Raw genomic sequence first — 115343 nt, 5'->3', positions numbered from 1 at the left:
CTGCGGGCTGACCAGGCGCACCTCGACGCCGGGCACCGCGAGCCCGCAGGAGCCCTCGACCCGGGGCTGGTCCGGCCGGGTGACGGCGATCGAGCCGCAGGTCTCCGTGCTGCCGTACGCGTCGAGCAGCGGCGCGTCGAAGACCTCCTCGAACGCCCGGCGCAGCGCGCCGGTGGTGATCGCCCCGCCGACCAGGCAGACCCGCAGTGCGGGGGCGCGGAAGCCGGTCTCCCGGGCGGCGGTGACCAGGTGGTGGTACATGGCCGGCACACCGGCCAGCACGGTGGCCTCGTCCTCGTCGACCGCCCGCAGCACGTCGTCGGCGGAGAAGCCGTCGATGAGCCGGGCCGTGGCGCCGACCGCGGTCACGCTGAGCACGCACCCGATGTGGGAGAGGCTGTGGAACAACGGCAGCGGCCAGACCACCCGGTCGGCGGCGGTGAGCCCGGGAATCGGTACGTAGCAGGCGGCGACGGACCAGAGGCAGGTGCGCTGGGTGGAGAGCACGCCCTTGGGCCGGCCGGTGGTGCCGGAGGTGTAGAGCATCCAGGCGACCTCGTCGAGGCCCAGGTCGTCACGGGCGGCCACTGCCGGATCGGTGTCGACCAGGTCACGCCACGCGGTGACGCCGTCGGGCAACGGGCCGTCCCCGGTGGCCACGACCCGCAGGGCCGGCCGGTCGGCGCGCAGCCGCAGCAACTGGTCGAGGTGCCGCTGGTCGGTGACCACCAGCACCGCGCCGGAGTCGTCCAGCAGGTGGGCCAGTTCCGCGTCCGTGGTGTGCGGGTTCACCGGCACGCCGACCGCGGCGGCCCGCGTGACGGCCAGCCAGGTCTCCACCGTCTCCACCCGGTTGCCGAGGCAGAAGGCCACCCGGTCGCCCCGCCCGACTCCCGACGCCGCCAGGTGACCGGCCAGTCGGCGGGTCCGCGTCGCCAGGTCGGCGTATCCGACCGCCCGGCGGTCGTCGCGGAACGCGACCTTGTTCCCCAACCTGGCGGCGTGCGCCTCGATCAGATCGGACAACGGCTGGATCAGGTCGCTCCGAAGCATGTCACCACATCCGTCCGTCGGCGAGACTCCTCATCCGCGGCGTAGACCTCGCTCGCCGTAACGGCCCAAGTCTTCCGAGCGCCCTGCCGGCAACCTACCCCTGTCACCCCCTATGTCGTCCCCAGTTCAGAGCCCTGTTCCGGTGGTGAAAGGCACCGCAGGCCGATGATGGGGCGACCCCCGCAGACCGTCGAGTCCGTCCGTCCACCCGCCCGTCAGCCGAGGTGCCGTCGTTGGAACGCTGCTGGTTGTTCGCCCGCTTGGCCGTGCCGGCCGACGGATGCCCGGACACGCGGGTGGTCGAGCTGGTCGGAACGGTCCTCACCGATCTGGTCACCGCCGCCCGCCGGGCCGATCCGGGCACGGACTGGTTCTTCGACCGGTACGGCTCCCCCGCCGGCCCGCGACTGAGCCTCGGCTTCCACGCCGCCCCGGCCGCGCTCGACGCGGTACGGACGTGGTTGCTCGCGTACGACCCGCGGGTGTCCTTCGCCGCCGACCCGTACGCGGTGCGCGACGCCGCCCGGGGCGGCCCGCTCGCCTGGGCGGGCAGCGACATGGCCCTGCCCCTGCTCGACGGCGAATCCCCCTGGCTGGCCGGCGTCGAACTGCCGCTGGCCGTGGCGCACCTGCGGCACCTGACCGGGCTGGTGCCGGCTGACGACCGGCTGGCGTTCCTCTTCATGCACTGGCAGGACCGCAGCCAGCTGCTCACCGGAGCCCAGCGGCGGGACCTGGCCGCGCAGGCGGACGCCGATGCGGAGAAGATCGTCCTGGCGGCCGGCGACCTGCCGCTGGGCGCGGAGGTCGCCGCCGCGTGGCAGCGCTACCTGGACCGGGTGGCCGACGTGATCGGCCGGGAGCAACCGGCCACGCCGCGGGGCTTCCTGCTGGCGCACCACGCCCAGCTCACCCACGAACGGTGGGGTATCGGGCCGGACGTCGACTCGCTGGCCGCGCTGGCGCTTCGCCTGTCGATGGTCCGGGACCGCCCGGTCGTGCCCTCGCCCCGCCCCGTCCCGCAGAGGAGACAGCAGCCACATGCACGCGTCGGCAGCTGACCGTCCCGCCCTCGCCGAACCGGCCCGGATCGAGGTGGCGCTCGGCGAGCGCGCGTACCCGGTGCTGATCGGCCCCGGGGTGCGCCACCGGCTGCCGGCGGAGGTGGCGCGGATCGGCGCGCGGCGGGTCGTGGTGGTCTCGGCCCGGCCGCCGCAGTGGACACCCGACCCGGGCGTGCCGCACCGGGTGGTGCCGGCGCGCGACGGCGAGCACGACAAGAACCTGGCCACGGTGGAGCAGCTCTGCCGGGCCTTCGCCGAGTTCGGGCTGACCCGCGCCGACGCGGTGGTCTCCTGTGGCGGCGGCACCACCACGGACGTGGTCGGGCTGGCCGCCGGTCTCTACCACCGGGGCATCGCGGTGATCCACCTGCCGACGTCGCTACTCGCCCAGGTGGACGCCAGCGTCGGCGGGAAGACCGCGGTCAACCTGCCGGAGGGCAAGAACCTCGTCGGGGTGTACTGGCAGCCCCGGGCGGTGCTCTGCGACACCGAGCACCTCGGCACGCTGCCGGAGCGGGAGTGGCGCAACGGGTACGGCGAGATCGCCCGGGCGCACTTCATCGGAGCGGGCGAGCTGCGCGACCAGCCGGTGGCGGAGCAGATCGCCGCCTGCGTGGCGCTCAAGGCCCGGGTGGTGGCCGCCGACGAGCGCGACTCCGGCCTGCGGCACATCCTCAACTACGGCCACACCCTGGGGCACGCGCTGGAGCGGGCCACCGACTTCCGGCTGCGGCACGGCGAGGCGGTCGGTGTCGGCACGGTCTTCGCGGGCCGGCTGGCCGGCGTCCTCGGCCGTGTCCCGGCCGACCGGGTGGCCGAGCACCACGACGTGGTGGCGGGGTACGGCCTCGACACCACGTTGCCCACCGGCGTCGACGCCGACGAGCTGATCGCGCTGATGCGGCGGGACAAGAAGGCCACCTCGGGCCTGTCCTTCGTCCTGGACGGTCCGACCGGGCCCGACCTGGTCGCCGACGTACCCGAGCCCGCCGTCCGCGCCGCCCTCGCCGGCATGTGAGGACAGTGGGGCGAGCCCCCGGGGCGGGCGACGCACGGCGGTGGGCGTCCCCCGGGCCGCCAGCGCGGCCCGGGGTGACGCGTCAGCTGCCCAGCGCCCGCTGGATCTGCGCGATCAGCACGCCGCAGGCGTAACGGTCCGCGGCGCCGACCATGCCGACGATGGTCGCCGGCTGCGGGCCGTTGTCCGTCTCCGCCGGGTCGTGGTGCATGAACACGACCAGTTGCCCACGGTCGATGAACGGGGCGAGCATCGGCTCGGCGTCCACGCCGGGGGCGAGCGAGAAGAACGTGGTCATGGCGCACGGGTGCTGACCCAGCAGCGAGCTGCGGTGCAGCACCGAACTGGTGGCCCCACTGACCCGGAAGTTCGGGTCGATGACCCGCAGTCTGCCGTCCCGGCTGATCCCGGCGTCGAACGAGCAGTACCCCCGGTACCCGAGAGCACTGGCCTTTCGGACCCCTACGGTCAGCGCTTCGATCAGTTCAGCCGGCGGCTGGTCGTCGTCCAGCACACAACCGACCCACGTCGAAGTGGGCTGCGGCAGGTGTACGGACGCACCGAAGTAGTGCACCGATCCGCTCTCCGCCACGCCGAACTGGAGTCCCCAGACCGTCCGGAAGGGGACCTCCTCCTCGACGATCCACCGATCGCTCACCTGCTCCAACTGGTTGAACAGTGCCCGGTTCCGCCGGTCCTGCAACCGCCTGGTGAAGATCGCGATTCCGCTGAACACCTCGACACCGGCCGGTTTGATCACCGCCGGCCGACGGTCCTGCTGCACGATCCGGCGTACCTCCGCGGGGGTGGCGACCTGCCGACGGGGCAGGTGTTCCGGTGCGATCAGCGTTTCCAGGACAGTCTTGTTGTTGAGGCGGGCCAGCAGGTCCGGTGACACCCGAGCTCGTGCGGCCCGCAGTTGCGGATCGTGCGGGGGAAACTGGAACTCCAGCGTCTCGCCCCGCTCGGCGGCTTCCCGGGCGAACTGCACGGCCTGCGCGCCGGAGCGAAACTCGCGCAGATCGCTCGGCGTCTTGAGACCGCAGCGGCTGAGCAGACGCAGCGACTTGTCCGCGCTGGATCCGGTGCTGCAAATGGCCGCGGTCTGGTGGGGCAGGGTCAGGTGGAGACCCGTGATCATGTCCAGCCCGTTGTGCAGGGCACTGCCCGGACCGGCGAGATAGCGACTGTCGGCGGTTTCCACCGGATCCGGTGGTCGAGCCAGGACGACGCCATCGTGAGCGAACACCTGTAACTGGATAGCCTCATGCATTGGTTCTCCTGACATGCCGGCCCGCGAGGGCCTCGGGGGTGGCACAGAGTCCGGGTGCGCCACGACCACGAACAGCGGAGAACGTGGACGGATGCGGGGGCTCCCGGTCCTGGTGGGGCAGCTCGGCCAGGAAGGCCGGGCGTACCGCGTGCACCGACCGGGCGGTCTCAGGTCGGACCGGCCCGGTAGGCGGGCCGGCTTGTGATCAGCCCGCCTTGGCGAGGTGCACACCAACAGCCGGCATCCGATTGCCAGTCACCGGCTGGTTCATGATCGGGAAAGCATAGTCAGTTCTCATTTCCCCGGGATGGGCCGGTCAGCCGAACACCGTCCGCCCTTTCGCCGCCGCACTCGCCATTGCGCCGACCTGGATCCCCGACCCTCGCTGGCCGGAAAGCTGTTTTTTGTGGAACCCGCGGGGACACGGAACGTCGAACCTGGACAATCGCGCACCGATCCTCTCGGAGGGCACGAATCGCCTTCTATAGAGAAAGTATAGTCCGGTGTGCTTTCTCGCCGAATGGCCACGGTATCCGATCGGCATTTCGATTGACGACCCCGACCGGATGCCCCACCGACCAGCTCGAATGGTCGGTTCGGCGACGGTGGCACCAGACGCGGCCCCTGGGCGGGTCGCCGCACCGGACATTTCCCCGGTGCCCCTCGGCCGGGATCTCCGGCTGACGCACTAGGGGTCGACGTGCGCATCTCTAGGGGTGTACGCCACTGGACGGGGCTTCATAGGGTCGGGCCCCATCGGTTCGTCGTTCCCCTTTTCCTTGCACCCGATGGGGACGAATGCGGGTGCTCGGCGCCCTGATGGACAGGAGGTGCCGGTGATCGGATCGGACGCCCACCTCCTCCTCCCGACCAGCGCCGTAGCGGATCCGCCACGACTCTCGGGCCGCCGTCCACAGCCACCCGCGCGCCGCACGAACCAGACGCGGTACGACGGGATCCGCGTCGACGAGACGCCGAGCGGTCATCCCCGTGAACGGCGTCGACGTTCCGCGCCGTCCCGCGTCCTCGCGTCACACCCCGCCGTCCGGCGTACGGCGCCTCGGCTGACCGGCCGCCCCGGCCACGTGCCTTCCGGTCGCCCCCTTTCGATCGGAGGTTGAGCTCTTGTCTGTCGGGTTCGATGGTGCTCAGGCCGTGGACGGTGCGGTCGACGCCGTGGCGCTGGAGCTGGTGGGCGATCTGCGTCGGCCGACGGTGTGGCCGGCCAGGGCGGCCTCGGTGCACCAGGTACTGCCCTCCTGGCCGACGGGCGTCGGGTCAGCCGGTGCTGTCGTGGTGGCGGGGTTCGTGGCCGTTCTCGCCCGGTGGACCGGCCAGGACGAGGTGGTGGTGCGGCTCTCACCGGATGGCGGGTCGGTGCTGCGGGTGGACGTCGCGGGTGATCCGGGTTTCGGGGAGTTGGTGGCGCGGGTGGGATCGGCGTTGGCCGCGCCGGTGTCTGGTCGGGGCCGGATGGATCCGGTGGCGGTGGGACTGGTCGACGGCCCGGTGGCGGAGACGGGGCCGGCGGTGGTGGACGTCGACGTGGTGGTGAGCGTGGCGTCGGACGGGTCGGCGGTGCGGGTGGACTACGCGGTGGAGGGGTTCTCCGCGCAGTGGGTGCGGGGCCTGGTGGATCAGGTCGTGGTGCTGGTCTCTGCCGGGTCGGCGGACTCTGGCGTCGGTTTGTCGGAGTTGGCGTTGTTGGGGGATGCGGAGCGGGAGCGGGTGTTGGGGTGGGGCCGGGGTGTGGTGCGTGAGGTGGCGGCGGTGCCGATTCACGAGTCGGTGTTGGGGTGGGCGCGGCGGTCGCCGGAGGCGGTGGCGGGGGTCGCGGACGGCGAGGTGTTGACGTACGGGGAGCTGGATCGTCGGTCGGGTGTGTTGGCGGCCTATCTGCGGTCGTTGGGGGTGGGTGCGGGCGACGTGGTGTCGCTGGCGTTGGAGCGTGGGCTGTGGTCGCTGGTGGCGACGATGGGCGTGTTGCGGGCGGGTGCCGCCTACACCCCGATGGATGTGTCGTGGCCGGTGGAGCGGATGCGGGTGCTGTTGGCCGATCACGGTGCGCGGGTGGTGTTGACGGTTGGTGTGGTGGCGCCTCGGATTCCTGCTGGGGACGGGGTGTCGGTGGTGGCGTTGGATGATGACTGGTCGGTGGTGCAGGCGTGTGAGCCGGTGGGGTTGCCGGTGGTGCGGGCGTCGGAGCCGGCGTTCGTGATCTACACGTCGGGTTCGACGGGCACGCCGAAGGGCGTGGTGCTGACGCACGACAAGTTGACGAACTTCCTGGCGTGGATGACCGACGAGTGCGACATCGGCCCCGACAGCCGCATGCTGCATTCGGCGGCACCGGTCTTCGACGCCGCGTTCGGGGAGATCTTCGCCACGCTCACCGGTGGCGGTCGCGTCGTCGTCTGCTCCCGCGACGACCTGCTCGACGTACGCCGGCTCACCGAACTCGTCAACCGGCACGACGTCACGCACACGTTCGGACCGGCCACCAACATCGCCCCGCTCGACCCGGCCGCCTGTCCCGGCCTGCGTTGCATCATCTTCGGCGGCGAGGCCGTACCGCCGCAGCTGGCCCAGCGGTGGTTGACGGCGGGCACCCGGGTGGTGAACGCGTACGGGCCGGCGGAGATCGCCGTGGCGTGCACATGGTTCGACGCCAAGGCCGGCTGGGGCGGCGCGTACGTGCCGATCGGCTGGCCTATGCCGAACCGGCAGGTCCGCGTCGTCGACGCGAAGCTGAACCTCATGCCGGTCGCGGTGCCCGGGGAAATCCTCGTCACCGGCTTCGGCGTCGCCGACGGCTACCTCAACCGCCCCGAGTTGACCGCGCAACGGTTCGTCACCGACCCGCACGGCGGTGGCCTCGCCTACCGCACCGGTGACCTGGGCCGGTGGAACGCCGCCGGGGCGCTGGAGATCCTCGGCCGGATGGACCACCAGGTCAAGGTCAACGGCATCCGCATCGAACTCGGCGAGATCGAAGCCGTCCTCGAACAGCACCCGGACGTCGGCACGGCCGTCGTCGTCCGCCGCGAGGACCGCGGCGTCGCCCGACTCGTCGGCTACGTCACCGGCCGCGACGGCCGCACCCCCGCCGTGACCGAACTGCGGGAACACGCCGCGACCCTGCTGCCCTCGTACATGGTCCCGGCCGTGATCATGGTGCTCGACCGGTTCCCCCTCGGCGGCACCGGCAAGATCGACCGCCGGGCCCTGCCCGAACCCGACTCACAACGCCCCGACCTCGACATCGAATACAGCGCACCGACGACCGACGAGGAACGCCTCGTCACCGGAGTCTTCGCGACGGTCCTCGGGCTGGACCGCGTCGGCACCCACGACAGTTTCTTCGACCTGGGCGGCACGTCGTTGCAGTCGGCTGCCGTAGCCGTGCGCATCGACGAGGAGGCGAACGTCGTCGTACCCGTCTCGCAGATCCACCGCACCCCCACACCACACGCGCTCGCCCACTGGCTGACCACCGCGCCCCGCCGTACGGACGCCGCAGCGGCCGGTGGTCAGGCCCGGCAGCGGCCCGGCCCGGTCCCGCTCGCGCAGCAGGTGGCGAAGTGCCTGATGTCGCCCCTGGAGGTCGTCGTCCCGGTCACCTGGTGGATCGAGGGCGAGTTGGACCTGCGCGCGCTGATGGCGGCGCTCGGCGACGTGCACCGGCGGCACGAGGCACTGCACGCCCGCTACCGGCGGGTCGACCCGCCGGTGGCGCTCGTCCCACCCAACCCCGGAATGCCGCAGCTACGACTGCTGACCGACGCCGCCACCGGGCAGGAGGCCCTGGACCAGCTGGCGGAGGCGGTGCAGCAGCCGCTGGACTACACCCAGGGCCGCAACTGGCGGGCGGCACTGATCCGGGACAGGTCGACCGGGCGGGTCCTGTTCGGCGTCGGCATCCACCACATCGCCTTCGACGGATGGTCGTACGCGCTGCTGGTGCGGGACCTGAGCCACGCCTACGCGGCGAGACTGTCGGGGGCGGCTCCCGTCTGGGCGCGGCCGGCGCCGACGCTGCGCCAGTCGTACGACGAGTACACCCAGTTGCGGGACGTCGCCGACCTGGAGACGCAGCGGGCCTACTGGCGCGAGCAGCTGCGCGGCCTGCCCCGGCAGGGCAGGGCCCAACCGCAGGCGTCGCTGGAGCAGGCGCTGGCGTGGGGCCCGAAGGCCGGGCACACCGTCACCGTCACCCCCGACGTGATGCAACGCTGGGACCGGGCCGCCCGGGACCAGAGGTTCAGCCGCTCCAGCTACTTCGTCGCGGCCTTCGCCTCCGCGCTGCGCGCCATCCACCAGCAGGACGACATCGGCCTGCTGATGGTCGTCGCCAAGCGCGGCAGCCGGGTCCTCGACTCCGCCTTCACCACCCGGCTCAACCTCAACTGCGTCCGGGTCCGGTTCGAGGGGCCGCAGGACGACAAGCTCGTCCTGCGGATCAACGAGACGATCAGCGACCTCATGCGGGCCCAGGACGTCCCCTTCGCGGAGACCGCCGACGATCCCGCCGCCGGGCTCTCCGGCGAGGTGGTCGCCAGCCTGCCGACCTTCGTGTTCCAGGACAACGTGGTGCTGCCGCTGGAACTGCCCGGCTGCCGGGCCGAGGAGGTCGTCGACCCGTACGCCCGGGAGGTGCCCAACGGGCTGACGGTCGAGGTGCTGCCCCGCGCCGACCACGCCCTGCTGCGCGTCACCATCCGCACCGACTACCTGCCGTACAGCTTCGCCGAGGAGTTGAACGGGCACATGCTGCGCTTCCTCGAAGCCGGGCCCGTCCCCACCGCTGACTGACCGTCAGCACCGTCCGCACCGAACTGCTCCACCTGCCGCGGGCGCGCGAGGCCGCGTCCGCACGTTCCTGGTTCTGCTGACCGCCGTACCGGTGGCGGCCCTGATCGGAGGTTGACTCATGTCTGTCGGGTTCGTTGGTGGTCAGGCCCAGGCCACGGGTGTCACCGGGCCCGGTGCCGACTTCGAGGCCCTCGACCTGATGGGTGACCTGCGTCGACCGCTGGCCTGGCCGGCCCGGGCGGCGTCCCGGACACGGACGTTGGAGCTGCCCGGCCCGGCGGGCCCGGAGCCGGCCGGGTTGGTGGTGCTGGCGGGACTCGTCGGGGTGCTGGCCCGGTACACCGGTCAGGAGGAGGTGGTGCTGGGCCTGTCCTCGGGTGGGTCGGCGCTCCGGGTGGGTGTGGCCGACGATCCGGCGTTCGGGGCGCTGGTGAGCCGGGTGGGCGCGGCGTGGGCCGCGCCGGTGGTGACCGCGGGCCTGGTGGGGCCGGTGGCGGTGTGCCTCGTGGACGGCCCGGTGGCCGAGGTGGGTCCGGAGGTGGTGGACGTCGACCTGGTGGCCACGGTGGCCTCGGACGGGTCCGGGCTGCGGGTGGACCACGCGGCGGAGGGTTTCTCCGCGGACTGGGTGCGGGGCCTGCTGGAGCAGACCGGGACGCTGCTGTCGGCCGGCCTGCGGGAACCCGAGGTCCCGCTGTCGCGGTTGCCGTTGTTGGGCACGGCCGAGCGGGAGCGGCTGCTCGCGTGGGGCAGGGGTCCGGTGTGCCCGGTGCCGGGCGAGCCGCTGCACGAACTGGTGCTGGAGTGGGCACGCCGTACGCCCGACGCGGTCGCGGGTGTCGCCGACGGCGAAGTCGTCACGTACGGAGAACTGGCACGCCGGTCGGAGTTGCTGGCCCGCTACCTGTGCTCGGCCGGTGTCGGCGTCGGCGACGTGGTGTCGCTGGCGCTGGACCGCAGCATGTGGACTCTCGTCGCGACCCTGGCGGTGCTGCGGGCGGGGGCGGCGTACACGCCGATGGACGTGTCGTGGCCGGCGGAGCGGATGCGGATGCTCCTGGCCGACCACGGCGCCCAGGTCGTGCTCACCGTCGGTGAGGTCGCCCCACGCATCCCCCGGCCCGAGGGTGTACGAGTGGTCGCCCTGGACGACGACTGGCCCGCCGTGGAGGCGGCCGAGGCGGTCGACCTGCCGGTGGTGGACGCCTCCCGGCCCGCGTTCGTGATCTACACGTCGGGATCGACCGGGACGCCGAAGGGCGTCGTGCTGACCCACGACAAGCTGACGAACTTCGTCACCTGGATGCGCGACGAGTGCGCGGTCGGCCCGGACAGCCGGATGCTGCACTGCTGCGCCCCGGTCTTCGACGTGGCCCTGGGCGAGATCTACACCGCGCTGACCTCCGGCGCACGCGTCGTGGTCTGCTCGCGTGACGACCTGCTCGACGCCCGCCGGTTGACGGAGCTGATCGCCAAGGAGCAGACCACCCACGCGTTCTGCCCACCCACCAACCTCGCCGCCGTCGACCCGGCCGACTGTCCGAGCATGTCCTGCGTGACCCTCGCCGGGGAACCCATCCCGCCGCGCATGGCGCAACGGTGGATGGCCGCCGGCGCCCGCCTGATCAACGCCTACGGCCCTGCCGAGGCATCCGTCGCCTGCACGTGGTTCGACGCCAAGGCCGGCTGGGGTGGCGCGTACGTGCCCATCGGCTGGCCCATGCCCAACCGCCAGATCCGCGTCGTCGACGCCGCACTCGATCTCGTCCCCATGGGTGTCCCCGGCGAAATCCTCATCACCGGCGCCGGGGTCGCCGACAGCTACCTCAACCGCCCCGAGTTGACCGCGCAACGGTTCGTCACCGACCCGTACGGCGGCGGGATCGCCTACCGCACCGGCGACCTCGGACGGTGGAACGCCGCCGGGGCGCTGGAGATCCTCGCCCGGATGGACCACCAGGTCAAGGTCAACGGCATCCGCATCGAACTCGGCGAGATCGAAGCCGTCCTCGAACAACACCCGGACGTCGGCACGGCCGTCGTCGTCCGCCGCGAGGACCGGGGCGTCGCCCGACTCGTCGGCTACGTCACCGGCCGCGACGGCCGCACCCCCGCCGTGACCGAACTGCGGGAACACGCCGCGACCGTGCTGCCCTCGTACATGGTGCCCGCCGTGATCATGGTGCTCGACCGGTTCCCCGTCGGTGGCACCGGGAAGATCAACCGGCGGGCCCTGCCGGAACCGGGCTCGCAGCGCCCGGACCTCGGCGTTGCCTACGTCGAAGCCACGACCGACGAGGAGAGACTGGTCACCGGCGTGTTCGCCGCCGTACTCGGTATCGATCCCGTCGGCACCGGGGACAGCTTCTTCGCCCTCGGCGGCACCTCCCTGCAGTCCGCCGCCGTCGCCGCCGCCATCGACGAGGCCGCCGACGTCGTCGTACCCGTCTCGCAGATCCACCGCACCCCCACACCGCACGAGCTGGCCCGCTGGCTCGCCACCGCACCCCGCCGCCTGAAGGTCGAACCGGAACCGCCTGCCACCGGACGCCCCGCCCCGACCAGGCCCGTCCCGCTGACCCCGTCGGTCGCCAAGTGCCTCGTGCTCCCGTTCGAGCTGGTCTGCCCGGCCACCTGGTGGATCGAGGGCGAGCTGGACCTGCGCGCGCTGATGGCGGCCCTCGGCGACGTGCACCGGCGGCACGAGGCGTTGTACGCCCGCTACCGGCGGGTGGACCCGCCCGTGGCCATCATCCCGCCGAACCCGGGCATGCCCCAGCTCCGGCTGCTCACCGACGCCACGAGCGAACAGGAAGCGCTCGACCAGCTCGCCGAGGCGGTGCAGCAGCCGCTGGACTACACCCAGGGCCGCAACTGGCGGGCCGCCCTGATCCGGGAGAAGTCCACGAACCGGGTCCTGTTCGGCATCGGCATCCACCACATCGCCTTCGACGGCTGGTCACACGCCCTTCTCGTCCGCGACCTCAGCCACGCCTACACCGCACGGCGTTCCGGCGAGGCCCCGGTGTGGGCGCGCCCCGCGACCACCCTCCGCCAGTCGTACGACGAATACACCCGGCTCCGCGACGCCGCCGACCTCGACGCGCAGCGGGCCTACTGGCGCGAGCAGTTGCGCGGGCTCACCCGCCAGGGCGAGGGCCGGCCCCAGGAGCTCATGGAGCAGACCCCGACGTGGGGCCCCAAGACCGGGCACATCGTCTCCGTCCCTGCCGACGTGCTGGACCGCTGGGACCGGGCCGGCCGCGAACAGCGGTTCAGCCGCTCCACCTACTTCGCCGCCGCCTATGCCTCCGCGCTGCGCACCATCCACCAGCAGGACGACATCGCCCTGCTGATGATCGTCGCGCAGCGCGGCAGCCGGATCCTCGACTCCGCCTTCACCAGCCGGATCAGCTCCAACTGCCTCCGGGTCCGGTTCGACAGCCCGGAGAGGAACCTGATCGGAGCCGTCCAGCGGACCGTGGACGAGCTGATGGCCGCCCAGGACGTCACCTTCCTGGAGATGACCACCGACCCCGCCCTCGGGCTGCCCCGCGAGGTGGTCAACAGCCTGCCCTCCTTCGCCTACCAGGACAACCTCGTCCTCCCGCTGGAGCTGCCCGGCTGCCGGACCGAGGAGGTCGTCGACCCGTACGCCCGGGAGTGGTCGGGCGGCTGCGTCGCCGAGGTGCTGCCCGGTAGCGGGGACACGCTGCTGCGCGTCACCATCCGCACCGACCTGGTCCCGACCCCGGTCGCCGAGATGCTGGCCACCGGCATGCTGCGCTTCCTGGAGGCCGGGCCGGAGGGCGCCGACCAGGCGCACTGAGAGACCGGGCCAGACGCCTGTCCGGCCCGCCGACGTCACCCCGATGTCGGCGGGCCGGCCGGCTCACCGTCCGTCCGTGACCGCCGCGATCGCGGCGTACGGCCGGTGGGTGCCGTCGCTGGGCGGGTGCAGGCGTTCGACCTCCGAGAAGCCAGCCCGCGTCAAGCGCGCCGAGAGCTCGTCGACGGGCCAGCGATAGGCAGTCGCGACCTTGTGGTCGAAGGCGGCCACCTCGTCGCCGTCGAAGAAGCCGACCACCAGCGTGCCGGCCGGCGCCGTCACTCGCCGGAACTCGGCCAGCGCCTCGTCGAGGTCCCGCGGCGGCAGGTGGATCAGCGAGAACCAGGCCAGGATGCCGGCGATGGAACGGTCTTCGACGTCGAGGCTCCTCATCGACCCGAGTCGGTACCTGCCGTGTGGATGAGCTGCCCTCGCATGGGCGACGAACTCGGGAACCATGTCGATCCCCGTCGCGTCGACGCCGAGCGACCGAAGGTAGTCGGTGAGATGGCCGGGCCCGCAGCCCAGATCGAGCACCGCGCCGGGACGAATCGACAGATGCCGCCCGATGAAGGCGAGGTCATCGGGGTGTACCTGCTGGCGCGTACCGAACAGTTCGATGTAGAGGGCGGCCACGGAGGAGTACGCGTCCCGAATCTGCTCGACGTCCACCGCCTGACTATATGGGATCTTGGACCGTCCGACGCTCAGGGGTCGTCCGGCCATGCTGCCCCATTCGTCCCGACCGGGACCGGGCCCGCGGGTCAGTGGACGAGGGCTGCCGGGCAGTACGCGAGAAGCTCGGTCGGGGTGTGCACGACGAGGTCGGGGCCGGCGGCGAGCAGCGCGGCCACGTCCCCGCCGTGCCAGGTGGTGGCGACCGAGGTCGCCCCGGCGTCCCGGCCGCTGAGCAGGTCGATCACCGCGTCGCCCACCATCATGGCCTGGTGCGGCGGCACGTCGAGGTGGCCCAGCGCCTGGAGCACGATGTCCGGGGCGGGCTTGGGGCGGGCCACCTCGTCGGAGCCGATCACCTGGCCGAAGAGGCCCAGCACGCCGAGCTGGTCGAGCAGCGAACGGGCCCGGGGGCCGGCCTTGCCGGTGGCGACCGCCATCCGGATCCCCCGGGAGTGCAGGGTCTCCAGGGTCTCGCGTACGCCGGGAAACAGCGGCACCAGGTGCGCCATCCGGTAGCTCTCCCGGACGAACGGCTCCTCCATCTCCAGCGGCAGCCCCATCAGCCGCATGATGTCCGGGAAGTACCGGCCCATGTGCCGGTTGTACTCCTCGAACGGCGCCGGCCCGTCCCCGACCACCTCGGCGTACGCGATGCTGAACGCCTCACGCATGACGGCCGAGCTGTCGACGATGACGCCGTCGAGGTCGAACACGACCGCGCGGATCGGGCCGCGGACCGGCGACTGCGGGGTCACCTCGACGGTGGACGGTGGGTGGCTCATGGCTGCTCCCGGAAGCGAGGAGGGTCGACGGTGGGTCTCACCGGTCGCGATGGCCCGCCAGGGCGTGCTCCCGCGCCGGCTCGGTGGGCCGGGCGGAGTGGTAGATCCGTTCGATGACGTCGATGGTCCGGCGCGCCTCGGCCACGGCCGCGCCCCGGGACACCGGGTCGACGAGCAGCCCGGGCAGCTCGTCGAGCTGGCGGTCGTACTCGGCGCCGATCGGCTCCTCGGGCAGCGGCAGCCGGAGGGTCTCCCCGTCGCGGGTGCGGGTCAGCACCGGCGTGGGCTCCCGGTTGGGGCTGAAGCCGAAGGTGCAGCGCAGCGTCGCCGAGCCGGCCGCGCCGTGCACGGTGACCGTGGTGCGGTCCAGCGACTCGTGCGAGGCCCAGCAGGCGTGCAGCGCGACCGAGGTGCCGTCGGCGGTGAGCAGGAAGCCCCGGGCGGTGTCCTCGACGTCGCCGGGGGCGCGGTCACCGGCGCCGGTGTCGCCGCGCCAGGCGGCGTTGGCGGCACCGTCGTTGACGAAGTCGTCGGAGACGCTGCCGATCGCGTGGGCGATCCGGGTCGGACCGACCAGCGGCAGCACGGTGTCGAGCAGGTGCCAGCCGAGGTCCACCAGCGCGCCCCCGCCGGAGAGGTCGCGGCGGGTGAACCAGCCGCCCGCGTCGGGCACGCCGCGCGCGCGGACCCAGGCCACGTCGACGTGCCGGATCGGGCCCAGTTCGTGGGTCGCCGCCGCGAGGGCCCGCACGTCGGCCCGGTAGCGGGCGGCGCTGCCGGCGAGCAGCACCGCACCGCCGTCACGCTCCGCGTCGGCCAGCAGGGTCGCCTCGGCGGAGGTCAGGCAGACCGGCTTCTCCAGGAACACCGCCACGCCCCGGCGCAGCAGCCGGGCGGCGACGGCGGCGTGCAGGTGGTTCGGTACGGCCACCACCACCAGGTCGACCGACCCGGCCGGCAGTTCGTCGACGTCGGCGTACCCGGCCGGGATGTCGTGGGTGTCGCGGACCCGGTCGCGTACGCCGGCCGCCGGATCGACCACGGCGGTGACCGCGTAGCCGGGGTGCGCGGCGAGCCGGGGCAGCCAGATCTCCCGCCCGGCCCACCCGAGGCCGGCCACCGCCACCCGCACCGGCCGGCCGGGCACGGCGTCCTGGGGCGGGGCCGTCATCCGGCGAGGACGTCGGCGAGCACGGCGGCGATCTCGTGCATCTGCTGCTCCGTGCCGAGCAGGGTGCGGTGGTGCAGCCAGATGCAGTCGGAGTGGATCAGCTCGGTGTTGGGGCACCGGGCGGCGACCGCCTCGACCGACTCCTCGGGTGCGCCGGCCTTCCAGAAGCCGTCGCAGCGGTAGATCGCGCGGAACGCCACGAACGCGGGCACGCCCCGGGCGATGAGGGCGTCCACGACCTCGCGGCGGCGCGCGGCGTCCATGCCGGGAACGCGGAACATCGCCATGTAGTGCGGGTTGCGGTCGGTACGGGGGTCGGTGGTCTGCGGTACGACGCCGGGGATCTCGGCGAGCAGGCTCGACAGCAGCGGCCAGCGCTGCTCACGTACCGCGATCTGCTCGTCGAGGCGGGCGAGCTGGGCGCGCAGCACGGCGGCGGTGAACTCGCCCATCCGGTAGTTCGAGCCGGTGGTGCTGTGCAGGTAGTCCCGGTCGGTGCGCGGGCGGCCGCAGCTGTGCACGAGGAACGCCCGCTCGCGCAGCTCCTCGTCGGGGAAGAGCACCGCCCCGCCCTCGCCTGCGGTCATCAGCTTGCCGTTCTGGAAGCTGAACGCGGCCACCGAGCCGAGCGCCCCGGCCCGCCGGCCCTGCCACTGCGCGCCGTGGGCGTGCGCGGCGTCCTGGAGCAGCGCCACCCCGGCGTCGGCGGCGAGCTTGTCCAGCGCGTCCATGTCGGCGAACTGGCCGGCCATGTGCACCGGCATGATGACCTTGGTGCGGGAGGTGATCGCGGCCTCGACGGCGGCCGGATCGACGCAGTACGTGTCCAGGTCGACGTCGACCGGCACCGCGACCGCACCGAGGCGCTGCGCTGCCAGCGAGGACGAGATGAACGTGAAGGCCGGCACGATGACCTCGGTGCCGGGCCCGACGCCGAGCACCTCCAGGGCCACCTCCAGCGCGTGCGTGCCGTTGGTGACGGCGAGCGCGTGCGGCGTGCCGTGGTACGCCCCGAACTCCGCTTCGAAGGAGTCGACCTCGCTGCCGCCCATCCGCCACCACTGGCCCTGTTCGAGGGCGCGGATCAGTCCGGCGCGCTCCTCGTCGCCGAACTGCGGCCACGTGGGGAACTCCGACACCGTCGGGGGCTGACCACTCATGACTTCCCACTTCCCAACTCGGGCAGACCAGGGGCTTCGCCGGACCATCGGGCGGGACGACCCGGGACCGCCGGTACGCGGTCCGGGCGCACCGGGACGCCGGATGGCCGGTTCGAGGTAGGTGACGCCCCCGTTGGAGCCGGAGGCATCGCTTCAGCAGGGAGGACGGTAACCGAAGCGGACGCACGGTCACCGCCCCTAACAGCCCCTAGCCACCCCTTAGTCCGCCGATGCCACGGCCGCCGCCGTTCGCCCGGCGCGGCAGGCGTAGTAAGACTGCGGTGGACCAGTCATCGGGCCTTGTCGGGACAGGGCCGTGCCCCGCGAGGTGAAGCGTGTCGGACGTGCTGCTGCTGAACGGCCCGAACCTGGGCATCCTCGGCCGGCGGGAGCCGGAGATCTACGGCACCGACACGCTCGACGACATCGAACGCGCGGTCGGCGAGGAGGTCGCCGCGCGGGGCTGGCGGGTGGTGGCCGAGCAGCACGACTGCGAGGGCGCCCTGATCCGCGCCATCCAGGACAACTACGACACCGTCGGCGCCATCGTCAACCCGGGGGCCCTGATGATCGCGGGCTGGAGCCTGCGCGACGCGCTGGCCAACTATCCCCGGCCCTTCATCGAGGTGCACCTGTCCAACGTCTGGGCCCGGGAGAGCTTCCGCCACGACTCGGTGATCGCCCCGCTGGCCAGCGGTCTGATCGCCGGGCTCGGCCCGCTGGGCTACCGGCTGGCCGCCCGCGCCCTCGTCGCGACCGTCCGGTGACGACCCGCAACGCCGCCGTCCGGCTCCGTCGGCGTCGATCCGGCACCGGTATGGTCGTCCGCACCTTCCGACTCATCCCGAAGGACCTCACGTGCGCATTCCGATCCTCGTCCTGACCCTCATCCTCGCCGCGGTGTTCCTGGGCACCGCCGTGCCGAAGCTCACCGGGCAGGCGCAGATGCGCGAGCGGATGGACCACCTCGGCGTCTCCACCGGCCTGACCCGCGTGCTCGGGGTGCTGGAGCTCGCCGCGGTCGCCGGGCTGCTGCTGGGCCTGCTCTGGCCGCCGCTGGGCATCGCGGCGGCGATCGGCCTCACCCTGCAGATGGTCGGTGCGGCGGTCTACCACGCCCGCGCGAAGGACCCCGTCGGGATGACCCTGACGCCGATGATCTTCGCCGCGGCCGCCGTGGCGCTCGTGGTCCTGCACGTGCAGCAGGGCTGAGGCCCGCGTGCCTGGCCCGCAGCGGCGCGACGGCGTGCTGGGCGTCGACGTCGGCGGCACCAAGGTGGCGCTGCGCGCCGAGGCGGCCGGGCGGCCCGCGTACGACCGGACGTTCCGCTGGCCGCGCGACGCCGACGCGGCCGCCGACCTCGCGGCACTGTCCACCGAGGTGGATCGGCTGCGCGACGTGTGGGGCCCGGTGGGCGCGGTCGGGGTGGCGATGCCGGCGACCACCGACCCGGCGGGCACCGTCACCACCTGGCCCGGCCGGCCCGGTTGGGCAGGGCTTGACCTCGCCGGCGCGCTGCGCCGACTCTTTCCCGGCGCGGCGACGGCCGTCGCCGACGACGGTGACCTCGCCGCGCTGGCCGAGGCCCGGCACGCCGGCCGGGACGACGTGGTCTACCTGGGCGTCGGCACCGGCATCGGCGGCGGCGTGGTGCTGGCGGGGCGGTCGGTGCCCGGCCGGTCCTCCGCCGAGATCGGTCACATGGTCGTCGCCCTCGACGGCGAGCGCTGCGACTGCGGCCGGCGCGGCTGCCTCCAGTCGATCGCGTCCGGCCCGGCCACCCTGCGCCGGGCAGCCGCCGGCCGGGGCGGCAAGGTGGACTTCGACGACCTTCGGGCGGGGCTGGCCGAGGGCCGCTCCTGGGCGGTGGAGGCGGTCGAGGCGAGCTGCCGGGCCCTGGCGGCGGCGGTGGTCAGCCTGGGCGAGCTGCTGGATCCGGCGTTGGCCGTCGTCGGCGGCGGGTTCGCCGCCGGGCTGCCCGGCTTCGTCCCGCTCGTCGCCGAGCGGGTCCGCTGCGCCGGTCGGCCCGGGCGGCCGGCGCCACCGGTACGGGCCGCCGCCCTCGGCGCGTTGTCGTCCCTGCACGGCGCGGTGGAGCTGGCCCGTGACCTGACCGGCACGCCGGTCCCCGCGCGTCCCGTCCCCACCCTGTAGAGGAGATCAGCCATGGTCAGGATCGGTGTCATCGTCGGCAGTACGCGGCCGGGCCGCAAGGCCGACGCCGTGGCCCGCTGGGTGACCGGCGTCGCCGCCAAGCGGAGCGACGTCACCGTCGAACTGGTCGACATCGCCGACTACGACCTGCCGCACTTCGACGAGGTGCTGCCGCCGTCGATGGCGCCGTCGAGGCGTCCCGCCGTACGCCGGTGGGCCTCCACCGTCGCCGGGTTCGACGGGTTCGTCTTCGTCACCCCGGAGTACAACCACTCGATCCCGGGGGCGTTGAAGGACGCCGTCGACTTCCTCTTCCAGGAGTGGCAGCACGCGTCCGCCGGCTTCGTCAGCTACGGCGTGCACGGCGGCACCCGGGCGGCGGAGCACCTGCGGCTGGTGCTCGGGCAGCTCGGGGTGGCCGACGTCCGGTCCCAGGTCGCGCTCTCCCTGATGACCGACTTCGTCAACTTCCGCGACTTCCGGCCGGCGCCGCACCACGAGGAGGCCCTCGGCACCATGCTGGACCAGGTCGTCGCCTGGGCCGGCGCGCTCCGCCCGCTCCGTCGGGCCTGACGCACCGCCCGACGGCGTCGCGGGCGGCGGCGGGTTGCGTACACCTGCCGCCGCGCCTCGGGGTCAGCCGGCCCGCTCGGCCCGGAGCAGCAGTGCGGCGGCGACGCACCCGCCCGCGAAGACGGCCAGGGCGCCGACCGTCTGGCCGGTCTCCAGGGCGGAGCGGAACGCGTCGGCGACGACCGCGCGCTCCGACTCGTCGCGGGCGGCGGCCAGCGCGGCGGGGAACGATCCGGCGCCGGCAACGGCGGCGGGCAGCAGGGCGGCGAACCGGGCGTTGAGGATCGCGCCCAGCACGGCGATGCCGAGGCTGCTGCCGACCTCCGTCATGGTGCCGTCCACCCCCGCGCCGGCCCCGGCCTTCTCCGGCGGGATCGCGCTCAGCACCGCCTCGACGATGGCCGGGTTGGCGACGGCGCAGCCGGCGCCCATCACCAGCAGGCCGGGCAGCAGCACCCCGTAGCCGTCCGACGGGGCGTGGGTGATCAGGGCGAGACCGCCGGCGAGCAGCGTCATGCCGAGGGCGATCGACCAGGCCAGCCCGAGTCGGCGGATCACCCGCGTGGCGATCCCGCCCAGGTTCAGCAGGACGATGGAGAGCGCGAACGGCATCATCCGCAGCCCCGCCTCCCAGGCCGGATAGCCGCGTACGAACTGGAGGTGCTGGGTGAGCAGGAACAGCGCGCCGGTGGCGCCGAAGGTGATCAGGACGACCCCGGAGACCGCGCCCACGAAGCGGGGGTTGCGGAAGAAGTGCATGTCCAGCATGGGATCGGCGACCCGCCGTTCCCAGGCCACGAAGGCGGCGAGCAGGAGCGTCCCGGCGACCGCGGCGCCGAGCACCGGGGTGGCCGTCCAGCCCTGATCCGGCCCGGCGATGATCGCGTAGACGACCCCGGTCAGGCCGGCCGTGGAAAGCAGCACGCCGCCCAGGTCGAGGCGGCCACCGGCCGGCTGGCGCGACTCCGGCACCAGCGCCCACGCCGCCACCAGGCAGACCAGCACGATCGGGACGTTGACCAGGAAGATCGCCCCCCACGGGAGGTGGGCGAGGACGAGCCCGCCGAAGGGCGGCCCGGCCGCGAACCCCAGTGCGCTCGCCGCCGCCCAGAGGCCGATCGCCCGGGACCGCTCGGCGTCGTCGAAGACCTGCATCGCCACCGCGAGGGTGGCGGTGACCAGGAGCGCCCCGCCGATCCCCATCCCGGCGCGGGCCGCGATCAGCTGGCCGCTGGACTGGGCGAGGCCGGCGGCCAGCGAGCCGAGCCCGAACAGCACGAGGCCGGCCAGCAGCATCCGGCGGCGGCCGTACCGGTCGGCGGCGCTGCCGGCGGTGAGCAGCAGTCCGCACTGGACCAGCGCGTACGCGTTGATCATCCACTGCACGTCGGCGGTGCTGGCGGCCAGCTCGGTCGTGAGCACGGGGATCGCCACGGTCAGCACCGTGTTGTCGAGCACCACGGTGACCTGGGCGAGGCAGAGCACGGCGAGGATCAGCCACCGGCCGCGTACCCGACCGGCCGCCCCGCCGGCCGGTGCCCCGGCGAGCGGTTCGGCCGTCGCGGTCGTCATCGGGCGGGGGCGAAACGGGCGACGGGGTTGGTCAGGGTGCCGACCAGTTGCAGCGCGGCCGACGGGTCGGCGAGGTCGACCATCTGCTGGTTGTTGCGCAGCTGGAGCCGGTTCAGGCAGGACAGCGCGAACTCCGGGGCGAACAGGTCGTAGCGCCGGAGCCGCTCGGCGAGGTGCGGGACGCTGTCGGCGTAGTCGGCCGCGCACTCGGCGACCGTCCGCCAGAACGTGTCCTCGTCCAGAACCTCCTCGGTGACGAGGATGGCGTTGAGGTAACGCAGGAAGCCGTCGAAGACGTCGGTGAAGATCGACAGCAGCTTCATGTGCTCCGGCACCTCGGCCCTGACCCGCCGGACCTGCGGGGGCAGGTCGGCGTCCGGGTCCATCACCACGATCTCCTCGGCGATGTCCTTGAAGATCGCCCGCTCGACCGTCCCGCCGTCGAGCACGAGGATGACGTTCTCGCCGTGCGGCATGAAGGCCAGGTCGTGGGCGTAGAAGCTGTGCAGCAGCGGGGTGAGGTAGGCGTCGAGGTAGCGGCGCAGCCACACCTGCGGCGCCAGCCCCGACTCCGCGACGAGTGCGGCGGCGAACGACCGGCCGTCGCGGTCGGTGTGCAGCAGCGACGCCATGGTGGCCAGGCGTCGGCCCGGCTCCAGGGCGGGCACGGGGCTCTCCCGCCACAGCGCGGCCAGCATCTTCCGGTACGGGGAGTACCGGTCGGTGGCCGCCTCGTACTCCAGGTGCCGGTACCCGACGGCGGCCCGCTCGCGGATGATCGTCAGCCCGGTGCGCTTGAGGACCTCGTCGCCGTCGATCAGGTCGGCGAGCCAGTCGTTGATGGCCGGGGTGGCCTCCATGTACGCGGCCGACAGCCCTCGCATGAAGCCCATGTTCAGCACGGACAGCGCCGTCTTGACGTAGTGCCGGGACGGGTCGGTGACGTTGAAGAAGGTGCGGATCGACTGCTGGGCGAGGTACTCGTCGGGGCCGGGGCCGAGGCACACCAGCCGGCGCTGCGCCACCTCGGCGGCGAACGTGACGGAGATCTTGTTCCACCACTGCCACGGGTGCACCGGGATGAGCAGGTAGTCGGCCGGGTCGAGGCCGAGCCCGGTCAGGGTGTCCGCGAACCCGGCGAGGGTGTCGTCGCCGAGTTCGGCGCGGATCAGCGTGTCGTAGTCGAGGTCGGCGGCGCAGGTGAAGGTCGTCCGGTCGCGGTGCCCGGCCACCCAGAGCAGCCGCACCGGGTTGCCGGCCTCCGGGGCGTACTCCCGGTATTCGTGGATGCCGAAGCCGATGCGTCCGTTGTTCGCGACGAAGCCCGGGTGGCCCTCGGTCATCGCCGTCTCGATGGCCTGGAAGTCCGCGCCGGCGAGGTCGGCGGCGCTGACCGCCGGCTTGTCGAGCTTGTACGCGGTGCTGGCCAGGGTGGAGCTGATCTCCTCCAGGTAGACGGGGAGGATCTGGTCGGTGAGGCCGAGCGCGCCTCGCAGGTCCAGGCAGAACTCCAGGGCGTCCAGCGGCAGCTCGGTCTCGCCGCGGTGGCGGGTGATGCTGTCGGCGTCGATCCGCCAGTGGTCCAGGGCCAGCAGGCTCGCGGTGAACCGGTAGACGACCTCGCCGTCGTCGCCGCGGACCTGGTACTTCCGCTCCCCCGCCCCGGGGCCGGCGGGGACGGGCTCCCCGACCGGGCCGGCGGGGAGGGGCTCGGGCGCGAGGAGGCGCTCGTGGGCGAACTCGGCCAGCGCCTTGCGGACCAGCAGCCGGTTGGCGTGGGCCCAGTTCCCGGGCGTCAGGTGGGCCACGGATGCGAGTGGGTTCACGCGGGCACGTCTCCTCGGGTTGCGGCGTGGAACTGGTCACGGGTGCAGACGCTGAGCAGCGCGTCCTTCTCGGGCTTGCGGATCGGGCCGACGACGGTGAAGCCGACGGCCGCGTTGAGCGCGTGCACCGCCGTGTTGCGCACGTCCGGCTCCACCACCACCCGCCGGGTGCCCGGATCGGCGAAGAGCCATGCCATCACAGTGGTGATCACCGCCCGGGTGAAGCCGTGCACCGGCTCGTCGGTGGGCGCGCAGAGGAAGTGCATGCCGACGTCGCCGTCGGCCGCGTCGTGCAGGCCGACGAGTTCGACGTGGGCGGGGTCGTACCGCTCGGCGAGGAAGGCCGGTCGGCCCTCGTGCAGGCCGAGGAACGCGTCGTGGTGCGGGTGCGCGGCGATCCGCCGGTACTCCTCGGCGACCCGGGCCACGTCGGCGTCCTGCATCAGCCAGAACGCCGCCTTCGGGTGGGTCACCCAGCGGTGCAGCAGCGCCGCGTCGACCTCCGGGTCGAGGGTACGCAGGGCGAACTCGCCGAGCCGGTCGTCGACCCGCCGGTGGACGACCTCGGTCACGACGCGGCCCCGGCCGGCACGCCGAACTCCTGGAAGGCGATGCCCTTCTCGATCGGGTAGTGCTCGCGGCCCAGCAGCTCCCGGATGATCCACGAGTTGCGGTACGGGCCCATGCCCAGGTCGGGCGAGGTGATGCTGTGCGTGTGGGTGCCGGCGTTCTGGAGGAAGATGCCCCGCCCGGTGTGGTCGATGCTGTAGTTGCGGGCCACGTCGAAGCGCCCGTGCGCGTCCCAGCGGATCCGGTCCCGCACCGGTGCCAGGAACTCCGGGACCCGGTAGTGGTAGCCGGTGGCCAGCACCAGCCCCTCGGTGTCCAGCGAGAAGTCGCGCTCCTGCTCGACGTTGCGCAGGCCCAGCGTGTACGTGCCGCTCGCCTCGTCGTAGGCGGCGGTGCTCAGCGCGGTGTTGGTCAGCAGCCGGGTGCGGACCGGGCCGGAGATGCTCCTGGCGTAGAGCAGGTCGTAGATCTCGTTGATCAGGTCGGCGTTGATGCCCTTGAACAGGCCCTTCTGCTCGGATTCCAGGCGGTAGCGGGTGGGCTCCGGCAGGGTGTGGAAGTAGTCCACGTAGTCCGGCGAGGTCATCTCGAGGGTGAGCTTGGTGTATTCGAGGGGGAAGAACCGGGGCGAGCGGGTCACCCAGTTGAGCTGGTAGCCGCACGAGTCGATGTCGCCGAGCAGGTCGTGGTAGATCTCGGCCGCGCTCTGCCCGCTGCCGACCACCGTGATGCTCCGCTTCGCGCGCAGCGCCGCCCGGTGCTCCAGGTACCGCGAGTTGTGGATCACGTCGCCGCCGAGCCCGGCGCAGGCGTCGGGCACGTGCGGCGGGGTGCCGGTGCCGAGCACCAGGTGCCGGGCCCGGTAGGTGACCGATTCCCCGGTGGCCGTCACGGTGACCCGCACCGTGTAGTGCTCGTCGGCCGGGTCGAACCCGACGGCGGTGACCTCCTGCCCGAACCGGATGTTGGCGAGCCTGCCGGCGGCCCAGCGGCAGTAGTCGTCGTACTCGCTGCGCAGGGGGAAGAAGCTCTCCCGGATGTAGAACGGGTACAGCCGCCCGGACTCCTTCAGGTAGCTCAGGAAGGAGTACGGCGAGGTCGGGTCGGCGAGCGTGACCAGGTCGGCGATGAACGGCGTCTGGAGCCGGGTCGACTCCAGCAGCATCCCGGGATGCCAGCTGAAGTGGTCCCGCGCCTCCAGGAAGATCCCGTCGAGCTCGTCGATCGGCTCGGTCAGGCAGGCCAGGCCCAGGTTGTACGGGCCCAGCCCGACGGCGATGAAGTCGTGCGTCGACATGTGTCTCTCCAGAGCGGGGGCGGCTCGTCAGCCGACGGGGCAGGACAGCTCGGCGGTGGCCCTGGTCTGCGCGTACCAGCCGGCGTGTTCGGCGACGAGGTCGAGGACGTGGGCGATGTCGTCCAGCGTGGTCTCGGGGTTGAGCAGGGTGAACTTGAGGTAGTGCGCGCCGTCGACCTTGGTTCCGGCGACGAGGCCGGCGCCGGAGGCCGCCAGCGCCTCGCGGGCGTACAGGTTGGCGTCGTCGACGACCTCCCGGCCGGCGGCGGGCGGCAGGTAGCGGAAGACCACGGTGCTCAGCTGTGACCGGGTCACCACCTCGAAGCGGGGGTCCTCCGTGAGCAACTGCCAGGCGGCGGCGGCCCGGTCGACCACCTCGTCGAAGAGCACGCCGATCGCGTCCGGCCCCATGATCCGCAGGGTCAGCCAGAGCTTGAGGGCGTCGAAGCGGCGGGTGGTCTGGATGCTCTTGTCGACCTGGTTGGGGATGCGCTGCTCGACCATCCGCGCCGGGTTGAGGTAGTCGGCGTGCCAGGTGACGTGCCGCAGCGCCCGCCGGTCGCGTACGAGCAGCGCGCTGGAGCTGACCGGCTGGAAGAACGACTTGTGGTAGTCGACGGTGACCGAGTCGGCCCGCTCGATGCCGTCGAGCAGGTGCCGCCGGGTCGGCGACACGAGCAGCCCGCAGCCGTACGCGGCGTCGACGTGCAGCCAGATGCCGGCCGCCGCGCAGATGTCGGCGATCTGCGGCAGCGGGTCGATGGTGCCGAAGTCGGTGGTGCCGGCGGTGGCGACCACGGCCATCACCACCAGCCGCTCCTCGCGGCACCGGGCGATCTCCCGGGCCAGGTCGGCGGTGCGCATCCGCCGGTCGGCGTCGGTCGGCACGGTGACCACCGCCTCGGCACCTAGGCCGAGCAGCTTGGCGGCCTTCTGCACGCTGAAGTGGCCGGCCGCCGAGGTGATGATGCGCAGTCGGGACAGGAGTTCCGGGCGGGACTGCCGCTCCGTGGCCCGCCCGACGAGGTTCGCGCAGGTCTCCTCGCGGGCCAGCAGCATCGCCTGGAGGTTCGACTGGGTCCCGCCGCTGGTGAAGACGCCGTCGGCGGCCGGTCCGAGGCCGATCCGGTCGGCGGTCCAGTCGACGATCCGGCGCTCGATCAGCGTGCCGCCGGCGCTCTGGTCCCAGGTGTCCAGCGAGGAGTTGACGGCGCTGAGCACGGCCTCCGCGAGCAGCGCGGGCATCACCACCGGGCAGTTGAGGTGCGCGAGGTAGCGGGGGTGGTGGAAGTAGACGGCGTCGCGCAGGTAGACGTCGTGGAGCTCGTCGAGCGCGGCGCCGCTGTCGCCCAGCGGCCGGTCCAGGTCGATGCCGGCGATCCGCGGCGCCAGCTCGTCCGGTGTCACGCCCGTGAACGGCCGGTCCACCTCGGCCACCCGGGCCGCCACCCGGCCGACCCCGTCGGCCAGCACGCGCCGGTAGTCCTCGACCGTGCGGGCGGTGAACAGGTGGGCGCGGGCGCCGTTCGACCCGGGGGTCACCCCGGTCGACGGCACCTGGACGGTGGATCCGGGCAGGCTCATGCGGGTCCTCAACGGTCGGGAGTGGACGGTGGGCGGGGACGTCGGGACGTGACCATCCGCCCGCAGCCCGTGATCGAGCGAGATTAGGTTACCCTAACCTAAGGATCTGTCAACATCGCTGGTCCGATGTGGGCGACACCGCTCAGCCGGGCATCTTCGCCAGCTCGCGCGCGCCCGCCGGCACATCGGACGGACGCCGGAACCGCCGCTGGTGCCCGAGACCCAGCGCGACGCCGAGCGCCACGAGGACGACGGCGGCCACCGCGACCGCGGGGTAGCCGAACGCGTCGGCCGCCGCCAGCGCGCCGGAGGCCGCCACGAACGAGCAGACCAACCCGAACGACGACAGCACCGTGAAGTCCGTGCCGCCCGTGCCGGGCCGGGAGTAGTCCATGTTGACCGTGTAGAGCACGACGTTGGCGACGGTGTAGGCGGCCATGAAGCAGCACAGCGCCACGACCGTGCCGGCGAGCGGGGCCCGGCCGTTCATCAACGGCAGCAGCATCGCCGTGGACAGCGCGAGCGCCACTCCCCCGGCGACGAGCACCCGGCCGCGCCCGAAGCGGCCGATCGCGGCCCCGGCGACCAGACCGGCCACGATGGCCGGCAGGCTGGTGACCAGGCCGGTCACCACGCCGATCCGCGCCAGCGACCAGTCCGCGTCGACCAGCGCCGGCGTCACGAGGGCGTACGTCGCGCCGGCCCCGATGTAGACCAGCGGCACCACGCCGAAGGTCCACCGGCGGCAACCGGGCTGACCGAGCACGGACAGCAGCGCCCGGTATGCCTGGCCGGCGCTGGCGACCCGGTCGGTGCGCTCCGGCTCCCGGAACCGCCACACCACCAGCAGGCCGCCGGCCGTCAGGGCGGCGAGCAGCAGGATCGCGGGCACCCAGCCGAACCGGTCGTAGACGACCACACAGGCGCCGCCGCCGAGCAGGTTGCCGACGTAGCTCGCGGCGACCTGGATGCCGTTGCCGGTCCCCCGCGACCGTTCGGAGAGCAGCCGGACGGCGACGGCGTCGACGGCGATGTCCTGCGTGGCGGAGAGGAACACGTACGCGACGCAGATCGCGGCGACCGGGCCGAGCTGCCCGGCCGGACGGTCGAACGGCAACAGGGCCAGCAGGGACAGCACCAGGCCGCCCTGTAGCGCCAGCAGCCAGGACCGGTAATGACCGCGGCGCAGGGAGCCGTACCGGTCGAGGATCGGCGCCCAGAGGAACTTGATCGGCCAGACCAGGCCGACGAACTGGAGCAGCGCCAGCGTGTCGAGGGAGGTGCCGCCGTCACGCAGGATGGCGGTCAGCCCGACGGTGATGAAGCCGATGCCGAGGTACTGCGTGACGTAGAGCGCGGTGAGGGTGCCGAGCCGACCTCTCACCTGGCGCTCCAGTAGGCGAGCGAGGTCAGCTGGTGCTTGCCGACGCCCAGGGTCCGCCGTACGTGCCTGGTGATGCCGCGCGTGCTGGCCGCCTCGCAGGCCACCCAGTAGTGGGCGTCCTCGGCGGCAGGCAGGGCCGCGCAGACGGTTTCGACCAGGTGCCGGCCCTCGTCGCGGCGCGGCACCCAGGTGACGTCGTGCCCGGCCCCGGCGCGCGGCGCAAGTTCCTTCTCGCCCTCGTGGGCGTACTCCAGCCAGACCGTCGCCGGGACGTCGGGTGCGGCGGCGAGCAGGCTGTTCACCGCCGGGAGCGAGGCGGCGTCGCCGATCAGGTACAGGTGCCGCGGAGCGGGGTCCGGCAGGCTGAACGCGGTGCCCTGCACGGTGGCGTCGATGGTGTCGCCGGCCTTCGCGGCGGCGGCCCAGCGGGCGGCGCACCCGTCGTGGATGGCGAACTCCAGATCGAACCGGCCGGTCGCCGGGTCCGGGTCGACGAGGGTGTACGCGCGCTGGTGCGGCCTGCCGTCGTCGTCGAACCACAGCCGGATCCACATGGTGGGGTGTACGCCGCACGCCTCCAGCAGCCCGCCGCCGTCCATCCGAAGTCGGCGGTAGTGCTCGCCGACGGCCTCGACGCCGAGCACGGTCAGTCGGAAGTCACGGCCGCCCATCGCCTTGAGCACCAGGGCTTCCCAGTTTCGCTTCACGCACCCCTCCAGGTAAGGTCTGCCTAACTTAAGGGAGGGTAACCTAAGTTGACATTCCCTGTGGCAGGCGGCACGGCCGCCCAATCGCCCGCCGCGGCGACGACCGGCGTCCATCGCGACCGGTGGGGAATCCCGCACCTGCGCGCCGACAGCGTCGACGGCCTCGCCCGGTTGCAGGGCCGCGTCGCCGCCGTCGACCGGGCCTGGCAGATCGAGGTCGAGCGGTGGCGCTCGGAGGGCCGGCTCGCCGAACACGTCGGCCCCGCGGAGCTGGGCTGGGACAGGTTCGCCCGGCGGGCCCGCCTCGACGACACCGCCCGGCGCTGCTTCGAGCGGCTCGCCCCCGCCACCCGACGGTGGGTGACGGCCTATGTGGACGGGGTCAACGACGGGCTCGCCGAGGGCGCCGCCGCGGCACCCGAGTTCGCCGCGGTCGGCTGCGCTCCGGGCCGGTGGCGGCCGTGGTCGCCCCTGGGCGTCTTCCTCGTCCAGCACGTGCTCTTCTCCACCTTCCCCAACAAGCTGTGGCACGCCCACGTCGCCGCCACCCTCGGCCCGTCGGCGACCGACCTGTTCGCCGTCGAGGGTCCGGGCGGATCGGGCAGCAACGCCTGGGCCGTGCCCGGCGATCCCGGCATCGGGCGGGCGCCCGTCATCGCCGGCGACCCGCACCGCATCCTCGAACTGCCCGGCATCTACCAGCAGGTGCGCCTCGCCTGTCCCGAGTTCGACGTGTTCGGCTTCGCGTTCCCCGGGGTCCCCGGCCTCCCCCACTTCGGGCACGCCGGCGAGGTGGCCTGGGCCGTCACCAACGCCATGGCCGACTACCAGGACCTCTACCGCGAACAGTTGCGCCACGACGGCGACCGGGTCCTGGTCCGCGAGGCGGACGGCTGGGTGCCCGCGCACCGTCACGTCGAGCGGATCGAGGTCCGCGGCGGCGAGCCGGAGTCCGTCGAGGTGATCGAGACGCCGCGCGGCCCGGTCGTCGACCACGACCGGGACACCGACGAGGCGATCAGCCTGCGCACCCCCAGCCGGGTCGAGCAGCGGCTGGGCTTCGACGCGCTGCTGCCGCTGCTGCGGGCCAGGAACGCCGACGACGTCGCCGAGGCCCTGCGCGACTGGGTCGAGCCGGTCAACAGCGTCCTCGTCGCCGACCGGCGCGGAACGGTCCACCAGCTGGTGGCCGGGCTCGTCCCGCTGCGCGACGACCGGTGCCGCCGGGAGCCGGTGCCGGGCGGGGATCCGCGCTACCGGTGGCACGGCGGCTACGCCGAGCCGCGCCGTACCGCCGTCGACGGCTTCGCGGTCTGCGCCAACGACCGCCGCCCCGACGTGACGGACCTCGGCACCGGCTTCGCCCCGCCACACCGGGCCCGCCGCATCCGCGCCCTGCTCGCCGACGGCGCCCGCGCCGACGTCGTACACATGGACACCCGGCTGGAGGCCGGGGCGCTGCGCGGCGTGCTCGACCGGGTCGACCCCGGCGGGCTCAGCGAGCCGGCGCGGAGCCTGCGGGACCGGCTGACCACGTGGGACGGACACATGGGGGCCGACAGCGCCGACGCCGGCGCCTGGGCCGCCTGGCGCGCGGCCCTGGCCCGCCGGCTGTACGAACACCCGTGCCTGCGCCCGCTGCGCGACACGCCGAGCGCGTTCGACGGCCTGTTCACGCCGTGGACCGATCCGCTGTCCCGCATCGGCCACGCCCTGGACGGGGTGGCCACCGGCCTGCACCGCCTCGGCGGCGACATCGGGCCGGTGGCGGCCGGGGCGCTCGAGGACGTCGCGGCGGGCGATCCGCCCGGGCCGTGGGGCCGGCGGCACGTGCTGCACCCCGTCCACCTCGGGGTGGAGGCGGCGGTCGACGAGGCGGTGCGGGCCATGCGGGAACGGGTGGCGCTGGCCGGCGACTCCGACTGCGTACTGGCCACGTCGAGCGTGCCCGGGGTGTCCGACGCGTGCTGGCGGGGCCCGGTGGCCCGCTACGTGTGGGACCTGACCGACCGCGCGGGCAGCCGCTGGGTCGTCCCCTTCGGCGCCTCCGGGCGCCCCGGCGACCCGCACTTCGACGACCAACTACCACTGTGGGCCGGCGGCGAGCTGGTCCCGGTGGTCACCGACTGGCGAGAACTCGCCCGAGAACCAGGAGACCCGACGCCGTGACATACCAGGAGAAGATCCCCGACTTCGGCGAGTTGTCGCTCGTCGTGCTGGATCCGAGGGCTCACGCGGAGCTCGTGCACGGATGGGTGACCGAGCCCCGGGCGGCGTTCTGGGGCATGGGTTCGCACTCGGTCGACGAGGTGCGGGAGATCTACGAGTTCGTCGACAGCCTCGCCACGCACCACGCGTACCTGATCATGCTCGACGGCACGCCGATCGGCCTGTTCCAGACCTACCAGCCGGAGGCGGACCCGGTCGGCGAGCGCTACGCCGTACGGCCCGGTGACGTCGGGATGCACCTGCTGCTCGCCCCCGGCAGGCGCCCGCCCCGGGGCCTCACCACCGCCATCGGCCCCGCCCTCGCCCGCTACCTGTTCAGCGACCCCACCCGGCAGCGGATCGTCGTCGAGCCCGATGTACGCAACCATCGCGCCCTGCAACGGCTGGAGCGGGAGGGCTTCACCTTCGCCGACGAGGTCGACATGCCCGACAAGCGGGCCCAGTTGGCGTTCCTGACCCGGGACCGGTTCGAGTCCGACCACGCCGTACCTGCCTGACAGCAGGGCCACTTTCCCGACGTCCGCGCGCAAGGCCGGGACCACGCGGCGAGGCCCCGCCGGGTGCGGCGGGGCCTCGCGGGACGGGGTCGATCAGGCGGTGGGGAAGTTGTCCGGGGTACGGATGCGGTCCCGCATCAGGGCGCCAGACGTGGTGAGCACACCCGGACCGGTGTACGTGCCGCCGGCACAGGTGCCCGGCCGCAGCGCGGCGCTGCCCTCGGCCTTGTCCGAGTAGGTCCAGTTCGCGTAGCTGATCTTCAGGCGGTCCAGCAGGTCGAGCCAGGCGGTGCTGCTGGCGACGTCGACCGCGCCGTCACCGGTGTAGGCCACCGTGCCGAACTCGGTGACGAACAGCGGCAGCCGGGCGGCGGCCCGCTCCACCTCGGCCCGGTAGTTGTCCCTGTGGGACGCGGCGTAGAAGTGGAACGTGTACATGACGTTGGTGGCGTTCACCGGGTTGTCGATGATCTCGTTGGCGTTGGAGCCGTCGGAGACGCCCAGCGAGGACCAGCCGCGGGTGCCGACCACGACCACCGCGTCCGGATCGTTGGCGCGGATGACCGGGATGACCTGCTCGGCGTAGCTCTTGATGGTCGCCCAGCTGACGCCGTTGGGCTCGTTGGCGATCTCGTAGACGACGTTCTTCTTGGCGGCGTTGCGGGCGGAGACGGCGGCGAAGAAGGTCTTGGCCCGCTCCAGGTTGTGCGTCGGGTCGCCCGGGGTCAGGGTGTGGAAGTCGATCAGGGCGTACATGCCCCGCTGCTCGGCCTCGTCGACCAGGGCGTTGACCCGGTTGGTGAAGCCGGCCGGGTCGGTCTCGTAGCCGTCCTCCTGGACGTACATGGCGATCCGCAGCAGGTCGGCCCGCCAGTCGTCGGCGAGCGCGTCGAGGGAGGCGTCGTTCAGGCAGTGGGCGAACCACTGGATGCCGTGGGTGCTCATGCCCCGCAGCTGGATCGGCCGGTCGTACTGGTTGCACAGGTTGACCCCGCACACCCGTAGCTGGCCGTTGATCGCGACCGGGGTCTGGCCGGCCGGCGGTGGCGTGGTCGGTGGCGGTGGGGTCGTGGGCGGTGGGGTCGTGGGCGGCGGCGTGGTGGGGGCCGGCGGGGTGGTCGGCGTGGTCGCGCCGGTGCAGGCGGTGCCGTTGAGGGTGAAGGTCGTCGGGGCGGGGTTGGTGGCGGTCCAGGTGCCGTTGAACCCGATGCTGGTCGACGCGCCGGTCGCCAGGGCGCCGTTCCAGCTCACGCTGCGCGCGGTGACGGCGGCTCCGGTCTGGCCCCAGGTCGCCGACCAGCCCTGGCCGACCCGCTGGCCGGTGTCCGGAAAGGCGAAGCCGAGGGTCCACCCGTCGACCGCGTCGCCCAGGTTCCTGATCGTGATGGTGGCGGTGAAGCCGCCGGACCAACTGCTGGTCGTGTAGGTGACGGCGCAACCGGTGGCGGCCTGGGCGTCGGCGGCCGGTACGGCGGCGGACGCCGCGACGGTCAGCGCGCCGACCGCGCCGGCCATGACCAGGGTGCGCCGGGACGGGCGCGGTGGGAGCTTCATTCGGGGTGCCTTCCGGTCGGTGGTGGGGTGGGGTCGCCCGGTCGGGAGGCTCGCGGAGCCCCTGCCCACCGGGCCGGGAGCGCTCCCATGACCGGAGCTTAGGGCGTGCCGCCGACTCTCCGCAACATGGACGACCGTCGAACCCCGCCCGCGACGCGCACCGGCCCCGGGGCGCGGACGCCCAGGGGCCGGTGTGCCGACGGAGTCGGTCAGAAGGTGGGGGCCAGGTAGAGCAGGCGGTTCGGCGAGCCGGTGCCGGGGCTGGTGATCACGTTCGGCGTGGACTGGCTGACCAGGTACGAGTGCACCTGGGCGGGCGTCCAGCTCGGGTTGACGCTGAGCACCCGGGCAGCCGCACCCGCGACGTGCGGCGCGGCCATCGAGGTGCCGCTGATGCTGTTGGTGGCGGTGTCGCTGGTGTGCCAGGCCGACTGGACGCCCACGCCCGGGGCGAACATGTCGGTGCAGTTGCCCCAGTTGGAGAACGAGGCCCGTGCGTCGTTGCTCTGCGACGCGTTGACGGTCAGCGCCGTCGGCACGGAGGCCGGCGAGAAGCTGCAGGCGTTGGCGTTCGAGTTGCCGGAGGCCACGGCGTAGCTGACGCCATCGGCGATCGAGTTCGCCACGGCGGTGTTCAGGGAGGTGTTGACCGAGCCGCCGAGGCTCATGTTCGCCACCGCCGGCTGGCCCGGCTGGTGGTTCGACGTCACCCAGTTGATGCCGGCGATGACCTGCGCCCAGGTGCCGCTGCCCTGGCAGTTCAGCACGCGGACGGCGACCAGCTTGACGTTCTTCGCGACGCCGTAGGTGTTGCCCCCGACGGTGCCCGCGACGTGCGTGCCGTGACCGTTGCAGTCGGCGGCCGGCAACGCGTTGTCGATCGCGTCGTAGCCGTCGACGGCCTGGCCGGCGAAGTCGGCGTGCGACGTCCGGATGCCGGTGTCGATGATGTACGCCGTGACGTTGGCGCCGCTGCTGTTGTAGGTGTAGCTGCGGCTGAGCGGAAGGGCCCGCTGGTCGATGCGGTCCAGGCCCCACGGCGGGTTGTTCTGGGTGGCCATCGTCGACACGCTGTGGTTCTGCTCGACGTAGTCGACGTCGGGGTGCGCGGCGAGGCGCTTGGCGGCCCGCTCCGACAGCTTCACCTCGAAGCCGTTGAGCGCGTCACCGTAGACGTGGCCCACGCTGCCGCCGAAGCGGGCGGCGAGGGAGCCCGCGGTGCTCTTCACCGCACCCTGCCGGGTGCCGGCGCGGCCGCCGACGCTGGTGTCCTTGAGTACCACGATGTAGCTGTCGGCCACGGCGGTCGCGCCGCCGGCGCTGAGGATCTCGCCGGTGGCCGAGGCCGCCGCCGGGGCGCCGATCATGGTCGTGACCATGGCGGCGCTCGCGAACACGCTGGCCGCGGCGGCGAGAGTACGCCGATGAGTGCGGGGAAGTGTCATACCCCGGTCCTCCTACTGTGGTGGCCCCCGGGCGGCTCGTGGCGCACCCGACGGGCGGTCTGGACGATGAGCAAACCTTAGCCGCAACATTCATGGTCGTAAATTTTATTGATGTTCACGATGTGAGGACGATGTTGAAAAAGACTGTCGTGAATGCCTTGCGTGAAAGGTGATTCCATTGAGATGGCTCGACTCATCCGGGGACGGCGAGCCGCGCGGCCGCGCGGGGCCAGCCGACCCCGTCGCCACACGCCTACAGCCGACCAGGAAGCCATTCGGGGCCAGGTGTCACCCACATCTCGGCCCGCAGGCACGTGACCTTGGTCACATGGCGCGACCCCTCCGATTCCCGGCCCACACCCGAGGCGCCACAACAGAATTCCCTTTCGGCGGCCCGGATTCGCGCTGCCGTCGCACCGGACGACCCGGCGACCGCGGACACGTACCGAGCCGTAGCTCGTACGGAGGGTGACGCGATGCGCCGCCGGTGTGCGGCATCGGGGTCAACCGGTTCGGCCGCTCACCGTCGCGGTTTGCGACCCTCACTACGCTGTTCGATGATCCCGTGCCTGGGCACACGTCGACAGCGATAAGGGCTTTACATGAGCGACAGTTACCCTCCGTACGGTGGGCAGCAGCCGGACCCGAACGTCACCCCCTGGAGCGGGCCGCCGGCCCCGCAGCAGGGTGGGTACCCGGGATACGGGCAGCCACCGCAGGCGCCGCAGTTCGGCGCTCCACTCCCGCCGCCGAAGAAGTCGAACAAGGGCCTGATCATCGGCCTGGTCGCCGGCGCGGTGGTCCTCGTGCTCGCCATCTGCGGTGCCGGCATCGGCCTCCTGCTCGTCAACGGTGACGACGACGAGCCCACCGTCGTCGCGTCCTCCAGCCCCAGCGCCGACACCGGCGGCACGCCGGGCACGGACGCCTCCCCCACGCCGGGGCAGGACGACACGCCGCAGCAGCCGGGCAACAACGCGGTGACCGCCCGCTACTCCAGCGACCTGTCCAACGTCTGCGAGGGCGGCCAGATCCTGAACGCGGCGGCCTACAACGGACCGTCCGGCGCCAAGGCGTACACGTTCTCGAACAACCCCGACCGGCCGACCTCCTGGTCGTCGAAGTCGGTCGCCTCGAACAAGCCCTACTACGCCAAGAGCGCGGACTTCGAGACGGTGTCGGTGGTCGGCTGCCTGAAGTTCGTGGAGGGCAGCGAGGGCGCGCCCAAGAAGTGCCAGTACAAGGACAGCTCGGACAAGCAGGTCACCGTCGACTTGATTTCGTCGCGCTACACCCTGACCTTCTACGCCGCGAAGACCGGCGAGAAGATCGGCGACGGCGGCACCGTGAGCGCCCCGGCCGCGCGGTGCCCGAGCTTCATCTCGTACAACAAGAGCACCATGAAGTCGTACGCGGCGCCGGACTCCGGCAGCATCGAGGCCGCCCTGGACAAGTTCCTGTCCTGACGCGGCTCCGTCGACGGCGGGGAGGGACGGATGGCCGTCCCTCCCCGCCGTCGTTAGGCTCTTCGGCGGGCAGCCCCGGAACGACGACGCCGGGTCGACCGACGCGGTCCGGCCGCCCAGTCGGCTACGGCCCGCACATCAGAGCTGGCCGAAGTACTCGACGTACTGCGGTTCCCGGTAGCCCGGCACCGAGCTGATCAGCTCCCGCGCCTCGTTGTCCAGCACGGACGCGGCGCTCCGGTCGCCGGCCTCCCGGGCGATCCGGCCCCGGGCCTGCCGCGCGACGGCCAGCAGGTAGCGGTCCCCGATCCGGACTGCCGTCGTCCCCGCCTCGTCGGCGTCGCGGGCGGCGGCGACGTGGTCCCCGAGCCGGAGGTGTGCCGCCGCACGGGACAGGAGGGCCTCGCAACGCGACGGCAGGTCGCCGGCCCGCTCGGTGGCGACCATCGCCTCGTCGAGGCACTCGCGGGCTTCGGACCAGCGGTCGGTGCGGCACAGCAGTTGTCCCCGCATGCTGAGCACGGCACCTTCCAGACCGACGGCGTCGATGTCGCGGGCGATGCGCAGCGCCTCCTCGACGTCCGCGAACGCCTCCTTCTCGGCCCCCGCCGACAGGCGAACCTGGGCGGAGTTGCTGAGGGTGGCGCCGATCATGAGCGGCCGGCCCGACTCCCGGCGCAACGCGAGCGCCTGGTCGTGGTAGGCGAGCGCGCGCGACACGTCGCCCATCCGGTGGCGCAGGTTGCCGAGGGCCTCCAGGCAGGTGGAGATCCGGTCCCGGTCACCGAGCGTCTGGAGCAGTTCGAGGCAGCGCAGCAGATCCGCCTCGACCACCGACGGATCAGCGGTGCCCTTGTTGAACGCCGCCCGGTAGAACAGCGCGGCACAGTGCTCGAGCGTGAGACCGAGCCGCTCGGCCGTGGCGGCGGCGCCGTCGACGAGGGTGAGGGCCTCGTGCAGGTAGCCGTGCCGGCGCAACGAGGCGACGCTCGCCCAGGCCAGCGCGGCGGCGAGCTTCGCGGTGCCGGCCGACGAGATGGACGCCTGCCGGAAGGCGGCCAGGACGTTGAGGTGCTCCTCGGCCAGCCACCGGGCCGCCTGCTCCGGGTTCTCCGGCAGGTCCTGCCAGGCCGGTCGGGCCTGGTCCCCGACCCCGGTCGGCGTCCAGCCGGCGTTGGTCATCCGCTCGAGTTCGCGGGCGCCCTGCACGTACATCTCCAGCAGCCGCCGCAGCGCGGCCTCCCGCTCGTCCGCCGGCTCGTCCTCGGCGCGTTCGACGGCGTACAACCGGACCAGGTCGTGGATGCCGTAGACGCCCGGTTCCCGGGGCTCCACCAACCGCTCGTCGGCGAGCCGTTCGAGGACGCTCTCGGCCCGCGCGGCCGGCTCGCCGAGAAGGGCGGCGACGGCGCGGGCGGTGACGGCGGGCAGGCGGGTGCTGCCGATCATCCGGAAGGCCCGGGCGCAGAGCTGCCCCCGGGCGCCGCCGTCGCACAGCGCGGCATAGGTGAGCGCGATGGACGGCCGAACGCTGAGGTCGTCGAACTCCAGTTCGCTGAGGCGCAGCCCGGGGTCGGCGAGACGCTCGGCCAGCCGGGCGATCGGCCAGCCCGGCCGGCTGGCCAGCCGGGCGCCGACGATCCGGATCGCCAGCGGCAGCAGGCCGCAGAGTTCCACCAGGCGGACGGCCGCGTCCGGCTCGGCCGCCACCCGGTCGGCGCCGCACTCGCCCGCGAGCAGCCCGACCGCCTCCGTGCGGGACAGCAGCCCCACCGCCAGGTGCCGGCCGTTGGGCAGCGTCGCGAGCATCCGCCTGCTCGTCACCACGACACCGCACGACCCGTCCGCCGGCAGCAACGCCCTGACCTGCACGGCGTCGCGGGCATTGTCGAGGACGACGAGCACGCCCCGGCCCGCGATCTCCGACCGGTAGGCGACGGTGGCCTCGCCGACGTCGGACGGCACGGCGCCGCCCGGCACACCGAGCGCGCGGAGGAACCGGCCGAGGACGTCGAGGGGCCTCAGTGGCGGCAGTTCGGCGTCCGACCCCTGAAGGTCCACGTAGAGGGTGCCGCCGGGGAACCGGTCGGTGAGCTGGTGGGCGAGCCGGACGGCCAGCGCCGACTTGCCGGCCCCGCCCGGGCCGTGCAACGCGACGACGGGGCTCGTCGTGGATCCGTCGAGCCAGCCGCGTACGGCGTCGATCTCGGCCCGCCGGCCGACGAAGGTGTCGACGACCGGGGGCAGTCCACGGACCACGACCCTCGCGCCGGGCAGTGACCGCTGCGGCTCGCCGGTGAGGTGCGGGCTGTGGTCGAGGATGTCACGGTAGAGCGCCTCCAGCCAGGGGCTGGGATCGATGCCGAGTTGGTCGGCCAGCACCCGGCGGGCCCGGAGGTACGCGTCGACCGCGCCGGCGATGTCGCCGGTGCGGTAGAGCGCTGTCATCAACTGGCCCCAGCCGCGCTGCCGGAGCGGATGGGTCTCGACGTGGCCGCGCAGCCGTCCGACCAGTTCGGCGGACGCGCCCAGGTCGAGCTTGGCCTGGACGTGTTCCTCCTCCACCATCAGCCGCTGCTCGTGCAGGCGCGTCAGGCGCACGGCGATCGTGCGGGGCAGGGGCAGCCCGGCGAGCGGCGAGTCGCGCCACAGGGTGAGCGCGTGGGCCAGGCTCGCCTCGGCCTGCCGCAGCTCGCCCCGGGTACGGGCGTCGCGGCCCTGCTGCGCCGCCTCCTCGAACTCGTCGAGGTCCCGCTCACCCGGGCGCACCTCGAGCAGGTAGCCGCCGGTGCCGGTGTGCAGCCGGCTCGCGCCGTCCGGCTCGTCGCGCAGGGCCTGCCGCAGCCCGTGGGCGTACGTCCGCAGGTTGGCCGCCGCGGAGGCCGGGCGGGGTTCGTCCCACAGCATCTCGGCGAGGTGCTCGGTGCGCAGCACCTCGTTCGGGTCCAGCAGCAGGGTGGCGCAGAGTAACCGTTGCTTCACCGTGCCGAGCGGCACGGACCGGTTGTCGACCTGCACGTCCAGCGGTCCCAGGAGTTGGAATCGCATGGCGGCCACCCAGGGTTTCTACCACAGGGACGGCGCCGGGATCCGATCGTCGTCCCGCTCTCCCGACAGGCGGAAGCGGCACACGCGACGTCACTCCGGGTGGCTGCCCCGGCGGGCCCCGCGCCGCGATCCTCCCGCCACTCGACCCGGTCGTCATCCGCGGCGCCCGGCGGCACGGTGGGTACCGCCGGCACTCCGCCCCTCAGGCGGACAAACGGGACGTCCACTGTGGCTTGGCACAACGGGTGACGGCGTGACACCAGTTAAGGATCTTCACAGAGGACAGCGGGGTGGGATAGCTTCTCGATCCACTAGGTACCGGGAGGTGTCAATGTCCACTGTGCGGACCGCGCGGCTGCTCGTCGCCGCTACCGCCGGCGCGACGCTTGTGCTGACCTCGATGCAGGTCGCAGTTGCGTCGCCTGATTCATCCGCTCCCCCAAGCGATCGAACAACATCCGTCACATCTACCTCGAAGGCCACACCCGGGGAGGTCGGCACGCACCAGGTGCCGCTGCTGACCGGTGACACCGTCACCGTGACGACCGGGGCCGACGGCCGGTCGACCTACATGGTGGACGCCGCCGACGACCCGAACCGGTCGGTGACGTTCACCACCCAGGGCGACCGTGACGACCTCTACGTCATCCCGTCGGACGCCGCGCCGTACGTCACCGCCGGGGTCCTCGAACGGGACCTCTTCAACGTCCGTGAACTGGTCCGTCAGGGCATCACCGGCACGGCCAAGAGCCTGCCGGTGATCGTCACCTTCGACGGCGACCCGAGCGCCAAGGCGCTCACCCGACAGGCCGACGCGCTACCCGCCAGCGACAACGTCCGCGCCTTGACCAGCATCGGCGGGGCGGCGCTGAACGTGTCGACGGCGAACGCCCGCCAGTTCTGGGACTCGCTCGAACCGCCGGCGAACACCCGCAGCGCCCGGACCGTGTTCGGCAAGGGCGTCGAGAAGGTCTGGTTGGACCGCAAGTTCAAGGTCAACCTGGCCGAGAGCGTGCCGCAGGTCGGCGCGCCGGTGGCGTGGCAGGCCGGCATCACCGGCACCGGCACGAAGGTCGGTGTGATCGACACCGGCATCGACCCGACCCACCCGGACCTGGCCGGCAACATCGCCGGTATCGCGAACTTCACCCCCGAGGCCGACGGCGTCGACCGCCACGGTCACGGCACCCACGTGGCGTCCACCGTGGCGGGATCGGGCGCGGCCTCCGGCGGACGCTACAAGGGCGTCGCACCCGGTGCCCAGGTGCTGTCGGCGAAGGGCCTCGACACCAGTGGCTTCGGCCAGGACTCCTGGATCATCGCCAGCATGGAGTGGGCCGCCGCCCAGGGCGCCGACGTGGTCAACATGAGCCTGTCGTCGCCGATCACCACCGACGGCACCGACCCGATGAGCGAGGCGGTCAACAGCCTCACCGAGGCCACCGGCACACTGTTCGTGATCGCGGCCGGCAACAACAACGGCGACATGGCGATCGGTGCCCCGGGCGCGGCGAGCTCGGCGCTGACCGTGGGCGCGGTGGACATCAACGACGCGCTCGCCGGGTTCTCCAACCGGGGCCCCCGGTACGGCGACGCGGCGGTCAAGCCGGAGATGACGGCGCCGGGTGCGGCGATTGTCGCGGCCCGTGCGAACGGCACCGCTCTCGGGCCGGTCGTCGACGGGCAGTACACCCGGATCGGCGGCACCTCGATGGCCACGCCGCACGTCGCCGGTGCCGCCGCGCTGCTCGCGCAGGCCAACCCGGACTGGACGCCGGCGCAGCTCAAGGACGCCCTGGTGTCCGCCAGCAAGCCCGGCAACTACGCCTGGTGGCAGGGCGGCACGGGGCGACTGGACGTCCCGCGCGCACTCAACCAGCACGTGTACGGCCCGGCCACGGTGAACGTGGGCCGGTTCGTCAGCGGCGACCAGACCCCGAGCGCCCGGAAGGTCACCTACCGCAACACCGGCGCCACGCCCGTCACGCTCCAACTCGCCCTGGACGTCAAGGCGTTCGACGGCAAACCGGTGCCCGCCGGCTCGGTCGCCCTCTCCGCGACCAGCGTCGAGGTGCCGGCCCGGGGCAGCGCCGAGGTGACCCTCACGGTCGACCCCGGCGTCGGAGCGCAGGGCGGATACGGCGGGCTGCTGCTGGCGAAGTCCGGCGACGGATCGGTGTCGGTGCGCACGGGTGTCTCCTGGTACAAGGAGACCGCCACGTTCCCGGTGACCGTGCGGCTGATCGGTTCGCGGGGTGACACGCCCCGCCCGCAGTCGGTCGGCGCGATCCGGATCGACAACCCGGTCGACAACGACCCGATGACGCAGCCGTCGTACTACGAGACCGCCCGTAACGGCGTGGTGACGATGCGCCTTCCGGTCGGGGTGTACGACATCCAGGTGGCGATGACCGAGCACGAGGAGGACATCCGGCGGGCGACGCTGATGACGGAGACCGAGCTCGCGGTGACCGGGCCGACCGAGGTGACTCTGGACGCCCGCAAGGCGGTCAACGTCCGGCCCCCCACCTCGGCGCCGACCGACATGCCGAGCGTCTCCTTCGGCACCCTGCGCGGGTTGGCCGACGGCACCGTGCTGCCCTTCTCGATGCTGATCGGCGGCAGCCAGTACGAGGGCTACGCCACGCCGACCAAGCCGGTGAAGATCGGTTTCTTCGAGTTCCGCAACCAGTGGACGCTCTCCGAGGCCCTCGTGGACCTGCGGGTCCGGGGCGGCGGCAGGCTCAGCCCCGACTACGACCTCCTCACCGTCTCGTCGCACCTCGACGGGAAGCGACGCACCCTGCCCGTGGTGTTCGCCGGTGCGGGCAAGCCGAACGAGTTGGCGGCGGCCGGGGTCAAGGGCAAGGCGGCACTGGTCCGGATCGAGATCCCGGCCGACATGACGTGGCCCTGGCGGCACGTCCAGGCGCTGAACGAGGCGCGGGCGGCGCGGGACGCCGCCGCGGCGGCCGGGGCGGCGCTGGTACTGATCTACGTGGACGTCGCGAACGCACCCGCGCTGCTGGGCAACTCCGTGCCCAGCACCGACGACATCGTCGCGCTGACCCTGTCCCGCAACGAGGGTGAGGCGCTGCGCAAGCGCAGCCGGGCGACGGTCACCCTGGGCGGTGAGAGCAACCCGTCCTACGTCTACCACCTGCGGCGGGACTACCCCGCCGGCGTGCCGTCGACGCCGGAGCGTCCGGTGAACCCGAAGGCGATGGTGAAGCTGGAGACGGAGTACCACGCCGACAAGCCGCACATGTTCGACTCCATCTGGGGGGTGCTCGGTCCGAAGGACCCGTTCTCGTCGCAGACGACCTGGCGCTTCCCCGGTCCGACCGCCCGCACCGAGTACGTGGGCGAGGGCGACGACCTGCGCTGGCTGCGGTACATCATCCAGGTCGGCACGACGCCGCAGGGCGCCCAGGAGCAGTTCTGGTGGACGGCGGACGACTACTTCCGCCAGGGCACCCGCCGGGCGCCCGAGAAGTGGTTCGCCTCGCCCCTGCGCGTCGGTGCGATCGAGGTGACGACCCCGGTGGTCCGGGAGAACACCTGCGGGTTCTGCCGCGACGGCGACTACTTCATCGCCGGTCAGTACTGGCTGGACGGAACCGACGGGCACAGCATGACCGCCGGCGCCGGTGACAGCACCTGGAAGCTGACCCGCGACGGCGTGGCGATTCCGCCGCTGGCCACGTCCCCGCGACGTTTCCAGCTCCCGACCGAACCCGGCGTGTACCGGCTGGAGACGTCGGACACGGCGTACGGACTCAACTCGGTCCGGACGCTGGCGCCCAGGACCGACACGGTCTACACCTTCCGGTCCAAGGCCCCGCAGCCGGGTCGGCCCAGCGGGTACGCCTGCCCGATGGGCACCGGTTCCTGCGCCTTCCAGCCGGTGTTGGCGCTGGACCACGACCTGAACCTGGACCTGCTCAACCGGGCCAAGGCCGGCAAGCCGCACGTGTTCACCGTCACCGCGGCCCCGCACGGACTCACCCCGGACAAGGCCAAGGTGAAGGGCATGTCCGTGTGGACCTCGACCGACGGCGGTACGTCCTGGCGTAAGGCGCTGGCGGTCCCCACCGGCAACGGTCGGTTCCACGTCGTCGCCGACTACCCGACCCTGTCCCGTACCGACGGCTTCGTCTGGCTGAAGGTGCACGCCTGGGACACGGACGGTAACCGGACGGAACAGGTCGTCCAGCGGGCGTACGCCCTGAAGTAGGGATGTCAGACGGTGGGGCCGGGGGCGCGAAGCCTCCGGCCCCACCGTCGTTTCTGTCGGATGCGTTCTCAGCGTCCGGGTCGGTCCCGCGTCCGCGCCCAGCTCACAACGGATCGACCGGCGCACATGTCGTCCGCATTCGCGTGACCCGCTCGTGACCGGGTCGGTATTGACCTCACCCCCGGCCTCGATCACGCTCGCAGCATCCGACGGACAACTCCCTGGAGGTCACATGCGGACCGTAGTCAACGGTCGCCTCGGTGCGCGGCTGCTCGTGCCGGGCGCGCTCCTGTTCCTGGCCCTCGGATCGCCGGCGGTCGCCGGGCTGACCGCCGACGGCTCCGACAGCCGTACCGTCGTCGGGTCGTCGGCCCCCGACCTGTCGGCCGTCGACGGTGGCGGCCTGGTGCTGCAGCCTTCCGTTCCGCCCTGTGGGGACGCGTACGGGGTTCCGCGGCTGTGGGACAACCTGTTCCCGACCTGCAACCGGGGGAACGCCCCGGCGACGACGGGTGGCGGCGTTCGCTGAACGCGCTCCTCCGGTCGGTGCCGTCGCGGTCGTGACCCGGGTGCCCGGCAGAGCGGGGCCGTCGCCGTCTTCGGACGGTGGCGGCCCCGCTCTCTGTCGGTCGGGCGTCAGCGGCGCACCGGCGTCTCCTTCACGGCGGCGTCCACGCTCACCTGGTCGAAGGCGGGAGCGCCGTCGACGGCGTCGGCGGCCACGGCCGTGGACCTGGCGGTGTCGGGCAGATCCAGGCTGGTGCGCAGGGCGACCGGCTTGAGCAGCACCGCGGCGATGACGCCGACGACGGCGATCGCGGCGGAGATGAGGAAGATGTGGCCGGTGGCGTCCCCGTACGCGGCGCGGACGATCTGCTGGACCGCGGCGGGCATGGCGTCGAGGTTGAGGCTGCCGGCTTCCGCGCTGGCGGAGGCGGGGACGCCGGCGGCGGAGAGGTCGGCGGTGATCTGGTCGGTGACCTGCCGGGCGAGGACCGCGCCGAGCACCGAGACGCCGATGGTGCCGCCGAGCGAGCGGAAGAACGCGACGGTCGAGCTGGCCGCGCCGATGTCCCGCAGCGACACGGTGTTCTGCACGGCGAGGACGAGGTTCTGCATCGTCATGCCGACCCCGACGCCGACGATGAGCATGGCCGCGCCGACCAGCACCAGTGAGGTCTCGTGGTCGATGGTGCCGAGCAGGGCGAACCCGATGACGAGCACGATCGCACCGAAGACGATGTACGGCTTGATCTTCCCCGTCTTGGTGATCAGGCGGCCGGCGACGATCGACGAGCCGAGGACGCCGGCCATCATCGGGATGGTGAGCAGCCCGGCCTCGGTGGGGCTGTAGCCGCGGCCGATCTGGAAGTACTGGCCGAGGAAGACGGCGCCACCGAACATCGCCATGCCGACGGCCAGGCTGCCCAGGATGGCCAGGGCGGTGGTGCGCTGGCGGACGAGGCCGAGCGGGATGACCGGCTCGTCCGCCCGGGACTCCACCCGGACGGCCAGGGCGAGCAGCGCGACCGCACCGCCCACCATGGCGGCGGTCTGCCAGGAGGCCCAGGCGAACGAGCCGTCGACGAAGGAGATCCAGATGAGCAGCACGCTGACCCCGGCGGCGATCAGGGTCGCGCCCAGGTAGTCGATCTTCACGTTCTCGCGGCGGACCGTCGGCAGGCGCAGGGTGAACTGCAGGAGGACCAGCGCGATGGCGGCGACGGGGACCCCGACGAAGAAGCACCAGCGCCAGCCGAGCCAGGACGTGTCGACGATGAGCCCGCCCAGCAGCGGGCCACCGACCGTCGCCACCGCCATGACGCCGCCGAGGTAGCCGTTGTACCGGCCGCGCTCCCGGGGCGGGATCATCGCGGCGATGGCGACCTGGACGAGGGCCTGGAGCCCGCCGACGCCGATGCCCTGGAACGCGCGGGCGGCGATGAGCTGACCGGCGGTCTGGGCGAGGCCGGAGATCACCGAGCCGACCAGGAACACGACGATGGCGACCTGCACCAGGAGCTTCTTGTTGAACAGGTCGGCGAGCTTGCCCCAGATCGGGGTGGTCGCGGTCGCGGTGAGCAGGGTGGCGGTGACCACCCAGGTGTACTGGGTCTGCGACCCGTTCAGCGCTCCGATGATCTTCGGCAGCGCCGTCGAGACGACGGTGCCGCTCAGCATCGCGACGAACAGCACCAGCAGCAGGCCGCTGAGAGCCTCCAGCGTCTGCCGGTGCGTCATCGGCGCGTCGTCGGCCGTGGTGGTGGGTGCGCTCATCGCGCGGCCTCCAGGTTGTCGTGGTGTCCGAGGGCGGTCTCGACGTCGCGGGTGAACCGGCCGAGCGCGGTGGCGAGTGCCGCCACCTCCGCAGGGGTCCAGTCGGCGAGCGCGGTGGCGAGGATCCGGCCGTACCAGTCGTAGGTGTCGGTCAGGGCGGCCCGTCCGGCCGGGGTGACGGTCAGCAGGCTGGCCCGCTTGTCGGAGGGGTCGACGCGCCGCTCGACGAGGCCGTGGCTGACGAGCGAGGCGACGGCACGGCTCACGGTCGACGGGTCGAGCCCGCTGCGGGCAGCCAGCTCCCGGGCGTGGCAGTCGTCGGGGTGCTTCTCGATCTGCGTGAGGAGGCCGGCCAGGCCGACCGGCACGTCCGGCCGGACGTCCGCCCGGCGCCGTTTGATCAGCCGTACGCTCCTGACCAGCTCTGACAGCCTCGCGCCGAGCTCGCGACCGGCAGTTTCCACCCCGTCCTCCCCCGTCTCAGATGGTTGCCGCATGCAAGCATCTGCCGATCTTGCCCAGAGTGCAAGTTTGCGCGATGAGAAATGAGTCACCGACCCGTAGGCTGTCGCCCATGGAGGAGACCACCGGCCTGCGGGAGCGGAAGAAGGCGGCCACCCGCCTCGCCCTGCACGAGGCGGCGCTGCGCCTCGCCACCGAACACGGGCTCGACCGCGTCACCGTGGAGGCCGTCGCCGACGCCGCGAACGTCTCCCGCCGGACGTTCTCCAACTACTTCTCCAGCAAGGAGGAGGCGATCTTCCATGGCGACGCCGTACGGCTGGGTCGGCTGCTGGAACTGGTCCGCCGGCAGCCGGCCGACGCGCCGCCATGGGCCGTGCTGAGCGGGGCCGCCGAGCGTCTCGCCGTCGAGGCGTACGGCAACGCCCCGCCCTCCTGGCTGGTCCGCCGCCGGCAGCTACGCGGGCACCCCGGCCTCGTCGCGCACCAGATCGCGGCCTACACCACCATCGAACGCGAACTCGCCGACGACATCGCCCACCGGTCGACCGGCCCCGAGCGGGCGCTGCGGTCCCGGGTCCTGGCGGCGACCTTCCTGACCACCCTGCGCGTCGCCATCCAGCACTGGATCGACCACCCCGAAGGGCCGCTGCTCGACATCCTCCGGACCGCGCTCGCCGAGGCCGCCCCGGCCGGCACCTCCGCGCCACCCGCGAACGGCAGCGGCTCCGGCACCGGCTGACGCCTGTCCACCGGCGCCGGAGCGGTGCCGCGACCTGCCCCGCACCGCGCATCGGCGGAAGGGCCGGGATGGCGTGAGCCTCGCCGGGCCGGTCGCCGCCGCCCGGCGGGGAGCCCTGCCCTCAGGGCAGGTCGGGTGGGCTCACGTAGGACCAGGTGATCCCGTCGGCGGAAGACCACAGCCCGGAGGCGTGCGGCCAGGTCTGCTGCACGTAACCGCCCGCACCCGGCACGGGGTCCGCCGCAGCGCCCGGCGCGGGTCGCACCGGGGACAGGCTCTCCCCCTCGTCGCGGCTGGTGAACATCAGCGGGCGGTCGCCCGCGACGACACCGGCCTGGACGACCAGGGTCCCGTCGGGGCGGACCGAGGCACGGACCGACCGCTCGCCCACGGCTACGGTGCCGGCCGCGCGCCGCCAGGTCCGTCCCCCGTCGGCACTGCGGTGCACCACCAGTGCCGCACCGACACGGCCGACGGCGTAGACGGTCCGCCCGTCCGACGTCGCGACGTCCAGCGCGACGTCTTCGCCGGCGGTGAGCGCCCCGGCGAAGACGTGCCGCTCCCAGGTACGGCCTCCGTCGCGGCTCACCGCCACCGCGCTGCCCTGACCGACGAGCCGGCCGCCGGAGGTCGTCCGCTGCCGCTCGTACCCGCTCGCCCAGATGCCCGCCCCAGCCGGCACGTCGCCGGCGAGCGCGGGCATCTCCAGCCCGGAGGTCTGCGGCACCAGCACGACGTCACCGGTCACCGGGTCCGCCGCCACGACCTCGTCGAACCGGTACCCCAGCCAGTGGTTCACCACCCGCCAGCCCGCGGGCACCCGGGCAGCCGTGCCGGGCGTCACCTCCCGCCACCGTTCGCCGCCGTCGACGCTCGCGAGCCAGCCCTGCCGGATCGGGACCGCCGTCCCGGTGCCGTACTGGTAGTGGGCGACCAGGGTCTGCTTCCCCGCCGCCGCCACGACGAATCTCGCGTTGCGCGGCAGCGGGAGGGGAAAGGTGCGCCAGGTCGTTCCGCGATCGGCCGTGGCGGCCACCATCATCGCGCAGTCCTCCCCGTGGCAGTCGTACCACCGCAGGTAGAAATGGTCGAGGTCGCCCGGGAGCATCGGGCCGGTGTGGGCGGTGCGCCCCGCGCGGGGCCCGGGAGACGCGGTCGCGCTGGGCCCCGGGGACGGGATGAAGGCCGGCGTCGGGGTCACGTCGGAGCCGGGCAGCGACACCGGTGGCTCGCCGGTCCGCAGGCCGACGGTCGCCGCTGCCGCGACCAGCGCCAGCGCCGTCAGCGACACCGCGGCCGTACGGGTCCGCCGGCGACGGCGGACCCGGCGCCGCACCTCGGCGAAGTCGGGCTTGAACGCCGCCTGTGCGGCCCGGTCGAGCCCGGCGAAATCCAGGTCAGGCATGGCGGCGTCCTCCCTCGTTCACGGTCGCTGGCAGGACACTCGTCAGGTGGACGGTGTCGTCGAGAGCTGCGGCGAGAGCGCGGCGGGCCCGGACGAGCCGGGTCTTCACCGCCTCCACCGAGCAACCCAGGGCCGCCGCCACGTCGACGACCGGCAGGTCGGCGATGTGGTAGAGAACCACGGCCTCACGCGCCGGTCGCGGCAGCCGCTGGAGGGCGGCGACGAGGGCGACATGGTCGGGTGACAGACCCGCGCTGCTCCCCCGCTCGGGGTCGAGCCGGCCGGAACGCGCCAGCCGGACGAAGAGCGCCTTGCGGCGGTACCGACTGCGGGCGATGTTCAGGGCCACCGTACGCAGCCACGCCTCCGGATGCTCCACCTCGCCGAACCGGCCCGGTCGGGCGAGTGCCCGCACGAAGGCGTCCTGCACGACGTCCTGGGCTTCCGCGTGGTCACCGATGATGGCGAAGAGTTGCGACACCAGACGCGGTGCCACAGCGGCGTACAGCTCCCGGATCTGGTCCTGGGTCGTCACATCGTCTCCTCCTCCTCGACCTGTGCACCCCTTGAGACCAACCAGACCCCGGCCCGGTGACACCCTCCGCCTGCCGAGTCCGGTTCTCCGCCGCCAACCACAGGCCCTGGACGCACACCGGGATCATGCCCACCGCCGTGCATGGCGAGAGGCGGCGCGCCCTGTCGGGGCGCGCCGCCTCCATAACCATTGACTCACATGGAACTCGCTCTTGAACACGTGCAGAAGAACCACCAGGTGCCTGATGCCTCGTCCAGCGTCCGGCCCCGAGCCGCCATCTGGATGACGTCGTGCCGCGACCGGCGCAGGGTAGGGCGGGGTCGCCGGGCGACGACCCCGCCCGCGGAGCTCAGCAGGGGCCGTTGTCGGTCCAGACGTTCTGGGTGTTGGTTCCCGGCACGTCACCCTGGGTCCACCACTTCGCGGTCCACCGGCGGCCGTTGTGCGAGACCACCGTGCCGCCCGCGTAGGCGGTACCCGCCGACCAGGCCGGCGCGGTGCAGGTCCCACCCGTCGGGGTCGGGGTGACCGTCGGAGACGTGGTGGGACCCGCCGTCGGCGAGGTGGTCGGAGACGGCGAGGCGGCGCAGGGCCCCTCGTCGACCCAGACGGCGGCACTGCCCGGGGTCTCCCCCTGGGTCCACCACTTCGCACTCCAGGTGCGCCCGGCATGGGACACCCTCGCCCCGCCGGAGTAGGCGGTCCCGGCCGACCAGGCCGGCGCGGTGCAGGTCCCGCCGGGGGCGGAACCGCTCGGGGTGGGCGTCGGGTTGACCGGCACCGACCCACGGGCGTGGTCGCTGGCCAGCGAGTACGTCTGCCCACCGAAGGTGAGGGTGTAGTTGGCCGGCCCGGAGATCGGCAGCTGGTAGTTGAGAGTCACCTCCGCGTACGCGCCGGGGGCGATGGCGGCCGGGACGGTGAGCCGGACCCGGTGGTAGTCACCCTTGAGCCCGCCCACGTTGCTGCCAGTGTGGCCCGTGGACACGACGGTCAGGGCCCAGCCGGACTGCTGGGTGAGGGTCGGTGTGGTGGTCGGGTAGTCGAACTCCAGCTGCGCCCCGGCCGGGATCGGGCTGCCGGTGTTGTTGGTCAACCGCAGTTCGGGGTTGATCGGGTAGTTGTTGTCACCGAGCGCGAAGCCGCCGACCGTGGCGGTCACGTCGATGGTCTGCGTCGGCATGGTGATGGCGGCTCTGCGGGCCCCGTACGCGGGCGCCGTACGGAACTTGTCGTAGAGCAGGGTGGTGAGGGTCTCGCCCGTCCCGTACTGGCCCTTGGCCTGGTCGTACGCGTAGTCACCGGCGAGTTCCCAGATCATCACGCCACCGAGGCCCTTGTTCACCACGTAGTCCGCCTTGGCGCCGAGCGACTGCTCGTCCTCGGTGGAGATGAAGACGTTCTTCTGCGCGTTCCACAGCCAGGGGGCGACCAGCGCGGAGGAGTAGTTGCGGGCATAGCTGCCGCTGATCCGGTCGGCCGGGTCGGTGGCGGGGGTCAGGCCGAACGCCGACAGGTAGTCCGGGGTGATGCCGCGTTCCAGGTTCTTGGCGTGCCACATCGGGTTCGCCCCGGCGGGCACCTCCTTGCCGGCGTCGTCCAGGTCGTGCCAGAGGTTGTCGATGCCGATCGCGCCGTTGCCGCAGGGGGTGGTGGAGCCGACCGAGGAGCCGGTGCCCGGTGGGCACTTGGTCTGGTCGGGCAGGGCGGCCCGGCCCCACAGTCCGTTGGTGCCGCCGGTGACGCCCTGCCAGCCCCGGGTGTAGTAGGGCACGCCGATGTTGACCCGCCCGCTGGGCAGCGCCCCGCGGAAGTAGTGGTAGGCCCAGTCGGTGTTGAGGTAGCCGATGTTGCCGTAGGCGCCGTAGACGCCGCCGGCGAGCAGCTCGGCGTCGTCGCCGTTGTCGTAGAGGGCGGCGTTCGGGCCGACGTGGTGGTTCCAGGAGCCGTGCAGGTCGTACGACATGATGTTGACGTAGTCGAGGTACTGCACCGCCTGGTGGGACTCCATGCCCCGCAGCAGCCACCCTGAGGCGGGTGCGGCCACCGTGAGCAGGTAGTGCCTGCCGTCCGTGGCGGAAGCCGCGTCGAGCTTCTCCCGCAGCGTCTTCATCAGCACCTGGTAGGAGGCGTTCAGCCCGGCCCGCTTGGCGTCCGCCTGCGCGAAGTCGAGGGGGTTGCCGGCCTTGTTGTTGGAGGTCGGGTACTCGTAGTCGATGTCCACCCCGTCGAAGCCGTAGGTGCGCAGAAAGGTGACCACGGAGTCGGCGAAGGTGTTGATGCCGGCGGTGTTGATCGTGTTCGCGCCGCTGGTGGTCATCCGGTAGAAGCCACCCGCGTCGATCCGGGTGCCGTTGCCGTCGATGTAGCCGCCGGTCTCGGCCCACCCGCCGACGCTGATCAGCGTACGCACGTTCGGATTCTGCTTCTTGTACTTGTTGAGCAGGTTGAAGTGCCCGGTGTAGGCGTAGGCCGGGTCCATCTCGGCGCCGGCGACGCCCGGCCACGTCATGTTGGTGGCCGGGTTGTCCGCCGCCCTCGGGTCACCGACCGAGATCTTGTTGGCCGCGTCGACGTGGGCGAAGGCGTAGTTGATGTGGGTGATCTTGTCCCAGGGGATCTGGTTGGCCAGGTATGCCGGGGCTCCGTTGCGCCCGGTGCGCCAGCTCGTGAAGTAGCCGATGATGCGGCGGGAGTGGTCGGCGCCCAACTTCTCCCGGCCGTTGGTGTCGTAGACGGTGCAGTACGGCACCGCCGCGCCCGGCGTCCGATACAGCCCATCCGGCCGGCACGCCTCGTCGGCGCTGACGGCGGAGTGCGCGGCGGGGGCCACGGCCAGCGCCGTCGCCGCAGCCAACAGACCGACCGCACCGCCGACGAGGAGCTTGCTCAACTGCTTCCGCAACTCGCCCACCTCCAACAATTAACAAACTTTACAATTCAGGTAGGTGAATGTATACATGTCCACGCCCCGTCGGCGCAAGGGCGCGCACCGGCCCGATTCACTCCCCCGGCCTTCTCCGCCGCCGATCCCGCGCACGGCACCGGCCCGGCGACCGCCAGCCGTCGGCGCCTGACAGTCGGGGCAAAGTCGACGGCTACCGGAGCCCGGCCCGTCCGCACCGGAATCCGGTCCGGCGAGTCGCGCAGTCCATGATGGACGGACAGACCGGTTCATGATCCCATGTGTCATGATCAATCCCACACCTCTGATGCGTCTGGTGGCCGGCGTCTGGGGATTCAAGACCCTCGCAGTCGGCGTCGAACTCGGGCTGTTCACCCGGCTCGCGAACGGACGGACGCTCACCGTCGACGAGGCCGTCACCGAGTTCGGGCTGGCCGAACGCCCGGCGGACCTGCTGCTGGCCGCGAGCGCGTCCCTCGGCCTGCTGGAGAAGGCCGGCGATGGCTACCGCAACTCCGAACTCGCCGAGCAGTTCCTGGTCGAGGGCCGCCCCTACTACTTCGGCGCGCAGATCCGCTACTCCGACCTGCGCACCTACCTGCCCTGGCACCGCATCGGCGAGGCCCTGCGCACCGACCGGCCCCTCACCTGGGACCCGCAGGTCCAGCAGTCGATGTTCGACACCACCGACCCGCAGATGCTGGTGGAGTTCTGGGACGCCATGTACTCCACGTCCAGCTTCACCGCCCGGGCCCTGGCCGACGCGTACGACTTCGGCGCGCACAGCCGGCTGCTCGACGTCGGCGGCGGGGCGGGAGCGTTCCCGATCGAGTTCTGCCGCCGCCTGCCCGACCTGCGGGCGACCATCCTCGACCTGCCGCACGTGTGCGTCCGCGCCGAGGAACGGATCGCGGAGGCGGGCCTGAGCGGGCGCATCGGCACGGTCGGCGGCGACTTCCTGGCCGACCCGGGGCTGCCGGAGGGGCACGACGTCATCCTGCTGAGCATGATCCTGCACGACTGGGACGAGCCGACGAACCGGGCGCTGCTGGCCAAGTGCCACGCGGCGCTGCCGCCCGGCGGGGCGATCGTCATCTGCGAACTGCTGCTCAACGACGAGCGCACCGGCCCGCCGGAGGCCGCCCTGATGGGCATGAACATGCTGGTCGAGACCGAGGGCGGCAAGAACTACTCCGGCGCCGAGTACGCGGCCTGGCTCACCGACGCCGGCTTCGTCGACGTACGCACGGTGCCCTTCGACGCCCCGGGCGCCAACGGGGCGGTGGTGGCCCGACGGGCCTGACCGCTGGCGTGTCACACGCGGTGGGCCCCTTCCGTCGCCTCGACGGAAGGGGCCCACCCGGTCGTCAGCCCTTGACCGGAATGGCCCGGGGCAGCGACTGGTCGATCGAGGCGCCGCTGGCGTCCTCGGCGGTGATGCGGAAGCCGAGGAAGCCGCCCGCCTTGAGCGCCGAGCGAGGTGCGGTGAAGGCGTACCCCTCCTTGCCCGCGCGCCGCACGTCGACCTCGGTCCAGGTGACGCCGCCGTCGGCGGTCACCCAGGCATTCACGTTGCGGAGCTTGCCCGCGGCACCCGTGACGCTGGCCTTGAGGGTCAGCTTCCGGTCGGCGCTGGCCCGGTTGTGCAGGTCCAGATCGGCGGTGACGCTGGCGTTGAGCAGCCGGACCGGGGTGGCCGTACCGGACGACCCGTCGGTGCGGAAGGTCCAGCGGGTCTGGCCTTCGCCGCCCATCGGGAAGACGCCGCCCGAGGTGAAGGACCGCTCCAGGACGTAGGACGCGGGACCGGCGTTGTCGAAGGTCTTGTCAATCTTGGAACCCCGGTCCACGACCAGCACCCCGTCCCGGTAGAGCCGGGTGGTGGACGACCACTTCCGCGGGTAGCTGAAGTCGATGTAGTCGACGGTCCGGCCGGTCGTGTTGACGGCGTCGTTCGGGCTGAGCTCCAACCGGGCCCCGGTGACGGTGCCCTGGGCACGGGTCGTCAGCGGGCCGGCGAACCAGGTGTCACTGGTGGTGCTGCCGGGCCGGTAGGTCGTGACCGGCCCCGGCATGTTGCGCAGTTCCACCCGATCCTTGCTCCGGTGGGTGAACCGCATCCACCGGGTGTCCCGCGCCTGGATGTACTCGGTGCGGACCCGGGGCACGGACACGTACGACGGCGAGGTCACGTTGAGCCCGAGCAGGCCGGGGCCGTAGACCGTGCTGCCCTCCTGGTAGCGGTAGTCCTCGTTGTAGCCCTTGTAGGTGGTGCGGACCTTGGCCAGGTCGCGGACGTCCCGTCGGGTCAGCCGGTGCGAGGCCTCGGCGGGCACCTCGTCGTCGGCGAAGGTGAGGTCGAAGAGGACGTCGCTGTCACCGGTCAGGTGGTCGCTGTCCGCGTCGGCCAGCCGCCAGCGCTCCGAGCGGGCAACGGTGCCACCCATGGTGCCCTTGGTCGGGCTGATCCAGAGCGCGTCCCGGCTGAACGGGCCGTACGCCCCACCGAACAGGACGCTGTGACCGGTCCAGTACTTGCCGTCCGGCGTCATTCGGCGCAGGTTGGCGGCGACCAGCTCGGGCCGGGTGTCGAAGCCGTCCACCGTGACGGTCCAGCGGCGGGCCTGCCGGGCGTCCAGCACGACCGTGTCGGAGTCCGCCGGGTTGTCCATGGTCAGGATCGCGCCGGCGTGGTTGTCCCCGACCTTCATCGCCACGGTGCCGACCACCACGTACGGGCCGTCGGGCACCCGGACGTCGAGGGTGCCGGGGTTGGCGGGGATGTTCGCCGTGATGGCGGCGCCGCTCTGGGTGTTGAGCAGGGTCACCTGGGCGGCGGCCGGGTTGCCGTCGCGGTCCAGCGCGGAGACCTTCACCGTACGGGTCCGGTCGAGCATCAGCGGGACCCGCAGCGTCTGGCTGCCGTCGGTCGGGGTGGCGGTGAGCGCACCGCTGTAGGTGCCGGTGGGCGTACCGGTGCTGTCGACGGTGACCTGCACCTCGCCGGAACCGCCGGCGGGCAGCGTGAGGGTGGTCGGGCTGACGGTCAGCAGCCCGGCGGGCGTGCCGGCCCCGCCGCGGCCGAGGGTGCCGGCAAGGTCGACGGTGGTCGCCGCCGTACCGGTGTTGGTGATGGTGACCGTACGGGTGGCGGCGCCCTCGGCACCGGGGAAGGCGACCGAACCAGCGGAGGCGACCAGGCGCTGCGACAGCGCGGCCTTGGCGTCGAGCACGCCGGCGCCCACCTCGTGGACCGACTGCGTGACGGGCGGGGCCATCGCGGTTCCCATCAGCACCGACTTCAGCCGGTCGGCCTTCCAGTCCGGGTGTTCCTCGGCGAGCAGCGCCGCGACGCCCGCGACGTGCGGGGCCGCCATCGACGTGCCCGACATCGCGATGTAGTTGGGGTCGGGCTGGACGGTGCCCTTGGTCGAACCGGCGGCGCGGGCGGCGACGATGTTCACGCCCGGCGCGGCGATCTCCGGCTTCATGAGTCCGGCCGCCCGCGTCGGTCCCCGGCTGGAGAAGACGGCGGTGCCACCCACGTAGTCCACCGCGGCGACCGACAGGGCGCTCGGGGCGACCGAGGGAGCGGCGACGGAGCCGACGCGCGGGCCGTCGTTGCCTGCGGAGACCACGAAGAGCGCGCCGGACTGGGCGGTGAGCTTCTCCAGCGCGGTGGACACCGGGTCGGTGCCGTCGCTCGGGCCGCTGCCCAGCGACATGTTGATGACCCGGGCGCCCTGCTCGACCGCCCATTCCATGCCTGAGATGATCATCGAGTTGGTGCCGTCGCCGTTGTCGTCGAGGACCTTGCCGACGATCAGGTCGGCCTGCGGGGCGACCCCGGAACGGAGGCCGACCGCGCCCGCGCCGCTACCCGCCGCGATGCCCGCGACGTGGGTGCCGTGGCCGTGCCCGTCGACCGGACTGCCCTTGCCGGTGAAGTCCGCGGAGCTGCTGATCCGGCCGGCCAGGTCGGGGTGGTTCGGGTCGGCGCCGGTGTCCAGCACGGCGACCTTGACGCCCTTGCCGCTACGCCCCGTCGCCCACGCCTCGGGCGCCTTGATCTGGGTCAGGTTGAGGTCGAGGGCGTCCACCCTGACCTTGGCGTCCAGCCAGATCCGGCTGAAGCTGTCCAGCGTCTCGCCGAGCTCGTCGGCGTCGTCCTTGTCCAGGGTGGCCGCGCTGGCGCCGATCGACGGCAGCGCGCGTTCCGCGGAGAGCAGCCCGGCGGCGGCGGTCCGGGCCCGGGCCGTTGCCTTCGGCTCGGACTTCACGATCAGCGGGAGGGTGTCGCGGCGGGCGTCGTCGTAGCCGTCGCGCAGCAGGCCCGTGACGTTGAACAGCTGCGGGTCGAGCCGGCCGCCGACCTGCCCGATCACGTCGCTGGGGTAGAAGAAGGTGTCACCGTCCACATCGGTACGGGCCAGGAATGTTCCGGGCGGCGAACCGGGCGCGGGCTCCGCGACGTAGGACCGGCTGCCGTCGGGAGCGGTGGCCACCGTGACCCGGTCCCCGGTGACCAGGGTGATCGTCGTGGCGGTGGCTCCCTCCGGGGCGGGGGTGGGGCCGGCTGTCGCACCGGGCTCGGCGGACGCGGGAAGCGCCGGCAGCCCGAGGATCGCCAGGCCGGCCAGCCCCGCGATCCATCGTGAGCGGATGGTTTGTCTCATCAGTCCTCCAGATTCCATTGCCTGTGCTGCGATCCCCCGGTCCGGATCCGGAGCACCACGGGAACCCCGGTCTCGTCCGTGGCGAGCAGTTCCGCACCGCCCGCCGCGCACCATGCGCCCAGCTCGCCGGGGACCGCGGGGTCCTCGGTGAGCAGTTCCACCACGCAGCCGGGTGGCAGGCGATGGCAGTGCCGTTCGAGGACGTCCCGCACTCGTGGCCAGGACTCACCGCCGGCGTCGACGACGGCATGAACGGGTTGCATGGGTTACCTCGGGGTTGAAAGCGTTTGGCTGCTCGCACGGTAGGAGGCGGCAATTACCACGCCCTTACCGCGGCCGGGCGGGTCCGCGCCGCGCCACCGGTCCGCCGGCCCGCCGGCCGTTGCCGGGGCCGGCCCCGGTCTCCCCGTCGGCCCCGCCGCCGCGCCTCAGCCGCCGGTTGGACCGGCGGTCGCGGCGTCCGCGGCCAACTCGTCGGCAAGCGCGCGGATGCCGTCGAGCACCTGCGTGTCGCCGGAGTCCCTGGCCAGCCGCTGGCAGGTGGCCAGCGCCGCCCGCGCCTCCTCGGTGCGGCCGGTGCGCAGCAGGATCTCGGTGAGGTTGACCAGGGTGGGTGGCAACGCCCACGAGTGGCCGAGCGAACGGGCCAGCCGGACCGCGGACCGGGCCAGGGCGTGCGCCCGCCGGTGCTCGCCCAGGTGCAGCTCGATCACCGCCAGGTTGCTCTGGTCGATGGCGAGCACCGCCGGGTCACCCATCCGCCGGGCCGCGGTCACCGCCCGCCGGGCGCAGTCCCGGGCCACGTCCAGCCGGCCGTCGACCCGGGCCAGTTCGCCCATGGTGGAGAGCGCACCGGCCAGCAGCGGCAGGTCGTCGCAGCGTTCGGCCAGCCGCAGCGCCTCCGCGCAGACGTCGGACGCCCGCTGGAGTTCCCCGGTGAGCATCAGGCACGCCGCGCGGATCGACTCGACCCGGGTGAGCCGGTGCAGGGCAGCCGCCTCGTCGAGCCCGGCCACGGCCTGTTCCGCACGGGTGAGGGCTGCCAGTGCCTTCGCGTACTGCCCGCTGCCGAAGTGCAGCGTCCCCACCGTCAGCTCCAGGTCGACGCGTTCGGTGGCGGTACCCCCGCCGGGCACCTCCGTCAGCCGGTGCCGGACCGCGTCCAACTCGGCCAGGCCGTCCTGGGTCCGGGACACCCGGCCGAGCACCTCCGCCAGCACGATCGCCGCCCGCACCGTGCTGCGGGCGTCCGTCGAATCCTGGTACGTCCGCAGGGCCGCGCGCAGGACCTGCTCCCCCTCCTGGTAGCCGGCGCTGCGGCGCAGCACGATCCCCCACTCCAGGCGGGCGGCGGCCGCGGCGGACGAATCTGCGGCGGCGTCCAGCCGGGCCACCAGGTCGGCGTAGTAGGCGCAGGCGCTGTCGTTGGCGAAGAGGCTGGCCGCGCGTTCGGCGGCGCGCCGCAGCCAGTGCACGGCCCGCGGGTCGTCGGCCCGGCCGAGGTGGAACGCCACCGCCTCGACCGCGTCGGGGCGACGGGCCAGGATCGTGTCGGCGTACGTGCGATGCAGGTGGCGTCGGCTCGCCGCACCGAGACCCTCGGCGCAGGCCAGCTCCACCAGGGGATGGCGGAACGCGTACCCGAGCACCGGCCGGCCGCCCGTGGTGACCTCCCGTTCCACGACCAGGCCGGCGGCGACCGCGGTGTCCAGCGCCGCCGCCACGGCCGGACCGCCGAGCGGCGGGTGGAGCCCGGCCACCGCGACCGCCTCCAGCTCGGCGAGGGAGACCGCGCCGCCACCGCCGGCCGCGAGCGCCCCGAGCACCGCCCGGGCCTCGCCGGAGAGGTGGGTCAGCCGGCTGCGGACGAGGCGTCGCACCCCGTCGGGTACGCCCCGCACGTCCCCGGCGGTGACGAGTTCCAGGGCGAACAGCGGGTTGCCCCGGGACAGCTCGTAGATGCGTCGGGCACGCCGTGGCACGACGCCGGTGAGCCGGGCGCAGTCGGCGAGGCTGAGCCGGAGCAGGGCCACCTCCACGGCCAGCCCCTGTTCCACGGTGGTGTCCAGCACCAGCCGCCGCGGGTCGCAGACGGGCAGTTCGTCGTCGCGGATCGTCGCGACGAACCGCCAGCGCCGGGACCGGGTGGTACGCAGCAGATGGTGCAGCAGGCGCAGCGAGGCCGGGTCGGCGGCGTGCAGGTCGTCGAGGACGATCAGCAGCGGCCGGACGGCGGCCAGATCGGTCAGCAGCGCCGCCACCGCCCGGAAGAACCGGGCCTGCTCCTCCTCCGGGCTGGCGGCACCGCCGGGAGCGTCCCCCAGGGTGGTCAGCACGGCGGCCAGCCCGGGGTGCTCGGCCGCCACCGCCGCCCGTTCGGCCGCCGGACAGGTGGCGAGATAACCGTCGAGGGCCTCGGCGAACACCCCGTACGGGGTCTGTCCTTCCGCCGGGTGGCAGGTGCCCCACAACACCTGGGTGCCAGCCGAGGCGGCCCGCCGAGCCGCCTCGGCCACCAGCCGGGTCTTGCCGATACCCGCCTCGCCGGTCACCAGCGCGAGCGGCACCCCGCCCGGCTCGGTGGCGGCCCCGGGGCCGGCCGTGGCGTGCTCCACCAGCAGGGCCAGCGGGCGGGTCCGGCCGATCAGGGGCTGGTCGTGCGGGCGGCGGATCGCCGACGGCAACCGCGTCGCCGTGCTCCCCGCCGGCACGGTGGGCGGAGTGGCCAGCAGGTCCAGTGCCTGCCGCAGCAGCGCCTGGAGCTCGGGGGCCGGCGGGACTCCCAGTTCCTCCGCGAGCACGTCGCGGGCCACGTGGTACTGCCGCACCGCCTGCCTCGGGCGCCCCGCGTCCAGCAGCACGCGAGCCAGCAGCAGATGCAGTTCCTCGGCGGCGGGCGTCCGGTCCAGCTCGGCCCGCAGCACCTCGACGGCCAGGTCCGGCTCTCCCGCCGTCACCAGCACCCGGGCCAGGGCGGGCACCACCCGGGCACGCAGCGCCACCCACTGCCGCCGCCGCTCGTCGGCCCAGGTGGCGTACCGGTCCTCGGGCAACAGTTCACCGCTCAGCTTCTCCAGGGCGGCGGTGAGCTCCGCCCGGTCCCCGGTCTCGAGAGCGAGGCCGGCCGCCCTCGTGGCCTCGTCCGCGTCGACCACCGTCGACACCGGGTCGAGGCTCAGCAGTTCGCCGTCGCTGTGCAGGTACGCCGACGGGACCCGCGGGGGCAGTTCCGGCTCCAGCGCGTGCCGGGCACTGTGCAGGGTCACGTGCAGGTTGCGCAGGCCCGCCTCGCGTGACGCGTCCGGCCAGATCGCCTCCAGCGCCTGGTCCCGGTGCAGGCGGTTGCCGGGCGCGACGGCCAGGAGCTTGACCAGGGTCCGGGCACCGCTGCGCCGCCAGTTCCCGGCGACCGGCAGTTCTCCCTCCCGCTCCACCCGGAACCCGCCGAGGAGGTGGATGCGCAGCCGGCGGGGCCGTCTGACCTCCGGTTCACCCGGCTGAGCTGGCCCTGGCATGCGCGAAACCATATCCATGACCAGCTACCCGACGACCGGTAGGGCAGGGCCGAGCCGGCGGGACGCCCGGAATGTGCGGTCCCGGCGGGGTGGCCTCCACCTCCGCGGCGGCGCTGGTTGCGGTCACCGGGCGTCCGGCAGCTCACGCGCTGCCCGTCGGCTCGCCCGCGTGTCACGACGACCGGTCACGCAGCATCGGCGCCACCGCCAGCAGGGCGAGCGTCGCCCAGGCCGGCACCCACAGTGGTCGCTGCTGCGCCAGGGTCCCGATCCCGCCGCCGACGGCGTACCCGGCGAGCGTCAACAGGCCGAGCAACGAGGCCTGCCTGGCCCTCGCCCGATCCGTTCCCGGGCCGGCGAGCCAGCGGGCGATGCGTTCGCCCGTCTTCGCCACCGTGCCCGACTGGTACGTGATGCTGGTGGCGATCCCGGCGGTGCGCACGAACAGCGTCGCCAGGCAGCCCATCGCGAAGCCCCCGGCTGCGGCCAGGGCGAGCCGGGGCGGCGGACCGGTCCTTCCGTACTCGAACAGGACGTTGAGGGCTGCCCACAGCGCCATGGCGACCACGACGGCGGCCAGACCGCGGACCGGCGGCGTCCACCTGCTCCGGGCGGCACGCAGCCGGGTGACCACGCCCGTCCCGGCGGCGAACGCGACCAGTGACGCCGCCGCCGACGGCCAGTCCGGGTGCTGCCCGCCCGAGCCGATGCCCAGGAAGACGACGTTGCCGGACTGGTTGGCGACGAAGACGCCGTAGCGGAGGTACGCGAAGGCGTCGAGGAAGCCGGCGACGCAGGTGGTCATGGCCAGGACCACGAGCGGGTGCCGGAACTCGCGGTACGAGTCCTCCGGGTCGGGCGGCCCCGTCCGATCCGCCGGACGAGGGGGTTCAGAGCGGGGCATCGGTTCTCCACACCTCGGCTGCGCGGGCCGGCCGGTCCGGCACGGGCGGCGATCCGTACCGACGGGTGCCGACGATCTCGCAACCTACCGGACCCCGATCACCGAATGGGCGGATATGACCGACAATCCGACGGGCCCGCGCCCCGGGCCTCGTCGCCGTTCGGGTGACGGTGACGAGGCCCGGCGTCGGTCAGCAGTAGAGATTCGCCCCGGCCGGCACGCCGAGGATGCCGACGAACTGCTGGTACCTGGTGACGCGGCTCTGCACCTGGGCGGGGTTCCCGCCGTTGCACTCGATCGCGCCGTTGATGCTGCGGATGGTCTCCCCGAATCCGGCGCCGGTGACCATCGCGTTGTGTGCGGGCATGGTGCCCGGCCCGTTCTGGGTCATCCAGTACCAGATGCCCGTCTTCCAGGCCACCGCGGCGTCGTTCTGCACCAGCCAGGGGTTCGTCAGCAGGGGCAGCCCGAGGGCGTTCCCGGCGGCGTTGTAGTTGAAGTTCCAGCTCAGCTGGATCGGCCCACGCCCGTAGTAGGCGGCCTGCCCGGCGGGGCAGCCGTAGGGCTGGCTGGAGTCGCAGTAGTGCGGGTAGTTCGCCGTGTTCTGCTCCACGATGTGGACGAGGCCGCCGGTCTCGTGATGCACGTTCGCCAGGAACGCCGCGGCCTCCTGCCGCTGGACGGTGGCGCTGCCGGTCCTGGCGAACGCCGGGAAGGCGCTGAGGGCCGCGACGAGCCCGGAGTACGTGTAGAAGGAGTTGCGGCTCGGGAACATCTGGTTGAACTGGGCCTCACTGACCACGAAGCCGCCGGGGCCGGTGGGGGTCGGCGTGGGGGTGCCGCCTCCCCCGCAGGCGCCGAGGTCCTGCCAGACGCCGGTGGTGCCCGGTGGGGTCTCGTTCTGGGTCCACCATCTGGCCTGGTAGTTGCGACCGTTGTGGGAGACGTTGGCGCCTCCCGTGTAGACGGCCGAGGATCGCCACGGTGCCGCACAGGTCGCCGCCGACGCCGCGGTCGACGGGATGATCGCCACCAGTCCGCCGGCGACAGCCAGCGCCGTCAGCGCGACCAGGACGCGCAGTCTCGACATGTGACCACTCCTTCCCGGATACGGAGCCGATGCCCGAGAAAGACATCGACGGGAATCACCGTAGCATCATCTGTTCACAAACTTTACTGTTACGGGCCGGAGCGGGCACGGCCCCTGGACTCAGGGCCGGAACCGGTAGCCCATACCGGGCTCGGTGATGAGATGCCGGGGGCGGGCGGGGTCGTCCTCCAGCTTCCGGCGGAGCTGTGCCATGTACTGGCGCAGGTAGTTCGTTTCGTGCTGGTACTCCGGACCCCACACGTCGTGCAGGAGCTGCCGCTGGCTGACCAGCTTGCCGGGGTGGCGCAGCAGCTGGTCGAGCATCGCCCACTGGGTGGGGGTGAGCCTGACCTCCGTCTCGTCGTCCCGGATCACGGTGCGGTCAGCGAGGTTGATGGTGTGCCGGCCCACCCGGGCGGTGGCGGCGGCCGTGGCGTCGGCGGACGCCGCGGCGACGCGTCGGGTGACGGCACGGATGCGGGCGAGGAGCTCGTCGACGCCGAAGGGTTTGGTGACGTAGTCGTCGGCGCCGGCGTCGAGGGCGGCGACCTTGTCCGCGCTGCCGGCCCGACCGGAGAGCACGATGATCGGGATGGTGGTCCAGCCGCGCAGCCCGCGGATGACCTCGGCGCCGTCGATGTCGGGCAGGCCGAGGTCGAGCACGACCAGGTCGGGCGGATGGCTGGCGGCGGCCCTGAGTGCGGCGGCGCCGGTGGCGGCGACGTCCACGTCGTAGCCGCGGGCGCGCAGGTTGATCCGCAGGGCGCGCAGGATCTGCGGTTCGTCGTCGACGACCAGGACGCGGGTCATCCCCGCGGCCCTTCCGACGTGCCGGGCTGCGCGGCGGGCAGCCGCAGCACCATCGTCAGCCCTCCTCCGGGGGTGGTCTCCGGGGTGATGGTGCCACCCATGGCCTCCGCGAGGCCACGCGACAGCGCGAGGCCGAGCCCGACACCGGTGGTGTTGTCCCGGTCGCCCAGGCGCTGGAACGGCAGGAAGACGTGCTCCCACTGGTCCGCCGGGATCCCGGGGCCGGTGTCGATGACCCGCAGCTCGACCCGGCCGCCGTGGGCGCTGGCGGTGATCGTGGGAGGCTGACCGGACGGGCTGTGCCGTAGCGCGTTGGCGACGATGTTGACCAGGACGCGTTCCAGCAGGCCGGGATCGGCCAGCGCGGCGGGCAGGTCGGCGGGAAGGTCGGTGGCGACGTCGGCGGCGGGTGCGCCGAGGTCGTCGAGGGCCCGGGGTACGGCGTCCTCGAGGCCGATCGCCGTCGTGGTGACGCCGAGGACGCCGGCCTGTAGGCGGCTCATGTCGAGCAGGTTGGCCACGAGGCGGGCGAGCTGGTCCAGCGACTCCTCCGCGGTGGCGAGCAGCTCCGCCTGGTCGTCGGCGTCGAACTCGACGTCGGGGCTGCGCAGGCTGCTCACCGCGGCCTTGGCCGACGCGAGGGGCGTACGCAGATCGTGGCTGACCGCGGCGAGCAGTGCCGTACGCATCCGGTCGGCCTCGGCCAGCGGCCGGGCGGTGGCGGCCTCCTCCGCCAGGCGTTCCTGCCGGAGGGCGACCGCGGCCTGGGCGGCGAACGCCTCGACAATGCGCCGGTCGGCGGCCTCCAGTCGCCGGCCGCTGAGCACGACGGTGAGCCGTTCGTCCACCGGCACCGCAGTCTCCCCCGCGTGCGGGCTGCCCGCCGGCCCGTCGCCGACGCTGGCCACCACCCGCCAGGCGCTCTCGTCGCGGGCCCGGTCGGGCCGTCCCTCGGCCTCGGCGGACAGCTCCAGGACGCTGACCGCGCGCAACCCGAAGGTCTCCCGCAGCCGGTCCAGCAGCGCCGGCAACGGCCGTTCGCCGCGCAGCACCCCGCCGGCCACGGTGGCCAGGGTCTGCGCGTCGGCGGATGCCCGGGCGGCCTCCCGGGTCCGCCGGGCGGCCACGTCGACCACCCAGCTCACGGCGACGGCCACGCCCACGAACACGCCGAGGGCGAGCAGGTTGTCCGCCTCGGCGATGGTCAACGTGCGGTACGGCGGCGTGAAGAACCAGTTCAGCAGCAGAGAACCGCCGAGGGCGGCGACCAGCGCCGGCCACAGCCCGCCGACCAGCGCGACGCCGACCACTCCGGCGAGGAAGAGCAGGATGTCGTTGGTGAGGCTCAGGTCCGGCAGCGCCCGCAGCAGCAGGGTGAGCAGCGGCATGCCCAGGCCGGCCAGCGCGAAGCCGAACAGCCGCCGGCGCCGCGACAACGCCGCCGGCATCCCGACCGTCCGCCGGCCCCGGCCGGCCTCGGGATGGGTCACCAGATGGACGTCGATCGGCCCGGAGAGCGCGGTGGTGGTCACGCCGACGCCCCGGGAGAACAGCTGGGCGAACCGGCCGCGACGGCTGGCGCCGAGCACGAGTTGGGTGGCGTTGACGCCACGGGCGAAGTCGAGCAGCGCCGCCGGGATGTCGGTGCCGAGGACGTGGTGGTAGGTGCCGCCGAGGCTCTCCACCAGGACCCGCTGCCGGGCGAGCTGCGCCGGGTCGGCGCCGGCCAGCCCGTCGCTGCGGGCGACGTGCACGGCGAGCAGGTCGGCGCCCTTGCTGCGGGCGGCGATCCGGGCGGCGCGGCGGACCAGGGTCTCGCCCTCCGGGCCGCCGGTGAGCGCGACGACCACCCGCTCGCGGGCCTCCCAGGTGTCGGAGATGCCCTGCTGGGCGCGGTACGCGTCGAGCTGGTCGTCGACCTTGTCGGCCAGCCAGAGCAGAGCCAGCTCGCGCAGGGCCGTGAGGTTGCCGACCCGGAAGTAGTTGCCCAGCGCGGCGTCGATCCTGTCGGGTCGGTAGATGTTGCCGTGCGCCATCCGCCGACGCAGCGCCTCCGGGGTCATGTCGACCAGCTCGACCTGCTCGGCCGCGCGGACCACCTCGTCGGGCACGGTCTCGCGCTGGGTGGTGCCGGTGATCTGGGCGACGACGTCGTTGACCGACTCGAGGTGCTGCACGTTCACCGTGGACAGCACGGTGATCCCGGCGTCGAGAAGTTCCTGGATGTCCTGCCAGCGCTTCTCGTGCCGCGAGCCGGGCACGTTGGTGTGCGCCAACTCGTCCACCACGGCGACCTCGGGGCGACGGGCCAGCACGGCGTCCAGGTCCATCTCGGGAAACTCGACGCCCCGGTAGGTGATGGTGCGCCGGGGCACCTGCTCCAGCTCGCCGATCATCGCGACGGTGTGCCTGCGCCCGTGGGTCTCGACGAACCCGACCACCACGTCGGTGCCACGCTCGGCCCGCCGGTGGGCCTCCTCCAGCATCGCGTACGTCTTGCCGACGCCGGGTGCGGCCCCCAGGTAGATGCGGAGTTCTCCTCGTGACACGGACACCATCCTCCCTGCTCCGGGTGCCGCCGGTCAGCCCAGCCGTGGGGTGTGCCAGCGGGCCGGGCCCGTCACGGCCCGGCCCGTGCTGTCGGTCAGCGGGCGGGGAACTCCTCGTCGAGGGCGAGGTTGAGTTGGAGGACGTCGACCCCTGGCTCGCCCATGAAGCCGAGCGCCCGCCCGGTGGTGTGCTCGGCGACCAGGCGCCGCACCGCTGCCGGGTCCGCGCCCCTCTCCCGCGCGACGCGGGCCACCTGGATCTGCGCGTACGCCGGGCTGATGTGCGGGTCGAGGCCGCTGCCGCTGGCGGTGACCGCGTCCGCCGGCACGGCGGGCCTCGCCGGGGCGTCGCCGCGGACGGGGGTGACCAGCCCGCCCGCGGCCACATGGTCCTCACCAGGCTGCGCCAGCTCCACCGGCACCCCCTCGTACGTGGTGACGAACGGTGTGGCCGGGGCGACCTGGTTGACGCTGACCACCCGGGTCACCGGGCCGGTCAGCCCGCCGTCGCGGAACACGGCCAGCACCGCGCCGACCCCGTCGGCGGTGCAGTACGGGCGGCGCCCGTCGACGCCGTCCAGCTCACCCACGGCCCGGCTGCGCGCGCAGACCTGGCTGAGCAGGCTCCGCGTGGACTCCTGCGGGTCGCTGGCGACGGTGTCGACCACGCTCTCGGGGCCGAGGTTGCTGGCGGCGGTGGCGGTCGGGTCGTAGCCGGCGCCGGCGGCCGAGGGGCGGGACTGGAAGTAGCGCGGGACGGGGTTGCCGTCCGCGTCGGTGAAGGACTGGCCGAGCAGCGCGCTGCCGACCGTCCTCCCGTTGGCGGTGAGCAGTGAGCCGTCGGCCCTGCCGGACAGGCCGGGCAGGGTCCCGGCACCGACCAGGGCGAGCGGGTAGGCCAGGCCGAGCAGCACGGTGAAGACCAGCAGCGCGCGCAGCGCGGCGAGGTGTTGGGAGAGCCAGCTGGGTAGGCGCATTGTCAGATCCCCGGGACGAACTGGATGAGCAGGTCGATGAGCTTAATGCCGACGAACGGCACGACGATGCCGCCGAGACCGTAGAGCAGCAGGTTGCGGCTGAGCAGCTTCGAGGCGCTGGCCGGGCGGTAGCGGACGCCGCGCAACGCGAGGGGGATCAACGCGACGATGACGATCGCGTTGAAGACGACCGCCGAGAGGATCGCCGATTCGGGGCTGGCCAGCCGCATGACGTTCAGCGTGTCCAGGCTCGGGTAGATGCCGGCGAACATCGCGGGGATGATCGCGAAGTACTTCGCGATGTCGTTGGCGATGGAGAACGTGGTCAGCGCGCCCCGGGTGATCAGCAGTTGCTTGCCGATCTCCACGATCTCGATCAGCTTGGTCGGGTCGGAGTCGAGGTCGACCATGTTGCCGGCCTCCTTCGCGGCCGACGTGCCGGTGTTCATCGCTACGCCGACGTCGGCCTGGGCCAGGGCCGGCGCGTCGTTGGTGCCGTCCCCGGTCATCGCCACCAGCCGGCCGCCCTCCTGTTCCTTGCGGATCAAGGCGAGCTTGTCCTCCGGGGTGGCCTCGGCGAGGAAGTCGTCGACGCCGGCCTCGTCGGCGATCGCCCTGGCGGTGCGCGGGTTGTCACCGGTGATCATCACGGTGCGGATGCCCATCCGGCGCATCTCGTCGAACCGCTCCCGCATGCCGGCCTTGACCACGTCCTTGAGGTGGATGACGCCCAGGGCGCGGGCCGGCTGGCCGTCGACGTGCTCGGCCACGACGAGCGGGGTGCCGCCGATGCCGCTGATCTCGTCGACGATCTGCCCGACGTGCTCGGTCGGGTGCCCGCCGTTCTCGCGTACCCACTTCATCACCGCCGCCGCGGCGCCCTTGCGGACCCGCCGGCCCGGGCCGGTGGCTCCACCGTCCACGCTCGCGTCGGGGCTCAGGTCGACGCCGCTCATCCGGGTCTGCGCGGTGAACGGCACGAAGGTGGCGTGCGGGATCAGGCCCGGTTCACGTTCCCGCAGCCCGAACTCGTTCTTCGCGAGCACCACCACCGAGCGGCCCTCGGGGGTCTCGTCGGCCAGGCTGGACAACTGGGCCGCGTCGGCGACCTCGGCCGCGCTCCGGCCCTCGACGGGGACGAACTCGGCGGCCTGCCGGTTGCCCAGGGTGATGGTGCCGGTCTTGTCCAGCAGCAGCGTATCGACGTCCCCGGCGGCCTCCACGGCGCGACCGCTCATGGCGAGGACGTTGCGCTGCACCAGCCGGTCCATGCCGGCGATGCCGATCGCGGAGAGCAGCGCGCCGATCGTGGTGGGGATGAGGCAGACCAGCAGCGAGACCAGCACCACCCCGGAGACACCGGCGTCGGTGATCGCGCCGGTGTCCGCCGCGGCGGCCTGGTAGCCCTTGGAGAAGATCGCCAGGGGTTGGAGGGTGACCACCGCGAGCAGGAAGATGACGGTGAGCGCGGCGAGCAGGATGTTCAGCGCGATCTCGTTCGGGGTCTTCTGCCGGTTGGCGCCCTCGACGAGGGCGATCATCCGGTCGATGAAGCTCTCCCCCGGCTTCTGGGTGATCCGCACGATGATCCGGTCGGAGAGCACCCTCGTGCCGCCGGTGACCGCGCTGCGGTCGCCGCCGGACTCCCGGATGACGGGGGCGGACTCGCCGGTGATGGCGGATTCGTCGACGCTGGCGATGCCCTCGACGACGTCGCCGTCACCGGGGATGGTCCCGCCCGCCTCGACCAGGACGATGTCGCCCCGCCTCAGCTCCGGCGCGGGCACGGCCTCGTCCCGGCAGGTGTCGGCCCGGGTGCCAGGCGTCCAGCCGACCAGACGGGTGGCGATGGTGTCCTTCTTCGCCTGCCGCAGGGTCGCGGCCTGGGCCTTGCCCCGGCCCTCCGCGACGGCCTCGGCCAGGTTGGCGAAGAGCACCGTCAGCCAGAGCCAGACCGTGATCGCCCAGGCGAACACCGTGGGGTCGGCCACGGCGAGGACGGTGGTGAAGGCGGCGCCGATCTCGACGATCAGCATCACCGGGTTGCGCCACATCGTGCGGGGATCGAGTTTGCGCAGCGCGTCGGGCAGGGAGCGGAGCAGCTGCCTCGGGTCGAGCAGGCCCCCGCCGACCCGGTCGCCCAGGGTGGCCGGGGTGCCGGCGGTCGGCTGTTCGCCGGTCGGAGATGTCACGGGCGTGACGGACATGTCCTCGTTCCTCATGGTGGTCACAGCCCTTCAGCCAGCGGGCCGAGGGCGAGCGCGGGCAGGTAGGTCAGCGCGACGAGGATCACCGTGACGCCGACGACCATCCCGACGAACAACGGTCGGTGCGTGGGCAGGGTGCCCTCGGAGGCGGGGGTGGGTGCCTGACGAGCCAGGGAGCCGGCCAGGGCGAGCACGAAGATGATCGGCAGGAACCGGCCGAGCAGCATGCACAGCCCGAGCGCGGTGTCCCACCACGTGGTGTTGACCGTGATGCCGGCGAACGCGGAGCCGTTGTTGTTGCTGGCCGAGGTGAAGGCGTAGAGCACCTCGGAGAGCCCGTGCGGCCCGACGTTCAGTGCCGTCGAGGCGTTGCCGGTGGCGAACGCGGCCGCGGTGCCGGCCAGCACCAACGCCGGGGTGATCAGGAAGTAGAGGGAGGCGAACTTGATCTCCCGCGACCCGATCTTCTTGCCCAGGTACTCCGGGGTGCGGCCGACCATCAGACCCGCCACGAAAACGGTGATCACGGCCAGAATGAGCAGGCCGTACAGGCCCGAACCGGTGCCGCCGGGCGCGACCTCGCCGAGCATCATGTTGACCATCAGCAGCATGCCGCCGAGCGACGTGTACGAGTCGTGGAACGAGTTGACCGCCCCGGTCGAGGTGAGCGTGGTGGCGGCGGCGAAGGTGGCCGAGTTCGACACGTCGAAGCGCACCTCCTTGCCTTCGAGGGCCGCGCCGACCGCCTGCGGCACGGTGCCGTTGCCGGCCAGCTCGAAGACGTTGGTCAGCGCGACGCTCGCGACGGCCAGGATCGCCATCACCGCGGCGACCGCATGGCCCTGCCGGTTCTGCCCCACCATGCGGCCGAAGACCCGGGGCAGGCTGAACGGGATCAGCAGGATCAGGAAGATCTCCAGCCAGTTCGTCCAGGCCGTCGGGTTCTCGAACGGATGGGCGCTGTTGACGTTGTAGAAGCCGCCGCCGTTCGTGCCCAGCACCTTGATCACTTCCTGGCTGGCCACCGGCCCGCCGGTGATCGTCTGCGTACCGCCGGTCAGGGTGGTCGCCGCCGTGCCGCCGGAGAGGTTCTGCACCACGCCACCGGCCATCAGGGCGAGCGCGCCGAGCACCGCGATCGGTAGCAGGATCCGCAGCACGATCCGGGTCAGGTCCACCCAGAAGTTGCCCAACCGCCCGGTACGGCTGCGGGCGAAGCCGCGTACCAGGGCGACCGCCACGGCGACACCGACGGCGGCGGAGACGAAGTTCTGCACCGCCAGGCCGGCCATCTGCACCAGGTGCCCCATGGTCGACTCACCCGAGTACGACTGCCAGTTCGTGTTGGTCACGAACGACACCGCCGTGTTCCACGCGCCGTGCGGCACCACGGCGTCGAAGCCCAGCGACAACCACAGCCTGTCCTGCACCCGCTGGAACGCGTACAGGAACAGGACCGACACGGCCGAGAACGCCAGCACGCTGCGGGCGTACACACCCCAGGACTGCTCCGCCGCCGGGTTCGCCCCGACCAGCCGGTAGATCCCCCGCTCGACGCGGGACTGCCGGGTGCCGGAGACCACCCGGAACATGTAGTCACCGAACGGCCTGTGGACGGCGACCAGAGCCACCACCAGGGACAGGGCGAAGATGACGCCCGCTGTCGTCATGGTCATCAGAACCGCTCCGGGAACAGCAGGGCGATCACCAGGAAGACACCCAGGCCGGTCGCCAGCACCAGGCCCACGGCGTTGACGACGCTCACAGCTTCTCCACCGCCAGCACCACCAGGGCGAGCGCCGCGAACAGCGCCACCGTCAACAGCACGAACACCACGTCAGACACGGCTGACTCCTCTTACCGGAATGAGTTCGTCACGACCGCCATCCGGCCGCGCCGGGCAATCACAACGCCTCATCCGGCAGAGGGACAGGGGTGTTAACGCAACGATGACGGCGCCCGGCGGATTCTTGACGCGCTTTTCACGCCGGGCCGGTGATCAGGTGAAACGGATCACCGGCCCGGCGGCGCGTTCTGGAGTCGGCCGGGCCTCGGGGCGCCGCTCAGTCGGCCTTCACCGCGAGCACCGGGCAGCGCACCCGGAGCAGGATCTCCTGCGCGGTCGAGCCCATGATCAGCTTGCCGACCGGGGTGCGATGCCGGATACCGATCACCACCAGCGAGATCTCCTCCGTCTCGACGATCTCCGTGATCTCCTCGGCCGCGTCCCGCCCACGCATCAGCTGCCGGACGGCATGCGGGACCCCCTCGGCGGTCAACTCACGGACCACCCGGGCCAGGTCGCCCTCCTGGGCGAAGCGCGGGTCGACGTAGGCGTCGCCGCGCGAGGTGTTCACCACGAGCACCGGCTCGTCGCGGAACCGGGCCTGCTCCACGGCGGCCCGCAGGGCCGCCTCGCCCAGGGCGGAGGGCACGTACCCCAGCAGCACCGTCATCCGGTCACCAGCCTCTCCCGAACTCCTCGCACGACGAAGCGGCCGAGCACCGGCCAGAGCAGCACCACCACGACCACGGCGTAGATCGCCCAGGACACCCAGCCGCCGAGCAGGCCGTGCAACTCGCCGCCGGAGAGCTGCAACGCCCGGCGGCCCTGCAACTCGGCGCGCGGGCCGAGGATCACTCCGATGATCAGCGGCAGGATCGGCAGCCCGAAACGCCGCATGCCGAACCCGAGCAGGCCGAGGGTGAGCAGCAGGAACAGGTCGAAGGGCTGGGCGTTCACCGCGTACGCGCCCATCGAGGCGAAGAAGAGGATCCCGGCGTAGAGGTACGGGCGGGGGATCCGTAGCAGCCTGGCCCAGGCGGGCGCGAGCGGCAGGTTCAGCACCAGCAGCAGCAGGTTGCCCACGAAGAGGCTCGCGATCAGCGTCCAGACCAGACCCGACTCGCGCTCGAACAGCAGCGGGCCGGGCTGGATGCCGTACTGCTGGAAGGCGGCCAGCATCACCGCGGCGGTGGCGTTGGTGGGCAGGCCGATGGCCAGCATCGGCACCAGCGTGCCGGCGGCGGAGGCGTTGTTGGCCGCCTCCGGCCCGGCGACGCCCTCGATCGCGCCCCGGCCGAACTCCTCCGGGTGCCTGGTCAGCTTCTTCTCCGTGGCGTACGACAGGAACGTCGGGATCTCCCCGCCGCCCGCCGGCAGCGCTCCGAACGGGAACCCGTACGCGGTGCCACGCAGCCACGGCTTCCAGGACCGTTTCCAGTCCTGCCGCCCCATCCACGGCCGCCCGACCGGGATCACCTCGGCGGCACGGCGGCGCAGGTGCGCGGCGATCCAGAGCGCCTCGCCGACGGCGAAGATGCCGACCGCGACCACGACCACGTCGATGCCGTCGGCGAGCTGTGGAATCCCCAGGGTGAGCCGCTGCTGGCCACTGACCGCGTCGATGCCGACGGTGCCGATGACCAGGCCGATCAGCAGCGAGGCGAAGCCACGCACCCGGGACGCGCCCAGCACCGCGGTGACCGCCACGAACGACAGCAGCATCAGCGCGAAGTAGTCCGGCGCGCCGAGGCTGATCGCGAACCGCACCACCGGCGGGGTCACCAGCACCAGCAGCAGGGTGGCGATGGTGCCGGCGACGAACGAGCCGATCGCGGCGGTGGCCAGGGCCTGCGCCGCCCGGCCCGCCTTCGCCATCCTGTTGCCCTCGATCGCGGTCACGACGGACGACGACTCACCGGGGGTGTTCAGCAGGATGGAGGTGGTCGAACCGCCGTACATGCCGCCGTAGAAGATGCCGGCGAACATGATGAACGCCTGGGTGGGCTCCATCCCGTAGGTGACCGGCAGCAGCAGCGCCACCGTCATCGCCGGGCCGATCCCGGGCAGCACGCCGACGGCGGTGCCGATGGTCACCCCGAGCAGCGCGATCAGCAGGTTCATCGGGGTCACCACGTTGGCGAACCCGTCGAGCAGGTTTCCGAGGTTGTCCATCACAGGATTCCTTGCAGCACGCCCGCGGGCAGGCTCACGCCGAGCCCGATGGCGAACGTGTAGAAGGTGGCCAGTGACAGCGCGACGGCGATCAGCAGGTTGCGCACGTGGTGCCGGTTGCCCAACGCGAACGCCGAGCCCCAGAAGAGCAGCGACCCGCTGATCACCCAGCCGAGCCGGTCGATGAGCACCGCGTTGACCAGAAACGCGCCGATGAGCAGCAGCACCGTCCGCCAGTCGATCGGGGTGGTGAGATCGACGTCCTCGCCGGCCTCCGGTTCGCCGGTGCCGCCGCGGGCGACGTCCACCGTGTAGAGCGTGGCGACGATCAGCAGCAGCACGCCGAGCAGGATCGGCACCGGCTTCGGGCCGATCGCGTCGGCGGCGCTGATCGCGTGCCCGGTGCGGGCCGCGTCGACGAGGACCAGCACGCCGACCAGGGCGAGGAATGCGCAGACCGCGTACTGTGCCCGGTCGCGGGCCGGGGTCGAGCCGGCATCCGCGTCGGCGGGGGCGGGACCGTCCGGCTGCCCCGGCACCGGCGCGGCGACCGGTCCGGAGCCGACATCCGGGCGGGGCGGCGGGTCGCCGCCCCGCTCCGGTCGGGTGGTCATGCCGGTCATGCCAGGCCGAGCTGCGTGAGCAGGGCGGCCACCGACTTGTCCTGCTCGGTCAGGAAGGTGGCGAACTGGTCGCCGGTGACGAAGGCGTCGGTCCATCCCCGCTTGGCCAGCTCGGCCTTCCACCCGTCGGACTCGTGCATCTTCGTCAGCGCGTCGATCCAGACCTTCTTGTCCGCGTCACTGATGCCGGGCGGCGCGACGATGCCGCGCCAGTTGGTGAAGACCAGGTCGATGCCGGACGACTTCAGCGTCGGCACGTCCCTGAGCGCGCCGATCGGCGCCTCGCTGGTGACCGCGAGGACCCGGATCTGGCCGGCCTCGACCTGGTCGAGGAACTCGCCGAAGCCGCTGGCGCCGAAGGCGACCTTGCCGCCGAGCACGGCCGGCAGCAGCTCGCCGCCGCCGTCGTACGAGACGAAGTTGACCTGGCGGGGGTCGATGCCGACGGTCTTGGCCAGTTGCATCGGCAGCAGGTGGTCCGGGCCGCCGGGAGAGGATCCGCCGCCGACCGCGATGCCCCGGGGGTTCGCCTTCCAGGCCGCGACGAGGTCGGCGATGGTCTTGTACGGCGAGTCCTTCGGCACCACGATCGCGCCGGCTTCCTCGATCAGCTTGGCCAGCGGCGTGGTCTGGGTGAGGGTCGCCGACGACTTCGAGGTGTACGAGGCACCGACCACGCCCAGCCCCATCTGCATGGCGAGCTTGCCGTTGCCCTTCTCGTTCACCGTGCGTTGCAGGCCGACGGTGCCGCCCGCGCCCGGCAGGTTGAAGACCTGCACGCCGGTGGCGATCCTGGCGTCCTCCATCACCTTGGCCGCGGTACGGGCGGTGGTGTCGTACCCGCCGCCGGGGGTGTTCGGCACCATGATCCGCAGTCCGGTGGCCGGTCCGTCCTCGCCGCCGGAACCGCCCTCGTCCTTCTCCGCGGTGGCACCGCAGGCGCCCAACGCCAGGGCCGTGGCGGCGGCGACACTCATGAACAGCAGTCTTCTCCGAGTTGCCATCTTGTTTCTCTTCCGTTTCGAAGGAATCCGGCGGCAAGATGATGGCCCCGGGACGAACCCCATGTCTGCGTTCTGTCACCAGCGGAAATTGAGGTCTTTGTGGTCGCGGTCACCCCCCGCCGCACGTTGGCCGGGCAGTTGCTCGTGCTCCAGCTCGCGATCATCGTGGTCGTGCTGGTGGCGGTGGCCGCGGTCTCGCTGGCGCAGTCCGCGGCCACCTTCAACCGGGTGGAGGGGCGGCGGGTGGCCGCCCTCGGCGAGCAGCTCGCCGGCAACCCGCTGCTGCGCGAGCGGCTCAACCAGCCGGCGCCGGCCGAACTCGTCGCCCCGCTGGTGCAGAGCCTGCTGGCCCAGTCCGGGGTGACCTCGGTGACCGTGGCCGACGCCCGGGGCCGGGTGGTCAGCTCCACCGACCCGACGCTGGTGGGGAGCCCGCTCGTGCTCGGGGACCCCGGGGTGGCGGGGGGCCGGAGCTGGTCCGGGGAGCTGGCGGTCGGCGACTCACGGGAGCTGGTCGCCCAGGTGCCGGTCCTCGGCGACCGCAAGGACAACCTCGGCCGGCACCTCGGCGTGGTGATGATCGGCGAGGCGTCACCCAGCTGGTCGCAACGGCTGGTGGGCGCCTCGTCGTACCTCTTCACCTACCTGGGCATCGCCAGCCTGCTCGGGGTCGCCGGTTCCTGGCTGCTGGCCCGCCGGATCAAGCGACAGACCCTGGGCCTGGAGCCCCGGGAGATCGCCGGCCTGGCCGAGCACCGGGAGGCGCTGCTGCACGGCATCGCCGAGGGAGTGATAGCGCTGGATCCGCACCAGCGGGTCACCCTGGTCAACGCGGTCGGCCGGCAGCTGCTCCACCTGCCCGAGCACTGCCTCAATCGCACCCTCGCCGAGCTGGAGATCTCCGGCCGGCTGCGGGACGTGCTGGCCGGCGACGCCGGCGATCCGGAGGCTCGGGACGAGGTGGTGGTGCGAGCCGGCCGGATACTGGTGATGAACCGGATGACGGTCAGCAAGGACGGCCGCCGGCTCGGCTCGGTGACCACCCTGCGGGACCGCACCGAGCTGGCCCGCCTGGAGCAGGAGATCGGCTCCTTCCGCAGCACCACCGAACTGCTGCGCGCCCAGACCCACGAGTTCGCCAACCAGCTGCACGTCATCTCCGGGCTGATCCAGATCGGCGAGCACGACGAGGTGGTCCGGTACGTCGAGGCGCTGAGCCGGCACCGGGCCTCGCTCGACCTCACCGTCACCAGCCGGATCCAGGACACGGCGGTGGCGGCCCTGCTGATGGCGAAGTCGGCGCTGGCCGCCGAGCGCCGGGTGGAGCTGCGGATCTCCGAACGGGCCGGCCTGGACCGGTTGGAGCCGGCGATCGCCGTGGATGTCGCGACGGTGCTGGGCAACCTGGTCGACAACGCCGTCGAGGCCGTCGCCGGCGGTGGGGAACGCCGGAGCACGACGTCGTCCGGCAGCGCCGACGACTCCGGAGCGGACGGCGGCGACGTCCCCGACGGGCCGGCCTGGGTGGAGGTCGAGCTGCGCCAGGACGCCTCCTCGGTGGAGATCGTGGTCCGCGACTCCGGCCCGGGTGTGGCCCCGCAACTGGGCCAGGAGGTCTTCACGCACGGCTTCACGACCAAGGCGGCGCGGGGTGGCGAACGGGGCATCGGACTTGCGCTCACCCGACTGGTCTGCCACCGCCGCGGCGGCGAGGTCGCGGTGACGAACACCGAGGAGGGTGCGATGTTCACGGCCCGGATGTCGGTGACCGGGGCGCTGGAGGTGAGCCGGTGATCGACGTACTGGTGGTCGACGACGACTTCATGGTGGCCCGGATCCACCGCGGCTTCGTCGAGCGGATCGACGGCTTCCGCGTGGTGGGCACGGCCAGTACCGGCGAGGAGGCGATCGCCGCCGTCGACGAGTTCCGCCCCGACCTGGTGCTGCTCGACCTCTACCTGCCGGACATGTTCGGCCTGGACGTGGTGACCCGGCTGCGGGCCGCTCGGCACGACTGCGACGTGCTGGTGATCAGCGCGGCCCGGGAGGCCGAGACGGTACGCCGTTCCGTCCGCTACGGCGCGGTCAACTACCTGCTCAAGCCGTTCGGCTTCGATGAGCTGCGATCCCGGCTGGAGCAGTACGCCGCCCGGCGCAACTCGCCGCGCGCCACGGTGGTCACCGACCAGTCCGACGTGGATCGGGTGCTGTCCCGCAGCGGCGCGCAGACCACCACCTCCGCGCTGCCCCGGGGCCTCAGCGCGCAGACCGCCGAGCTGGTGGAACGCGCCCTTCGGGAGCACTCCGGGACGTTCTCCGCCGCCGAGTGCGCCAACGCGGTGGGCATCTCACGGGTCAGCGCGCGCCGCTACCTGGAACACTTCACCGACACCGGCCGGGCAGCGGTCGGCCTTCGATACGGCTCCGCCGGCCGCCCGGAGCGTCGCTACAGCTGGGTGTCCTGACCTACCGCAACTCGGCCGCGGTGGTGGCCTAACCCGGCGACGCACCGGACCGTCGGCGACGAGCGGTGGCGAACTCCTCGCCTTCGCGTCGCTTCGGGACCACGGGATCGGGGGTGCTCCAGGAACGCCAGAGCTGGCTGTACCCACCCCCGGCCGCCAGCAACTGGTCGTGCGTGCCGTGCTCGGCGACGCGCCCCTGCTCCAGGACGACGATGCGGTCCGCGGTGGCCGCCTGGCTGAGGCGGTGGGCGACGATCAGCGTGGTACGGCCCTCGGTGGCCGCCGCGGCGGCGCGGTCGAGATCGCGCGCGCCTGCGCTGCCGGCCTCTGCGGTGGCCTCGTCGAGGATCGCGACGGCGGGGTCGGCGAGGACGAGGCGAGCCAGCGCGAGCTGCTGGGCCTGGGCGGCGGTGAGGTGCCGCCCGCCCTCCCCCACGCACGTGTCGAGGCCGTCAGGCAGGGCCCGGAGCCAGTCGGTGACGCCGACGAGGTCGAGGGCGGCGGTCATCTCGGCGTCGGTGGCGTCCGGGTCGGCGAGGCGCAGGTCGTCGCCGAGCGTCCCGGCGAAGACGTGCACCTCCTGGCTGACCAGGGCGATCTCGCGCCGGACGCGGTGCTCGCCCAGCTGCGCCAGCGGCACGCCGCGCAGGCGCACCGAGCCGTCAGTGGGCGCGACGATCCCGGCGGCGATGCCGGCAAGGGTGCTCTTGCCCGCTCCGCTCGCTCCGACGAGGGCGACGCGTTCCCCGGGTGCGAGACGCAGGGCGACGTCCCGCAGCACCACGGGTCCGTCGTCGTAGCAGTGCCGGGCGACGACCACCTCCAGTGCCGTGGGCTCCGGCGTGCCCGGCCCCGCCGTCCCGGACCGTCCCGGCCGAGCGGGCACGGCGCCCTCGGCCGCGGCCGGGCCAGGCAGTGCGGTGACGCCGACGAGCCGGGCGAGGCTCGCCCCGGCCTGGAGTACGGAGTCCGACTCGAGCAGCAGCAGGCCGATCGGGTTGAAGAGGCGGTGGAAGTAGAGCGCGGCGGTGGTCGCCGCTCCCACGGTGGCCAGGTCGTCGCGGACCAGCAGGAACCCGGCGAGCAGTACGGCGGCGAGCCCCACGAACTCCGCCCGGTTGATCCGCAGCCCGAAGCGGGTGTGCAGGCTGAAGATCTCCAATGACAGGTCGCGGGCCAGGGCGGAGCGATCGGCGATCCGAGCGACGTGTGCGTCTTCCATCCGGTAGGCGCGCACGGTCGCCGCGCCGCGAAGTGCCCCGGCCATGGCCTGTGCCCGCTCGCCGGTCGCCACCCGTTCCCGGGCGTAGTACGGCACCGACCGTTTCAGGTACCAGTACAGCGCCAGCGCGTAGGCAGGGGCCGCGGCCAGCCCGGCGAGGCCGAGCCGCCAGTCGAGGGCGAAGAGCCCTGCCGCGGTCAGCACGATGGACAGCAGCGCGCCGAGCAGGGCGGGTCCGCTGGCGCTGATCACATTCGTCACCACGGCCACGTCGTCGCCGGCGCGGGCGACCAGGTCCCCGGTCCCGGCTCGCTCCAGCGTGGCTGATGGCAGGTGCAGGGCACGGTCGAGGACCCGTTCCCGCAGCCGCGCCAGCACGGTCTCGCCGAGGCGTGCGGCGACCGCTGCTCCGACCGCGGTGAGGAGGCCGGCGAGCGCCGCGGCCCCCGCGATCACACCCGCCCAGGCCACGATCTGTGAGGTGTCGGCCCCGGCGATGACGTCGTCGACGAGGCGGCCGAGCATCCATGGGGCGACCAGCCCGGTCGCGGCTGCGGCGACCAGCAACGTGCCGGCGGCGGTGCTGAGCCACGGCAGCCGGGCGAACTCGGCGCGGAGGGCGGCCCAGGTCTGCCGGGCCGTGGCCGTCGGCAGGAGTTGCCTCGGTTCCACGCCGATCGTGGTCGACTCGTCGGTCACCGCAGGACCTCCTCCCGGTAGCGGGCGTCGCTGGCGAGCAACTGCTCGTGGGACCCCTCGGCGATGATTCGCCCGCGGTCCAGCACGGCCACCCGGTGCGTGATCCCCAGCAGGGCGGGACTGTTGGTGATCAGCACCGTGCCGCGGGCCGCCGTCGCGCGGGCCGAGGCCAGCCCCTCGGCGAGTCGCACCTCGGTCACCGCGTCGACCGCCGTCGTGGGGTTGTGCAGCACCAGCACCGGAGGGTCGGCGACGAGTGCCCTGGCCAGCCCGATCCGCTGCCGCTGCCCGCCGGACAGGTTCGCCCCCCGCTCGGTGAGCACCCGGTCGATGCCGTCCGGGTGCGCGGCGAGCACGTCCTCGGCCGCCGCGGCTCGCACCGCGGCGTGCAGGACCGTCTCGTCGACGGCGGCACCGGCGGCGAGATTGGCGCGCAGCGTCCCCTCGAACAACGCCACGTCGTGCGGCTCGACCAGGAGCGTGGCGCGCGCGGCGTCGATGTGCAGCTCCTCGGCGGGCACGCCGTCGACGTACAGCGTTCCCCGGTAGTCCGCTCGGGGCACCCGGCCCGCGAGCAGCGCGACCAGCGCATCGGCCTCGCTCGGATCGTAGGCGAGCACGCCCATGACCTCACCGGCGCCGACCCGCAGGCACACCCCGTCGAGTCCGGCGTACCCGACCGTGTCGAGGGCGAGCCGCGACGGGCCCGGGACAGGCTGCCCGGCGGTGCCCGACCGGACGAGCGGCGCGGCGCCGAGCACCCGGGCGACCCGCCCGGCGGAGGCGCGGGCCATGGCGAAGAGCTGTACGCAGTACCCGAGCGTCTGCACGGGCTCGGCGACGAACTGGGCCAGCCCGACGACGGCGACGAGCTCGCCGATGGTGAGCCGGCCCTCCAGCGCGAGCCAGCCGGCGACGCCGGCGACCGCCGCGAGGAAGAGGCCGTTCACGGTGGTGGTGAGCCCGAGGTGCAGGCCCTTGGTGGTGGCGGCCCGCAGGGTGACCTCGAGGGCGTGGCGGCTGGCGACCGCGTACCGGCGGGCGGCGTGCTCCTGGGCGCCGATGCCGCGCAGCACGCGCAGGCCGGTGACGAGGTCCACGGCGAGCGCGGTCGTGCCGGCGAGGGCCTCCTGCTGAGCTGCGCTGCGCCGGGTGAGCAGCGGCGCCATCCGTTGCAGGGCGACGACCACCAGAGGCACCCCGATGAGCACCCCCAGCCCGAGCGGCACGTCGACGACGAGCAGCGCGACGGCCGCGACCACGAGGGCGGTGAGCGCGGCGGCGCAGAGCCCCGCGACCCGCACGACGAGCGCGGACAGCTCGGCGTCGGAGGCGGTGACCGCCAGCAGCTCGCCGTCGCGCATGCCCGAGCGGCGTCCGTGCGGGTCGAGGGCGCTCCCGGCGATCTCGACCCGCACGTTGTGCGCCTCCTGCTCCACGGCGGCGTACGCCTGGCGGGCGCCGGCCCGGTAGGCGAAGGCGAGCACGGTGAAGAGGGCGGCCAGACCGGCGAGCGAGAGCAGCAGCGCGCGCATGTCCCCGGTGGCCACCGCGCGGTCGATGATCACGCCGATGGCGACCGGGACGAGGGCTTCGGTGGCCTGGTGGACGCAGAGCAGCAGGATGCCGGTCATCACTCGGCCGCGCTGGCGGCGCAGGGCGCGGCGCAGCACCACCCCACCGCTGATCTCTCCTGCCACGGGCGTCAGGCCCCGGCGAGAACGAAGGAGAATGTGTACACGAGCCGCGCCCTCCCGATGATCAGGAGACAGGTTAGCCTGGCCTAATATTCGGCTACCTCGGGGCCCGCGTACGCCGTCGCGGGTTCCCCCGCAGCGTTCGGCAACCGCGAGGGTCCGTTCAGGCCGTGGGGCGGGCGGACGGGGAGGCTGCCGCGTCGATCATCGCCAGGAGGCTGACGCGTAGCAGGTCCAGCCGGGTGCGATCGGGGGTGGCACCCCACAACGGGGAGGCCATGACGCCGTCGGCCGCGGCGATCACCACGGCGAGGACGTCGGGCGGCAGGCCGTCCGCGGCAAGGTCGCGCTCCCAGCGCTGATAGTCGGCGGCGGCAAGCTCGGCGACGGCGGTGGACGCGTGGAGCTGGGCGACCAGTGCGACTCGCTCGTGCGCGTCGCTCTCCTCGATCTCGGGTTCCAGGCTCGCGTGGACGAAGGCGCGCGTGAGCCGGCCCGGGCCGTCGTCGGTCGGATCGGCATAGGCGTCCACGGATGCCCGGAACGCTTCGAGCATGTCGGTCGCAAGCGCGACCACGAGGGCTTCCTTGGTGGGAAAGTGGTAGATGAGCCCGCCCTTCGAGACCCCGGCGTGCTGGGCGATCACATCCAGGGAGACCGAGATCCCGTGCGTACGGATCACCGTGGCCGCCGTCTCGAGCACCAGCCGTCGTGTGTCCTGCGACGACCGGCCCGCCGTCCTGCCCATCGCCTCTCCCCTCTCGACCCTGACCACGATAGCAAACTAAACCGACTGGTCGGTACAGTATTTCCATGACCACCGAGAGCCCCGTGAACGGCAGTTTGTCGCCCCGGCGCCGCTGGGCGGCGTTGGCCGTACTCGTGCTCGCGATCCTGCTGCTCGCCATCGACGGCACCGTCCTCTACCTCGCGGTCCCGTCCCTGACCGAGGCGCTCTCCCCCACAGCGACACAGGTGCTGTGGATCGGCGACGTCTACTCACTCGCCCTGGCCGGGCTGCTGGTCACGATGGGCAATCTCGCCGACCGGGTCGGACGCAAGAAGATCCTGCTGTGCGGCTCGGTGGCGTTCGGTCTGGCATCGCTGCTCGGTGCGCTGTCGACGAGCGCCGAGATGCTGATCGCCGCCCGCCTGCTGCTCGGCGTCGCGGGCGCCACCCTCATGCCCTCGACCCTGTCGATCATCCGGAACATCTTCACCGAACCCGCCGAGCGCACCCGGGCCATCGCCATCTGGTCCGCCGCCGCCGGCGGTGGCGCCGCCCTCGGCCCCCTGGTCGGCGGTGCGCTGCTCGAGCGCTTCTGGTGGGGCTCGGTCTTCATGATCAACGTGCCGGTCATGCTGGTGCTCGTCGTGGCCGGCGCCTTCCTCCTGCCCGAGTCGAAGGACCCGGCACCGGGACGCTTCGACCTGATCTCCGCGGCGCTGTCCCTGGCTGCCGTCGTCTCGCTCGTCTACGCCGTCAAGCACGCCACCAACAGCGGGGTCGACCCGCTCGGCGGCGTGGCCCTGCTCGCGGGTCTGGTAGCGGGCGTGGCCTTCGTCCGCCGCCAGCGGCGCCTCACCGCCCCACTCATCGACGTCGAACTGTTCCGTACGCCGGCGTTCTCCGGCGCGGTGTTCGCCAACTTCGTCGCCGTGTTCGCGCTCACCGGACTGCTGTTCTTCTTCTCGCAGTACCTACAGCTCGCGCGCGGCTTCAGCCCGCTGCGGGCCGGGCTCGCGGAGTTGCCCGCGACCCTCGCGTCGATCGGCGTGGTCGCCCTGGTCGGGGTGGCCCTGGCCCGGCTGGGCCGGGGCCGCACGATCGCGGTCGGCCTGCTGTTGACCGCGGTCGGCCTCGTCTTCGTCGCCGTGGCCGCGGGCGCCGAGCAGTACGCGTGGCTGGCCCTCGCGCTGGTCCCCGTCGGCCTCGGCGTCGGCCTGGCGCAGACCACGACGACCGACGCCGTCGTCTCCGCCGTGCCTCCGCGCAAGGCGGGCGCGGCCTCGGCGATCTCCGAGACCGCCTACGAACTCGGCGTCGCGCTGGGCATCGCGGTCCTCGGGTCGCTCGTCACACTCCTGTACCGCAACTCGGTCGACGTTCCCGCCGGCCTGTCGGGTGCCGACCGCGCCGCCGTCCAGGACTCCCTCGCCTCGGCGCTGACGGTCCTGACGCCCGGCTCGGACGCCGCGCACGCCGCACGGGAAGCCTTCACGCACGCCATGCAGGCCGCCTCGCTCGTCGCCGCCGCCGTCACCGCCTTCGCAGCCGTCATCGCCTGGCGCGCGATCCGCTCCGACCGTGCATGACGGCTGCGGCCCTGGTGGCGGTTGCCGCCGGCCGTCCTCGCCGTGACAAGCGAGTCGACCTCCGGACAGTCACAGATCCCGCCCCTCAGATCTGCCGTACGGCCAGCAGGCTGAGGGCGGCCACGAGCACGACGCCCGCCGTGACGCTGATCGCCCGGAGCCGTACCCGGAGGTCGGCGTCCCACCTGTCGCCGGTGCCGGCGGCGCGGCGGGCCAGCGGGGTGAACGCACGCCCGACACCGAATCCGATGCCGGCGAGCACCGCGACGTGCAGGGGCTGACCGCCCAGGAGAAGAGCAACCGCCAGCACGTAGGGAGCGCTCGCCGAGACGTAGGTGCGGACCCCGGTGCCGAGTTCGAAGCCGAACTGCAACGCCCCGCGCCGCAGGCTGCGCTGAAGCACGTCCTGCGGCACCTGCCGGGCGTTCTGCGGCAGCCGGATCGGCACCAGGCCCAGTTCACGCAGGACTCCCAGCACCGCCACCGCCACGATGGCCGCGTACCGCCACGGGCCGGGCAGGGGGGCGGACAGCCCGGAGAACAACCCCAGCACCGACCCGCTGAGCATGCCACCGAGGATCAGTCCCGTGACGAACAGGGCGAGGACGACGCTCTGCCGATTTCGATCCCGCCACCCGGGCGAGGCCAGCGCGTGCGCGCTGTTGTGCGTTCAAACCGAGCCGGAGAGGGTGTAGCCGGCGAGGCCGCCGATCATCGCCCAGGTGAGCAGGTGCCCGTACGCGGCGGCGGCGAGCGCACCGACGGTGAGCAGCAGGAGGGGCACGAGCGGATCGGCGCCCCAGCGGCGTGCCGTCCGGACAGGCCCTGGCGACGTCCGGGTCATACGGCGGCGCCGGTCAGCGTCCGCCAGGAGTTGACCCCGATCACCCCGTCGACCGTGAGGCCGTTCTGCCGCTGGAAGTCACGCACCGCGCTGTCGGTCGCCGGGCCGAAGGCCCCGTCGACCACCAGCCCGTAGCCGCGCCTGTTCAGCTGGCGCTGTGCGGCGCGGACGGCATCGCCGCTGCCCCCGGAGCGGACCGCGATCACGAGCGCCGGCCAACTGGTCGCGTCGACGACACCGGTGGCCCCGAGGCCGGCCGCCGACTGGAAGCTCTTCACCTTCGCCTCGGTGTCGACACCGAAGATCCCGTCGATCGTGGTCGGATAGCCCCGTGCGGTCAGCAGGTGCTGCACGGTGTAGACGTTCACTCCCGTGTTGCTCCGCTGGGTGGTCGGCCAGAGGGCCCTGCCCAGGCATCCGCACTTGGTGTTCCACCGGCAGATCGACTTCACCCAGCCCGAGCTCGTCTTCTTGTACCCGTCGTGGCACCGGCGCTCGACCGAGCAGGCGCAGGCGCCGCACGCCCCGTTGTAGGCCCACAACCAGCCGTCGTACGTCCCGCCGTAGCACTGGTTGGGCCGCAGGATCCAGGTGACGCCGTCGTTCTTGTGGAACCCGGCGTACGTCCCGCTGGTGTTGCAGGAGTCGGCGAAGATCGCGCTCGGGCCACACCCCGGCGAGCAGTTGTGGTCGCTGGCGTACGTCGGGCACCCGGCATAGATCGTGTACCCGTCGGCGTAGGCGCGGCGGGCGGCCGGAAACACACTGAGTGCGGCCATGCCCACCGCGGTGCCCGCCTGGAGCAGTCTGCGGCGCGACAGTTCCCAGCCCGCGCGCTTGCGACCGCCTCGCTCGGCCGGCACCCGCCGGACGGCGGGCCCGGTCCCCGGGTCTGTTCCGCGCAGCCAGGGCACGGCATCGAGACCGGTCATGCCCGACCTCCCTGATTCGTGGTGACCGCCGACGGGGAGCCGCCGGGTGGGCTGTCGATGTCGTCGAGCAGGCGGCGCAGCGCCGCGCGGGAGCCGAGCGGCCCGGCGCGCAGCACCCGTCCGGCCCGGTCGACGACGGTGGCGAACGGGGTGGCGAGGGCGTCGTACCGCTCGAACAGCTCCGCCTGCCCGCCGAGCACGGTGATCGGCAGTCCCGCCGCCTGCGCCGAGGGAGTGTCCCGGTAGAGGACCCGGAACTCCAGGCCGGGGCGCTCGACGTGCCCGCTCGCCTCGGCCAGCACCTCGGTGCAGGTCCCGCAGTCGGGCTCCAGGAAGAGCAGCACCAGCGGAGCCGCCGGTGGCACCGGCGCCAACCGGGCGAAGCCGGGGGCTGGTGCTCCCGGTCGCAGGCCGACCGACTCGGGACGACGCCGGACCGCCCCGCTCGACAGCGCGTGCACCTGGCGTACCAGGCCCGAGACCGTGAAGGCCAGCAGGAGGATCGCGATCCAGCTCAGGATCAGTGCGCTGGTCTGGAAGCTCATCCGGGCAGGCCTCCTTCGGTGATGCCCATGGACCGGGCGGGTGTGGGCCGCTCCGGTGTCGCCTTCGCCGGCTCGTGCATCGCGGCGGGCAGGTGCCACAGCAGCGTGGTGAACGTGGCGGCGGCCAGCAGCACGACGGCGAGTGAGGCGTCGGCCCGACTCGCCGGAATGATCGAGCCGGACAGGAACGACGCGACCAGTGCCAGCCCGGCGAGGATCGACGCCCGCGCCACCACCCAGCCGGTCATCGGCAGTTCCACCCGGGAGCACCCACACGACCCGGCGCGCCCGGTCGACCTCACGTGCAGGCCGTAGCCGGCGTACAGACCGAACAGCGCCGCGCTGCCGACGAGAACCGCGACGAGCAGGCCCGCACCGCTGCCGCGGAGCAGCGCCACGATCCCGGTGCCGGCGAGCAGGGCCTCGCTCGCGATGGCGAGAGTGGCGACCGCGACCGGAGCCGGCAGCACCCGGTGCGTGGCCAGGGCCTCGGCGAGCGCCGCCGGTCGGGACAGGTGTTCGGCGGTGCTGACGAGCAGGGTGAGCAGGACGGTGTACGTGGCCACGCCGGCCAACAGTCCGGACATCCCGACCTACCTGGCTGTCTGGACGCGGAGCCGGTCCACCAGCGCGGGCACCTGTTCCATGTCCGTGTCGGCGAACGGCACCAGGCTGAGCCAGGCGTCCGCCGCGGCCAGTACGAAGTAGGGCTGCCCGTCGGGGAGGACGTCCCGGAAGAGCTCGCCCGCCTGCGTCCGCAGACCCCGCCAGGAGGGCAGTTGCCCGGCCCGCTGCCTGGTGAGCGGTGCGATCTCCAGCAGCCCGAGCTCGGGAACCTCTTTCAGCACGGTGGCCGGTGCGGCGAACTCGGCACCGGTCTTCGAGGTCGGGCGCAGGGTCAGGCCGTCGTCGTGCTCCTCGACGCGCAGGGTCCGCAACGCCCCGAGCAGATCGATGGTCGCCGCGCCGTACATCTCGGTGAAGAAGCAGTGTCGCCGTCCCCGCCAGACCGCCACGAGCCGATCCTCGGTCAGCTGGATCTGCGCGTCGTAGGGTCGGATGCGCGCGGTCAGCAGCGTTCCGCCCTGGTAGGTGAGTTCCTCGTCGAACTTCTCGACGCCGAGCGTCCGGGCCACGTCGTCCGCGAGCCCGACCGAGCCGGCCGTGAACTCGTGCAGTCGGCCGCCGATCGTCACATCGGCCACGGACGTGAACGGTGCGCTGAGGTCGAGTGAACCATCGAGAACGAACCGACCTTCGTCGATTGCCCGATGAGTCACCGGCGCCCCTCTGGCTGCCATGCGACCGCCCTTCGTCCGGGTCCGAAAGTTAACACCGGCACGATATACGGGCGCGTAAATATCTGACAAGGTCGATCGGTTGCCGATCGCGGCAAGACCGGCCGGCGCTCAGCGCCTCGTCGGCGCGGGGAGCCGCACCGACGAGGCGCTGAGCACGGGGTGGGCGCTACTTCTTGACGATCGTGATCGTCGCCGTGCGGTAGTTGTCGCGCCGGTCGTTCTTCGTCGGGTCGTAGCCCTTCTCGACGTTGCCGGCAGCATCGACCGAGAACCAGCGGAACGTCGTGGTTTCGGTCACGTGGAACACCTGTCCCGGCTCACGGAACTCCGTCGCCTGGTAGCGCGGCGACTCGAGGGTGGGCCGGCTGCCATCCGTCGTGTAGTAGATGGTGGCCGGCTCGCTCGTCTCGAAGCGCACGTCGGCGGAACCGTGGTACCTGCCACCGCCGGGGACGAGCTGGGACGTCGGCTTCTTCTTGTCCCTGCCCCATTCCGCCGCGACCCGGAACATCTCCATGATCCCGTTGGCGTACTCCATCGTCTCGGCGTGGCCGCTGACGAGGGCCGGATCGCCATGCCACGGCGGCTGGAACGAGCCGCCCTGCCAGTTGCCGGTGGCCGGGTTGTAGATCGAGCCGCCGACCTCCCAACCGAAGGCGTAGATCCCGTAGGTGTGGTACAGGTCCTCACGTACGTTGCCCGCGGAGGAGTACAGGACGTCCGACGAGCCGCCGACGTTCTGCGGCGTGACGACGGTCTCCCGGTACGCCTTGACCTGCGACAGGATCCTGCCGGCGGACTGCCAGTAGAACGCCTCGTCGCCCAGCGGCGGGCGCGGCGTGGTGATCCGGCCGTCCGCGATGTAGGCGCCCGGCTGCCAGAACAGCTGGCCGCCGTTGGAGTGCACCGACATCATGAACTTGATGTTCGAGTACTTCTCGACCAGCCAGACGATGTTCTTCGCCTCCGGCTCGGACAGCTTCTCCGGCCCCTGGTAGGTGTTGCTGATGCAACTGGTTGACCCGCCGGCGTAGCCGTCGTGGCCCGACCCGACCCGGTAGTTCCGGTTCAGGTCGACACCCCAGGAGTTGCGCCGGGCGGGATCGGCGTTCTCGTCCGCGCAGTGGTTCGTCAGGTTCCGGCGCTGCGAGGCGTAGTTGTAGAAGCTGTAGTTCGCTCCATCCGGGTTGTTGGACAGGACGAGGAAGATGTCGGTGTCCTGGACGATCTTCTTCGTCTCCTTGTCGGTCTTGTAGTTGTGGACCAGACGCTCGGCCGTCTCCAGCGTCGTCGTCGCGGGCACCCACTCGCGGGCGTGGTCCTGTGCCTGGATCAGGACACCGGGGTTGCGGCCGTCGCGGTGCTTGCCGATCCGCAGGACCGGGATGGTGGCCTGGCCGCGGGGCACCTCGCCCTCCGGTGCGCCGGCACGCTTCTCGTCGAGGAAGTCGCTCAGCGCGACGGGGCCGGACGTCGGCGCGACGATGCCGGCGCCCGCGTTGGTGCGGTACGGGTGTGCCCGGTCGACGAGGCCCTGGGACTGGGTCTTCAGTGCCGCCGCCACCTGCGCGGCGGTACTCGCGAGCGCGCCGGAGGCGTCCTTCGCGAGGTTGACGCGGATCGCCTTGCCCGCCACCTCGACGGTGAGCGGGAGGCCCGCCCCCGGCCGGTCCACGAATTCGACGGTGATGTCGTTGCCACCCTCGTGGCCCCACGCCGCCGAACTGACGACGACCGCCTCCTGCCCGGTACCGCCGATCGTGGCCTGCGCCTTGCGCTGGTAACCGTTCGTCTTGTACGGCAGGTAGACGATCTCGGCGATGTCCGGGTACTGCCGAGCGATCTCCTCGGCGCGGCTGAAGAGCTGCTGCGGGTGCTTGTAGTCGTCGATGAAGTCCGACTTGTAGCCCGGGGTCGCCGTCAGCGGCGGCGGAGCGTTCTCGAGCCAGTTGGAGACCTTGCCGGTGGTGACGCCGCCGGTCGAGCTCGTGACCCTGATCTGGTCCGGGCGCGCGTCGAGCTTGAACAGGTTCCGGTGGAACATGTACTGCCCGGAGTCGACGAAGCGGCTCATCGTCCGGGCGAAGCCGAACGGCGTGCCCGCGCCCGAGTCGTTCTCGAGCTGCATCAGCACGATCGGGTCGGCCTGCTGGCCTTCGGTGGTCCGTGCCTCGACGTAGAGGAAGCCCTGGCCCTTCGTGGTGAACCAGTCGGCGCGAACGACTCGTACCGTCGCCTCGTGTGCCTGCGCCCGCGGGGTGAGCGGCTGGACAGCCCGCGCGCCGGCGGCCTGGAATCCGCCGTCGGCCACGTCGCTCCATGAGAAGCCCTCGTCGTCGCCGAGGATCCTGACGCCCATCGCCTCGAGTTCGGCGATCTGCTCGGCGGTCACCACCGCCTCGCCTTCGATGCCGTCCGGCACGCGCGTGAGGCCATGCTCGAGGTCGTAGCCGGCGGCTACCACCTTGTCCAGCAGGTCGGCGCCGGCCAGCTGGATGCGTACGTGGCGGGTCGACTTCTGATCCTCGAGGTGGGATCTTTTCGAGCCCGTGGCTGTGGGCTTCGCGGGATCCGCGCTCGCCGGCGCGGTCGCCACGAGGGCGGTCGCCACGAGGGCGGACATCGCGAGAAGCACGATACGTGGCTGTCTGCCTCGCATGCTCCCCTCCTTCTGTTCGTGATCTGGGGGTGATGCCGTGGCCGGCCCACGTACGGGCCGGATCGAACCGATTCGTTCAGGACGGTCATGGTTGATTCCGCCCACGGTGAACCCGGCTTCGACGGATCGCGTCGAAGGATCGTGGAGGGTGTGAGCGGAACTGAGTGCGGGCGGATGCAGAGCGTCTACTGTGTCGACGGGTCCCGTGACCTGGATCTTTACATTGCCCGAGCTGGTTGATCAACCCTTGATTTCGCAGTCGGGCGATCCGTGCCGGTCTCGACGTGTCGGCGCCCGAGGTGCGCCGGGTGGCGTCAGTGCGTCCGCTCGGCGCCGTATCCATGGCGCATCCGGAGCTTCATCGGACCGGATCGGTCCGGTCTTTCGTGGTGCGGCGTCCACCCCAGGGGGGCGGTTTCCGATGGGCAAGCCACGCGGCTCGCGCGACGACGAGGTGGCGTCCGGGGTCGTGTTCCTCCACGTCCCCGGGCCGGTCGAACTTGCCGCGGTGGTCGCCGTCGCGCCCCTCGAACGGGAACCGACGGCAGGTGCCGCCGGAACGGCGGGCGTGTGTGGGTTGTGTGGATGTCGCAGCCCGGTCAGGGACCGGGCCCGAGCGGCCGGGGGCGGGGCGTGACGCCCCGCCCCCGGACGGTGGTTCAGAGTGACTGCTTGTTGAGCAGCCGGTTCGGCGTGCCCGAGAGGTTGCCGGTGACCACGCCGGTGCTGGCGTTGTTGACGATCCAGGCGTGCAGGGTGGCCTGGCTCGCGTCGCCGTAGGTCGACTTGTAGAGCGCGGCGATGCCGGCCGCGTGCGGGGTCGCCATCGAGGTGCCGTTGTAGCTGGCGGTGGCGTTTCCGGGGACCGTGGAGACGATCGCCGAGCCGGGGCCGTAGATGTCGACGCAGCTGCCGACGGAGGAGTAGCTGGCCCGGGCGTCGGTCGAGGTGGTAGCGGCCACGACCAGCGAGGCGGTCAGGTTACGCGGCAACCGGTCGCAGGAGTTGCCGCCGGTGTTTCCCGCCGAGGTGGCCAGGAAGACGCCGGCGTTCATCATGTTCGTCAGCGCGGTGGCCAGGGTGGCGCTGTAGGTCATGTTCCACGACGTGTTCGCCACGGCCGGCTTGACGTGGTTGTTGGTGACCCAGTTGACCGCCGCGACGGCGCCCGAGGTGCTGCCGCCGCCGGCGCAGTTGAGCCACTTCACGCCGTGCAGCATGGCCTGCTTGGCCACCCCGTACGACGTGGAGCCGATGGTGCCCGCGACGTGCGTGCCGTGGCCGTTGCAGTCGGTGTTGTTGGTGTCCACGGAGTTGTAGTTGAACTGGGCCCGGCCGCCGAAGTTCGGGTGGGAGGCATCGATCCCCGAGTCGATGACGTACGCGTGCACCCCGGCGCCGGTCGCGGTGTAGGTGTAGCTGGCCGACAGCGGGAGCGTCGTCTGGTCGATGCGGTCGATGCCCCAGGCCGGCGGGTTCGTCTGGGTGGCGTCGAGCACGTTGTCGTGCCAGGCGTCCTGCTCGATGCTGGCCACGTCCGAGCTGCGCGACAGCTCGGCGACCTGGGCGGCGGAGAGGTTGGCCGCGAAGCCGTTGACGCCCCTGTCGAAGGTGACCCGGGCCTTGGCCTTCAGTGCGCGTAGCGCGACAGCCGGATCGGCGCCGTCGCGGAAGGTCACCAGGTACGCGCCGGGGATCAGCGTGGTGTTCTGGTCGACGGCGGGTGCGGTGATCGGAACCGCCTTCGCCCGGTACGGCGCACCGGCGGCGAGTGCGGGCGTGGGTATGGCCACGATGGTGACCAGACCGATGGCCGTGGTGGCGGTGAGGGCGAGCAGGCGGGTTCGCCAGGACCGTCCGAGGGTCACGTGTTCCTCCCGAGACCAGGTGTCATCCGGGTTGGACGACAGGGTGGTGCCGGGAGAATATATAGATAGCGTTACATGAATCAATGATTGACGTTCCCGCTCCCCTGTGTGCCGGTTCGGTAGCTGGGCAAATGCCCTGTCCCGGCGTCGGAGCGGGCCTGGCGCCAGGGTGGAGACACCCGGGCCCGCTCAGCTCGCCGCGTCGTCGGACCTCGGCGGCAGGTGACGGGCGAGGAGCTGGGCCAGGTGCTCACCGGAACGGTCGGCGAGCGTGTCGAGCTGGGTGCGGCAGCTGAATCCGTCGGCGAGCACGACAGCGTCGGATGCCGCCGCGCGTACGGCGGGAAGAAGGTCGTGCTCGGCGACGGCGACCGAAACGTCGTGGTGGCCCCGCTCGACACCGAAGTTGCCGGCGAGACCGCAACATCCGCCGAGTCGCTGGACCTCGGCGCCCGCCCGCTCCAGCAACGCCGCGTCGGTGTCCCAGCCCATGACCGCGTGATGGTGACAGTGCGGCTGGGCGACGGCGGTGGCCCCACCCAGTTCCGGTGGCGTCCAGCCGGGAGTGGCGGTCAGCAACTCCGCCAACGTGCGGGTGGCCGCCGCGACCTCCGCCGCGGCGTCCACGTCCGCGCCGTCGAGCAGTTCGAGTGCGTCGGACCGCAGCACCGCGGTGCAGGACGGTTCCAGGCCCACCACCGTCGCGCCGGCCCGTACGTGCGGGGCCAGCGCGTCGACGGTGGCACGGACCTGCCGGCGGGCGCCGTCGAGCTGGCCGGTGGAGATCCAGGTCAACCCGCAGCAGACAGGTTTCCCGGTCACCCGCACCCGGTAGCCGGCGTCCTCCAGCACCGCCACAGCCGCCTGCCCCACCTCGGGTGAGAAGGCGTCGGTGAAGGTGTCGACGAACAGGACGACGTCGCCGTGCCGCCCCTGCGACGACTGGCCGCGCCGCGCGAACCAGCGCCGGAACGTCGTGGTGGCGAAGTTGGGCAGGCTCCGCCGGGCGTCCACCCCGGCGGACCAGGTGACGAGCGGGTGCAGCACCCTCGCGCGCAGCATCGCGTTGACCACACCGGTCACGGCCGGTACGCGAGTCACCAGCCGCGCCCAGCGCGGCAGCCAGCCGAGGACGTAGTGCGACCGGGGGCGGATCCGCCTGCGGTACCGCTGGTGCGTCGCCTCGGCCTTGTAGGAGGCCATGTCCACACCGGTCGGGCAGTCCGCGGAGCAGCCCTTGCAGGCCAGGCACAGGTCGAGCGCGTCGTGCAACGCCTCGGAGCGCCAGCCGTCCGGTCCGAGGCGTCCGGAAACCACGTCCTGGAGCACCCGGGCCCGGCCCCGGGTGGAGTCCTTCTCGTCCCGGGTCGCCAGGAACGACGGGCACATCACGCCGCCTGACCCCGTCGTGTCGGCGCGGCACTTGCCGACACCGGTGCAGCGGTGAACGGCCATCGACAGGTCGCCCCGGTCGTGCCGGTAGGCGAGCGCGAGGCTGGGCAGCTCGGTGCGGCGCAGCGGCGGCGCAGCGGCGACCCGCACGTCCGCGTCCAGGGGCGCCGGCCGGACGATGACCCCCGGATTGAGCACGTCGTGCGGGTCGAAGACCGCCTTGACCCGCTCGAACAACGCGATCGCGTCGGGCGGGTACATCAGCGGCAGCAGTTCACCGCGGGCACGCCCGTCGCCGTGCTCGCCGGACATCGACCCGCCGTGCCGGGCGACCAGCGCCCCGGCGGCGTGGAGGAAGTCCCTGAAGACCTTCGTGCCGTCGGCGGCGGTCAGCGGGAAGTCGATGCGGATGTGCACGCAGCCGTCGCCGAAGTGCCCGTACGGCACCCCGGTCAGCCGGTAGTCGGCCAGCAGCGCCTCGAACTCGCGCAGGTACGCCCCGAGCCTCTCGGGCGGTACGGCGGCGTCCTCCCACCCCGCGTGTGCGGGGGCGCCGGCGGGCGTACGGCTGGAGAGCCCGGCCCCGTCCTCCCGGATCCGCCACAGGGCCGCCGCGTGGGCGGGATCGGTGACGACCATCGCGTCGAGTGCGCCCGCCTCGGCGGCGAGCCGCTGCGCCGTGTCCACCACCGCGGGCCGCTCCTCGCCCGCCAACTCCACCAGCAGCCAGCCGTCGCCCCGCGGCAGAGCCGGCACCGCGGCGTCACCCCGGCGGGCGCGCACGACGTCGACGATCCGCCCGTCCAGGCCCTCGCAGGCGATCGGGGCGTACGGCAGGACGGCCGGCACCGCGTCCGCGGCCTCCGCCATGGACGGGTAGCCGAGCGCCACCAGGACGCGCACGGGGGCGTCGCGGACCAGCCGGACGCGGGCGGCGAGGGTGAGGGCGAGAGTGCCCTCGGAGCCCACGAGCGCGCGGGCCACGTCGAAGCCCCGCTCGGGCAGCAGGTGTTCGAGGGAGTATCCGGAGACCTGCCGGCTGAACCGGCCGAGTTCGGTCCTGATCGTGGCCAGGTTCCCCCGCACCAGTCGCCGGAGGTCGGTCAGCAGCGACGAGTCGTCGGTCGCCCCGTCGATCGCGCCGAGCCGCAGCCGCTCGCCGGTGCCGGCCACCACGTCGAGGCCGAGGACGTTGTCGCTGGTGCGGCCGTACCCCAGGGCCCGCGAGCCGCAGGCGTTGTTGCCGATCATCCCGCCGAGGGTGGCGCGGTTGTGGGTCGACGGGTCGGGGCCGAACCGCAGGCCGTACGGGGCCGCCGCCCGTTGCAGGCTCGACTGGACGACACCCGGTTCGACCAGCGCGGTCCGCGTCTCCGGGTCGACCTCCAGCACCCGGTCGAGGTGCCGGCTGGTGTCCACGACGATGCCGGGGCCGACCGCGTTGCCGGCGATCGACGTGCCGGCGCCGCGCATCGTCACCGCGACCCGGTGCTCGGTCGCGACGGCCAGCACGGCCAGCACCTCGTCGACGTGCCGGGGCACGACGACCACCTGCGGCGGGACCCGGTACAGGGACGCGTCGGAGGAGTAGAGCGACCGGCGCAGCGGGGAGTCGTCCGCCTCGGCCACGCCGGCGCGGCGCAGCGCGTCGACGAGGTCGCGGCTGGCCGCCGGGTCGGGCGTCCGGCGTGGACCGCCCCGCGTCGCGTCGGTCGAACTCGTACCCATGTCTACCCCCGTTCGGTTGCCGCGGCCAACGCCCGCTCCACCACGTGCTCGGCGATGGCCAGCGAGGACGTCGCCGCAGGTGAGGGGGCGTTGCGTACCGCGACGACCCGTCCCATGATCTCGATTCGGAAGTCGTCGACGAGGTCGCCCCGCCGGTCCACGGCCTGGGCGCGGACGCCGGCCGGGGCCCGGACCAGGTCGGCGGAGGTCAGCTCGGGGACGTAGTGCCGTGCGGCGGCGACGAAGCGGCCCTTGAGCAGCGATCCGAGCATCTCCTGCGCGCCGGTGCGCCAGTGCCGCGCGGCCAGCCGCGCGAATCCCGGGTAGCCCAGCGTCGCGAGCAGGTCGCCGAGGCGGACGTCCCGGCGGCGGTAGCCCTCGCGGGCCAGGGCGAGTACGGCGTTGGGGCCGACGTCGACGGTGCCGTCGATCCGGCGGGTGAGGTGGACGCCGAGGAACGGGTACCGCGGGTCGGGTACCGGGTAGATCAGGCCCCGCACCAGCGACGACCGTTCCGGCCGCAGGCGGTAGTACTCGCCGCGGAAGGGCAGGATCCGCGGCGAGGGGTCCCCGCCGGCCAGGGTGGCGAGCCGGTCGACGTGCAGCCCGGCGCAGAGGATGACCTGCCCGGCCACGACGTCCTGCCCGCTCGTGGTCGCGAGCACCACCTTCCCGCCGCGCCGGGCGATCCCGGTCACGGCGGTGCCCAGGCGGACCTCGCCGCCGAGCCGGGCCACGTCGGCGGCGAGGGACCGGGCGACCTGACCGAAGTCGACGACGGCGGTGCGCGGCGACAGCAGTGCGACGCTGCCCCGTACGTGGGGTTCCCGGTCCCGCAGGCCGTCGGGTCCCAGCATCTGCACGTCGGGCACGCCGTTGGCCCGCGCCCGCGCGAGCAGGTCGGCCAGCCGGGCCTCCTCCGTCGCGTCCCGCGCGACGATGGCCTTGCCCAGCTCCTGGTAGGCGATGTCGTGCTCGGCGGTGTACTCGCGCAGCAGCGCGACCCCGCGCCGGCACAGGGTCGCCTTCAGCGACCCCGGCTGGTAGTACACGCCGGCGTGCACGACACCGCTGTTGTGGCCGGTCTGGTGCAGGCCGACCTGGTGCTCCTTCTCGAGCACGACGACGGAGCTGCCGGGGCGACGGATCAGCACCTCCCGGGCGACCGCCAGCCCGACGATCCCCGCGCCCACTACGACGTAGCTCATCACGACACCTCTCTCGCGCTCGGCGGCCCGCTCAGCCGCCCGTCCCGGCGCACCGGCAGACCCCGCCCGTCCCCGCCGGCCGCGTCGCGCAGCTCGGCCGGCAGCAACGCCGCGGGCCAGCCCTGTAGCGCCGAGGGGCGCAGCCAGCGTCGGATCGCGGTCGCGCCGACGCTGGTGGTGCCGGACGCGGTGGAGGCGGGGTAGCCGCCGCCGTGGTGGGTGGCCCAGCCCACCCGCAGCCCGCTGGTCGGCTGGTTCCACACCACCCGGCCCGCCCGGTCGACCAGGACGGGCAGCACGTCGCGGGCGTCGGGCAGGTCGTCGTCGGTGGCGTACACCCCGGCCACCAGCGAGGACGGGAGGGCCGCCAGGGCGGTACGCAGCTCCGCCACGGACCGGTAGCGCACCAGCACGGCGTACGGGCCGAAGCACTCCTCCCGCAGGTCCGCGTTGGCGTCGTCCAGCAGGCCCGCAACGGTGGTGGCCAGCAGCACCGGGGGCACCGGGTCGCGGTCACCCGCGCCGGGCGCGGCGACGTCGCCGCTGAGCACCTCGACCCCGTCCAGCGCCGCCCGCTGCGCGGTGCCGGTTGCGTACGCGGCGGTGATCGACGGGTTGAGCAGCGCCGGGCGCGGCGCGTCCGCCATCCGCTGGCGCAGCCGGTCGGCGAGGTCCTCCGCGTCGTCGGGCAGGAAGACCAGGCCGGCCTTGGTGCAGACCTGGCCTCCACGGGCGAGCATGGAGGTGACGAGCGGCTCGATCACCCGCTCCGGACTCCGGGCGGCGTACGGCAGCACGACGGCCGGGTTGACGCTGCCCAGTTCGCCGTAGAACGGGATCGGCAGCGGGCGCGCGGCGCACAGGTCGAACAGGGCTCGGCCGCCGCCGACCGATCCCGTGAACCCGACGGCCGTGACGTCCGGGTGCGTGACGAGCTGCGCACCGGCCTCGAACCCGCTGACCATGCCGATCACGTCCGGACTGATGCCGGCCGCCGCAGCCGCCGCCCGCAGGGCGGACAGCACGGCCCGGCAGGTACGCGGGTGCGAGGGGTGTTCCTTGGCCACGACGGGACACCCGGCGGCGAGCGCCGAGGCGGTGTCCCCGCCGGCGACGCCGTACGCGAAGGGGAAGTTGCTGGCGCCGAAGACCGCGACGGGCCCCAACGGCTGCAGCCAGCGCACCACGTCGCCGCCGGGGGCGGTGTCGACGGTGGCCTCCAGGTACGACCCCTCCCGCACGACACCGGCGAACATCCGCAGCTGGTCGGCGGTGCGGGTCACCTCGGCGTCGAGGACGTCGGGACCGAGGGCGGTCTCCGCCGCGGCGGTGGCCACCAGCTCGGCGCGGGCCCCTTCCAGGTGCCCGGCCATCGTCTCGAGCAGTCGGGCGCGCCGCTCGCGCCCGGCGCCGGTGAACCCGGGTGCCGCGCGGCGGGCGCGCTCGACGACGTCCGCGACGTCGCCGAGCCCGTCGGGCTGGTCATCGTGCCTCATCGGGGAACCTCCATCCGGTCCTCGGGGTGCCGGTCGGCCGGTGCCGGGAGCGCCAGCACCTGCTCCCGGGTGGGCATCGACGCCTGCGCGCCGGGCACGGTCACGCTGAGCGCCGCCGCCCGTACGGCGAACGCGGCGGCGTCGACCAGCGGGTGCCCGTCGGCGAGGGCGTCGGCGAGGGCCCCGCAGAAGCAGTCCCCCGCCCCGGTGGTGTCCACGGCGGTGACCGCGGGCGGTTCGAGATGGCGCACGGTGTCGCCGGCGACGACGAGGGCGCCGTCGCCGCCGAGGGTCACGACCACCGCGGCACAGGGCAGCCGCCGGGCCAGTGCCGCCACCTCGTCCACCGTGGCCGGCGGCTGCGCCGCGCAGAGCTGCGCGAGTTCGCCCCGGTTCGGTACCAGCACGTCCACCCGCCGCAGCAGCTCCGGTGGCAGCGGTACGGCCGGTGCCGGGTTGAGCACGAAGGTGCCGCGGGTGGCGGACGCGGCGGCCAGGACGGCGTCGACGGGGATCTCCAGTTGCGCCAGGACGACCTTCGCCCCGGCCAGCTCGTCGTGCGCCCGGCGGACCAGGTCGGGGTGCACGGCCCCGTTGGCGCCGGGCGAGACGACGATCGAGTTCTCGCCGGACGGGTCGACGAAGACCACCGCCTGGCCGGCAGGCCCCTCCACGGTGGCCAGCCGGTCGATGCCCACCCCCTCGGCCGCGAGCTGCCTGGCGAGGTCCGCGCTGACCTGGTCGGAGCCGACGGCCCCGACGAGGGCGACGGACCGGCCGAGCCGGGCCAGCGCCACCGCCTGGTTGGCGCCCTTGCCGCCGCCGAGCCACAACGGCGATCCACCGTGGATCGTCTCGCCCGGCCGGGGCAGCATGTCGACCTCGATGCGCAGATCGGCGTTGACGCTGCCGACCACGACGACGTCCGGTCGGTTCCCGCTCATGCGCCACCCTCCGCCCGCTGCCCACGCAGCCGGTCGTGGGCGCCGTCCATGAGCACCGGCCGGCCGGGCAGGAGGGCCTTGGGCAGCGAAACGCTGACCGTGTACGAGGGGTTGACCAGGTTGCCGATGCGGGCCGAGCAGCCCTGCGAGACCAGCTGGTAGGCGTCGTGCGGCGCCAGCTCGCAGCTCTCGGCCACCCAGCGGACGAGGGTGTGCGCGGCGACGCGTACGGCGTCCTCCAGCGGCCGGCCTACGCCGACGGCGATGATCTCGTCGTCGGTCTCCATCCGGGGCCAGTCGACGTCCCGGGCCGCGAGGTGCTCCTCCGCCAGCACCGCGGTCCGCAGCCGGGTCACCATGGCGCCTTCGACCGCGGTGCCGGCGAACTCGCCGTCGCCCTGGGCGAAGTGGCCGTCGCCGAGGTAGAGCATCGCGCCGTCCACGTTGGCCCGCAGGTAGAGGGTGGTGCCGGCGGCGAGCGCCGGCACGTCGAGGTTGCCTCCGAAGGCGTCCGGCACGGCGCTGGTCCGTACCTCGCCGTGCGCCGGCGCCACCCCCACCGTCCCGTGGAACGGGCGCAGCGGCACCGCCAGCTCGCGGCCGTCGGCGGTACGGGTCCGCACCGCGCCCGCCGCCGCGTCGACCGACCAGATCCACACGTGTTCCGACGTCTCCGGCTGGAGGTTGGGGCTCGACCGGGTGCCGGAGAGCACCCCGAAGCTGGGCGACATGGTGGACACGCCCCAGTCCCGGGCCGGGGTGAGTTCGACCAGGTGGATCGCGACGACATCCCCGCGCCGGACGCCGCGCAGCTCGATCGGCCCGGTGAGCGGGTTCACCCGCGGAAACGGCGCGACCTCACGGGGCCGGCCGGTGACCGAGTCCAGGCGTCCCGAGAAGCAGTCCTCGGTGAACACCTCGATCTCCGCGCCGACCTCGACGGCGGCGATGGGGGGCAGCCCGCCGACGGTGAAGGCGAACCGCTCCGGCGCCGGGTGGATACGGGTCATGAACGGCTCCTCGGATCGTGCAGCGACGTCACCACGTCGACGAACCGGTCCAGGTCGTCCCGGTGGATGCTGTGCCCGGCGTGCGGCACGACGACCACCGACTCCGCGCCGACCGCCGCGCGCAGCGCCGCGACGTCCGACGCCGGGACGAACCGGCTCTCGCCGGGCAGCACCCAGCGGGTCGGCACGGCGTCGGCGACCCGGGCCGCGGCGCCGCGCAGGTCCCAGGGGGCGTTGCCGGCGAACGCCATCCTGGCCCCGTCCCAGTTCACCTGTTCGAGGCTGAGCACCTTGCCGGCGGCGTCCAGCCGGGTCCAGTGCGGATTCAGCGCCAGGGTCCCCTCGATGTCGCGAGGCAGGTGCGCGCGGTCGTACGCCAGCATCGCCGTGGGCACCTCCCGGTCCGGCTGGTGGGTGACCGGATCCTCGAGGATCAACGCCCGGGGCCGGAACACGCCACGCAGCACGCCCTCCTGCGCGAGGTAGCCGCCGAACGAGTGCCCGATCAGCACGTCCGGCTGCGCCGGTACGACGGCGGCGAGGTCCGCCAGCAGCGTCTCCGTGTCGTACCCGTCGGCGGTCTTCGGGCTCTCGCCGTGCCCCCGCAGCTCCGGGGCCAGCACCCGGAAGCCGAGCTCGGCCAGCCGCGGCCCGAGCCGGTTCCAGGAGCTGGAGTTGGCGGTGATGCCGTGCAGGCAGACGCAGACCGGGCCGCCCGCCGCGCCCCACGTCGCGACGTTGAGCGGCACCGGGCCGGCCGTGCTCATCGCCGGTCCCCTGCGGTCCAGGACACCATCTGCTGCCACAGCGGCGCGTAGCCGTCCCAGTCGACGAAGGTCGGCGGCGCCCAGTGCGGGCCGCAGTCGGAGGTGAAGGCCATGCCGCGTCCCCGGCCGTAGTCCCAGGCCACCACCAGCGGGTCGGCGTCGACGGCGACGACCACGTCGGCCTCCGGGCGCGGCTGCACGACGTTGTAGCCGAGCAGGTCCGGCCAGGTGCCGGTGACGCCGCTGATCGCCGGGTGCTCCGGGAGCAGGACGGCGGGCGTGACCCCGGCGGGACGCTCGGCACGGTCGTCGTACGGGTGCATGGTCACCGGCAGGGCGTCCTCGATGGCACTGCCGGCGTAGCGGGCCTTGGCGTCGATGCCCTGGAAGGTGAGGTAGCCGCCGACCATGATGACCCCTCCCCCGCCGTGGACCCAGTCCCGCAGCACGGCGAGGCGGTCCGGCAGCGGCACCGACTTCGTGAAGGTCTCCGGGTGCAGCAGGAAGGTGTTGGCGCCGACGTCGCTGATGATCACGCAGTCGTAGGCGTCCAGCTCCTCCACGGTGCTCGGGAAGTCGGTGGCCGCGACGTGCGCCGGCTGGTACGTGACCTGCCAGCCGCCGTCTTCGAGGGCCTGTCGCAGCCAGCGCACCCCCTCCGCGTACTCCGTGGTGGTGAAGCTGTCGAAGCCCTTCTGGTGGATGCTGTGGACAGTCCAGGACTCACCGGCGATGAGGACGGATTTGCGGGTCACGGTAGGAGTTCCTTTCGGTGCCAGGAAGATGCTGTGCGAAGTGGGTTCGGTGCGACGTCAGGGGGCGAGCCGGCGGAGGCTGTCGACCAGCGCGTCCCGCACGGCGGCGGAGTCCAGCCGGAGCACCACGTCGACGTTGGCGGGCTCGGGGCTGCGGCCGCCGAGGTCGATGACCGTCCGCCCGTACGTGTGCCGGCCGGCCAGCTCGACGTCGGCGCGGACCCGCACCAGCTCACCGAGCGTGGGGTCGGCGGCGTACAGGACGGCGCACGGGTCGTTCAGCGGTACCGGGGTGGGCCCGAGGACGTTGCTGCGGTGGGTGGCGCGCAGCGACTGCATCAGCTCCACCGCCAGGGCGGCGGCGTCGCCGGGCAGCTGCGCCACCCGGGAGACGAGGTCCTCGTCGACGGGTACGGCGGCGCTGGCCTCGGTGGGCAGCACGGTGACCGGCACGGGGGCCGAGTAGACGACCGCCGCCGCCTCCGGGTCGCACCACACGTTGAACTCCGCCGCCGCGGTCTTGCCGCCGAGGCCCCAGGCGCCGCTGAGGGTGATGATCCGGGCCAGGTCGCCGGCGACCGCCGGGTGCTTGCGCAGCGCCGTGGCGACGTTGGTCAGCGGTCCGGTGGCGACCAGCACCGCGCCGGGCCGGGCCCGCACGGTGTCGATGATCAGGTCGACGGCGTGGCGCGGGTCGAGAGCCACGGCCGGCAGGTCCTCGCGGGCCCGGTCCAGCCCCTGCTCCAGGTCGAGGATCCCGGCGAGCACCTGGTCCCGGACCAGCGGCAGCGCGCCGCCGCGGCCGACCGGGACGGTGGCGCCGGCGGCGGCCACGGCGATCGCCGCGTTGCGGGCGGTCCGCTCCGCCACCAGGTGACCGGCCACGGTGGTGACCGCCAGCAGGTCGAGTCCGGGATGCCCGACGGCCGCGAGGATGGCCAGCGCGTCGTCGTTGCCGGGATCGCAGTCGTAGACGATGGGGGTGCTCACGATGTCGCCTTCACTTTCCTCTTGGCACGCACGCGCCGCAGCACACCCGCCTTGGACAGGCTCAGCGCGACGATCGCGGCGATGTAGGGCAGCGCCAGGACCAACTGGTTGGGGATGGCGCCGCTCTGCAGGCGGTCACCGGCCGCCCCGGCGGCGCCGAACAGCGCGGACGCGGCGACCGAGCCACCCGGGGTGGCGCCGCCGAACAGCATGGCCGCCAGCCCGAGGAAGCCACGCCCGCTGGTCATGTCGGGCAGGAAGAAGTGCAGGGTGGCCATGGACAGCTGCGCGCCGGCGAGCCCGCCGAGCAGCCCGCTGAACAGCACGGCGGTCAGGCGTACCCGGGGCACGTTGATGCCGGCGGCGCGGGCCGCGGCCTCGTCCTCACCGGCGGCGCGCAGGGCGTAGCCGAGCGGCGTGCGGTAGAGCACGATCGACGAGACCGGCACGAGCAGGATCGCCAGGTAGACGATGACGCTCTGCCCGTTCAGCGCCGGCCCGACCACCGGGATCGCCTCCAGCCAGTCGGCCTCGACCCGCCACAGGTCGGGGAAGCTGTCCGGCCGCAGGCCGCCGGGGTTGCGGTAGACCCGCTCCAGCAGGAACACCGTCACCCCCGCCGCCAGCAGGTTGATGCCGAGACCGGCGACCAGCGGGTCGGCGTGCAGGATCAGGGTCACCACGCCGAACACCAGGGCCATCAGCAGGCCGGCGAGCAGGGCCGCGACCAGGGCGACGGCGACGCTGCCGGTGGCCTGTCCGACCGCGATCGCCACGAACGCGGCGGTCAGCATCATGCCCTCGACGGCGACGTTGAGAATGTTGGCCCGCTGGGTGAACATCGCCGCCAGCGCCGCCAGCAGCACCGGGGTGGTCGCCAGCAACGCGGCGTACAGGAACTGGTTCATGCCCCGGCCTCCTTCTGCACCCGGGCGCGGTGCCGACGACGGAACTCGACGGTCATCAGGACGACGAGCAGACCCGTCAACAGGCTGACGAGCGAGCGGGGCACGTCCGTGGTGATCTGCATGTAGGCGGCGCCGTTGAGCATGGCCGCGTAGAACAGGCTGGTCAGCAGCACCGCCACCGGGTGCAGGCGGGCCAGCAGCGCCACGGTCAGCGCGATGAGCCCGAATCCCGGAGAGAAGTTCTGCTCGAAGCGGTGACCGATGCCCAGGACGTAGATCGAGCCGGCCAGCCCGGCGAGGCTGCCGGAGACCAGCATCGCGCGGATGATCTGGCTCTTGGCGCGTACGCCCACCGCCTCGGCGAAGCGCAGGTTGCTGCCGGCGGCGCGCAGTTCGGCCCCCCACGGGGTGCGGAACAGCACCAGCCAGGCCACCGGCACCATCACCAGCGCGATCAGGAAGCCGATGTTGGCGGTCGGCAGGCCGGGAATCTGCGGCAGGAACGACTGCGACGGCAGCAGCCTGCTGGTGGCGCCGTAGGCGGTCGGGTCCCGCAGTGGCTTGCTGACCAGGTAGCTGGTCAACAGCAGGGCGATGAAGTTGAGCATCAGCGTGGTGACGACCTCGTCCACGTTCAGCCGGACCTTCAGCTGCCCGGGGATCCAGGCCAGGGCCGCACCGGCCGCCATGCCGGCAACCATGGAGACCACGATCAGTGGGACGGCGGGAAGCGTGGGCAGCGACAGGGCCACCGCGGCGGCGCTGATCGCGCCGACGTACAGCTGTCCTTCCGCACCGACGTTGAAGATGCCGGCCCGGAACGAGAAGACGATGCCGGTGGCGATCAGCAGCAGCGGCGCCGTGCGCATCAGCAGGTTGCCGATGTTCGCGGGGCTGGAGAAGTTGCCCAGGAAGAGCTGCTCGTAGGCGAGCACCGGGTCGTCGGAGACCACGACGACGAGCAGGAAACCGAAGACCAGGGTGAGGAGCACCGCGATCAGCGGGCGGCGCGACGCGGACCACGTCTCGCGTACGCGTCGGCGCAGGGCGTCCCCGCGGGTCTCCTGGTACGCGTCGGCCGCGACCGCCGTCGTCGGGTCAGTTGTCGTGCTCATGCCTCCACCTCCGCTCGGCCGCCACTCATCAACAGGCCCAGCCGGGTCTCCGTCGCGTCGGCGGCGTCCAGCACGTCGACGATGCGACCGCGCAGCATCACCCCGATCCGGTCGGAGAGCGCGAGCACCTCGGACAGTTCCGACGAGATCAGCAGGACGGCGCAGCCCTGCGCCGCGGCGGCGAGGATCTGCCGGTGGACGAACTCGCTCGCCCCGATGTCCACCCCGCGGGTGGGCTGGGACACGACGAGGACCCGTGGTTCCCGGGCGAGCTCGCGGGCGAGCACCACCTTCTGCATGTTGCCGCCGGACAGCGTCCCGACCGGCGTCTCCGGTGCGGCGCCGCGGATGTCGTAGCGCCGGATCTGCTCGGCGGCGAAGCGGCGCAGTGCCGCCTGGGAGATCAGGCGACGGCGGACCAGCCCGGCGCGGCCGTAGTTCGACGCGGCGAGGTTCTCCGCCACCGACATCGTCGGGCTCAGGCCCCGGTCCAGCCGGTCCTCCGGGATGAAGGCCACCCCGGCACCGCGGCGTCGGCCCGCCGACCAGCCCGTGATGTCCGTGCCGTCGAGGGCGACCCGGCCGGAGACGACGGAACGCAGGCCGGTCAGCGCCTCGGCGAGTTCGGTCTGCCCGTTGCCCTCCACGCCGGCGATGCCGAGCACCTCGCCGGGTCGGATACCGAAGGTGACGTCCTCCAGCACCGCGCGCCCGGTCGCGTCGACGCTGGTCAGGCCCGCGACCGTCAGGTGGTCGTCGCCGCGGTCGGTGCGGGGCGGCACCTGCTTGCGTTCGGCGAGGAAGACCGCCCGGCCCACCATGAGGTCGGCGATCTCCGACTCGGAGAGCCCCGCGTTGTCACGGGTGCCGACGCTGCGGCCGTGCCGGATCACGGAGACGCGGTCGGCCACCGCCTTGACCTCACGCAGCTTGTGGGTGATGAACAGGACGGTGCGGCCCCGGTCACGCAGCACGCCGATGACCTTCATCAGGTCGTCGACCTCCGCGGGCGTGAGCACCGCGGTCGGCTCGTCCAGGATGAGGATCTCGGCGTCGAAGGCGAGCGCCTTGATGATCTCCACGCGCTGGCGCTGCCCCACGGTCAGCTCCCGTACCCGCTGGTCGGGGCGCAACTCGAAGCCGTACCGGCTGATCAGTTCCGCTGCGGCATCCCGCATCGCCGCGCGGTCGACGACGAGGCCGCGCCACCGGCGGGGCTGCCGGCCGAGGAAGATGTTCTCGGCCACCGTCATCGACGGCACCAGGGTGAAGTGCTGGTGCACCATGCCGATGCCCAGCCGCGCCGCCTCCGCCGGACCCGCGATGTCCACCGGCCGGTTCCGGACGCTGATCGTCCCGGCATCCGGCTGGTGGATGCCGGCCAGGATGTTCATCAGCGTCGACTTGCCCGCGCCGTTCTCGCCGCAGATCGCGTGGACCTCCCCGGCGGCGACCGCCAGGTCGATGGAGTCGATTGCCACCTTGCTACCGAACGTCTTGCGGATCCCCTGCAGATGCAGGATCGGGTGATCCGCGGTGGAGGCGTCCATATGGCTTCCTTAGCTTTGGCACGATCAGGCCGCGGCTCCGGCGGGCGTCGGGCGCCCGCCGGGGCCACGGGCGGTGATTACTGCAGTACGGAGTCGACCTTGACCTCGCCGCCGACCACCTTCTGCTTGGCCGCGTCGATCTTCTGCTTCACCTCGGCGGGCACGAGCGCGTCGTTGTAGACCAGGGCCACGCCCTCGTTGCTCAGGCCGTACACGACGGTCTCGCCGAACTTGATCTCGTCCTTCTCGTACTTCTTGGCCGAGTCGTAGACCGAGTTGCCAATCTGCTTGAGCATTGAGGCGAGCACGTGCTGCGGGTGCAGGGTGTTCTGGTCGGAGTCCACGCCGATCGCGTAGTGGTTGGTGTCGGCGGCCGCCTTCAGGATGCCGAGACCGGCGGGACCGGCCACGTTGTAGACCACGTCCGCGCCGGAGTTGAACAGCGTGGTGGTCAGGTCGTACGCCTTCTGGGCGTCGTTGAAGTTGCCGACGAACGAGATGTTCACGTTGATCGCGGGGTCCACCGAGACCACGCCCTGCTTGAAGCCGACGATGAACTCCTGGATGCCGGGCAGGTCCTGGCCCGCGACGATGCCCACCTTCTTGTTGCCCTTGGACAGCGGGAACGACTTCGGGTCCAGCGAGGCGTTGGCGGCCAGCACGCCGGCCAGGTAGGAGCCCTCGTTCTGGGCGTACCGGATGGACAGGACGTTCGGCGCCTTGAGCTCGTCGTCGAAGAAGACGTACTTCTGGTCGGGGTGCTGGGGGGCGACCGCGGCCAGGTTGTCGTGCATGCCGGGACCGGTGAAGATCAGGTCGTACTCGCCGGAGTTGGAGACGGCCTCGAGGTTCTGCCGCCACAGCTGCGGGTCGCTCGGCGACGCCTGCAGCAGTTTCGTGCCGGCGCCCTCGGCCTTGAGCCGCTCGAAGCCGGCGGCGGCGGAGTCGTTGAAACCCTTGTCGCCGAGGTTGTCGGACATCACGTAGACGGCGTTGGTCCCGTCGCCCTTGCCGGCGGCGTTCGTGTCGCCGGACGAGCAGGCCGACAGCGTGACGGCGGCCGCGGCCACGGCAGCCAGGGCCACCAGCGAGGGCCGGCGGACATGCAGGTTCTTCATCATGGTGCCCTTCCTGAGGTGCTTTTCGGGGGTGCTGCGAACGGTCTGGGTCATGCGGATTCCCGGACGACGAGTTCGGCCTGGAGGGTCAGGACGACGTCCGCGCCGTCGCCGACTCCGGCATCGGCGAGCGCCAGGCGGGCCGCCTGGCCGCCCAGTTCGGCAGACGGCTGTCGCAGGGTGGTCAGGCTCGGGTTCACGTGCTGCGCCACGTCGAGGTCGTCGAACCCCAGCACGGCCACGTCGTCCGGCACCCGCAGCCCGGCCTCGCGCGCGGCCGTCAGCAGGCCGACGGCGCAGAGGTCGTTGGCGGCGAGGACCGCAGTCGGTGGTTCGCCGCCGGCGAAGAGCTGGGCGGCGGCGTGCCGGCCGCCGGCGATGGTGAAGTCACCCTCCACCACCTGGGCGGGCAGACCGGCTTCGTCCATGACCGTCTGGTAGCCGGCGACCCGCTCACGGGCGGAGGAGGCCGACATCGGACCGCTGACGCAGACGACGCGACGGTGGCCACGCGCGAGGAGGTGCTGCGTGCCGGCCGCCGCGGCCTGCACGTGGTCCACCCGGACGCAGCGAAGGTCGGTCTCCGGCAGGGAACGGTCGATGAGCACCACGGCGGTGTGCCGAGCGATCGACAGCACCTGCGCCGCCACGGTGTCGGCGCTCGGGGTGAACAGGATGCACGGCGTGTCGAGATCGCTCATGGCCTGGAGGTAGGCGACCTCCGCCTCGACGTCGCCTCCGGTGCTGCACACGACGATGTGCAGCCCCGCGGCGCGGGCGATCTCCTCCGCGCCGCGGGCGACCCGGGCGAAGAACGGGTTGCTTATGTCCGGCACGACGAGCGGAACGAGGGGCGACGCGCCTCCGCTCAGAGCCTGGGCGATGCGGCTCGGACGGTAGTCGAGACGGGCGGCCGCCTCCAGCACCCGGGTACGGGTCTCGCCCCGGAACGCCTTCGGGTCACGAAGGATGCGCGACACCGTGGAGCGGTGCACACCCGCCGCCCTCGCGACATCGGCGATGGTCGCCATCTCCCCTGCACCTCCTCGTGCAACCGGTTGCGCAACCGGTTGCGAGGAACCATACGCCTTAAGACGCGATGGCTGTCAAGACACGAAACGAAGAATCCTCGGAAACCGGCGGGGGCGCCGGCAGCGCCTCTACCAGGCGTGTTACCGGCGAGTCGACCCGACGGCCGAGACTAGGCCATCCAGGAACATAGATTTATGGCGATGGTCGGCGCGACAGGGTGACATCGACCCACTCGCCGCCACAAAACGGACCGGCCGGGAACGGCGAGAGCATGACGAGCCGGCGTCGCGCGCGTCCGGCCCCAGGGGTCACTCCACCGCGGCGACGGGATGCGGCCCGGCCGGGTTCGACATGGGGTAGGACGAGGGCCGCTCCGGTGTTGCGCCCGATGCGCGCGTACGGCACCCGTCGGTCGTCCAGCTGGCACTCGGTGGCGGCGAACAGCGTCTCAGCGTTTACCGAACCGCCGTAACGCGCAGAGGCGGATGACGACCTGGCAGGCCGGCCGGGGCACCGTGTCCGGCACCTCGGTCGACCTGCCAGGTGAGCGGTCGTTCACATGACGTGTATGAAGGTGGACCAGCCGTGTCCGATCTTGACCGGGGTGCCGAGCCCAGCGCCACTGTGCGGATAATACCAAAGATTCCCACTCGCATCGACACCCAGGACATCAGCGGCACCGTCACCGCTCCAATCCGCAGCCATCACATGCCGGAACGTCGCCCAACCGTATCCGATCCTGACCGGAGTCCCGAGCCCAGCACCACTGTGCGGGTAATACCAAAGATTCCCACTCGCATCGACACCCAGGACATCAGCGGCACCGTCACCGCTCCAATCCGCAGCCATCACATGCCGGAACGCCGCCCAACCCTGCCCGAGCTGCGTGTAGCCAGACAGCTCGTAACTGTTGTTCGGGTAGTACAACAGCCTTCCGGACGAGTCGACACCCAGGACGTCGGCGGCACCGTCACCGCTCCAATCCGCAGCCATCACATGCCGGAACGCCGCCCAACCATTTCCGATCTTGACCGGGCTGCTGAGGCCGGCCCGATTGTGCGGGTAATACCAGAAGTCGCCCTTGGCGTCGACCCCCAGCACATCGGCGGCACCGTCACCACTGAAGTCGGACACCCGCTCGCCGTCGGCCCCCGGCAGGCCCGTGGACAGTCGGTTCTGGCTCACCGGCGCGGTGCCGGTGGGATACCAGGTGCCGGCCTCCACCGAATTGGGGATCTCACGGCTGAGCTGAGAGTCGCAGTAGACGACGTTCCAGTGCAGATGTGGGCCGGTAACGTTTCCGGTGGCGCCGGAAGCCCCGATCTGCTGCCCCTGGGCCACCCATTGCCCTCTGTTGACAATGGTCGCGCTGAGATGAGCGTACTGAGAGCAGCGATTGTTGCCGTGGTCGATCAGAGCGATGATGCCGCCACCGCCGCTCCATCCTTCGAAATAGACGGTGCCGGCCGCCGAGGCGACGATCGGGGTGCCTTGCGGCATGGCGAAGTCAACCGCATGCCGGTTGTAGCCGTCGTTGTGAGAGAAGCCGCTCCCGGGGGTCTGGGTGATGGTGTACGCGTGCCCAGCCCGGTAGGGCAGCTTGAACGGTGCGCCACTGCCGGCGAATGCGTACCCCTGCGGGGCCACCATTCCGAGCCCGACGACGAGCACAGCCAAGCTGGCTACGACACTGCGACGCAAATGGGCCTCCTTGCTCATGAGGTGGATGGAACGTGGTACGTCAGACTTTCGAGCAATCGCCCATATAGGGTGGAAACATCGCGGAACGATCTGGCCCAGAGAATGTCCCAACGAGACCGAGACTGTCAAGAACGCCAATACGTCTTTTGCATAACGGTCCGCCGCCCCACCACGGCGGCGTCCGCTGAACCTTGCCGGCAACTGGTCGGCGACGCCGCGGAGGGTTCAGACGGACCAGGCGTCCGCACCTGATGGCGATGGCGGCATGGGCTGCCGGGCGACCGCGTCCGACCCGGTGACACCACCGGCCGCAGGTGACGCTTTACCCGGACCGCAAGGCGTCTTTAAAGTGCCGGTCATGGCTTCTCGCGCTGACAACAGCCTGCTCTCGGGGCTTGGTCGTCTGGTGGTCCTTGTCGACGACCCCGATGCGGCCCTGGCCTTCTACCAGGACGTCCTCGGTTTCCGTGTCCTGCACGACCAGACGGCAGAGGGATACCGCTACCTGCACGTCGGAGTGCCCGGCCAGGAGGCGGTCGGCCTCTGGCTCATGACCGCCACCAGCGACCGCGAACGCGAACTGATCGGCCGACAGTGCGGCGGTCAGCCTCTCCTCGTCCTGTACACCGGAGACCTGGACGCGGTTCGCGAGCACCTGCGTGGGCACGGGGTGCGGGTGTGGAACGAACGGGAGGACGCCGACAGCCGGTCGCTGCACCTGGCCGACCTGCACGGGAACGTGATCATCGTGGCGCAGCTGCCCGAGCCGGCGGTGTGATGGCGACGGTCACCGCCATTCGCTGATGACGGCGACCAGGCCCAGGCAAGTCGACGCGCTCCCGCCGATGGGGCGGTCGGCCATGACGGCCGGCCGCCCCACCGGGGCATCGGATTGCTGGATCACCGCGCCGATGCCCTGTCGGTCGATGCGGGCATTTCGGCGGCGACAGTTTCCGGGCTTGGCGGGGCGGTGCGCAGCGTGATCCCGGTGATGACAGCCCCGACGGCGGCCACGACGCCGGCGCCGATGAAGGCAGCGGAATAGCCGGCGGTCACAGCCGGTACGTCACCGAGCTGGCCGGCGCCGTAGGAGGCGGCGACGGCGGTCATGGCGGCGAGCCCGAGGGCCGAGCCGACCTGGTAGCTGGTGTTGACGATGCCGGAGGCCAGCCCGTCCTCCTCGGGACGCGCGCTGGAGATCGCCGTGCCGAGGGACGGGATGAAGGCGAGTGACATGCCCAGCGCCGCGACGAGCGAGGCGGGCAGGACGTCCGCGACGAAGGTGCCGTCGGGACGGATCAGCGCGAGCCACCCGAGGCCGGCAGCGAGAACCGCGAGGCCGGTGACGACCATCGGCCTGGGGCCGAACCGGTTGATGGCCTTCGGCGCGAGGGCGATCATCCCGACCATGACGAGGACCGTCATCGGCAGCAGCGCGGCACCACTGGGGAAGGCGCTGTAGCCGAGGACCTGCTGCAGGTACAGGTTCAGGTAGAACCACATCGGGATCCACGCCGCGCCGAGCAGCAGCTGGGCCACGTTCGCTGCGGCGAGGTTCGGCGTGCGGAAGATGGACAACCGCATCAGCGGCTCGCGACGGGCGGCCTGGATGACGACGAACGCCACCAGCGCTGCCACGGCACCGGCCAGCGTCAGCCAGGTCGGGGCGGATGTCCAGCCGACTTCGGGTGCGCGGACGATGGCGAACACGGCGGCGCCGAGACCGACGGTGACGGTCAGTGCGCCCACGACGTCGAGGGATCCACGACGGGCGCCGCCCGCCGGCATCAGCACCGGGGTCGCGAGGACGGCGAGCAGGGCGATGGGGATGTTGATGTAGAAGACCCAGGGCCAGCTGACGTACTCCGTGATGACCCCGCCGAGGAAGACGCCGGCGGTGCCACCGGCGGGCGCGGCAGCTCCGTACAGAGCCAGGGCCCGAGTGAGTTCCCGCGGCTCGGCACCGAAGAGCGTCATCAGCAACGTCAGCGCGGAGGGCGCGATCAGGGCGGCGCCGGCGCCCTGGACGGCACGGGCGGCCAACTCGACGGCGACGCCGTCGGCCAGGCCCGCCGCGGCGGAGCCGACCAGGAGGATCAGCCAGCCGGCGGTGAACATCCGGCGGGCGCCGAACAGGTCGGACAGTCGGCCGCCGAGCAGCAGCAGGCCGCCGAAGGCGACCACGTAGGCGTTGAACACCCAGGACAGGTTCTCCGGCGAGAAGCCGAGATCCGCCTGCATCCGAGGTAGGGCGACGCCGATGATCGACGTGTCCATGATGACGATGAACTGGGCGAGCGCGATGAGGCCGAGGGCCCACCAGCGCTTGTTTCCGTTGGACATCACAACCACTCCTTCATGCCCCCGGGGGGTATGGGTAACGCGGGTGAATGTTTACCCCCCGGGGGTATGCGGTGTCAAGTGGCGGGCGGCAGCCACAGACGGACAGGCCGCCCCTTGCTACCCATACCCCCCAGGGGTAAAGTTCGGGCCAGATGCAACACGGATCGGCGACCCACGCGCGGCATCGCGGGGACGGTGACCACCAGCGACAGCGAAGCCGGAGCAGAGGTGACGGCTCCGGCACATCGGATGGTCGACGCGACCCAGACCATCGATGGCGCATCGGTCACCGGGTTCTGCGCACGGCCTGGGCAGCCGCCCAGTGCCGGGGGCGCCGGGGGTCACTCGCGGTCGACGTGCTCGTCCGCTCCCGGTCAGCGTTGCCCACCACGGAAGCAAGGGAGAACAGACATGTGCACCAGCGAAAGTACGTGCGGCTGCGCCACCGGCGTTGACACGGTCGACTCGACCGCCACCGCCCAGGACGGCATCCGCACCACCTACGCGGTGTCCGGGATGACCTGCGGCGGCTGCGCCAAGTCCGTGAGCAGGCACGTCAGCGCGTTGGCCGGCGTCACCGGTGTCGAGGTCGACGTGACCCGCGGCGTGGTCACCGTCATCAGCGACGCCGCTCCGGAGACCGCCCAGGTCCGCAGCGCGGTCGAGCAGGCCGGCTACCAGTTGGTCGGTTGACCACCCGGGTCGGCCGGGTCCAGCCCGGTCGCGGGCAGACCCGGCCGACCCCACCGCCGTTTCCACCAGCACCTACTACGGACAGCCGACGACCGCGATGGCGGGGAGTTCACGACCGCCACCACGCCGAGGACGTCGTCCTGCGCCGGCAGCTGGCCATGGCGCAGGGCAAGCCAACAGTGGTGCGCGCTCCGACGATGAGGGCGACGGCGCCGTTCACCGGTGGTCCGACCGCTCGTCGAGCACCTGCCGCAGCACGGCCAGTTCCCGGTCGGAGGCCGATCGGGCGAAGTGCAGCAGCACCACGTCGGGCTGGAGGCTGGTCTCCAGCATGCGCCGCAGGGTCCGGGCGACGAGTTCCTCCCGGCTGCCGGCGGGCCGGTAGTGGTAGGCCTTGCCGTTCTTGTCACGCAGCACCCACTGCTTGCGGTGCAGGTTGTCCAGCACGGTCATGACGGTGGTGTAGGCCAGGGGGCGTCCTGCCAGCTTGCTCAGCACCTCGCGTACCCGCAGGGGCTCCCCCGCCTGCCACAGCACGTCCATGACGGCGGCCTCCAACTCACCCAGGCCGTTCACCGACACACCGCCTCCCACATCCAGGTCAGCCTACGCCGACGCTGGACGCACCCTCGCCGTCGTGTCAGGTCCGCACCGGTACGCCCGACGACGCTACTACTATCCGGAGATAGTAGGTGGCATACGATCGGGCAGCGGCGCGGGATGATCCCGCACCGCCAGCGCAGGTCGCAGGGCGAGGCAAGGGAGCTTGGTGTGGCCCACAAGGGGCAGAATCGGTTGGCAGGGGTTGGCGTCGCGGTCGGCGTCCTCCTGCTCGTCACCGCCGCGGTCACCGTCGTCGGCTGGCGTGGCGACGCCACCTCCACCGACTCGTCGGCGGTGGGCAGCAGCGGGCTGGCCACGTGCACGGCCTGGGCGTGAACCCCGCCGACGGACAGCTGTACGTGGCCACCCACCACGGAGTGGTCCGGTTCTCCGGCGCCGAGGCGACCCGGGTGGGGAACGGCCGCCAGGACATGATGGGCTTCGCGGTGACCGGCCCTGACGAGTTCCTCGCCTCCGGGCACCCGGCCCCCGGTGAGGACGGGCCGAGGCACCTGGGGCTGATCCACAGCACCGATGCCGGCCGTTCCTGGCGCACCCTGTCCCTGGCCGGGCAGGCTGACTTCCACCTGCTGCGCTCTTCCGGCGGGGTCCTGTACGGCCTCGACTCGACCAGCGGCGCCCTGATGGCCAGCACCGACCGGGTCACGTGGCAGACCCGCTCCACGATCGAGGCCTACGACCTGGCCGTCGCCCCGCACCGCCCGGACACCCTTCTGGCGACCACGGAGCAGGGCACGCGCCGCTCCACTGACGGTGGCCGCACCTGGGCACCGGCCGGCGGCCCGCCAGCGGTGCTGCTGCACTGGTCTGCGCGGGAGCTGGTGGCGATCACGGCCGACGGCGCGCTGGTGCGTTCCGTCGACGGTGCGGCGACCTGGTCGGCCACCGCCGGCCGCGCTCCGGACGCGCCGGTCGCGCTCACCGTGCACGAGAACCTCATCTACCTGGCCACCGAGGACAGCCGGGTGTTGCGCAGTGCCGACTCGGGTGTGACGTGGCAACCGATGACGCCCTGAGCCGACGTACCCGAATGGCCTGCATTTGTCCGGACGCGCGGCGGCCCGGTCGGGTCCTCCCGACCGGGCCGCCCTTCGTGCGTGGGTCAGTGCTGTCCGGGGGTGAGCCTGACCCGGCGCAGCAGCTGGGCGTTCACCGCCACCACGATGGTGGAGGCGGACATCAGCACCGCGCCGACCGCCGGACTGAGCGTGAACCCGGCCCAGGCCAGCGCTCCCGCGGCGAGTGGGATCGCCACCACGTTGTACCCGGCGGCCCAGACCAGGTTCTGGATCATCTTCCGGTACGACGCCCGGGACAGCCGGATCACGCCCGTGACGCCACGCGGGTCCGACGAGGCCAGGATGACCCCGGCCGACTCGATCGCGACGTCGGTGCCGGCGCCGATGGCCAGGCCGACATCGGCGCGGGCCAGGGCGGGGGCGTCGTTGACGCCGTCGCCGACCATCGCCACCGTCAGCCCCCGGGCCTGCAACTCGGCGACCGCCCGGTCCTTGTCCGCGGGCAGCACCTCGGCGAAGACCTCGTCCACCCCCGGCCGGAACCCGAGGTCGACGGCGACCGCCTCGGCGACCGGACGGGCATCACCGGTGATCATCACGATCTTCTTGACGCCCTGTTCGCGCAGGTCGGCGATGGCCTGGCGGGCCTCCGGACGGACCTCGTCCTCCAGGGCGAACGCACCGACCGCAGCCGGTTGACCGGCCTCGGACAGACGGATCAGATGCAGCACCGCCGCACCGCGGGCAGACCAGCCCCGCGCGACGGTGGCCAGCTCGTCGGGAACCGCCGCGCCGAGTTCCCGCAGCAGAGCGGGGCCGCCCACCGCCCAGTCGGTGCCATCGACGGTCGCCTGGACCCCTCGACCGGTCAGGGATCGGAAGTCCCGGGCGGTCGCCCGCAGCCCCCGGTCCTGCGCGACCTTGACGAGAGCCCTGGCGAGGGGGTGCTCACTGTCGGCCTCGACCGCGCCGGCGACGCGCAACACCTCGTCCTCGCTGACGCCACTGGCGGCGGCCGTGGCGGTGACGGTGTGAGCGCCCTTGGTCAGGGTGCCGGTCTTGTCGAACAGCACCGCATCGACGGTGCGCATCCGCTCCAGGGCCAGGCGGTCCTTGACCAGGATGCCGGCCTTCGCCGACACCGCGGTGGACAGCGCGATCACCAGCGGAATGGCCAGCCCGAGGGCGTGCGGGCAGGCGATGACCAGCACCGTCACCGTCCGGATCACGGACTGGTCGAGGTCGCCCAGCGCCCACCAGGCAGCAAAGGTGACCAGCGCGGCGGCGGTGGCGACGTAGAAGAGCAACGCCGCGAACCGATCGGCGAGGGCCTGGGCCCGGCCGCTGGACGCCTGAGCCTGGGCGACGAGTCGGCCGATGCCGGCCAGCGCGGTGTCCTCGCCGACCGCGTCGACCTGGACCCGCAGCGCGGAGTCGGTGGCCACCGTGCCGGCCACGACCCGGTCCCCGATGGTGCGGGGCACCGGCCGGGACTCCCCCGTGATCATCGACTCGTCCAGCTCAGCGGCGCCGTCGATGATCCGGCCGTCGGCGGGTACGCGGCCACCGGAGCGCACCAGCACCACGTCTCCGACCCGCAGCTCGGACACCGATACCCGGTGCACGGCGCCGTCGTCGTGCACCCGCTCGGCGTCATCGGGGAGCAACGCCGCCAACGCGGCGAGGGCACCCTGCGCCTGGCCGATGGCCTTCATCTCCTGCCAGTGTCCCAGCAGCATGATGGTCACCAACGCCGCCAGTTCCCACCAGAAGTCCAGGTCGAACGCGCCGAGGCTGGTGGCCATCGAGGCGACGTAGGCCACGGTGATCGCCATCGAGATCAGCAGCATCATCCCCGGGGCGCGGTCGCGGACCTCGCGGACGCCGCCGACCAGGAACGGCCAGCCTCCGTAGAGGAAGACCACCGAGCCGAGAACCGGTCCCACCCAGCTCATGCCCGGGAAGTCGAGGGTGTAGCCGAACCAGCCCATCACCATGTGGCTGGTCGCCACGATCGGAATCGTCAGCGCCAGGCTCAGCCAGAACTTGCGCCGGAACTGCTCCGGGTCGTGCCCCGCGTGCTTGTCATGACCGCCGTGCCCACCGGCAGATCCGTGGCCCGCGTGGTGGTGGCCGTGGTGACCACCACCCTCCCCGGCACCGCTGCGGTGCCCGTCGTGGGCTCCACCGCCGGGATGCTCGCCAACCGGCGCCTGATGGCCGTGATGCCCACTGGTGACGACCATGGCATCGGTGTGGGTTCCGTGTTCGTGTCTCATGTCGTCTACCTCCACGCGGAACCATATACCCCTGGGGGGTATCTGACAAACCTGGGTGAGCATCGACGACCACGACCCACCACCCCACGGATTCACGCCCTGGCGGCACCAGGCTCGGGAATGCCCCTACCGCCGAGCCAGGCGCACGCGGCGGATGCCCCAGGTCGCGCGATCGTCAGCCGGGAAGGTGTGTGCCCGTTGCCGGCAGCGTGACGGCGAATTCGACACCCGCACCGGGCCCGTTCGAACACGTGCGGCAGGTGGGCGGCCTCGACACCTTCCCCGGTGTCGACGACGGACAGGCGTACGCCGGTGCGGTGCCGGGCGCCCCGGGCAGCGGGTACGGATCAGGCTGGTCAACGCCGCGAAGGTGCCTGAACGAGGCTGCTCAGAGGTCGCCCCATGGACCGTTTGCGCCATCCCGCAGCTGTGGGGCCCCCGGGTGGCACCGCGGGGCCCCCCCGCGGGCTGGGGGCGGTGGCCCCCGGATACGTGAGGGG

85 protein-coding genes (1 of these 85 running past the window's edge) are annotated in these 115343 nt (G+C 72.5%); 22 read left to right on the top strand and 63 right to left on the bottom strand.

What is annotated here, in order from left to right; all coding sequences use genetic code 11:
• Nucleotides 1-1053 carry the beginning of an SDR family NAD(P)-dependent oxidoreductase gene (locus tag AB0D32_RS20630; protein WP_357092302.1) on the bottom strand. 13818 nt of this gene lie to the left of the window's left edge, so the window shows 1053 of its 14871 coding nt (coding positions 1-1053); the start codon lies at nucleotides 1051-1053; its stop codon lies off the left edge, out of view.
• Between the two features lie 224 nt (nucleotides 1054-1277).
• Here AB0D32_RS20630 and AB0D32_RS20625 point away from each other — a divergent pair, with 224 nt between their 5' ends.
• Entirely contained in the window at nucleotides 1278-2114 is an 837-nt protein-coding gene (locus AB0D32_RS20625) for a lantibiotic dehydratase C-terminal domain-containing protein (RefSeq protein WP_357092299.1), read from the top strand.
• On the top strand, nucleotides 2095-3135 hold the full coding sequence (locus AB0D32_RS20620) for a 3-dehydroquinate synthase family protein (protein ID WP_357092296.1): 1041 nt from the start codon (nucleotides 2095-2097) through the stop codon (nucleotides 3133-3135). Before AB0D32_RS20625 ends, AB0D32_RS20620 begins: the two co-directional genes overlap by 20 nt.
• 82 nt (nucleotides 3136-3217) lie before the next feature.
• On the opposite strand, the gene AB0D32_RS20615 is transcribed toward AB0D32_RS20620, so the two are convergent.
• A complete protein-coding gene (locus tag AB0D32_RS20615; RefSeq protein ID WP_357092294.1) occupies nucleotides 3218-4384 on the bottom strand; it encodes an ATP-grasp domain-containing protein in 1167 nt (388 codons plus the stop codon).
• 1179 nt (nucleotides 4385-5563) lie between these two features.
• On the opposite strand from AB0D32_RS20615, the gene AB0D32_RS20610 reads away from it, so the two are divergent.
• Together AB0D32_RS20610 and AB0D32_RS20605 are read left to right on the top strand one after the other, a co-directional pair.
• Nucleotides 5564-9220 carry an amino acid adenylation domain-containing protein gene (locus tag AB0D32_RS20610; protein ID WP_357092291.1) on the top strand — a complete coding sequence of 1219 codons (3657 nt, stop codon included), beginning with the start codon at nucleotides 5564-5566 and terminating at the stop codon, nucleotides 9218-9220.
• Nucleotides 9221-9338: 118 nt separating this feature from the next.
• Nucleotides 9339-13049: an amino acid adenylation domain-containing protein gene (locus AB0D32_RS20605; RefSeq protein WP_357092288.1), complete on the top strand. Its 3711-nt coding sequence runs from the start codon at nucleotides 9339-9341 to the stop codon at nucleotides 13047-13049.
• Nucleotides 13050-13112: 63 nt separating this feature from the next.
• Here the strand turns inward: AB0D32_RS20605 and AB0D32_RS20600 are convergent, their stop codons facing one another.
• From AB0D32_RS20600 to AB0D32_RS20585, 4 genes are all read right to left on the bottom strand, one after another.
• Nucleotides 13113-13721, bottom strand: coding sequence for a methyltransferase domain-containing protein (locus tag AB0D32_RS20600; RefSeq protein ID WP_357092285.1), 609 nt, complete (start codon nucleotides 13719-13721; stop codon nucleotides 13113-13115).
• Nucleotides 13722-13813: 92 nt separating this feature from the next.
• Complete coding sequence (locus tag AB0D32_RS20595) at nucleotides 13814-14509, bottom strand: HAD-IA family hydrolase (RefSeq protein ID WP_357092282.1); 696 nt, start codon at nucleotides 14507-14509, stop codon at nucleotides 13814-13816.
• Nucleotides 14510-14546: 37 nt separating this feature from the next.
• Nucleotides 14547-15680 (bottom strand): Gfo/Idh/MocA family oxidoreductase, encoded by a 1134-nt coding sequence (locus tag AB0D32_RS20590; RefSeq protein ID WP_357092279.1) that lies wholly within the window; start codon nucleotides 15678-15680, stop codon nucleotides 14547-14549.
• Entirely contained in the window at nucleotides 15677-16840 is a 1164-nt protein-coding gene (locus AB0D32_RS20585; protein WP_357092276.1) for a DegT/DnrJ/EryC1/StrS family aminotransferase, read from the bottom strand. The genes AB0D32_RS20590 and AB0D32_RS20585 overlap by 4 nt, the downstream gene beginning before the upstream one ends.
• Before the next feature lie 335 nt (nucleotides 16841-17175).
• On the opposite strand from AB0D32_RS20585, the gene AB0D32_RS20580 reads away from it, so the two are divergent.
• The 4 genes from AB0D32_RS20580 to AB0D32_RS20565 all read left to right on the top strand — a co-directional run bounded on the left by AB0D32_RS20580 (nucleotide 17176) and on the right by AB0D32_RS20565 (nucleotide 19568).
• On the top strand, nucleotides 17176-17607 hold the full coding sequence (locus AB0D32_RS20580) for a type II 3-dehydroquinate dehydratase (protein WP_357092273.1): 432 nt from the start codon (nucleotides 17176-17178) through the stop codon (nucleotides 17605-17607).
• A gap of 91 nt (nucleotides 17608-17698) precedes the next feature.
• Nucleotides 17699-18052: a DoxX family protein gene (locus AB0D32_RS20575; protein WP_357092270.1), complete on the top strand. Its 354-nt coding sequence runs from the start codon at nucleotides 17699-17701 to the stop codon at nucleotides 18050-18052.
• A 7-nt stretch (nucleotides 18053-18059) separates the two neighbouring features.
• Nucleotides 18060-18995 (top strand): ROK family protein, encoded by a 936-nt coding sequence (locus tag AB0D32_RS20570; protein WP_357092267.1) that lies wholly within the window; start codon nucleotides 18060-18062, stop codon nucleotides 18993-18995.
• A 12-nt stretch (nucleotides 18996-19007) separates the two neighbouring features.
• A complete protein-coding gene (locus AB0D32_RS20565) occupies nucleotides 19008-19568 on the top strand; it encodes an NAD(P)H-dependent oxidoreductase (RefSeq protein ID WP_357092264.1) in 561 nt (186 codons plus the stop codon).
• 63 nt (nucleotides 19569-19631) lie between these two features.
• On the opposite strand, the gene AB0D32_RS20560 is transcribed toward AB0D32_RS20565, so the two are convergent.
• The 7 genes from AB0D32_RS20560 to AB0D32_RS20530 form a co-directional block, all read right to left on the bottom strand.
• Nucleotides 19632-21140 carry an MFS transporter gene (locus AB0D32_RS20560; protein WP_357092260.1) on the bottom strand — a complete coding sequence of 503 codons (1509 nt, stop codon included), beginning with the start codon at nucleotides 21138-21140 and terminating at the stop codon, nucleotides 19632-19634.
• On the bottom strand, nucleotides 21137-22966 hold the full coding sequence (locus tag AB0D32_RS20555) for an IucA/IucC family siderophore biosynthesis protein (protein WP_357092257.1): 1830 nt from the start codon (nucleotides 22964-22966) through the stop codon (nucleotides 21137-21139). The genes AB0D32_RS20560 and AB0D32_RS20555 overlap by 4 nt, the downstream gene beginning before the upstream one ends.
• Nucleotides 22963-23538 carry a GNAT family N-acetyltransferase gene (locus tag AB0D32_RS20550; protein ID WP_357092254.1) on the bottom strand — a complete coding sequence of 192 codons (576 nt, stop codon included), beginning with the start codon at nucleotides 23536-23538 and terminating at the stop codon, nucleotides 22963-22965. The genes AB0D32_RS20555 and AB0D32_RS20550 overlap by 4 nt, the downstream gene beginning before the upstream one ends.
• Nucleotides 23535-24833, bottom strand: coding sequence for a lysine N(6)-hydroxylase/L-ornithine N(5)-oxygenase family protein (locus AB0D32_RS20545; RefSeq protein ID WP_357092251.1), 1299 nt, complete (start codon nucleotides 24831-24833; stop codon nucleotides 23535-23537). The genes AB0D32_RS20550 and AB0D32_RS20545 overlap by 4 nt, the downstream gene beginning before the upstream one ends.
• A gap of 27 nt (nucleotides 24834-24860) precedes the next feature.
• A complete protein-coding gene (locus AB0D32_RS20540) occupies nucleotides 24861-26417 on the bottom strand; it encodes an aspartate aminotransferase family protein (RefSeq protein WP_357092248.1) in 1557 nt (518 codons plus the stop codon).
• A 142-nt stretch (nucleotides 26418-26559) separates the two neighbouring features.
• Nucleotides 26560-27801 carry an MFS transporter gene (locus AB0D32_RS20535; RefSeq protein ID WP_357092245.1) on the bottom strand — a complete coding sequence of 414 codons (1242 nt, stop codon included), beginning with the start codon at nucleotides 27799-27801 and terminating at the stop codon, nucleotides 26560-26562.
• Nucleotides 27798-28508: a siderophore-interacting protein gene (locus tag AB0D32_RS20530; protein WP_357092241.1), complete on the bottom strand. Its 711-nt coding sequence runs from the start codon at nucleotides 28506-28508 to the stop codon at nucleotides 27798-27800. The genes AB0D32_RS20535 and AB0D32_RS20530 overlap by 4 nt, the downstream gene beginning before the upstream one ends.
• Before the next feature lie 48 nt (nucleotides 28509-28556).
• Here AB0D32_RS20530 and AB0D32_RS20525 point away from each other — a divergent pair, with 48 nt between their 5' ends.
• A complete protein-coding gene (locus tag AB0D32_RS20525) occupies nucleotides 28557-30677 on the top strand; it encodes a penicillin acylase family protein (RefSeq protein ID WP_357092239.1) in 2121 nt (706 codons plus the stop codon).
• Nucleotides 30674-31234 carry a GNAT family N-acetyltransferase gene (locus AB0D32_RS20520; protein ID WP_357092236.1) on the top strand — a complete coding sequence of 187 codons (561 nt, stop codon included), beginning with the start codon at nucleotides 30674-30676 and terminating at the stop codon, nucleotides 31232-31234. The genes AB0D32_RS20525 and AB0D32_RS20520 overlap by 4 nt, the downstream gene beginning before the upstream one ends.
• Before the next feature lie 93 nt (nucleotides 31235-31327).
• On the opposite strand, the gene AB0D32_RS20515 is transcribed toward AB0D32_RS20520, so the two are convergent.
• On the bottom strand, nucleotides 31328-32788 hold the full coding sequence (locus tag AB0D32_RS20515) for a cellulase family glycosylhydrolase (protein ID WP_357092233.1): 1461 nt from the start codon (nucleotides 32786-32788) through the stop codon (nucleotides 31328-31330).
• Between the two features lie 209 nt (nucleotides 32789-32997).
• A complete protein-coding gene (locus AB0D32_RS20510) occupies nucleotides 32998-34233 on the bottom strand; it encodes a S8 family peptidase (protein WP_357092230.1) in 1236 nt (411 codons plus the stop codon).
• 602 nt (nucleotides 34234-34835) lie between these two features.
• On the opposite strand from AB0D32_RS20510, the gene AB0D32_RS20505 reads away from it, so the two are divergent.
• Nucleotides 34836-35699: a hypothetical protein gene (locus AB0D32_RS20505; protein WP_357092227.1), complete on the top strand. Its 864-nt coding sequence runs from the start codon at nucleotides 34836-34838 to the stop codon at nucleotides 35697-35699.
• Nucleotides 35700-35837: 138 nt separating this feature from the next.
• Here the strand turns inward: AB0D32_RS20505 and AB0D32_RS20500 are convergent, their stop codons facing one another.
• A complete protein-coding gene (locus AB0D32_RS20500; RefSeq protein WP_357092325.1) occupies nucleotides 35838-38747 on the bottom strand; it encodes a BTAD domain-containing putative transcriptional regulator in 2910 nt (969 codons plus the stop codon).
• A gap of 508 nt (nucleotides 38748-39255) precedes the next feature.
• Here AB0D32_RS20500 and AB0D32_RS20495 point away from each other — a divergent pair.
• On the top strand, nucleotides 39256-42984 hold the full coding sequence (locus AB0D32_RS20495; RefSeq protein ID WP_357092224.1) for a S8 family serine peptidase: 3729 nt from the start codon (nucleotides 39256-39258) through the stop codon (nucleotides 42982-42984).
• Nucleotides 42985-43216: 232 nt separating this feature from the next.
• Complete coding sequence (locus tag AB0D32_RS20490; protein ID WP_357092221.1) at nucleotides 43217-43513, top strand: hypothetical protein; 297 nt, start codon at nucleotides 43217-43219, stop codon at nucleotides 43511-43513.
• Nucleotides 43514-43620: 107 nt separating this feature from the next.
• Here the strand turns inward: AB0D32_RS20490 and AB0D32_RS20485 are convergent, their stop codons facing one another.
• Both AB0D32_RS20485 and AB0D32_RS20480 read right to left on the bottom strand, forming a co-directional pair.
• The gene (locus AB0D32_RS20485; RefSeq protein WP_357092219.1) at nucleotides 43621-45261 is read right to left on the bottom strand and encodes an MDR family MFS transporter; all 1641 of its coding nucleotides are present in this window, start codon (nucleotides 45259-45261) and stop codon (nucleotides 43621-43623) included.
• On the bottom strand, nucleotides 45258-45725 hold the full coding sequence (locus AB0D32_RS20480; protein WP_357092215.1) for a MarR family transcriptional regulator: 468 nt from the start codon (nucleotides 45723-45725) through the stop codon (nucleotides 45258-45260). The genes AB0D32_RS20485 and AB0D32_RS20480 overlap by 4 nt, the downstream gene beginning before the upstream one ends.
• Before the next feature lie 110 nt (nucleotides 45726-45835).
• Here AB0D32_RS20480 and AB0D32_RS20475 point away from each other — a divergent pair, with 110 nt between their 5' ends.
• Nucleotides 45836-46465 (top strand): TetR family transcriptional regulator, encoded by a 630-nt coding sequence (locus tag AB0D32_RS20475; RefSeq protein ID WP_357092212.1) that lies wholly within the window; start codon nucleotides 45836-45838, stop codon nucleotides 46463-46465.
• Between the two features lie 121 nt (nucleotides 46466-46586).
• Here AB0D32_RS20475 and AB0D32_RS20470 read toward each other — a convergent pair whose 3' ends face one another.
• The 3 genes from AB0D32_RS20470 to AB0D32_RS20460 form a co-directional block, all read right to left on the bottom strand.
• Nucleotides 46587-47870: a sialidase family protein gene (locus tag AB0D32_RS20470; protein WP_357092209.1), complete on the bottom strand. Its 1284-nt coding sequence runs from the start codon at nucleotides 47868-47870 to the stop codon at nucleotides 46587-46589.
• Nucleotides 47863-48405 carry a sigma-70 family RNA polymerase sigma factor gene (locus AB0D32_RS20465; protein WP_357092206.1) on the bottom strand — a complete coding sequence of 181 codons (543 nt, stop codon included), beginning with the start codon at nucleotides 48403-48405 and terminating at the stop codon, nucleotides 47863-47865. The genes AB0D32_RS20470 and AB0D32_RS20465 overlap by 8 nt, the downstream gene beginning before the upstream one ends.
• A gap of 349 nt (nucleotides 48406-48754) precedes the next feature.
• A complete protein-coding gene (locus AB0D32_RS20460; protein ID WP_357092322.1) occupies nucleotides 48755-51319 on the bottom strand; it encodes a glycosyl hydrolase family 18 protein in 2565 nt (854 codons plus the stop codon).
• Between the two features lie 277 nt (nucleotides 51320-51596).
• On the opposite strand from AB0D32_RS20460, the gene AB0D32_RS20455 reads away from it, so the two are divergent.
• On the top strand, nucleotides 51597-52613 hold the full coding sequence (locus tag AB0D32_RS20455) for a methyltransferase (protein ID WP_357092203.1): 1017 nt from the start codon (nucleotides 51597-51599) through the stop codon (nucleotides 52611-52613).
• Between the two features lie 64 nt (nucleotides 52614-52677).
• On the opposite strand, the gene AB0D32_RS20450 is transcribed toward AB0D32_RS20455, so the two are convergent.
• From AB0D32_RS20450 to AB0D32_RS20380, 15 genes are all read right to left on the bottom strand, one after another.
• Nucleotides 52678-55986 (bottom strand): S8 family serine peptidase, encoded by a 3309-nt coding sequence (locus AB0D32_RS20450; protein WP_357092200.1) that lies wholly within the window; start codon nucleotides 55984-55986, stop codon nucleotides 52678-52680.
• Nucleotides 55986-56249, bottom strand: a complete 264-nt coding sequence (locus AB0D32_RS20445; protein ID WP_357092198.1) for a hypothetical protein — start codon at nucleotides 56247-56249, stop codon at nucleotides 55986-55988. The genes AB0D32_RS20450 and AB0D32_RS20445 overlap by 1 nt, the downstream gene beginning before the upstream one ends.
• A 165-nt stretch (nucleotides 56250-56414) precedes the next feature.
• On the bottom strand, nucleotides 56415-59501 hold the full coding sequence (locus tag AB0D32_RS20440; protein WP_357092195.1) for an AAA family ATPase: 3087 nt from the start codon (nucleotides 59499-59501) through the stop codon (nucleotides 56415-56417).
• 172 nt (nucleotides 59502-59673) lie between these two features.
• Nucleotides 59674-60405, bottom strand: a complete 732-nt coding sequence (locus tag AB0D32_RS20435; RefSeq protein ID WP_357092192.1) for a YoaK family protein — start codon at nucleotides 60403-60405, stop codon at nucleotides 59674-59676.
• Between the two features lie 190 nt (nucleotides 60406-60595).
• The gene (locus AB0D32_RS20430) at nucleotides 60596-61495 is read right to left on the bottom strand and encodes a glycoside hydrolase family 19 protein (protein WP_357092189.1); all 900 of its coding nucleotides are present in this window, start codon (nucleotides 61493-61495) and stop codon (nucleotides 60596-60598) included.
• Between the two features lie 120 nt (nucleotides 61496-61615).
• A complete protein-coding gene (locus AB0D32_RS20425; protein WP_357092186.1) occupies nucleotides 61616-62305 on the bottom strand; it encodes a response regulator in 690 nt (229 codons plus the stop codon).
• Nucleotides 62302-64854, bottom strand: coding sequence for a DUF4118 domain-containing protein (locus AB0D32_RS20420; RefSeq protein WP_357092183.1), 2553 nt, complete (start codon nucleotides 64852-64854; stop codon nucleotides 62302-62304). The genes AB0D32_RS20425 and AB0D32_RS20420 overlap by 4 nt, the downstream gene beginning before the upstream one ends.
• Nucleotides 64855-64949: 95 nt before the next feature.
• Nucleotides 64950-65831, bottom strand: coding sequence for a potassium-transporting ATPase subunit C (locus AB0D32_RS20415; protein WP_357092179.1), 882 nt, complete (start codon nucleotides 65829-65831; stop codon nucleotides 64950-64952).
• A 2-nt stretch (nucleotides 65832-65833) separates the two neighbouring features.
• Nucleotides 65834-68038 (bottom strand): potassium-transporting ATPase subunit KdpB, encoded by a 2205-nt coding sequence (gene kdpB / locus AB0D32_RS20410; RefSeq protein WP_357092176.1) that lies wholly within the window; start codon nucleotides 68036-68038, stop codon nucleotides 65834-65836.
• Nucleotides 68039-68058: 20 nt separating this feature from the next.
• Entirely contained in the window at nucleotides 68059-69714 is a 1656-nt protein-coding gene (gene kdpA / locus AB0D32_RS20405) for a potassium-transporting ATPase subunit KdpA (RefSeq protein WP_357092173.1), read from the bottom strand.
• On the bottom strand, nucleotides 69714-69803 hold the full coding sequence (gene kdpF / locus AB0D32_RS20400; protein ID WP_357092171.1) for a K(+)-transporting ATPase subunit F: 90 nt from the start codon (nucleotides 69801-69803) through the stop codon (nucleotides 69714-69716). The genes kdpA and kdpF overlap by 1 nt, the downstream gene beginning before the upstream one ends.
• A gap of 298 nt (nucleotides 69804-70101) precedes the next feature.
• Nucleotides 70102-70494, bottom strand: a complete 393-nt coding sequence (locus AB0D32_RS20395; RefSeq protein ID WP_357092168.1) for a universal stress protein — start codon at nucleotides 70492-70494, stop codon at nucleotides 70102-70104.
• Nucleotides 70491-71996, bottom strand: coding sequence for a tripartite tricarboxylate transporter permease (locus tag AB0D32_RS20390; RefSeq protein WP_357092166.1), 1506 nt, complete (start codon nucleotides 71994-71996; stop codon nucleotides 70491-70493). The genes AB0D32_RS20395 and AB0D32_RS20390 overlap by 4 nt, the downstream gene beginning before the upstream one ends.
• Nucleotides 71996-72610, bottom strand: coding sequence for a tripartite tricarboxylate transporter TctB family protein (locus tag AB0D32_RS20385; RefSeq protein WP_357092163.1), 615 nt, complete (start codon nucleotides 72608-72610; stop codon nucleotides 71996-71998). Before AB0D32_RS20385 ends, AB0D32_RS20390 begins: the two co-directional genes overlap by 1 nt.
• Before the next feature lie 5 nt (nucleotides 72611-72615).
• Nucleotides 72616-73596, bottom strand: coding sequence for a tripartite tricarboxylate transporter substrate binding protein (locus AB0D32_RS20380; RefSeq protein ID WP_357092160.1), 981 nt, complete (start codon nucleotides 73594-73596; stop codon nucleotides 72616-72618).
• A 126-nt stretch (nucleotides 73597-73722) separates the two neighbouring features.
• Between AB0D32_RS20380 and AB0D32_RS20375 the strand changes: the two genes are divergently transcribed.
• A complete protein-coding gene (locus AB0D32_RS20375; protein ID WP_357092157.1) occupies nucleotides 73723-75417 on the top strand; it encodes an ATP-binding protein in 1695 nt (564 codons plus the stop codon).
• On the top strand, nucleotides 75414-76088 hold the full coding sequence (locus AB0D32_RS20370) for a response regulator (protein WP_357092154.1): 675 nt from the start codon (nucleotides 75414-75416) through the stop codon (nucleotides 76086-76088). The genes AB0D32_RS20375 and AB0D32_RS20370 overlap by 4 nt, the downstream gene beginning before the upstream one ends.
• A gap of 28 nt (nucleotides 76089-76116) precedes the next feature.
• Here the strand turns inward: AB0D32_RS20370 and AB0D32_RS20365 are convergent, their stop codons facing one another.
• From AB0D32_RS20365 to AB0D32_RS20355, 3 genes are all read right to left on the bottom strand, one after another.
• On the bottom strand, nucleotides 76117-78009 hold the full coding sequence (locus AB0D32_RS20365) for an ABC transporter ATP-binding protein (protein WP_357092151.1): 1893 nt from the start codon (nucleotides 78007-78009) through the stop codon (nucleotides 76117-76119).
• Nucleotides 78006-79709 (bottom strand): ABC transporter ATP-binding protein, encoded by a 1704-nt coding sequence (locus AB0D32_RS20360; RefSeq protein ID WP_357092148.1) that lies wholly within the window; start codon nucleotides 79707-79709, stop codon nucleotides 78006-78008. Before AB0D32_RS20360 ends, AB0D32_RS20365 begins: the two co-directional genes overlap by 4 nt.
• 160 nt (nucleotides 79710-79869) lie before the next feature.
• On the bottom strand, nucleotides 79870-80454 hold the full coding sequence (locus AB0D32_RS20355; RefSeq protein ID WP_357092145.1) for a TetR/AcrR family transcriptional regulator: 585 nt from the start codon (nucleotides 80452-80454) through the stop codon (nucleotides 79870-79872).
• A 65-nt stretch (nucleotides 80455-80519) separates the two neighbouring features.
• Here AB0D32_RS20355 and AB0D32_RS20350 point away from each other — a divergent pair, with 65 nt between their 5' ends.
• A complete protein-coding gene (locus AB0D32_RS20350) occupies nucleotides 80520-82022 on the top strand; it encodes an MFS transporter (protein WP_357092143.1) in 1503 nt (500 codons plus the stop codon).
• 85 nt (nucleotides 82023-82107) lie between these two features.
• On the opposite strand, the gene AB0D32_RS20345 is transcribed toward AB0D32_RS20350, so the two are convergent.
• The 21 genes from AB0D32_RS20345 to AB0D32_RS20245 form a co-directional block, all read right to left on the bottom strand.
• Entirely contained in the window at nucleotides 82108-82590 is a 483-nt protein-coding gene (locus tag AB0D32_RS20345; RefSeq protein ID WP_357092140.1) for a hypothetical protein, read from the bottom strand.
• Nucleotides 82591-82862: 272 nt separating this feature from the next.
• Nucleotides 82863-83798, bottom strand: coding sequence for a peptidoglycan-binding protein (locus AB0D32_RS20340; RefSeq protein WP_357092137.1), 936 nt, complete (start codon nucleotides 83796-83798; stop codon nucleotides 82863-82865).
• The gene (locus AB0D32_RS20335) at nucleotides 83795-84343 is read right to left on the bottom strand and encodes a hypothetical protein (protein ID WP_357092134.1); all 549 of its coding nucleotides are present in this window, start codon (nucleotides 84341-84343) and stop codon (nucleotides 83795-83797) included. The genes AB0D32_RS20340 and AB0D32_RS20335 overlap by 4 nt, the downstream gene beginning before the upstream one ends.
• Nucleotides 84340-84930: a MauE/DoxX family redox-associated membrane protein gene (locus AB0D32_RS20330; protein WP_357092131.1), complete on the bottom strand. Its 591-nt coding sequence runs from the start codon at nucleotides 84928-84930 to the stop codon at nucleotides 84340-84342. Before AB0D32_RS20330 ends, AB0D32_RS20335 begins: the two co-directional genes overlap by 4 nt.
• 6 nt (nucleotides 84931-84936) lie before the next feature.
• The gene (locus AB0D32_RS20325; RefSeq protein ID WP_357092129.1) at nucleotides 84937-85548 is read right to left on the bottom strand and encodes a hypothetical protein; all 612 of its coding nucleotides are present in this window, start codon (nucleotides 85546-85548) and stop codon (nucleotides 84937-84939) included.
• Nucleotides 85549-85810: 262 nt separating this feature from the next.
• Entirely contained in the window at nucleotides 85811-88303 is a 2493-nt protein-coding gene (locus tag AB0D32_RS20320) for a M14 family metallopeptidase (RefSeq protein WP_357092126.1), read from the bottom strand.
• Nucleotides 88304-88962: 659 nt separating this feature from the next.
• Entirely contained in the window at nucleotides 88963-90141 is a 1179-nt protein-coding gene (locus AB0D32_RS20315) for a S8 family peptidase (protein WP_357092319.1), read from the bottom strand.
• Nucleotides 90142-90360: 219 nt separating this feature from the next.
• Nucleotides 90361-93291 carry an FAD-linked oxidase C-terminal domain-containing protein gene (locus tag AB0D32_RS20310; RefSeq protein ID WP_357092124.1) on the bottom strand — a complete coding sequence of 977 codons (2931 nt, stop codon included), beginning with the start codon at nucleotides 93289-93291 and terminating at the stop codon, nucleotides 90361-90363.
• Nucleotides 93292-93293: 2 nt separating this feature from the next.
• The gene (gene lhgO / locus AB0D32_RS20305; protein ID WP_357092121.1) at nucleotides 93294-94499 is read right to left on the bottom strand and encodes an L-2-hydroxyglutarate oxidase; all 1206 of its coding nucleotides are present in this window, start codon (nucleotides 94497-94499) and stop codon (nucleotides 93294-93296) included.
• A complete protein-coding gene (locus tag AB0D32_RS20300; protein WP_357092118.1) occupies nucleotides 94499-95995 on the bottom strand; it encodes an aldehyde dehydrogenase family protein in 1497 nt (498 codons plus the stop codon). The genes lhgO and AB0D32_RS20300 overlap by 1 nt, the downstream gene beginning before the upstream one ends.
• Nucleotides 95992-96939, bottom strand: a complete 948-nt coding sequence (locus tag AB0D32_RS20295) for a ribokinase (RefSeq protein WP_357092114.1) — start codon at nucleotides 96937-96939, stop codon at nucleotides 95992-95994. Before AB0D32_RS20295 ends, AB0D32_RS20300 begins: the two co-directional genes overlap by 4 nt.
• A complete protein-coding gene (locus tag AB0D32_RS20290) occupies nucleotides 96936-97949 on the bottom strand; it encodes an acetamidase/formamidase family protein (RefSeq protein ID WP_357092111.1) in 1014 nt (337 codons plus the stop codon). Before AB0D32_RS20290 ends, AB0D32_RS20295 begins: the two co-directional genes overlap by 4 nt.
• On the bottom strand, nucleotides 97946-98716 hold the full coding sequence (locus AB0D32_RS20285; protein ID WP_357092109.1) for an alpha/beta fold hydrolase: 771 nt from the start codon (nucleotides 98714-98716) through the stop codon (nucleotides 97946-97948). The genes AB0D32_RS20290 and AB0D32_RS20285 overlap by 4 nt, the downstream gene beginning before the upstream one ends.
• Complete coding sequence (locus AB0D32_RS20280) at nucleotides 98713-99471, bottom strand: glutamine amidotransferase (protein ID WP_357092106.1); 759 nt, start codon at nucleotides 99469-99471, stop codon at nucleotides 98713-98715. The genes AB0D32_RS20285 and AB0D32_RS20280 overlap by 4 nt, the downstream gene beginning before the upstream one ends.
• A gap of 57 nt (nucleotides 99472-99528) precedes the next feature.
• On the bottom strand, nucleotides 99529-100461 hold the full coding sequence (locus AB0D32_RS20275; RefSeq protein WP_357092103.1) for a nucleoside hydrolase: 933 nt from the start codon (nucleotides 100459-100461) through the stop codon (nucleotides 99529-99531).
• Nucleotides 100458-101369: an ABC transporter permease gene (locus tag AB0D32_RS20270; protein WP_357092100.1), complete on the bottom strand. Its 912-nt coding sequence runs from the start codon at nucleotides 101367-101369 to the stop codon at nucleotides 100458-100460. Before AB0D32_RS20270 ends, AB0D32_RS20275 begins: the two co-directional genes overlap by 4 nt.
• Complete coding sequence (locus AB0D32_RS20265; RefSeq protein WP_357092097.1) at nucleotides 101366-102484, bottom strand: ABC transporter permease; 1119 nt, start codon at nucleotides 102482-102484, stop codon at nucleotides 101366-101368. Before AB0D32_RS20265 ends, AB0D32_RS20270 begins: the two co-directional genes overlap by 4 nt.
• Nucleotides 102481-104034, bottom strand: coding sequence for an ABC transporter ATP-binding protein (locus AB0D32_RS20260; protein WP_357092093.1), 1554 nt, complete (start codon nucleotides 104032-104034; stop codon nucleotides 102481-102483). Before AB0D32_RS20260 ends, AB0D32_RS20265 begins: the two co-directional genes overlap by 4 nt.
• Nucleotides 104035-104111: 77 nt before the next feature.
• Nucleotides 104112-105206: a BMP family ABC transporter substrate-binding protein gene (locus AB0D32_RS20255; protein WP_357092090.1), complete on the bottom strand. Its 1095-nt coding sequence runs from the start codon at nucleotides 105204-105206 to the stop codon at nucleotides 104112-104114.
• Nucleotides 105203-106183, bottom strand: coding sequence for a LacI family DNA-binding transcriptional regulator (locus AB0D32_RS20250; protein ID WP_357092087.1), 981 nt, complete (start codon nucleotides 106181-106183; stop codon nucleotides 105203-105205). The genes AB0D32_RS20255 and AB0D32_RS20250 overlap by 4 nt, the downstream gene beginning before the upstream one ends.
• 556 nt (nucleotides 106184-106739) lie before the next feature.
• Nucleotides 106740-107903 (bottom strand): VCBS repeat domain-containing M23 family metallopeptidase, encoded by a 1164-nt coding sequence (locus tag AB0D32_RS20245; RefSeq protein WP_357092084.1) that lies wholly within the window; start codon nucleotides 107901-107903, stop codon nucleotides 106740-106742.
• Nucleotides 107904-108243: 340 nt separating this feature from the next.
• Between AB0D32_RS20245 and AB0D32_RS20240 the strand changes: the two genes are divergently transcribed.
• Nucleotides 108244-108663 (top strand): VOC family protein, encoded by a 420-nt coding sequence (locus tag AB0D32_RS20240; protein WP_357092081.1) that lies wholly within the window; start codon nucleotides 108244-108246, stop codon nucleotides 108661-108663.
• A 122-nt stretch (nucleotides 108664-108785) separates the two neighbouring features.
• On the opposite strand, the gene AB0D32_RS20235 is transcribed toward AB0D32_RS20240, so the two are convergent.
• On the bottom strand, nucleotides 108786-110228 hold the full coding sequence (locus tag AB0D32_RS20235; protein ID WP_357092079.1) for an MFS transporter: 1443 nt from the start codon (nucleotides 110226-110228) through the stop codon (nucleotides 108786-108788).
• A 411-nt stretch (nucleotides 110229-110639) separates the two neighbouring features.
• Here AB0D32_RS20235 and AB0D32_RS20230 point away from each other — a divergent pair, with 411 nt between their 5' ends.
• Nucleotides 110640-110921: a heavy metal-associated domain-containing protein gene (locus AB0D32_RS20230; RefSeq protein WP_357092075.1), complete on the top strand. Its 282-nt coding sequence runs from the start codon at nucleotides 110640-110642 to the stop codon at nucleotides 110919-110921.
• Between the two features lie 216 nt (nucleotides 110922-111137).
• On the opposite strand, the gene AB0D32_RS20225 is transcribed toward AB0D32_RS20230, so the two are convergent.
• Nucleotides 111138-111497: a BlaI/MecI/CopY family transcriptional regulator gene (locus AB0D32_RS20225; protein WP_357092072.1), complete on the bottom strand. Its 360-nt coding sequence runs from the start codon at nucleotides 111495-111497 to the stop codon at nucleotides 111138-111140.
• A gap of 219 nt (nucleotides 111498-111716) precedes the next feature.
• Between AB0D32_RS20225 and AB0D32_RS20220 the strand changes: the two genes are divergently transcribed.
• Nucleotides 111717-111860: a hypothetical protein gene (locus AB0D32_RS20220; RefSeq protein ID WP_357092069.1), complete on the top strand. Its 144-nt coding sequence runs from the start codon at nucleotides 111717-111719 to the stop codon at nucleotides 111858-111860.
• Nucleotides 111857-112561 carry a F510_1955 family glycosylhydrolase gene (locus AB0D32_RS20215; protein ID WP_357092067.1) on the top strand — a complete coding sequence of 235 codons (705 nt, stop codon included), beginning with the start codon at nucleotides 111857-111859 and terminating at the stop codon, nucleotides 112559-112561. Before AB0D32_RS20220 ends, AB0D32_RS20215 begins: the two co-directional genes overlap by 4 nt.
• An 86-nt stretch (nucleotides 112562-112647) precedes the next feature.
• Here the strand turns inward: AB0D32_RS20215 and AB0D32_RS20210 are convergent, their stop codons facing one another.
• Nucleotides 112648-114843 (bottom strand): heavy metal translocating P-type ATPase, encoded by a 2196-nt coding sequence (locus AB0D32_RS20210; protein ID WP_357092064.1) that lies wholly within the window; start codon nucleotides 114841-114843, stop codon nucleotides 112648-112650.
• Between the last annotated feature and the right edge of the window lie 500 nt (nucleotides 114844-115343).

This window comes from Micromonospora sp. NPDC048170, from assembly GCF_040652795.1.
Taxonomy (GTDB): Bacteria; Actinomycetota; Actinomycetes; order Mycobacteriales; family Micromonosporaceae; genus Micromonospora.
The sequence above is the reverse complement of the archived record's forward strand: the minus strand, read 5'-3'. Positions and strand labels throughout refer to the sequence as shown.

What these genes read in the sequence shown, in the direction of transcription:
- AB0D32_RS20620 (WP_357092296.1), top strand. Translation starts at nt 2,095, where the DNA reads ATGCACGCGTCGGCAGCTGACCGTCCCGCCCTCGCCGAACCGGCCCGG.
- AB0D32_RS20605 (WP_357092288.1), top strand. Translation starts at nt 9,339, where the DNA reads ATGTCTGTCGGGTTCGTTGGTGGTCAGGCCCAGGCCACGGGTGTCACC.
- AB0D32_RS20595 (WP_357092282.1), bottom strand. Translation starts at nt 14,509, where the DNA reads ATGAGCCACCCACCGTCCACCGTCGAGGTGACCCCGCAGTCGCCGGTC.
- AB0D32_RS20590 (WP_357092279.1), bottom strand. Translation starts at nt 15,680, where the DNA reads ATGACGGCCCCGCCCCAGGACGCCGTGCCCGGCCGGCCGGTGCGGGTG.
- AB0D32_RS20585 (WP_357092276.1), bottom strand. Translation starts at nt 16,840, where the DNA reads ATGAGTGGTCAGCCCCCGACGGTGTCGGAGTTCCCCACGTGGCCGCAG.
- AB0D32_RS20565 (WP_357092264.1), top strand. Translation starts at nt 19,008, where the DNA reads ATGGTCAGGATCGGTGTCATCGTCGGCAGTACGCGGCCGGGCCGCAAG.
- AB0D32_RS20560 (WP_357092260.1), bottom strand. Translation starts at nt 21,140, where the DNA reads ATGACGACCGCGACGGCCGAACCGCTCGCCGGGGCACCGGCCGGCGGG.
- AB0D32_RS20545 (WP_357092251.1), bottom strand. Translation starts at nt 24,833, where the DNA reads ATGTCGACGCACGACTTCATCGCCGTCGGGCTGGGCCCGTACAACCTG.
- AB0D32_RS20540 (WP_357092248.1), bottom strand. Translation starts at nt 26,417, where the DNA reads ATGAGCCTGCCCGGATCCACCGTCCAGGTGCCGTCGACCGGGGTGACC.
- AB0D32_RS20515 (WP_357092233.1), bottom strand. Translation starts at nt 32,788, where the DNA reads ATGAAGCTCCCACCGCGCCCGTCCCGGCGCACCCTGGTCATGGCCGGC.
- AB0D32_RS20510 (WP_357092230.1), bottom strand. Translation starts at nt 34,233, where the DNA reads ATGACACTTCCCCGCACTCATCGGCGTACTCTCGCCGCCGCGGCCAGC.
- AB0D32_RS20505 (WP_357092227.1), top strand. Translation starts at nt 34,836, where the DNA reads ATGAGCGACAGTTACCCTCCGTACGGTGGGCAGCAGCCGGACCCGAAC.
- AB0D32_RS20500 (WP_357092325.1), bottom strand. Translation starts at nt 38,747, where the DNA reads ATGCGATTCCAACTCCTGGGACCGCTGGACGTGCAGGTCGACAACCGG.
- AB0D32_RS20490 (WP_357092221.1), top strand. Translation starts at nt 43,217, where the DNA reads ATGCGGACCGTAGTCAACGGTCGCCTCGGTGCGCGGCTGCTCGTGCCG.
- AB0D32_RS20485 (WP_357092219.1), bottom strand. Translation starts at nt 45,261, where the DNA reads ATGAGCGCACCCACCACCACGGCCGACGACGCGCCGATGACGCACCGG.
- AB0D32_RS20475 (WP_357092212.1), top strand. Translation starts at nt 45,836, where the DNA reads ATGGAGGAGACCACCGGCCTGCGGGAGCGGAAGAAGGCGGCCACCCGC.
- AB0D32_RS20470 (WP_357092209.1), bottom strand. Translation starts at nt 47,870, where the DNA reads ATGCCTGACCTGGATTTCGCCGGGCTCGACCGGGCCGCACAGGCGGCG.
- AB0D32_RS20455 (WP_357092203.1), top strand. Translation starts at nt 51,597, where the DNA reads ATGATCAATCCCACACCTCTGATGCGTCTGGTGGCCGGCGTCTGGGGA.
- AB0D32_RS20450 (WP_357092200.1), bottom strand. Translation starts at nt 55,986, where the DNA reads ATGAGACAAACCATCCGCTCACGATGGATCGCGGGGCTGGCCGGCCTG.
- AB0D32_RS20445 (WP_357092198.1), bottom strand. Translation starts at nt 56,249, where the DNA reads ATGCAACCCGTTCATGCCGTCGTCGACGCCGGCGGTGAGTCCTGGCCA.
- AB0D32_RS20440 (WP_357092195.1), bottom strand. Translation starts at nt 59,501, where the DNA reads ATGCCAGGGCCAGCTCAGCCGGGTGAACCGGAGGTCAGACGGCCCCGC.
- AB0D32_RS20435 (WP_357092192.1), bottom strand. Translation starts at nt 60,405, where the DNA reads ATGCCCCGCTCTGAACCCCCTCGTCCGGCGGATCGGACGGGGCCGCCC.
- AB0D32_RS20430 (WP_357092189.1), bottom strand. Translation starts at nt 61,495, where the DNA reads ATGTCGAGACTGCGCGTCCTGGTCGCGCTGACGGCGCTGGCTGTCGCC.
- AB0D32_RS20425 (WP_357092186.1), bottom strand. Translation starts at nt 62,305, where the DNA reads ATGACCCGCGTCCTGGTCGTCGACGACGAACCGCAGATCCTGCGCGCC.
- AB0D32_RS20415 (WP_357092179.1), bottom strand. Translation starts at nt 65,831, where the DNA reads ATGCGCCTACCCAGCTGGCTCTCCCAACACCTCGCCGCGCTGCGCGCG.
- kdpB (WP_357092176.1), bottom strand. Translation starts at nt 68,038, where the DNA reads ATGTCCGTCACGCCCGTGACATCTCCGACCGGCGAACAGCCGACCGCC.
- kdpA (WP_357092173.1), bottom strand. Translation starts at nt 69,714, where the DNA reads ATGACCATGACGACAGCGGGCGTCATCTTCGCCCTGTCCCTGGTGGTG.
- AB0D32_RS20395 (WP_357092168.1), bottom strand. Translation starts at nt 70,494, where the DNA reads ATGACGGTGCTGCTGGGGTACGTGCCCTCCGCCCTGGGCGAGGCGGCC.
- AB0D32_RS20390 (WP_357092166.1), bottom strand. Translation starts at nt 71,996, where the DNA reads ATGGACAACCTCGGAAACCTGCTCGACGGGTTCGCCAACGTGGTGACC.
- AB0D32_RS20385 (WP_357092163.1), bottom strand. Translation starts at nt 72,610, where the DNA reads ATGACCACCCGACCGGAGCGGGGCGGCGACCCGCCGCCCCGCCCGGAT.
- AB0D32_RS20380 (WP_357092160.1), bottom strand. Translation starts at nt 73,596, where the DNA reads ATGAGTGTCGCCGCCGCCACGGCCCTGGCGTTGGGCGCCTGCGGTGCC.
- AB0D32_RS20355 (WP_357092145.1), bottom strand. Translation starts at nt 80,454, where the DNA reads ATGGGCAGGACGGCGGGCCGGTCGTCGCAGGACACACGACGGCTGGTG.
- AB0D32_RS20350 (WP_357092143.1), top strand. Translation starts at nt 80,520, where the DNA reads ATGACCACCGAGAGCCCCGTGAACGGCAGTTTGTCGCCCCGGCGCCGC.
- AB0D32_RS20345 (WP_357092140.1), bottom strand. Translation starts at nt 82,590, where the DNA reads ATGCTCAGCGGGTCGGTGCTGGGGTTGTTCTCCGGGCTGTCCGCCCCC.
- AB0D32_RS20340 (WP_357092137.1), bottom strand. Translation starts at nt 83,798, where the DNA reads ATGACCGGTCTCGATGCCGTGCCCTGGCTGCGCGGAACAGACCCGGGG.
- AB0D32_RS20335 (WP_357092134.1), bottom strand. Translation starts at nt 84,343, where the DNA reads ATGAGCTTCCAGACCAGCGCACTGATCCTGAGCTGGATCGCGATCCTC.
- AB0D32_RS20330 (WP_357092131.1), bottom strand. Translation starts at nt 84,930, where the DNA reads ATGTCCGGACTGTTGGCCGGCGTGGCCACGTACACCGTCCTGCTCACC.
- AB0D32_RS20320 (WP_357092126.1), bottom strand. Translation starts at nt 88,303, where the DNA reads ATGCGAGGCAGACAGCCACGTATCGTGCTTCTCGCGATGTCCGCCCTC.
- AB0D32_RS20310 (WP_357092124.1), bottom strand. Translation starts at nt 93,291, where the DNA reads ATGGGTACGAGTTCGACCGACGCGACGCGGGGCGGTCCACGCCGGACG.
- lhgO (WP_357092121.1), bottom strand. Translation starts at nt 94,499, where the DNA reads ATGAGCTACGTCGTAGTGGGCGCGGGGATCGTCGGGCTGGCGGTCGCC.
- AB0D32_RS20300 (WP_357092118.1), bottom strand. Translation starts at nt 95,995, where the DNA reads ATGAGGCACGATGACCAGCCCGACGGGCTCGGCGACGTCGCGGACGTC.
- AB0D32_RS20295 (WP_357092114.1), bottom strand. Translation starts at nt 96,939, where the DNA reads ATGAGCGGGAACCGACCGGACGTCGTCGTGGTCGGCAGCGTCAACGCC.
- AB0D32_RS20290 (WP_357092111.1), bottom strand. Translation starts at nt 97,949, where the DNA reads ATGACCCGTATCCACCCGGCGCCGGAGCGGTTCGCCTTCACCGTCGGC.
- AB0D32_RS20285 (WP_357092109.1), bottom strand. Translation starts at nt 98,716, where the DNA reads ATGAGCACGGCCGGCCCGGTGCCGCTCAACGTCGCGACGTGGGGCGCG.
- AB0D32_RS20270 (WP_357092100.1), bottom strand. Translation starts at nt 101,369, where the DNA reads ATGAACCAGTTCCTGTACGCCGCGTTGCTGGCGACCACCCCGGTGCTG.
- AB0D32_RS20265 (WP_357092097.1), bottom strand. Translation starts at nt 102,484, where the DNA reads ATGAGCACGACAACTGACCCGACGACGGCGGTCGCGGCCGACGCGTAC.
- AB0D32_RS20260 (WP_357092093.1), bottom strand. Translation starts at nt 104,034, where the DNA reads ATGGACGCCTCCACCGCGGATCACCCGATCCTGCATCTGCAGGGGATC.
- AB0D32_RS20255 (WP_357092090.1), bottom strand. Translation starts at nt 105,206, where the DNA reads ATGACCCAGACCGTTCGCAGCACCCCCGAAAAGCACCTCAGGAAGGGC.
- AB0D32_RS20250 (WP_357092087.1), bottom strand. Translation starts at nt 106,183, where the DNA reads ATGGCGACCATCGCCGATGTCGCGAGGGCGGCGGGTGTGCACCGCTCC.
- AB0D32_RS20245 (WP_357092084.1), bottom strand. Translation starts at nt 107,903, where the DNA reads ATGAGCAAGGAGGCCCATTTGCGTCGCAGTGTCGTAGCCAGCTTGGCT.
- AB0D32_RS20240 (WP_357092081.1), top strand. Translation starts at nt 108,244, where the DNA reads ATGGCTTCTCGCGCTGACAACAGCCTGCTCTCGGGGCTTGGTCGTCTG.
- AB0D32_RS20235 (WP_357092079.1), bottom strand. Translation starts at nt 110,228, where the DNA reads ATGTCCAACGGAAACAAGCGCTGGTGGGCCCTCGGCCTCATCGCGCTC.
- AB0D32_RS20230 (WP_357092075.1), top strand. Translation starts at nt 110,640, where the DNA reads ATGTGCACCAGCGAAAGTACGTGCGGCTGCGCCACCGGCGTTGACACG.
- AB0D32_RS20210 (WP_357092064.1), bottom strand. Translation starts at nt 114,843, where the DNA reads ATGAGACACGAACACGGAACCCACACCGATGCCATGGTCGTCACCAGT.